At 60.1% G+C, this 115,343-nt stretch carries 92 protein-coding genes and 4 pseudogenes (2 of these 96 running past the window's edge); 35 read left to right on the top strand and 61 right to left on the bottom strand.

Annotated elements, in window-relative coordinates:
- The 7 genes from treY to OJ996_RS05205 all read right to left on the bottom strand — a co-directional run.
- Positions 1-2,229 carry the 5' portion of a malto-oligosyltrehalose synthase gene (gene treY / locus OJ996_RS05235; RefSeq protein ID WP_264511916.1) on the bottom strand. The gene continues 192 nt to the left of window position 1, outside the view, so the window shows 2,229 of its 2,421 coding nt (coding positions 1-2,229); its start codon is at positions 2,227-2,229; the stop codon falls past the left edge of the window.
- Positions 2,219-4,384, bottom strand: a complete 2,166-nt coding sequence (gene glgX / locus OJ996_RS05230; RefSeq protein ID WP_264511913.1) for a glycogen debranching protein GlgX — start codon at positions 4,382-4,384, stop codon at positions 2,219-2,221. Before glgX ends, treY begins: the two co-directional genes overlap by 11 nt.
- 207 nt (positions 4,385-4,591) lie before the next feature.
- Positions 4,592-5,095, bottom strand: a complete 504-nt coding sequence (locus OJ996_RS05225) for a hypothetical protein (RefSeq protein ID WP_264511911.1) — start codon at positions 5,093-5,095, stop codon at positions 4,592-4,594.
- Between the two features lie 5 nt (positions 5,096-5,100).
- The gene (locus OJ996_RS05220) at positions 5,101-6,036 is read right to left on the bottom strand and encodes an NAD(P)/FAD-dependent oxidoreductase (protein ID WP_264511909.1); all 936 of its coding nucleotides are present in this window, start codon (positions 6,034-6,036) and stop codon (positions 5,101-5,103) included.
- Entirely contained in the window at positions 6,033-6,653 is a 621-nt protein-coding gene (locus OJ996_RS05215) for a DUF6766 family protein (RefSeq protein WP_264511907.1), read from the bottom strand. Before OJ996_RS05215 ends, OJ996_RS05220 begins: the two co-directional genes overlap by 4 nt.
- Positions 6,650-7,147 carry a YciE/YciF ferroxidase family protein gene (locus OJ996_RS05210; protein ID WP_264511905.1) on the bottom strand — a complete coding sequence of 166 codons (498 nt, stop codon included), beginning with the start codon at positions 7,145-7,147 and terminating at the stop codon, positions 6,650-6,652. Before OJ996_RS05210 ends, OJ996_RS05215 begins: the two co-directional genes overlap by 4 nt.
- 69 nt (positions 7,148-7,216) lie before the next feature.
- On the bottom strand, positions 7,217-7,828 hold the full coding sequence (locus OJ996_RS05205; RefSeq protein WP_264511903.1) for a DUF4142 domain-containing protein: 612 nt from the start codon (positions 7,826-7,828) through the stop codon (positions 7,217-7,219).
- 218 nt (positions 7,829-8,046) lie between these two features.
- On the opposite strand from OJ996_RS05205, the pseudogene OJ996_RS05200 reads away from it, so the two are divergent.
- From OJ996_RS05200 to OJ996_RS05185, 4 genes and pseudogenes are all read left to right on the top strand, one after another.
- A pseudogene (locus OJ996_RS05200) lies at positions 8,047-8,579 on the top strand (ferritin-like domain-containing protein).
- Positions 8,580-8,910: 331 nt separating this feature from the next.
- Complete coding sequence (locus OJ996_RS05195; protein ID WP_264511901.1) at positions 8,911-10,047, top strand: NAD(P)/FAD-dependent oxidoreductase; 1,137 nt, start codon at positions 8,911-8,913, stop codon at positions 10,045-10,047.
- A gap of 237 nt (positions 10,048-10,284) precedes the next feature.
- Positions 10,285-10,686 carry a cytochrome C oxidase subunit IV family protein gene (locus OJ996_RS05190; RefSeq protein WP_264511899.1) on the top strand — a complete coding sequence of 134 codons (402 nt, stop codon included), beginning with the start codon at positions 10,285-10,287 and terminating at the stop codon, positions 10,684-10,686.
- A 204-nt stretch (positions 10,687-10,890) separates the two neighbouring features.
- The gene (locus OJ996_RS05185) at positions 10,891-11,220 is read left to right on the top strand and encodes a hypothetical protein (protein ID WP_264511897.1); all 330 of its coding nucleotides are present in this window, start codon (positions 10,891-10,893) and stop codon (positions 11,218-11,220) included.
- A 412-nt stretch (positions 11,221-11,632) separates the two neighbouring features.
- On the opposite strand, the gene OJ996_RS05180 is transcribed toward OJ996_RS05185, so the two are convergent.
- The 6 genes from OJ996_RS05180 to OJ996_RS05155 all read right to left on the bottom strand — a co-directional run bounded on the left by OJ996_RS05180 (position 11,633) and on the right by OJ996_RS05155 (position 20,993).
- Positions 11,633-13,588 (bottom strand): sugar nucleotide-binding protein, encoded by a 1,956-nt coding sequence (locus OJ996_RS05180; RefSeq protein ID WP_486624552.1) that lies wholly within the window; start codon positions 13,586-13,588, stop codon positions 11,633-11,635.
- A gap of 170 nt (positions 13,589-13,758) precedes the next feature.
- Positions 13,759-16,578, bottom strand: a complete 2,820-nt coding sequence (locus tag OJ996_RS05175; RefSeq protein WP_264511893.1) for a glycoside hydrolase family 2 protein — start codon at positions 16,576-16,578, stop codon at positions 13,759-13,761.
- Positions 16,579-16,582: 4 nt separating this feature from the next.
- Entirely contained in the window at positions 16,583-17,704 is a 1,122-nt protein-coding gene (gene glf, locus OJ996_RS05170) for a UDP-galactopyranose mutase (RefSeq protein ID WP_264511891.1), read from the bottom strand.
- On the bottom strand, positions 17,697-19,010 hold the full coding sequence (locus tag OJ996_RS05165) for a glycosyltransferase (protein ID WP_264511889.1): 1,314 nt from the start codon (positions 19,008-19,010) through the stop codon (positions 17,697-17,699). The genes glf and OJ996_RS05165 overlap by 8 nt, the downstream gene beginning before the upstream one ends.
- Before the next feature lie 478 nt (positions 19,011-19,488).
- Complete coding sequence (locus OJ996_RS05160) at positions 19,489-20,076, bottom strand: DUF892 family protein (protein WP_264511887.1); 588 nt, start codon at positions 20,074-20,076, stop codon at positions 19,489-19,491.
- 410 nt (positions 20,077-20,486) lie between these two features.
- The gene (locus OJ996_RS05155; protein ID WP_264511885.1) at positions 20,487-20,993 is read right to left on the bottom strand and encodes a YciE/YciF ferroxidase family protein; all 507 of its coding nucleotides are present in this window, start codon (positions 20,991-20,993) and stop codon (positions 20,487-20,489) included.
- Positions 20,994-21,239: 246 nt separating this feature from the next.
- Between OJ996_RS05155 and OJ996_RS05150 the strand changes: the two genes are divergently transcribed.
- From OJ996_RS05150 to OJ996_RS05130, 5 genes and pseudogenes are all read left to right on the top strand, one after another.
- The gene (locus tag OJ996_RS05150) at positions 21,240-21,851 is read left to right on the top strand and encodes a DUF4142 domain-containing protein (RefSeq protein ID WP_264511883.1); all 612 of its coding nucleotides are present in this window, start codon (positions 21,240-21,242) and stop codon (positions 21,849-21,851) included.
- Between the two features lie 2 nt (positions 21,852-21,853).
- A complete protein-coding gene (locus OJ996_RS05145) occupies positions 21,854-22,651 on the top strand; it encodes an SDR family oxidoreductase (RefSeq protein ID WP_345783762.1) in 798 nt (265 codons plus the stop codon).
- A gap of 8 nt (positions 22,652-22,659) precedes the next feature.
- Positions 22,660-23,067, top strand: coding sequence for a DUF892 family protein (locus tag OJ996_RS05140; protein ID WP_264511879.1), 408 nt, complete (start codon positions 22,660-22,662; stop codon positions 23,065-23,067).
- A 76-nt stretch (positions 23,068-23,143) separates the two neighbouring features.
- Positions 23,144-23,764 (top strand): annotated as a pseudogene (locus tag OJ996_RS26525) (DUF6766 family protein).
- Positions 23,765-23,957: 193 nt separating this feature from the next.
- Entirely contained in the window at positions 23,958-24,893 is a 936-nt protein-coding gene (locus tag OJ996_RS05130; RefSeq protein ID WP_264511875.1) for a DUF72 domain-containing protein, read from the top strand.
- Between the two features lie 16 nt (positions 24,894-24,909).
- Here OJ996_RS05130 and OJ996_RS05125 read toward each other — a convergent pair.
- The 3 genes and pseudogenes from OJ996_RS05125 to OJ996_RS05120 form a co-directional block, all read right to left on the bottom strand.
- A pseudogene (locus tag OJ996_RS05125) lies at positions 24,910-25,371 on the bottom strand (IS5 family transposase); the annotation flags it as partial.
- Between the two features lie 54 nt (positions 25,372-25,425).
- Complete coding sequence (locus OJ996_RS26520) at positions 25,426-25,614, bottom strand: transposase (protein ID WP_425605545.1); 189 nt, start codon at positions 25,612-25,614, stop codon at positions 25,426-25,428.
- A 126-nt stretch (positions 25,615-25,740) separates the two neighbouring features.
- Complete coding sequence (locus tag OJ996_RS05120) at positions 25,741-26,874, bottom strand: prenyltransferase (RefSeq protein WP_264511873.1); 1,134 nt, start codon at positions 26,872-26,874, stop codon at positions 25,741-25,743.
- An 83-nt stretch (positions 26,875-26,957) separates the two neighbouring features.
- Here OJ996_RS05120 and OJ996_RS05115 point away from each other — a divergent pair, with 83 nt between their 5' ends.
- The 3 genes and pseudogenes from OJ996_RS05115 to OJ996_RS05105 all read left to right on the top strand — a co-directional run bounded on the left by OJ996_RS05115 (position 26,958) and on the right by OJ996_RS05105 (position 30,928).
- On the top strand, positions 26,958-27,686 hold the full coding sequence (locus OJ996_RS05115) for a cysteine hydrolase family protein (RefSeq protein WP_264511871.1): 729 nt from the start codon (positions 26,958-26,960) through the stop codon (positions 27,684-27,686).
- A gap of 394 nt (positions 27,687-28,080) precedes the next feature.
- Complete coding sequence (locus OJ996_RS05110; RefSeq protein WP_264511869.1) at positions 28,081-28,983, top strand: DUF72 domain-containing protein; 903 nt, start codon at positions 28,081-28,083, stop codon at positions 28,981-28,983.
- Positions 28,984-29,147: 164 nt separating this feature from the next.
- Positions 29,148-30,928, top strand: a pseudogene (locus OJ996_RS05105) (SLC13 family permease).
- 58 nt (positions 30,929-30,986) lie between these two features.
- Here the strand turns inward: OJ996_RS05105 and OJ996_RS05100 are convergent.
- Together OJ996_RS05100 and OJ996_RS05095 are read right to left on the bottom strand one after the other, a co-directional pair.
- The gene (locus tag OJ996_RS05100; protein ID WP_264511865.1) at positions 30,987-31,388 is read right to left on the bottom strand and encodes an FAD-dependent oxidoreductase; all 402 of its coding nucleotides are present in this window, start codon (positions 31,386-31,388) and stop codon (positions 30,987-30,989) included.
- A 321-nt stretch (positions 31,389-31,709) separates the two neighbouring features.
- A complete protein-coding gene (locus OJ996_RS05095) occupies positions 31,710-32,585 on the bottom strand; it encodes an alpha/beta fold hydrolase (protein WP_264511863.1) in 876 nt (291 codons plus the stop codon).
- A gap of 798 nt (positions 32,586-33,383) precedes the next feature.
- Between OJ996_RS05095 and OJ996_RS05090 the strand changes: the two genes are divergently transcribed.
- Positions 33,384-33,926: a hypothetical protein gene (locus tag OJ996_RS05090; protein WP_264511861.1), complete on the top strand. Its 543-nt coding sequence runs from the start codon at positions 33,384-33,386 to the stop codon at positions 33,924-33,926.
- Between the two features lie 567 nt (positions 33,927-34,493).
- Here OJ996_RS05090 and OJ996_RS05085 read toward each other — a convergent pair.
- Entirely contained in the window at positions 34,494-34,676 is a 183-nt protein-coding gene (locus OJ996_RS05085) for a hypothetical protein (protein WP_264511859.1), read from the bottom strand.
- 228 nt (positions 34,677-34,904) lie between these two features.
- Between OJ996_RS05085 and OJ996_RS05080 the strand changes: the two genes are divergently transcribed.
- Positions 34,905-35,159 carry a hypothetical protein gene (locus OJ996_RS05080; RefSeq protein ID WP_264511857.1) on the top strand — a complete coding sequence of 85 codons (255 nt, stop codon included), beginning with the start codon at positions 34,905-34,907 and terminating at the stop codon, positions 35,157-35,159.
- 61 nt (positions 35,160-35,220) lie between these two features.
- Here OJ996_RS05080 and OJ996_RS05075 read toward each other — a convergent pair whose 3' ends face one another.
- Positions 35,221-35,580, bottom strand: coding sequence for a hypothetical protein (locus OJ996_RS05075; protein WP_264511855.1), 360 nt, complete (start codon positions 35,578-35,580; stop codon positions 35,221-35,223).
- Between the two features lie 382 nt (positions 35,581-35,962).
- Here OJ996_RS05075 and OJ996_RS05070 point away from each other — a divergent pair, with 382 nt between their 5' ends.
- Complete coding sequence (locus OJ996_RS05070) at positions 35,963-36,136, top strand: hypothetical protein (protein WP_264511853.1); 174 nt, start codon at positions 35,963-35,965, stop codon at positions 36,134-36,136.
- Between the two features lie 365 nt (positions 36,137-36,501).
- On the opposite strand, the gene OJ996_RS05065 is transcribed toward OJ996_RS05070, so the two are convergent.
- The gene (locus OJ996_RS05065; protein ID WP_264511851.1) at positions 36,502-36,636 is read right to left on the bottom strand and encodes a hypothetical protein; all 135 of its coding nucleotides are present in this window, start codon (positions 36,634-36,636) and stop codon (positions 36,502-36,504) included.
- Positions 36,637-36,744: 108 nt separating this feature from the next.
- Here OJ996_RS05065 and OJ996_RS05060 point away from each other — a divergent pair, with 108 nt between their 5' ends.
- The 3 genes from OJ996_RS05060 to OJ996_RS26515 all read left to right on the top strand — a co-directional run bounded on the left by OJ996_RS05060 (position 36,745) and on the right by OJ996_RS26515 (position 38,312).
- On the top strand, positions 36,745-36,933 hold the full coding sequence (locus OJ996_RS05060; RefSeq protein WP_264511849.1) for a hypothetical protein: 189 nt from the start codon (positions 36,745-36,747) through the stop codon (positions 36,931-36,933).
- Between the two features lie 927 nt (positions 36,934-37,860).
- Positions 37,861-38,022 carry a hypothetical protein gene (locus OJ996_RS05055; protein WP_264511847.1) on the top strand — a complete coding sequence of 54 codons (162 nt, stop codon included), beginning with the start codon at positions 37,861-37,863 and terminating at the stop codon, positions 38,020-38,022.
- Positions 38,010-38,312 (top strand): WYL domain-containing protein, encoded by a 303-nt coding sequence (locus tag OJ996_RS26515; protein WP_425605544.1) that lies wholly within the window; start codon positions 38,010-38,012, stop codon positions 38,310-38,312. Before OJ996_RS05055 ends, OJ996_RS26515 begins: the two co-directional genes overlap by 13 nt.
- A gap of 142 nt (positions 38,313-38,454) precedes the next feature.
- Here the strand turns inward: OJ996_RS26515 and OJ996_RS05050 are convergent, their stop codons facing one another.
- Complete coding sequence (locus OJ996_RS05050) at positions 38,455-38,658, bottom strand: KOW motif-containing protein (RefSeq protein WP_264511845.1); 204 nt, start codon at positions 38,656-38,658, stop codon at positions 38,455-38,457.
- A 273-nt stretch (positions 38,659-38,931) separates the two neighbouring features.
- A complete protein-coding gene (locus OJ996_RS05045) occupies positions 38,932-39,138 on the bottom strand; it encodes a hypothetical protein (protein WP_264511843.1) in 207 nt (68 codons plus the stop codon).
- Positions 39,139-39,279: 141 nt separating this feature from the next.
- On the opposite strand from OJ996_RS05045, the gene OJ996_RS05040 reads away from it, so the two are divergent.
- Positions 39,280-39,639, top strand: coding sequence for a tetratricopeptide repeat protein (locus tag OJ996_RS05040; RefSeq protein WP_264511841.1), 360 nt, complete (start codon positions 39,280-39,282; stop codon positions 39,637-39,639).
- A gap of 224 nt (positions 39,640-39,863) precedes the next feature.
- Here OJ996_RS05040 and OJ996_RS05035 read toward each other — a convergent pair whose 3' ends face one another.
- Both OJ996_RS05035 and OJ996_RS05030 read right to left on the bottom strand, forming a co-directional pair.
- Complete coding sequence (locus OJ996_RS05035) at positions 39,864-40,040, bottom strand: hypothetical protein (protein ID WP_264511839.1); 177 nt, start codon at positions 40,038-40,040, stop codon at positions 39,864-39,866.
- 129 nt (positions 40,041-40,169) lie between these two features.
- Positions 40,170-40,520: a hypothetical protein gene (locus OJ996_RS05030; protein WP_264511837.1), complete on the bottom strand. Its 351-nt coding sequence runs from the start codon at positions 40,518-40,520 to the stop codon at positions 40,170-40,172.
- A gap of 294 nt (positions 40,521-40,814) precedes the next feature.
- Here OJ996_RS05030 and OJ996_RS05025 point away from each other — a divergent pair, with 294 nt between their 5' ends.
- Complete coding sequence (locus tag OJ996_RS05025) at positions 40,815-41,174, top strand: hypothetical protein (RefSeq protein WP_264511835.1); 360 nt, start codon at positions 40,815-40,817, stop codon at positions 41,172-41,174.
- Between the two features lie 174 nt (positions 41,175-41,348).
- A complete protein-coding gene (locus tag OJ996_RS05020) occupies positions 41,349-42,257 on the top strand; it encodes a hypothetical protein (RefSeq protein ID WP_264511833.1) in 909 nt (302 codons plus the stop codon).
- A 59-nt stretch (positions 42,258-42,316) separates the two neighbouring features.
- On the opposite strand, the gene OJ996_RS05015 is transcribed toward OJ996_RS05020, so the two are convergent.
- Positions 42,317-42,589, bottom strand: a complete 273-nt coding sequence (locus OJ996_RS05015; RefSeq protein ID WP_264511831.1) for a hypothetical protein — start codon at positions 42,587-42,589, stop codon at positions 42,317-42,319.
- Positions 42,590-42,846: 257 nt separating this feature from the next.
- A complete protein-coding gene (locus tag OJ996_RS05010) occupies positions 42,847-43,242 on the bottom strand; it encodes a cytochrome C oxidase subunit IV family protein (protein ID WP_264511829.1) in 396 nt (131 codons plus the stop codon).
- Between the two features lie 47 nt (positions 43,243-43,289).
- On the opposite strand from OJ996_RS05010, the gene OJ996_RS05005 reads away from it, so the two are divergent.
- Together OJ996_RS05005 and OJ996_RS05000 are read left to right on the top strand one after the other, a co-directional pair.
- Entirely contained in the window at positions 43,290-43,559 is a 270-nt protein-coding gene (locus OJ996_RS05005) for a hypothetical protein (protein ID WP_264511827.1), read from the top strand.
- 658 nt (positions 43,560-44,217) lie between these two features.
- Positions 44,218-44,511 carry a hypothetical protein gene (locus tag OJ996_RS05000; RefSeq protein WP_264511824.1) on the top strand — a complete coding sequence of 98 codons (294 nt, stop codon included), beginning with the start codon at positions 44,218-44,220 and terminating at the stop codon, positions 44,509-44,511.
- Positions 44,512-44,783: 272 nt separating this feature from the next.
- On the opposite strand, the gene OJ996_RS26375 is transcribed toward OJ996_RS05000, so the two are convergent.
- On the bottom strand, positions 44,784-45,104 hold the full coding sequence (locus OJ996_RS26375; RefSeq protein ID WP_345783765.1) for an integrase core domain-containing protein: 321 nt from the start codon (positions 45,102-45,104) through the stop codon (positions 44,784-44,786).
- A gap of 497 nt (positions 45,105-45,601) precedes the next feature.
- Here OJ996_RS26375 and OJ996_RS04995 point away from each other — a divergent pair, with 497 nt between their 5' ends.
- Positions 45,602-46,453 (top strand): GDSL-type esterase/lipase family protein, encoded by an 852-nt coding sequence (locus OJ996_RS04995; RefSeq protein WP_264511822.1) that lies wholly within the window; start codon positions 45,602-45,604, stop codon positions 46,451-46,453.
- A gap of 32 nt (positions 46,454-46,485) precedes the next feature.
- Positions 46,486-48,351, top strand: coding sequence for a glycosyl hydrolase family 28-related protein (locus tag OJ996_RS04990; protein ID WP_264511820.1), 1,866 nt, complete (start codon positions 46,486-46,488; stop codon positions 48,349-48,351).
- A 397-nt stretch (positions 48,352-48,748) separates the two neighbouring features.
- Here the strand turns inward: OJ996_RS04990 and OJ996_RS04985 are convergent, their stop codons facing one another.
- From OJ996_RS04985 to OJ996_RS26510, 5 genes are all read right to left on the bottom strand, one after another.
- Positions 48,749-49,756, bottom strand: a complete 1,008-nt coding sequence (locus OJ996_RS04985; protein WP_264511818.1) for a right-handed parallel beta-helix repeat-containing protein — start codon at positions 49,754-49,756, stop codon at positions 48,749-48,751.
- A gap of 305 nt (positions 49,757-50,061) precedes the next feature.
- Positions 50,062-50,934 carry a plasmid partitioning protein RepB C-terminal domain-containing protein gene (locus OJ996_RS04980; RefSeq protein ID WP_264511816.1) on the bottom strand — a complete coding sequence of 291 codons (873 nt, stop codon included), beginning with the start codon at positions 50,932-50,934 and terminating at the stop codon, positions 50,062-50,064.
- A 12-nt stretch (positions 50,935-50,946) separates the two neighbouring features.
- On the bottom strand, positions 50,947-51,816 hold the full coding sequence (locus tag OJ996_RS04975) for a ParB/RepB/Spo0J family partition protein (RefSeq protein ID WP_264511814.1): 870 nt from the start codon (positions 51,814-51,816) through the stop codon (positions 50,947-50,949).
- The gene (locus tag OJ996_RS04970; protein ID WP_264511812.1) at positions 51,813-53,372 is read right to left on the bottom strand and encodes a recombinase family protein; all 1,560 of its coding nucleotides are present in this window, start codon (positions 53,370-53,372) and stop codon (positions 51,813-51,815) included. Before OJ996_RS04970 ends, OJ996_RS04975 begins: the two co-directional genes overlap by 4 nt.
- A gap of 9 nt (positions 53,373-53,381) precedes the next feature.
- Entirely contained in the window at positions 53,382-53,930 is a 549-nt protein-coding gene (locus OJ996_RS26510; RefSeq protein ID WP_425605550.1) for a DUF6431 domain-containing protein, read from the bottom strand.
- Between the two features lie 480 nt (positions 53,931-54,410).
- On the opposite strand from OJ996_RS26510, the gene OJ996_RS04965 reads away from it, so the two are divergent.
- Positions 54,411-54,824: a hypothetical protein gene (locus OJ996_RS04965; protein ID WP_264511810.1), complete on the top strand. Its 414-nt coding sequence runs from the start codon at positions 54,411-54,413 to the stop codon at positions 54,822-54,824.
- A 325-nt stretch (positions 54,825-55,149) separates the two neighbouring features.
- Here the strand turns inward: OJ996_RS04965 and OJ996_RS04960 are convergent, their stop codons facing one another.
- Both OJ996_RS04960 and OJ996_RS04955 read right to left on the bottom strand, forming a co-directional pair.
- Complete coding sequence (locus OJ996_RS04960) at positions 55,150-61,608, bottom strand: RHS repeat-associated core domain-containing protein (protein WP_264511809.1); 6,459 nt, start codon at positions 61,606-61,608, stop codon at positions 55,150-55,152.
- 125 nt (positions 61,609-61,733) lie between these two features.
- On the bottom strand, positions 61,734-62,795 hold the full coding sequence (locus OJ996_RS04955) for a glycosyltransferase family 25 protein (RefSeq protein WP_264511807.1): 1,062 nt from the start codon (positions 62,793-62,795) through the stop codon (positions 61,734-61,736).
- Between the two features lie 367 nt (positions 62,796-63,162).
- Between OJ996_RS04955 and OJ996_RS04950 the strand changes: the two genes are divergently transcribed.
- Together OJ996_RS04950 and OJ996_RS04945 are read left to right on the top strand one after the other, a co-directional pair.
- Positions 63,163-63,849, top strand: coding sequence for a hypothetical protein (locus OJ996_RS04950; RefSeq protein ID WP_264511805.1), 687 nt, complete (start codon positions 63,163-63,165; stop codon positions 63,847-63,849).
- Between the two features lie 64 nt (positions 63,850-63,913).
- Positions 63,914-66,652, top strand: coding sequence for a class I SAM-dependent methyltransferase (locus OJ996_RS04945; protein ID WP_264511803.1), 2,739 nt, complete (start codon positions 63,914-63,916; stop codon positions 66,650-66,652).
- 12 nt (positions 66,653-66,664) lie between these two features.
- On the opposite strand, the gene OJ996_RS04940 is transcribed toward OJ996_RS04945, so the two are convergent.
- Positions 66,665-67,213, bottom strand: coding sequence for a glycosyltransferase family protein (locus OJ996_RS04940; protein ID WP_264511801.1), 549 nt, complete (start codon positions 67,211-67,213; stop codon positions 66,665-66,667).
- A 352-nt stretch (positions 67,214-67,565) separates the two neighbouring features.
- On the opposite strand from OJ996_RS04940, the gene OJ996_RS04935 reads away from it, so the two are divergent.
- Positions 67,566-69,101, top strand: coding sequence for a glycosyltransferase (locus OJ996_RS04935; RefSeq protein WP_264511799.1), 1,536 nt, complete (start codon positions 67,566-67,568; stop codon positions 69,099-69,101).
- A gap of 97 nt (positions 69,102-69,198) precedes the next feature.
- On the opposite strand, the gene OJ996_RS04930 is transcribed toward OJ996_RS04935, so the two are convergent.
- Positions 69,199-70,290 (bottom strand): YifB family Mg chelatase-like AAA ATPase, encoded by a 1,092-nt coding sequence (locus OJ996_RS04930; protein WP_264511797.1) that lies wholly within the window; start codon positions 70,288-70,290, stop codon positions 69,199-69,201.
- A gap of 78 nt (positions 70,291-70,368) precedes the next feature.
- Positions 70,369-70,821: a hypothetical protein gene (locus OJ996_RS04925; protein ID WP_264511795.1), complete on the bottom strand. Its 453-nt coding sequence runs from the start codon at positions 70,819-70,821 to the stop codon at positions 70,369-70,371.
- Positions 70,822-70,941: 120 nt separating this feature from the next.
- On the opposite strand from OJ996_RS04925, the gene OJ996_RS04920 reads away from it, so the two are divergent.
- Complete coding sequence (locus OJ996_RS04920; RefSeq protein ID WP_264511793.1) at positions 70,942-73,413, top strand: M16 family metallopeptidase; 2,472 nt, start codon at positions 70,942-70,944, stop codon at positions 73,411-73,413.
- 61 nt (positions 73,414-73,474) lie between these two features.
- Here the strand turns inward: OJ996_RS04920 and OJ996_RS04915 are convergent, their stop codons facing one another.
- Positions 73,475-74,818, bottom strand: a complete 1,344-nt coding sequence (locus OJ996_RS04915; RefSeq protein WP_264511791.1) for a C39 family peptidase — start codon at positions 74,816-74,818, stop codon at positions 73,475-73,477.
- A gap of 182 nt (positions 74,819-75,000) precedes the next feature.
- Between OJ996_RS04915 and OJ996_RS04910 the strand changes: the two genes are divergently transcribed.
- A complete protein-coding gene (locus OJ996_RS04910) occupies positions 75,001-75,354 on the top strand; it encodes a hypothetical protein (protein ID WP_264511789.1) in 354 nt (117 codons plus the stop codon).
- Positions 75,355-75,367: 13 nt separating this feature from the next.
- Here OJ996_RS04910 and OJ996_RS04905 read toward each other — a convergent pair whose 3' ends face one another.
- The 14 genes from OJ996_RS04905 to OJ996_RS04840 all read right to left on the bottom strand — a co-directional run bounded on the left by OJ996_RS04905 (position 75,368) and on the right by OJ996_RS04840 (position 99,261).
- Positions 75,368-76,234, bottom strand: a complete 867-nt coding sequence (locus OJ996_RS04905) for a hypothetical protein (protein WP_264511787.1) — start codon at positions 76,232-76,234, stop codon at positions 75,368-75,370.
- A gap of 62 nt (positions 76,235-76,296) precedes the next feature.
- Positions 76,297-78,357, bottom strand: a complete 2,061-nt coding sequence (locus OJ996_RS04900; RefSeq protein WP_264511785.1) for a hypothetical protein — start codon at positions 78,355-78,357, stop codon at positions 76,297-76,299.
- A gap of 18 nt (positions 78,358-78,375) precedes the next feature.
- Entirely contained in the window at positions 78,376-80,658 is a 2,283-nt protein-coding gene (locus OJ996_RS04895) for a DUF6288 domain-containing protein (protein WP_264511783.1), read from the bottom strand.
- 59 nt (positions 80,659-80,717) lie between these two features.
- Positions 80,718-83,336 (bottom strand): DNA gyrase subunit A, encoded by a 2,619-nt coding sequence (gyrA, locus tag OJ996_RS04890; RefSeq protein WP_264511781.1) that lies wholly within the window; start codon positions 83,334-83,336, stop codon positions 80,718-80,720.
- 24 nt (positions 83,337-83,360) lie between these two features.
- A complete protein-coding gene (locus tag OJ996_RS04885) occupies positions 83,361-83,741 on the bottom strand; it encodes a four helix bundle protein (protein WP_264511779.1) in 381 nt (126 codons plus the stop codon).
- Between the two features lie 42 nt (positions 83,742-83,783).
- Entirely contained in the window at positions 83,784-86,327 is a 2,544-nt protein-coding gene (gyrB, locus tag OJ996_RS04880) for a DNA topoisomerase (ATP-hydrolyzing) subunit B (RefSeq protein WP_264511777.1), read from the bottom strand.
- Positions 86,328-86,461: 134 nt separating this feature from the next.
- Positions 86,462-87,526 (bottom strand): ribonuclease D, encoded by a 1,065-nt coding sequence (locus OJ996_RS04875; protein ID WP_264511775.1) that lies wholly within the window; start codon positions 87,524-87,526, stop codon positions 86,462-86,464.
- Between the two features lie 114 nt (positions 87,527-87,640).
- A complete protein-coding gene (locus OJ996_RS04870) occupies positions 87,641-89,701 on the bottom strand; it encodes a hypothetical protein (RefSeq protein ID WP_264511773.1) in 2,061 nt (686 codons plus the stop codon).
- 132 nt (positions 89,702-89,833) lie between these two features.
- Positions 89,834-91,759, bottom strand: a complete 1,926-nt coding sequence (gene rho / locus OJ996_RS04865; RefSeq protein ID WP_264511771.1) for a transcription termination factor Rho — start codon at positions 91,757-91,759, stop codon at positions 89,834-89,836.
- Positions 91,760-91,883: 124 nt separating this feature from the next.
- A complete protein-coding gene (locus OJ996_RS04860; protein WP_264511769.1) occupies positions 91,884-94,514 on the bottom strand; it encodes an Amuc_1098 family type IV pilus outer membrane protein in 2,631 nt (876 codons plus the stop codon).
- A 66-nt stretch (positions 94,515-94,580) separates the two neighbouring features.
- Complete coding sequence (locus tag OJ996_RS04855) at positions 94,581-95,645, bottom strand: Amuc_1099 family pilus-like system protein (RefSeq protein WP_264511767.1); 1,065 nt, start codon at positions 95,643-95,645, stop codon at positions 94,581-94,583.
- A gap of 13 nt (positions 95,646-95,658) precedes the next feature.
- Complete coding sequence (locus tag OJ996_RS04850) at positions 95,659-96,663, bottom strand: Amuc_1100 family pilus-like protein (protein ID WP_264511765.1); 1,005 nt, start codon at positions 96,661-96,663, stop codon at positions 95,659-95,661.
- Between the two features lie 30 nt (positions 96,664-96,693).
- Positions 96,694-98,568: an Amuc_1101 family PilM-like pilus complex protein gene (gene mul2B, locus OJ996_RS04845; protein WP_264511763.1), complete on the bottom strand. Its 1,875-nt coding sequence runs from the start codon at positions 98,566-98,568 to the stop codon at positions 96,694-96,696.
- Between the two features lie 60 nt (positions 98,569-98,628).
- Positions 98,629-99,261: an Amuc_1102 family pilus-like protein gene (locus OJ996_RS04840; protein WP_264511761.1), complete on the bottom strand. Its 633-nt coding sequence runs from the start codon at positions 99,259-99,261 to the stop codon at positions 98,629-98,631.
- A 161-nt stretch (positions 99,262-99,422) separates the two neighbouring features.
- Here OJ996_RS04840 and OJ996_RS04835 point away from each other — a divergent pair, with 161 nt between their 5' ends.
- The gene (locus OJ996_RS04835; RefSeq protein WP_264511759.1) at positions 99,423-100,136 is read left to right on the top strand and encodes a type I 3-dehydroquinate dehydratase; all 714 of its coding nucleotides are present in this window, start codon (positions 99,423-99,425) and stop codon (positions 100,134-100,136) included.
- Between the two features lie 341 nt (positions 100,137-100,477).
- Here the strand turns inward: OJ996_RS04835 and OJ996_RS04830 are convergent, their stop codons facing one another.
- Positions 100,478-102,475, bottom strand: a complete 1,998-nt coding sequence (locus OJ996_RS04830) for an ATP-dependent DNA helicase (RefSeq protein ID WP_264511757.1) — start codon at positions 102,473-102,475, stop codon at positions 100,478-100,480.
- A gap of 102 nt (positions 102,476-102,577) precedes the next feature.
- Between OJ996_RS04830 and OJ996_RS04825 the strand changes: the two genes are divergently transcribed.
- The 3 genes from OJ996_RS04825 (at position 102,578) to OJ996_RS04815 (ending at position 105,908) form a co-directional block, all read left to right on the top strand.
- Positions 102,578-103,924, top strand: coding sequence for an LptF/LptG family permease (locus tag OJ996_RS04825; RefSeq protein WP_264511754.1), 1,347 nt, complete (start codon positions 102,578-102,580; stop codon positions 103,922-103,924).
- A gap of 29 nt (positions 103,925-103,953) precedes the next feature.
- Positions 103,954-104,712, top strand: a complete 759-nt coding sequence (locus tag OJ996_RS04820; protein ID WP_264511752.1) for a hypothetical protein — start codon at positions 103,954-103,956, stop codon at positions 104,710-104,712.
- A 161-nt stretch (positions 104,713-104,873) separates the two neighbouring features.
- Positions 104,874-105,908 (top strand): BON domain-containing protein, encoded by a 1,035-nt coding sequence (locus tag OJ996_RS04815; protein WP_264511750.1) that lies wholly within the window; start codon positions 104,874-104,876, stop codon positions 105,906-105,908.
- 6 nt (positions 105,909-105,914) lie between these two features.
- Here OJ996_RS04815 and OJ996_RS04810 read toward each other — a convergent pair whose 3' ends face one another.
- The 7 genes from OJ996_RS04810 to OJ996_RS04780 form a co-directional block, all read right to left on the bottom strand.
- Complete coding sequence (locus tag OJ996_RS04810; RefSeq protein WP_264511748.1) at positions 105,915-107,324, bottom strand: hypothetical protein; 1,410 nt, start codon at positions 107,322-107,324, stop codon at positions 105,915-105,917.
- A gap of 3 nt (positions 107,325-107,327) precedes the next feature.
- Complete coding sequence (locus OJ996_RS04805; RefSeq protein ID WP_264511746.1) at positions 107,328-107,792, bottom strand: EVE domain-containing protein; 465 nt, start codon at positions 107,790-107,792, stop codon at positions 107,328-107,330.
- 49 nt (positions 107,793-107,841) lie between these two features.
- Positions 107,842-108,615 carry a hypothetical protein gene (locus OJ996_RS04800; RefSeq protein WP_264511744.1) on the bottom strand — a complete coding sequence of 258 codons (774 nt, stop codon included), beginning with the start codon at positions 108,613-108,615 and terminating at the stop codon, positions 107,842-107,844.
- A 55-nt stretch (positions 108,616-108,670) separates the two neighbouring features.
- Positions 108,671-110,329, bottom strand: a complete 1,659-nt coding sequence (locus OJ996_RS04795) for a GH39 family glycosyl hydrolase (protein WP_264511742.1) — start codon at positions 110,327-110,329, stop codon at positions 108,671-108,673.
- A 73-nt stretch (positions 110,330-110,402) separates the two neighbouring features.
- Positions 110,403-111,365 carry a hypothetical protein gene (locus tag OJ996_RS04790; RefSeq protein WP_264511740.1) on the bottom strand — a complete coding sequence of 321 codons (963 nt, stop codon included), beginning with the start codon at positions 111,363-111,365 and terminating at the stop codon, positions 110,403-110,405.
- Between the two features lie 77 nt (positions 111,366-111,442).
- A complete protein-coding gene (locus OJ996_RS04785; protein ID WP_264511738.1) occupies positions 111,443-112,903 on the bottom strand; it encodes a DUF1501 domain-containing protein in 1,461 nt (486 codons plus the stop codon).
- Positions 112,900-115,343: the 3' portion of a DUF1553 domain-containing protein gene (locus OJ996_RS04780; RefSeq protein WP_264511736.1), read on the bottom strand. It continues 598 nt past the right edge of the window; only the last 2,444 of its 3,042 coding nucleotides appear in the window; its start codon lies off the right edge, out of view; it ends in the stop codon at positions 112,900-112,902. Before OJ996_RS04780 ends, OJ996_RS04785 begins: the two co-directional genes overlap by 4 nt.

The following is a 115,343-nucleotide window of genomic DNA, read 5'->3' as shown; positions in this document are numbered from 1 at the left end:
CCGGTAACCGAGCGTGTGGCTCAGCTTTCGGCCGGTCACGTGAAGCGGCCGGTAGCTACCCGGCTCACACGCCCCGAAACACGCGGAATGTCGCTTCCGCAGCTGCAGGGTACGCTTGATCACGTACTGCTTCGCGAGGCCGTCGTCGTCGAGCGGCGGCGGCCCCTCCCCTTGCGCAAGGGTGCCGAGTAGCCCGGTGCGCTGCAGGAAATCGACCTCGCGGCGGTTGTCCGGATCGACCAGGTTGGAGTCCCAAATCTCGCACCCCTGATAGATGTCGGGAATCCCGGGTGCAGTCAGCTTGACGAGAAGTTGGGCCAGCGAGTTGATGCGCCCTGGCATCACCAGCGGCTGCACGAATTCCTCGAACATCCGCACGAACACGGGCTCGCCGAGAATATTCTGGATGAAGCCTTGAACTCCTTCCTCGTAGATCAGGTCGGGGAGGTCCCAGCTCGTGCGGGTCCTTGCCTCGCGGCAGGCCTTCTGCATGTAGCCGAGCAGTCGCTCCGTCGCCATCGGCCACGCACCGATGAGCGTTTGGTAAAGATGATACTCCGCACTGCGGTCCGGAGTGCGCCCACCCCATGCCTTTTCATTGTGGGCCGACCACTTGCGTACTTCGTCCGCCCACGCAACACCCGATTCCGAGAGCAGGGACAGGCGGGCGCGGACGTCCTCGCTGCGCTTAGTATCGTGCGTTGAGGTTGCCAGCATCGAACGCGGCCACCGGCGCTGGCTTTCGATGCAGGCTTGATGGAAGGCATCCGGACCTACCCCGAAGCGCACGGGATCGCAGCCCACCTCGTTCAGCGCCAGCAGGCGATCGAAGCAGTAGAAGGTGGTGTCTTCCACTCCCTTCGCCATTACCGGGCCGGTAAGTTGCTGGAAGCGGGCGACGAAGTCGCGGGCCGCGGGAAACTCGTCAACCCCGCCAGAAAGCACCCGCGAGATCAGGTTCCAAAGGCCGGGCTCGATGCCCGGAGCTCCGTGTTTCGCATCCGAAAACGCATGGGAAAGGGCCGCCTCGTCTTGCGGGGAGAATTCCCCGTCCTGCGGGCGGTAAGTGCGATAGACCGGAAAGGCGGCGATCAGTTCGGCAAGCGCCCGCCGCATCTCCCGGCGCGAGTAGGCCAGTCCGAGGTGCTCGGCCGCTTCCCGCAATCGTTCGACCAGCCTCCTCAGATCGGAATCGAATCCTTCGCCGATCACCTGCCGCTTTTTCTCCCTGACCAGCTCGCCATAGGGCGACCTGTGCCCGGTGAAGGTGGTGTAGAGATCGTCCAAGATCTTCTCGCCGCCTGGATCGATGAAGAGTCCTCCTGCCCGTTCGAGAAAATCGTAACCGGTCGTACCTTCAACCGGCCAATCCGCCGGCAGGCTCTCGCCCGGTTCGAGGATTTTTTCAACCACCAGCCACCTCGACCCGATCCGCGAGCGGAGCGTGCGCAGGTATCCCGCGGGATCGCGGAGACCATCCGGGTGGTCCACGCGAATCCCGTCGATCGGCCCTTGGTCAAGCAGTTCGAATAAGGTCGCGTGCGTTTTCTCGAAGACGGCGGGAACCTCGACCCGCGCGCCGACCAAGGTAGCCACCATGAAGAAGCGGCGATAATTGATCTCGTCCCCCGCGAGTTGCCAGCGGGTGAGCCGGTAATGCTGGGCATCGAGGATTTCCCGCACCCCGGAGCCCTTCGCGGCCATGTCCTTGCCCTCGGCGCTCAAGGGCAGCCGCTGAGTGTTATTATAAACGAGCTCGTCGTCCTCAACCTTGAGTTCACCGCGTTCGAGTACGGCTGACGGATGATCTTCCAATACGGGTAGCAGCACCTTGCCACTGCCGTCGGAGTCGGGCGGCCTCCATTCGATATCGAAAACCTCGGCATGCTCGCTGTCCCTGCCTTTGGCCAGCACGTCCCGCCACCACTGGTTCGAGATGACGGCAGCGAGGTGATTCGGCACGATGTCGAGGACAATCCCCATGCCGTGCTCTTTGACCCTGCGGAAGAGCCGGCCTAACGCGGCCTCGTCGCCGATCCGATCGTCGATGCGGGTGGGGTCGGCAACATCGTAGCCGTGCTCGCTCCCCTCCGCCGCCTTGAGGAGTGGCGATAGGTAAAGATGGCTGATCCCCAGGTCCGACAGGTAGGGGACAAGGTCTGCCGCCGCGTCGAAGGTGAGGTTCTTGCCGAGTTGAAGGCGGTAGGTGGCGACCAGTTCAGCGTGCATGGCGAAGCAGAACGAGAGAGTGGGCCGACATTTGCACGGGCAGTTCTGCCGGCGCTTCCGGGCGTCCGCTCCAGGTGTCGGGCGCGGCAGTGTCCAGCGCTACCGTCCAGCCGTCCGGCAGGTTGTCGGGCAAGGCGAAGGACAACGGCTCGTCGTGGGCGTTAAGGAGAAGAATGAAGTCGTCGTCCGGCACCCGGTTCCCGCGATCGTCGCGAATTTCCGGCGCGGTGCCAGCGAGGTAAACCCCTAGCGTGCGGATCCACGGCTCCTCCCAGTCATTGTCGCCCATCCACACACCGTCCGACCGTAGCCAGGCGAGGCTGTTCGCCCCGGGGGCAACGAGCGGGTCTTCCTCCCTGAAGCTATGGCGGCGCAAGTTCGGATGACCGCGGCGGATCGAGACGACGCGGCGGGTGAACTCCAACAGGTCCGCGCCGGCCTCGCCAGGCTGCCAATCGTACCAAGTGAGTTCGTTGCCCTGGCAGTAGCCGTTGTTGTTGCCGTGCTGCGTCCTGCCGATCTCGTCGCCGCCGGAGATCATCGGCACGCCCTGGGAAAAGATCAGGGTCGCCAGGAGATTCCGCTGCTGACGGGCCCGCAGTTGCAGGATGCCGGGGTCCCCGGTTTCTCCCTCCGCACCGCAATTCCACGAATCGTTCTGGTCGAGCCCGTCGGCGTTGCCCTCGCCGTTGGCTTCGTTGTGCTTGTTCTCGTAACTGACGAGGTCCCGCATCGTGAAGCCGTCATGGGCGGTAACGAAGTTGATGCTGGCGGAAGGCTTGCGGCCGGTGGTTTCGTACAGATCGGCGCTCCCGGAGAGCCGCGTGGCCAGGTCGGCGCCGGTGGCGTGCTCGCCTTTCCAGAACCTCCTGACGGTGTCGCGATACTTTCCGTTCCACTCGGTCCAGCCGGGCGGGAAGTTTCCGACCTGATAGCCACCTTCCCCGAGATCCCAGGGTTCCGCGATTAGCTTCACCAGGGCGAGCACGGGGTCCTGATAGATCGCGTCGAAGAAAGGGCCGAGTTGGTTCACTTCATGCAGTTCGCGCGCGAGGGCGGACGCCAGGTCGAATCGGAAGCCGTCGACGTGCATCTCCGTCACCCAGTAGCGCAGGCTGTCCATCAACAACCGCAAGGAATGCGGGTGAACCATGTTCAAGGTGTTCCCACAGCCGGTGTAATCCATGTAGTATCGGGGGGCATCCTTCGCCAGACGGTAGTAGGCATGGTTGTCGATTCCCCGGAACGAGAGTGTTGGTCCGAGCTCGCTTCCCTCGGCCGTATGATTGTAGACCACGTCAAGGATAACCTCCAGACCGGCGGCGTGGAGGGACTTCACCATCTGCTTGAATTCCCTTGCGATGGAGTGAGGACAGCCACCACCTCCATACGAAGGCTCGGGCGCAAAGTAACCGAGTGAATTGTATCCCCAGTAATTGGAAAGGCCGCGTTCAAGCAAATGGCGGTCCTGTATGAAGTGATGGATCGGCATTAGCTCAATGGCCGTCACCCCGAGCTTCTGGAAATGAGCGATGGCTTCGGGTGAGCCCAGCGCCGCATAGGTCCCGCGCATCTCCTCTAAAATCTGCGGATGCTTCATCGAGAAGCCTCTCACATGGGTTTCGTAGACGATTGTTTCGCACCAGGGCCGTTGGATCGCCTTGTCGTCCCCCCAGTCGAAGGACCCGTCGATCACGCATCCAAGGGGGGCGAAGGGCGCGCTGTCACGGGTGTCGAAGCTCAGATCCCCGTCTTCGTGCCCTACCGTGTAGCCGAACAGCGCGTCATCCCAGACCAGGGCGCGACCGATACCCTTGGCGTATGGATCGAGCAACAGCTTGTTCGGATTGTAGCGCAGGCCCGCCGTAGGGTCGTAAGGCCCGTGGACCCGATAGCCGTAAAGTTGGCCCGGTCCAAGATCGGGAAGGAAGCAATGCCATATGCCGTTGGTCTTTTGCGTCAGCCGGATGCGTCGGGATTCCTCAGTGTCGGATGGGTGGTTGAACAGGCAGAGTTCCACGATCTCCGCGCGTTCCGCAAACAGCGAAAAGTTTACTCCTTCGCCGGTCCAGGTTGCACCCTGCGGGAAGGGAGAGCCTGGATCGAGCACAGGTTCCTCGGGAACATCGCAGCTTGAACGGTTGGGTTGGTGCATGGGGTGGGTGCTCGAATAAAGAACTGGAGTGCTTCGGGCGTTAGGAATGGTTGAACGTGTTTAGGGGCAGATTGCAGAATGGGTGCCATCCGAAGAGCTGCGGGGATACTGCAAGTCAGGCACTCCAAGCGCCCGGCTTCCTAACAATCCTGCTCAAGATGCAATCTCTCCGACTAACAACGCAATGGCTGGATATTCTCTGTTAGGTCACCTGGGATGCTGATGCCGGTCCCGGTGCAGCAAGGCGTCACGCCCGGCGACAATCCGTAGTTCTTCCACCGAGTCCCTCTGATTGATGGCCTCCAGCTCAAGCTCCGTGAAGTTCTTACCTTCCCATTCGGGAACACAAGGTGCCAGCTCCGCAAGCATCAGCCAAAGCAGCCTTTTACCCTGAATACCCAGAGCCAGGAGTTCCATCGCCTCGAATCTCCCTAGCTGCCCGGGCTCCATCCCCTCCCAGCCGAGCTTGAGCCTGCTTGCCGCGCCGGTAATGCTGCCTGCGGTCTCGAGGACCGAGCTGCTGGACTGACCCAGAAGAGCGATAAGATCTTTCAGAAGCGCGCGGTCGGCTTCCACCTTCCGTTCAAGCGAGTGAAAGAAAGCCGCTTCGGCCGGATCCTCGGCGGTGGTGGCCAGCTTTTGAATAAGACCGATCGCTCCCGCGGAGCCGGCAAGATGGTCATTGAGGTATCGTTGGAGTTCTTGGTCCATGGGGCTTAATTGTCCAAATTATTAGAGCCTTGCTCCAGATCCTGTTGGAGCAGCCAGTCGTTGGCAGCGGCCGCGCACTTGGCTCCATCGGCTGCTGCAACGATCGCCAGTTGCAATCCCTGCTTGGCGTTGCCGGCCACGAATAGACCCGGCATGTTGGTCCTCCCTTGATCATCGCTCTCGACCTGACCGCACTCCGAAAGTCGACACCCCATCTTTTCCATGAAGTGGTGGTGTTGCACCTGGCAGGCGACCAGGAACAACGCTTCGCAGGGAACGGTAGTCCCATCGGCCAATTCCGCTATCGAGAGGGTGCCGTTCTGGTCAAGGAGGCGTACCGGATCGGCTCGGTATACGGCAATCCCTTCGTTGCAAAGTTGCTCAAGCAATTCGCGATCAGGAGGCGGATCTACCAGAAAAAGGGAGACGTGCTTGCTCCACAATTTAAGTTCCAGCGCCAGATCCGCCGCTTCCTTCCCGGAACCCAGTGCGGCGATTGGACGGTTTTGGTTCTCCCATCCATCGCAGTAAGGACAGGGGTATACTCCTTTGCCATAAAGCGGAGCGAGCCCCGGGATGTCGGGTAAGCGGTCCACAAGGCCAGTGGCGACGATCATAGACCGTGCCTGGAACTCGGAACGGTCTTCCAAGAAGGCGCGGAAAAGCCCACCCTGATGCGTGACCTCGACGACCCGCTGCCTGTAGAGAAGGACATCGGAGTATTCCGCAATTTGAGCCCGTCCGACAGCAAGCAGTTGGTGGGGTGACAAGTTCCGTGCACCCAGAAAGCCGTGCACCGTGGGCGACATCTCGTTGCGGGGCCGGCCCTCGTCGAAGAGCGCCACTTTGCGCCGGCATCGTCCAAGCAGCAACCCCGCGCTCAAACCAGCCGGCCCGCCGCCAATGACGATCGCGTCGAACGTGGGGCATGGTGGCATCATGAGCCGGTCTTGGAGTTTGGGTCCTCGACGTCCTTGCTTTCGGGTGAACCGTCCTGCCGCAGGAAAATGCTGAGCACCACGATCGAGAGCACGGCCAGGAACTCGCTTTGCCAGTTCTGGAAGGATTGGAACCAGAACTCGGATCCCGAGATGAACTCCGCCAATGATTCGGGAGGCTGTCCATGCTCCCCGCGTTCTTGGTTCTCCTCCTCAAGCCCTCCCAAGGCATGAATAAAGAATGCTCCGCCGAAAAGAGCCAGGAACGCGAGGGAGAGTGAGTTACGGTAAAGCCACGTACGACGCTTCCTCCTTCGCTGCCTCGCCAGTAAATCCGCTTCCTCGGGGTCGTTGGACTCCGCCGAGCCTCTTTGGAAGAGAAAGGTGGTGAGGATTACGTAGAAGCCCATCTGGAGGAACTCGCTTTCCCAGTTCTCGCCCGTCGCCTGCCAGAAATGACCGCTGGCGAGATAATCTCCATAAGCCACCGCTGGCTGCCCGTGCTGCAGCTGTTCGTCATTGTAGACATGATGACCGGCCACCGACTGCGCCGCCCAGAAAGCCAGGAACAAGAGCAGCAGGACCAGCGAAAGCCCGTTGTTCTTGAAGAAGCGCTTCAATTAGCACCTCCGATCTCCACGCCGAAGTCCTTCGAAGCGATGTGTTCAAGCCCGTCCATGAAATCTATCTGGGCGGTCGAATTCTCCGTGATCACGTCTGCCTCAACCACGAGGCCACAGGTCGTGGCAATTCCACCCGCGAAGCGCGAAGCGGCAAGCATGTAATGACCGATTCGGCTGCTGTGTGCAATCAGGAGGAGGTCGCGTATGACCGCTCCCTCAGCAATTTCCAGGTGCTGGTTTCCTCCCTCGATCAAGCCGGCGATTGCCTTGCACTTGTCATTGCCGGAATCCTCCCCGTGGGATTCAAAGATGGCCGACACTTCCTGGAGATAGGAAAGGATCAGTTCATGATATTTTTCAAGCCGCTTGCGGAGATCATTCGCCGTAGACCAGCCGATAAGGTCAGGCAGGGTTCCTGCGACCTGCTGAAGGGCGCTATTAAGGTCCCTCAGCTGATCAAAGAAAATGTCCGTGGGAGTTTCGATCTTCATGGGTTCAGCCGTGGAGAAGAGATTGCCTTCGATGTGGATTCCGGAGCCGGTATCTGCGCGGGTCTATGATCAGCCGAGCGCCAGAACTTCTTGCTTGGCCACCGCCAGATGGACTTCGATCAGCGGTAACGCGGTTTCGGCGAGCGCCTTGAGCGCATTGTCGACGGCAGACGCCTTGACCTTGCTCATGGTCTTCATGAGCTCCTGGTGCCCTTCAACCCCGCTCTTCTCGAGATAAACCCGGTCGAGCTCTTTGCCCGCCGCTTTCAAATCGGCCAGCAATTTGCGCCCCTTGTCGTTGAGTTGGGTAGGTAGTTTGGTCCCTTTTGCCGATGCAAACTCCTTTAGCTTCGCGGCCAATCCCGTTTGTTCCTCCACCTCTGCTCCGGCGATCAGCTTCACATCAGCCGATGTGGTCTTCTCCAATGCAATTTCGCTGACTTGAAGCTGCATCATCCCGCCGAGTGCGACTTCGTCCACGAGGGCTTTATCCGCTTCAGACAGGGCGGTGTCGTTCACTTTGAGAGCTTTGAGCTTCGACCCGGCCTCGCTATTGATCTTTTTGAACTCGGCAGCTCCGAGCTCTCCGGCCTTGCCGTCATCTTTCGCTTTGGCGGTAAGGGTAAGCGACAAGCCCATCGCGGTGAACCCCGCCGATCTTAAAAGGATTCGTCTGTTCATGCTGGGCGGCGCTATCGCACGCGAGATGCCAAAACCCCGTGCTTTCAAAATTGCGCACTGCTTCAGCCTTGGCAGCGCGGCTCGTCGTTCAAGACGTCCGACTGTCCTGTGGAGCCTATGCATGATGCACTTCCTCTTCGCATAACGCAGACGCTGAGCGCAACCCATAGGGCCACAGACGCGGACTGCGAGTCCTGAGCCCCGGCACACGGATTGCGATGGGTTGCCGCCAACCAAATACAATCATGCCGAAACTCGATACAGTCGAAGTACTGCTCGCCCAGGAAATCAAGGACCTATACAGCGCCGAAAACCAGTTGATCAAAGCGTTGCCCAAGATGGCCAAGGCAGCAACAAACCCCGAGCTCCAAGAGGCATTCAAAACCCATCTTGAGGAAACCAAGGTGCATGCCGAGCGGCTCGAAGAAGTAGCGAAGTTGCTGGAAATCACCCCGAAAGGCAAGGTCTGCAAGGCCATGAAGGGCCTCGTGGAGGAGGGATCTGAAATGATTGAAGAAACGGTGAAGGGACTATCAAGGACCTTGGCCTGATTGGAGCCGCCCAGAAGGTGGAGCACTACGAGATTGCGGGATATGGCACCGCCCGGGCGCTCGCCGAAGCATTGGGCCTCGCTGACGTTGTCGAGCTGCTTCAATCGACCCTTGATGAAGAAGGCAACACGGACAAGCTGCTGACCGGCATCGCGGAGCAACTGGTGCCGGCGGCCGTGGAAGGGGCGGCGTCCGAGTGATGTTCGCCAAAACCGGAAGGCCCCGCGGCATGCTGCGGGGCCTTCGTTCTGCCTGCACGCGGGAGTGGAAGCTAATCTGGCAGCGTTGCAGGACTAAAACTCGGGCGCAGGACCTCGTCTGCCGTGGACACATTAAAATCTTCCCAGGCGCTTTGGGCAACCGCAGGACCGTCGGTTTCAGCGGTGTCGCAGTCCCCGTGTGCGCGGTGGGTGTTTCCCGCGTTAACGACGGAAGTGCATCACGACGGGAGGAACGGTTGTAACAGCTCAGCCTGGCCTCCGGCGGGCGTTACAACCACGGGACGATCGCCGGAGAGAGAACTGAAAGATCATGAACACGCGACCCTGCTGGTTTGAGGATGACCACAACACCTCGTATCCCCGCCTCGATTCATCCATCGAAACCGACATACTGGTCGTCGGAGGAGGTGTCGCGGGAATAACCGCGGCTTACCTGCTGGCGAGGGAAGGTTTCTCTGTTGCGTTGGTGGAGCGTGACCGGCTTGGCGGCAGGGACACCGGTCACACCACCGCGCACCTGACCTATATGACCGACACCAGGCTTTCGGACCTCACGTCCACCTTCAGCCGCGATACCGCGAGACTTGCCTGGGAGGCTGGGCGCGAAGCGATGGAGTTCATTGCAGACACGGTCAGGGATGAGAGTATCCAGTGCGACCACGAAGTCGTCCCGGGGTACCTCGCGGCCGCCGAGGGGTGCAATCTCGAGGAGGAGGCGGCTCTACTCCGTCAAGAAGCGCTGGTAGGGCGCCAGCTCGGGTTTGACTCGCAGTTTCTCGACCGTGCCCCCGTCACCTCACGGCCCGGGATCCTCTTCGCGAAACAGGCGAAGTTTCATCCCCTCGGTTATTGCGACCACCTGGCCGCACTCGCGACCCGAACGGGCGCCGGGATCTTCGAGGAAACGGAGGTAACCGAATTCGGGATGGAGCCTGGAAGCGCCACCGCGGGTGGGCATCAAATCAGATTCAAACATGTCTTTGTCGCAACGCATGTCCCGCTTCAGGGGGACGCAAGCGCGGTCGGTGCCGCTTCCTTCCAAACCAAACTCGCCCTTTACTCGACCTACGCGATCGGCGCAGAGATTCCGAAGAATATCATCAAACCCATGATCTGGTCGGATACCGCCGATCCCTTCCTATACCTCCGGGTCGAAAGCGGCATAGAGGCCGATTACTGCATCCTTGGGGGCGAAGATCACCGCACCGGGCAGGACGTCGACACTGGCAGTCATTACCAGAAACTGGAAAGACGGCTCAAACGGTGGATACCAGAGGCAGTTGTCCGGCACCGGTGGTCGGGGCAGGTCGTGGAGACCATCGCCACGGTTGAATGTAGTTTAGGCCCAGCGATTGCCTTCAGCCTACAACAGGGGGCGGGATGCAAATGCTACCGTCGTAATGGCAATAGATTCCGGCAATCGAGCTCCGCTCACGCCGCGCGGTAGCTTGCAAAGGCGCTCTTCCGATCATCCGTCACGGGCTTTGTCATCCGGGCGCCCGCCACATGGACAGAAACATCTTTAGCGGTTCGCGCGCTACTCCTGCCTGTCGTGACCGCATGGAGGAAAATCGTCCCGTCGTTAACAGGTGCCCCTGATTGCTTCGGCTTTTGGTGAGGTCGGCACGTTGATTGCGGGGGGAAAGCCATGGATAGTTCTCCTCACTCAGCGATCCGCCGATCGATGCGCCTCTATGCGATGGTGGGCGTTGCGCTTTTCGGTGGCACTCTCGCCACGGTCGCGGTGGCCACCGTCCCAGCCTTCGATTTCGGCAAGCATGGCTTTGATGGTTGGGATATGGTGTTGGGATTGATGATCGCCACTTTGAAGGCCTCCTTGGTCGCTCTCGTATTCATGCATTTGAATCACGAGCGCAAGCTGATCTATTGGATGATGGGCTTAGCGGCTGTCCATTGTGTCGGCCTGATTGCCTTTACAGCTTTGGCCGAAGCGGACACGATCCGGGACCCGACGTATCACCACGGAGTGAGGGTAGAGGACCCGGGAGGGGTATCGGTGTCCCGCGGCCCCTTCCCTCAAACCGACAGTACCCCGAAACAGGCTCCGGGTAAGTTCGGGCCCTGAGGGCACCGAAGACAACGCTGCTCACTGGCGGGGAGCTTGGAGGAGATTGGCTACCCTATTCCATGACAACACTCAGGCCGCAGTCTCAAAAGCTGGCCTCTGGCGAGCGGGAGGAGGGAAGCCGGTGGGTATGACCGGAACTGGAAGACCCCTTCTCGAGAACCATTTGCCGCGCGGGTCAGTCCACCACCGAAGTCTATGACTATGAAATATTGGAAGCTCGATGGCAAGGAGGGTGGGCGGGAGGTGGATTTTTACCTCAGTACCTCCAAATGCATCGTGGCCGAGGACGAACAAGCCAAGGCGGGCTCTTTTGTCCGCTTGGGACGAATGCAGGCCCGGAACACTTCGCTGGCGGTAGAAACTGCCTTCGTAAGCGGAGTCTCAAACTTCCTGATTCTCAGCGGTAGGAACATTGCCATCACGGAGGTTCGTGAAGTCCACCAAATTCCGGACTGCCGGAAGTTGGACATCGTCCGAGGCCAGGTTCACGGAGAGGTGTATGCGGTCCAGCTTTGGACAGATGGATCCTGACGTCTAAGTCGCATTGAAAGCGGGAAACTCAAGGAGCAGGCGGATGGCTGCCATCCCCGCTGGTCACAGAATCCCAAGGCAGTGACAGGAGGAACTCCGCGTCGCCTGGGTCCCCCTCCGCGGTGCCGAGAACTTCGAGAGAACTCCAGGGAAGAAAGAATGCCCATTCCACGATCGGCCCTTCTAAGTTGACGACGGCGAAGCAAGTCCTGATCCAAGCGCGGCTCAGGCGATGGGAATAGAAAGTAAGGCGACCGATGCCACTTTCAACGACACGCTGGGAGTAGTCGGTGAAGCAATAGGTTACTTTCCGTCCTGCAAGCTGCTCACAGAGCAGGGTATGGCGGGCGTCACTAACGACGGACCAACACTGTTTCGGCACAAGATTGATATTGATCGGTTGCATCGACGCTTAGCCGGTCCGTTTGAGTGCTTGGGAGTAACGTAGAATCGCATCCTCGAATGAAGGTAAGATTTGTCCCTTCTCCGTCCCGAGGGCGGAGAAGCGGGCGGAGTAATCATCCAAGCCCTCCAAGGGCGGGGAGAAGCCACAGAGTTGCGCGACTTCACGGGTGGCTTGAAGCCATGTTCGTTGGCCGGAATTGGCCAAATGCCAGATACCCGCGGCACCGTCGATCAGGACGTCCAACGCAGCTTCGACAAGATCCGGCACGTAGGTCGGCGAAACAATATCGCCGGCGCGGCAGACGACCTTGCGTCCTACCCGGAGAGATCCCAAGGTCTTTGCCATAATGCTGCGGCTTTCACCCTCCCGGAAGCAGGGGCCGCTCCGGATTATCAACGCCTTCGGTATGATCTTCAGTACTCCGTCTTCCATAGCGGCCATGCTCCTTCCATAAGCGTTGTTGGGAATCGTGGGATCACTCTCCAGGTAGAGCTTCTTACCTTTTCCGTCGAAGACCTCCGCGGAGGAGAAACATAGAAATGTGGAACCGGCATCCCGGCAGGCCTCGGCGAGGCTGAGAGAGAAGAGCGGGTCACCCGCATCACCCGCGTTCACCACTGCCCAAGGCTTCCCATCGTGGATAAATTTGTGCAGGGCATGCGGGTTCATTTTTCCCGGCGCCTTGAAATCGAGCCCGCGGTTTTTGCACGCGAGGATAAAGCTGCTGCCGAGTGAACTGCTGCCGCCAATGATTAACAAAGGGGCCGCCCGCTCCTGGGGAATGCGCCGGTTAAGGCCGTGGATGTCTGTATCAGCCACGCCTTCCACGCGGAAGCGATCAGGACGGTGCCACCACCCCGGCTGCGCGAGCAGCGGGTGGGGAAGTTCCTGCGAACTCCCGAGACTCCGTAGCACGGCGGCAACCGCGGTGGGGCGGGGAACCGAACCACGGACATCAAAAGCACCGGGCTCGTAGTAGCCCGTGTCACGGGTCACCAGAGAGTTCCAGTTGTGAGACCCCAATAGCGCCCACGCGGTCACCGCGCCGATCTGGACGCTGTCCGCTCGTGCTCGCTCTGCTGCATCCCAGGATTCGGCAAACCACCGCACTTGCTCCTCCCGGGTACATCCAAGGTGGCATTCAGTAATAGCCAACGGGATTTTGTAACGTTCCCATGCCTCTGTCAGGCGGGCATAAAAGCCCCCTGGCGGTGAAGTCCGGACTCTCACCGCTTCCAAGTCTGCATGCAGCGTGGGAGTGTCCCGGGTCAATGTGAGACCAGGATAGTTTCCGACCTTGTGATCGAGGTAGCGGTCGCTTGTGGGATAATGGTTGATCCCGATCACATCGGGTGGGCAGCGGTTTGAGGAAAACCAATCCAGCTCCCGCTCCGTGGCACCGTTGGCGAGCAGGTAACGCCACAAGGGATGCCTCGCGTCCACCCTCCCGCACAAGAGATCCCACCCCAACCATCGCCGATGATTCTGGAACTCGATTTCTGCCGCCATTTCGGCGGTACCGAAAATCCGGCCCAGGTCGTCAGGTTGGATTAAAGTAGCACCCGGATTTATTGCCCGGATCGCGCGCATTGCCAAGATGGTGCCCTTGCATTCATGGAGCAGCACCCGTAGGAAGGTCCTCTGATCGCCCCCATGCGGGTGCCAAAGGCGATAGAGACCGCTGAAACGCGCCGTGGTGAGCGGCTCATTCACCGGTGTGTAGGCATCCACCCACGGGAATCTGCGGGCTACAGCTCCGGCATATTCGGCGAGACACGGCGCGAACAGGGGGGTCTCCACCGAAGCGTGGCGCGGGCCGGCGCCATGGTGGACGAGGCCAATGATCGGCCTGATCCCGAGTGCGCGCAGCCGGTCCAGGCGTTGATCCGCCCATTGCCAGTTGATGGTCCCTTTGGTAGGTGACAACATCTCCCACAAGACCGGATAGCGTATGGACGTCATCCGCAACTCAGCGAAAAGGTCTAGATCCCCGATGCGACGAAGGTGCCCGCTCCAAGCCAGCTGGCTATGATATTGATCGCCGACCCGGTTGAGCGTGCACTCCACACCCCCCCACAATTCAAGAGGCGCTTGGAGGGGCGGTGGCGAGACTGGCTTCATAAGCTATCGGATCAGGAATTCGGCCAGTGGATGATGAGGGTCGGGGCCACGGGAAAGCGGCCCGAATCGTAATCGTAAACCACGAGGCCACCTGTGGGAGAGTGGACTACCGCTGTCTCGATGGAGATCCGGCCCGTCGACTCAACGGTGGATGCGACTTCGTCCAGGAGATCATGCTCGAGCGTGACACGGTGCAGATACCCGTAGGCACCGTTGCCGCCCTTCAAAAAACTGAGGGCACCTCGGGTGTCGTGCGGATGGTCGGGCAGGAGGGCGCTGGAAAGTAATCGTCCGTTAATGCTAATGTCGAGACGGCTTGGATGTCGCAAGGTGGCCGTTTGACGTATGCCCTCGCGTGCGGAAGAAGCTTCAATGAGAAATGTAAGCCTCGCGGCTCTCCCGAGGGAACGAAAGGCTTCATCGTGGAATTCCCATTCGAATCTGCCCGCGCCCCCTCCGCAGCACTTCGAGTCCCGGTTTGCCTCCGCGCGGTCAGAGTGGCCGTTCGACCATAATGCGCTCTTCCAGTCGCTTACCTTTCGTCTAAGAATCAGCAGGTTCTTACGCTCCTCCCGTTCCCGCGGCGGCCCGTTGCTAACGAGATGCTGGATAAAGTTGGATGCGATCACCTCGCCGTCAGGAGTGACGGCGGAGACAGCAAGCGAGCAGAGCATCGGCTCTTGAGGCAAGTCTAGTTTCAGCAAGCGGGCCAAGCCTACATGATGGTGCCTGAACTCGATCTCCTCGCTGCCACGCGCCAGGTCGGGGTAGAATTTCGCCAAGGTGTCCATTCCGGAGTAGCGCCAGTGAAGGCTCACCTGGGGCCGGCGGCGGCGGGAGAAATGGGATGAAAGGACCTCCACCTCAATCGTGTCGCCCTCGCGTTGGAGGGAGATCGGAGCGCTGTCTATGGGCAGCACGTCACCACGGTTGATGAGGGAAGGATGATAACCAAAACTTTTCGGGGTCCGGTCGTAGTTCAGCATGCCGTTGTGTTCCCACTCGACGTCCATCAACTGAGTGAAGATGTAAGCGGAAATCTGGCCATGCCGGCGCAGTTCATTGGTGAGGAATTTGAAGGACCAACTGATATCCTGATCGGGATCCAGGGCACCGCATCCCCCGTATTCGCTGCTAATCAGAGGCACATTGCGCTGGGTGTAGCCCTCGATATAGTTGAACGGGGAACCATGGTAGGTGCTTCCGACCACCTTCGTGATGTGGTCGCGGGCCTTGGGGTAATCGTTGATGTAAAAGTGCCAAGAATTAATGTCCGTTTCCACATGGCCGTATGCGGGGAGATGCTCCCACATCACGACGCTCATGTCCTCGATCAAGCGGGTAGGGTCGAGTTCCTTAGCCAGCAACCACACTTCGTGAATCCAACGGAACGAGGGTGTGTGATCAATGGCCTCGGAACGACCGGGCGCGCCGGTTGCGGGTAGCCGGGGTGTGATCAGCTTCATCAATTCACTCTGGCCGCCAAAGCCCCAAGTTTCGTTGAAGATGCACCATGCGACGATCGAAGGGTGGTTGAAATCCCGTTTAATTCCTGCCTTGAGCATCGCTTCGAAGCGCCTCCTTCCGAGCGGGGTATCGCCGCCCTCGCCGAAGTTCGGAAAATCCTGCATCAACATGATGCCCAAGGTGTCGGCGTAATAGAGCAGCAGAGGGTCATCCAGCTTGATATGCACGCGCAGGAAATCAAACCCCGCCGCGAGGGCGTATTTGATGTCGTCGCGCAGGACTCCGGCTGATGGGGCAGTGTAGACACCCTCCGGGAAATACGACTGGTAGAGGGCTCCGCGGAGGTAGATCGGCTGGTTGTTCAAGCAAAGTATTGCAGGTGCATCTTCGGCTGGTGCCGTGCTAATCTTCCGCATTCCGAAGTAGCCCCTCACCTCGTCCAGAAGCTTTCCTGAGGGGTCGAAAAGCTGAAACTCGATCTGATAAAGCTGTGGGTCGCCCGGCTCCCAGAGGGCGACCGGGTTGATTCCGGCGATGATCGTGGCCTGGTCGGCTACCACGCTTGTTTCAAGCCGGAAAGCTGGTGCGGCAGGTGGAATGATCTGGACAGTGACCCTGCTTGCTTCCCCGGCATGCCGACATGCGATCTCAATCGCCGCGAGACGCTGGTCAATGTCAGGAACGATCCGAAAGGAGTCGATGTGGGTGATGGAGCGGGGCTCCACGAACACGGTCTGCCAGATGCCGCTGGTGGTCGTGTACCAGCCCCATTGTTTGCCCACCGGTTGGTCGGCATGGTCCATGGGATCTTCGATTCGTAGCACCAGCAAGCCGCGCCTCATGCCATCGGGGCCCGGGGCACCTAGCGCTTCGGTTAGATCGAACTCGAACGGATCATAGCCCCCATCATGTCGTCCCAAAGGCAGACCATTGCACCATCCATCCGTGAAGAAGTCCGCGGCTCCGATCGTGAGGATCACCTGCCGGTCCTTCCAGGGCCCGTCCGTGGGCACCGCTATCTCGCGGCGGTACCAGCCCACCTCATAGCGCTCGGCGGTCCTGTGATTCTCGTGGGTCACTTCATAAGCGTTCACGAAGCAACGCGTGGAATAGTAGTGGTCGTTGCCGGCCCCATCGCCGGCTCCCCAAGCGGCGAGAGATTCCCAGCAGAAGGGAACAATGATCTGGTCTTCCCAACTGTCCCGCCGCGGGACATACCATTCGCGCTCGATTCCGATCCGCTTGTAGTCAAAGCGGAACTCCCAAGGGCCATTCAGATTTAGCCAGTCGATCCCTTCAACGCGCCCCCGTTGACGCTCGGGGCGCGGGTATTCCGGACGCGGGATCTGAATGCTTTGGAACATTGGATCAGGATCGGAGGCTTGTTGCTTCCTGGCGTTTCAGTCCCGTCAAGCGGCCGAAAAGCTGGAGGGCCTGGGCCACCACCTGGTCCATGTTGTAGTACTTATAAGTCGCCAGTCTGCCAACAAAGTGCACCCCCTCGGTCGCTGCCGCCAATTCCTTGTAGCGCCTGTATAAATCCGCGTTCGCCGGACGCGGGATAGGGTAGTAGGGATCTCCCTCGGCTTTCGGGTACTCGTAAACCACGCTCGTCGACGGGTGGACCTGCCCGGTTAGATACTTGAACTCGGTGACCCGGGTGAAGGCGTAGTCGTTGGGATAATTGATCACGGCGTGACCCTGGAAGTCGGGGCGATGGTGGGTTTCATGACGGAACTCCAGAGAGCGGTAGGGAAGCTTTCCGAAGCGGTGGTCGAAATACTCGTCCACAGGACCGGTGAAGATGATTTCCTGGTATTTTACCTGCCCTCCGATCTCCCTGAAATCGACGTTGAGCATCAGCTTGATGTTAGGATGGTCCAGCATGTTCTCGAACATGCGCGTGTAGCCCGCAAATGGCATGGCTTGAAAAGAATCCGTGAAATAGCGGCAGTCGCGGTTGACCCGGAGCGGCACCCGGGCTGTTACCTGAGCGTCCAGTTCAGAGGGGTCCAAGCCCCACTGCTTACGGGTGTAGCCACGAAAAAATTTTTCGTATAACTCGCGCCCCATGCCGCTCACCACGACATCCTCCGAGGTGACCAACGGTGATACCGGCTCCGCCACTTGCGCCAAAAACTCCTTCATGCCGGCGGGATCCAGTTGCAGCCCGTATAGCTGGTTCACGGTATCCAGATTGATTGGGATCGGAACCAACATCCCATCGACGGAGGCCTTCACCCGGTGCTGATATTCCCGCCACGCTGTGAATCGGGAAAGGTAGTCGAATACTTCCGCCGAGTTAGTATGGAAGATGTGGGGACCGTAGCGATGGACCAGGATGCCATGCTCGTTATAGAAATCGTAGGCATTGCCTCCGATGTGCATCCGCTTGTCGACCAACAGCACACGCTTGCCTGCGCCCCGCGCAAGGCGCTCGGCCAAAACACTGCCCGCAAATCCAGCACCTACGATCAGATAGTCAAACATAGGAAGGAGCAATTCCCGTAGCCACGTTGGAAGAGGGCGCGCGGCGGCTTGCAATGCCCTGGGGCCCGCGGGAATCTACCACCTCTTGGATGTGGTTGTTCATGTTCTCCACGAGCCGCTCCCAAGTGTTGGCCTGTGCAAGCTGCAGGCCTTTTAGCACGCGGGCAGCAGACGGCCTTGTGATCTCCTCTTCGCAGAACCGGGCAAACTCCGCGGGACCCGAGGCAATTCTAGCGGCCACCGCGAAGTTCGATCTCACCTCATCCAGGGCTGTCGAGACGACTGGCCGGCCAGCGGCCATGTATTCCAAAGCCTTGGTCGGGTTGATGAACTCCGTTGCTTCATTGAGGGCAAATGGCATTAGGCACACGTCCATCTGTCGGCAAAGGGATGGCAGTTCTTGATAGGGCTTTGGCCCGAGCCAATGAAGATTGGGGCGGGAGGGGAGCGCCGCGACATCGACCTTGGCAAATGGACCGACCATGGCGATCTGCCAATGCGGATTATGGTCGGCGAGGAATGCCAGCAGCGGGTAATCGATGCGCTCGTCGACTACTCCGAAATAACCGAGGACAGGCCCTCCGAGCTGCTTGAGGTCGGGATGGGCCGGCGCTGGCTTCAAAGCGGCAGCAAAATGATCGCAATCGACACCTGTCCCGTAGAAGTGCGTGTTGCTGTTGCCCGGGAGTCGCTTGGTCCGCATTTTCTGGCCCCCGCAAAAAATCACATCCGCCTGTTGCACCAAGCGGGCTTCGCGCTCAGCCAAGCCTGCAGGTGCTCCGGCAAACTGGGTAAGCTCATCCATGCAATCGTAGACAACCATTGCTTCACCCAGGTTGCCCACATATGCCGGGGCAGCCATCGGATCGTTGATCCAAAGGATGGCGTCACTGAATTGCCCTGCGAGATCAATCCGCATGGCTTCCAAGAGAAGCCTCAGGCGCTCCCGGTCGATATACTCGCCATCGTGCCAGCGGTCTTGAGGAAGGTGGATCTGCAATATTCGGACGGCGTGGTTCTCTTCCCAAGTCCGCAAATGCGTGACGCCTTGGCTGACCGGGGAGCAATGGAGTTCGACGAATAGCACGGGATGGGTCTTCGCCATCCGCGAGAGGAACTGTTGCGGCCGCTGCCAAACCCAGTCCCAGCTCAAATGGCAGATCGCAATGATTGGAAGGCTTTCAACTTTATTACCTCCCGACTTTTCGTCGTCGTCGGGTGAACGCAAAATCGCGGACGCTTTCCGGTTGAGGCGAGGACTTATTAAAAGCCTAGTGTTTTGGACGGGTAGGTTGATTGGATTCATTGGGATCAGTACTAAGGATCGGGCAGCAAGCGAGATTTCGTTTTAGCAAAGGTCATACCGGCGCCGACCGGTGCCTGTGTCGGGCCTGGAATCGGTGTGCGAGAGCCGCAATCGGGCTCCGATGAAAAGGTTTTTGACACTGAAGACCCTCGTTTCAGTCTCTGGCCACCAATTCAGCCTATGCAATAAGCATCTCTTAGGTGCAAGCTGACCGAGCTGTTAGGCGTTATTGCTCACTAATAGCGGCATCCGGTCTGCTAAATGGTTAAAATGACTGCTCCTTTGAAAGCAACCGCATCCTGTCCCCAGAATACACCTGCCAAATTACCAAACGCCACGGAGGAAGCGCAGATAGCGAGAAGTGCGAAAGAAGCCTTCTTTATATTTGGAACCGACCCTACGGGCGATTTTGCCAACTCCCCGGAGGAGACTGAAATCAGGAATCAGACGAACGAGGACGAATGCGAGGTGCCTAGAATCAAAGAGTAAAATCGCCGGTGCCCGTCCACAAACATGAGTCGCCCACTTTCCCAAGACGGTCGAGGTAAGCGATTTTCTCATCCATTGCGGTGCGAATGAAATTCGCTTCTTCTGAGAACCCGAATCTGGACGCCAATTTTGCCGTGGTGCCGCACAGGGCAAGGGTATGCGACACGAGTCGCTCTCCAAAAGCTACCAGGCGGAAGTCCTTGATGTGCGAGCTCTCCGTGTAGATCAGGTCTGCCCTCCCACCCCGGAACAAGCCCTTTATCGCTTTGCAGTCGGCGAAACCGGTCTCGATGCGGTGCCGATCAAAGATAGCGTGGAACCGCGCATGGTGGCTGGCGGACAATTCACATATTTCATACCAGTGCTGGCGCACTTCCGCGGAAGCTGCCAGCGAAGCGCAGATGGATGCATTATCGCTGACGAAACGTTCCGTGAGAACCACATGAAGAAGGTCCTCGAAGAAAACATCTGAGTCTGAGGTCTCTCGCATCTCTTGATGGCTTTGCCAGCCGGAACGTGCCGCGATTTCTTGTCGTCCCGCGTGAACAGGCGCTTCTCGGACGGATTGTTCATCCAACGCGCGTTAATACCGCTTGAAGTCGCTCGTTCAATAACCGTGGATGGGAGCTCTTGGAACGGGATCATCAACGGTCATCGCCTCCGCCTGCTCAAAAAGCGGAGTGGCCCAGACTGCGGTGATGCCGGATGACCTCAAGTAACGAGGCGATCAACTACGCCCTGAAGATCGCCGCCCCAGTATTTGTGCCAGTCACGGTGATAGGGATCAAACATTGGAACGGTTCCCGCTCTTTGCCAGGACTGGCGATGGAAAATCGGTCGAGCACAAGGAAGTAAATCGTTTCCGATCTGGATTCAACGTTGACGCCTGAAAGCACTCCCAGATCAATGTCAGGTGGGACCATTCGACTTAAAAGAAGCGAGCCCCGCGACCGAAACCGCGGAGCGCTTAGCGGGAGGAAATAACTTTTACTCGGCGTCCGCCCCCTCCACTGCGGAAGAAATGAGTTGCTCGGCGATTCCGGTGAGCAGCTTGTCGGTGTTGCCTTCCTCATCGAGCGTCGTCTGCAGGATCTCCACCACATCGTCGAGACCCAAGGCTTCCGCAAGAGCTCTAGAAGTACCATAGGCGGAAATCTCATAATGCTCAACCCGCTGGGCGGCTCCGATTAGACCCAGGTCGATGATGGTTCCATCCCCATCCTCTTCGGTCGCCTCCACCCCTTCCTCCACCAAGCCTTTCATAGCTTTGCAAACCTTGCCCTTGGGCGTGATTTCAAGCAGCTTAGCAACTTCTTCGAGGCGCTCAACGTGGACCTTCGTTTCCTCCAGGTGCGTTTTGAACGCTTCCTGAAGTTCGGGGCTAGTGGCAGCCTTGGCCATTTTTGGGAGCGCCTTCAACAATTGGTTTTCGGCGCTGTAGAGGTCTTTGATCTCCTGCGCGAGGAGCACTTCAAGTGTATCGAGTTTAGGCATGACTGTTTATGGCGGTTTCAATGCGCCTCTTGCAGTTCCTGTGCCCGGTGCTAGTAGCCGACGATTGCTTGGAGAAAGCCAGGACATAAGGAACAGTGACTAACGAGCCATTGCAAACCCCACTCGCCGGTTGCACCGTGCAAAGGCTGGAAGGCATGGAGCGTGACGAACTCAGACTGCTTCTTATGTTAACGTGATACGCAAGAGCCAATTGTTGGCACCGAATTTGCGAAGTGCGCTTCCACCATGAACAGGCGCATTCTCCTAAAGTCCGCAGGGCTCACCGCAATGGGTCTTTCGCTTTCCCTCGCTGCTTCGGCGAAGGATGATTCAAAGCCGGGCAAGCTCGATGCCCCGGAGTTCAAGAAGATCAATTCTGAAGCGGGCCAGAAGGTAAAAGCCCTGCAACCGGACGACTCCAAGCTTTCAGATGCCGACAAGGCGCTCGCGGAAGAAATCGCAGCGGGTGGGTTGATCCAGCTCAGGACCAGCGAACTCGCGGTAAAATCCACCAGATCCCCGGATGTCAAACTGATCGCTGAAGGGGAAGTGGACGAGCAGAATGGGCTAGCCGAGAAACTCAAGGAGTTCGCCGCCAAGAAGGGTATCAAACTCTCCGGCGAGCTGAGCGATGACGGCAAAAAGGTCCTTACCGAGATCAAGGACTCTGGCGACAATTTCGACCGGGCCTATCTGGAAAAAATCGGAGTGGCGGGTCATGAGAAGATCAAAAAGACCATGACCAAAGTGAAGGAGCAGGCGGGAGATGCCCTCCTCAAGGCCTTGGCAGAGACCGCTCTCCCATTGATCGAGGTTCATCTCACCGTGTCGAAGGACGAAGTGGCGACTCTCCGCTGATTATGCAATTGGTGAAGTTTTCTCTGGACGATCGGGTGGCGCTTGTGACCGGCGGCGGCTCGGGTATTGGAAGGGCTGCCGCCGAGGCTTTGGCGGAGGCCGGCGCAAAAGTGGTGATCGTGGGGAGAACGCCTGAAGAATTGGACGAGACCTTGGCCGGGCTCGGCGGTGAAGAGCGCGGCCACATCTCGATTACGGCGGACGTTAGCAGTGAATTGGAGATGGGCAATGCCTTCGCGACCGTGGCCAACCGCTACGCGAGGCTCGACATTGTGGTGGCCAACGCGGGCATCAACGGTGTGTGGGCTCCGTTGGATCAACTTGGGGTTTCCGAATGGGACCAGACGCTGGCAGTGAACCTCCGGGGTACCTTCCTCACGCTGAAACTTGCGCTTCCGCTCCTCAGGAAGCGCGGCGGCTCGGTGGTGGTGGTGTCTTCGATCAACGGGACACGGGTCTTCAGCAATTCCGGAGCCACCGCTTATTCCTGCTCGAAGGCCGCCCAGGTGGCTTTCACGAAAATGACCGCCCTGGAACTCGCCAAGGACAAGATCCGCGTGAACGTCGTCTGCCCCGGTGCCATCGAAACCAACATCGATGATTCAACCGAGCGTCGCGCCCTCGAAGGGATTCATCTCCCTGTTGAGTTTCCTGAAGGCGATGTGCCTCTGACCGGTGGTCAGCCCGGCTCCGCGGACCAAGTGGCGCAACTGATCGGCTTCCTCGCATGCGACGCCTCGTCCCATATCACGGGGACCGAGATCTACATCGAGGGCGGCCAGTCGCTGTTGCAAGGTTGACCTACGCCATGTCGATCATTGATTCCATTGATGTTTTCTTCGACCGGTTGAAGGACATCCGGAGTGCCACGCAACTAATGGTTGGCACCTTGCCCGACCTCCAGCGGTGGACCACCGGGACGAGCCTTCGCGATCTTCTGACGACCTATCAGCACGCGAACGCCCGCCACCTCCCGGAGGTCCTCGCCATCTTTGACGAATATTCGAAGGAACCCGGGGAAGACGACTGCAAGGCAGGTTTGATCGAGGGTGGCAACGGCCACATTGAGATAGCGGGTTATTCTGTCCGGAATCTTCTCCTTGTCGCCCGCAGCCTGCGGATCGGCTATTATCTGGGTGCCGCCGTGGAAGTTGCACTCGGGGTGGCGACAAGGAGCGGGCTTGCGGTGGAGCGGACTCGCTGGACGCGATCCTAACCTCTCACCGCGAATCCACAGCCCAACTGAAGCAGGCGGGCTCAAGCACATTGGGCGCGGAAATTGGAAGCATGCCATGAAGCGATTTCTCAGGAACAACGGGCTTTCGCTGGTCCTGCTTCTCTTGTTCCTGGCTTTCTGGGCGGCGCAGTCGGTGGCCGGTCATCATGTCTACAATGACGAACAGCTGCAGCACGGGCAGCCAGCGGTGGCTTATGGAGATTATCTCGCCAGCGGTCATTTCTGGCAGGCGACGGGCGAGAACTGGGAAAGCGAATTCCTGCAGATGGGCTTCTACGTGATCCTCACCACATTCCTGTTCCAGAAGGGCTCGGCGGAGTCGAACGATCCTGAAGAGGCCGGGAAGCTTGCCAAGGTTGCGTCGAACAAAGCGAGGCAGTTGGCTTTACCGCAACTCCCTTTCACTGGCCTTCCAGGGCCTTTTCCTCGCTTCGTTCCTGATCCACGCGACCGGTGGTCTGAAGGAAGAGAATGGGAACGGGCCGAGCACGGCAAGGCGCCGCACTCTTTCGGGGAGTTCGTCTCAGGTTCCCAGTTCTGGTTCCAGTCATTCCAGAACTGGCAGAGTGAATTCCTCGCCGTGCTGTCGATCGTGGTCCTCAGCATTTTCCTGCGCCAGGACGGTTCACCGGAGAGCAAGGATGTGGAGGACCCCGACTCCAAAACTGGAACATAACGGGATAGCGCGACAGAATCCCGACCACATTACTCACTCCCATCATGGACGACGAACTCCTCCGATAACCTGGCACCATGATAATCGCCACCATTCATCCTTTCTCGCTGTTGCGCGTTCCGGAGTCGGACGCCCGCCCAGAAGCTTATCAGGCGGTCGTCGCGGATCTGGCCCCCGCCCTCTCGCACCGCTCATGAAAGCGAAACTCCGCAGCGGGATCTCCGGTTGGACCTACATCCCATGGCGAATGTCCTTTTACCCGGCCGGCCTGCCGCAGCGCCGCGAACTCGAATACGCTTCGCGAGCGGTAAGAACCATTGAGATCAATGGCACCTTCTATTCGCTGCAACGTGGCTCCAGCTTCCGCAAATGGCGTGATTCGGTCCCGGACGATTTCGTCTTCGCGGTAAAGGGAAGCCGCTTCATCACCCACATCCGGCGTCTCCGCGAGATTGACCAACCTCTGGCCAACTTCTTCGCCTCCGGGGTGCTGCATCTGGGCAGAAAGCAGGGTCCCTTCCTATGGCAATTCCCACCGAGCTTCCGCTACGATCCCGAATTGCTTGGAAGCTTCTTCAAGCTTCTCCCGAGGAGCACGAAAGAGGCTGCACGGCTCGCAAGAAAGCATGACGGACGTCTGCCGGAACGGGCGGTAATGAAGGCACCGGAAGACCTGCCGCTGCGCCACGCGATCGAGGTGCGCCACAGCTCGTTCGAGTCAGAGGAATTCATCGCCCTCCTTCGCAAGCATGACGTGGCGATGGTCGTGGCGGATGCTGCTGCCAAGTGGCCGCTGATCGAGGATGTGACCTCCGATTTTGTGTACGTCCGCCTGCATGGCCATGACAAGCTCTACAGCAGCGGTTACACAAGGCGGGCGCTTGATGCTTGGGAAAAGAAGGTCCGCTGCTGGCTGAAAGGTGGGACGCCACGCGAAGCCCGCTGCCTGGCGAAAGCTCTCTCACCCCGGAAATACGGACGGGATGTGTTCGTATACTTCGACAACGACGTGAAGGTGCACGCGCCGTTCAATGCAGCAGAGCTGGCCCGGCGCTTCGGGGACGAGCCGCGAGTGCTGGAGGGCTATCTGCCAATCGCTCCCGGACTGTCAGCATCAGCGGTTGCTTAGGGCGTGTTTGAAAACCTCATGAAGTTGCCAGCCAGTCCAAGCACGCAGCAAGCAGGATGAAGTTGAAGTAGGTGTCGGCCAGTTTGTCGTAGCGCGTGGCAATCCGCCGGTTCCGCTTGATGCGCTGGAAGAAATTCTCCACGTGGCGGCGGTGGCGGTAGTAGCCTTGGTGGAACGGTGCGGGGATCTTCCGCCTCGCCGTGCTGGGGATGCAATGCCGGCTGCGCGAACGGCGGATCGTGTCGCGAAGCGGTCCGCTGTCGTATGCCTTGTCGCCGACAATCCTCACGCCCCGCAGCCCCGCGAGGAGATCCGGTGCCGCCTTCGCATCGTGCACGCTGCCGGGAGACAGGGAGGCTCTGACCAAGCGGCCTTTGCCGTCCACCACCGCGTGCAACTTGCTGTTGAGGCCGCCCCGGCTTTTGCCGATGGCCTGCAATTCCTTGCCGCCGCACCCGCCATGGGCGTGCTGGTGGACCTTGAGGTGGGTCTAGTCGATGAATCGCAACGCGCCGGTCCTGCCACGGGCCAGTTATTTCAAGATCTTCTCCCAAACCCCTTTCGAGCACCATAGGCGCCAACGCGAATAAACCGTTTCCCACGGTCCGAAATCCGGCGGCACCGCCCTCCATGCACAACCGGTGCGCAAAACGTAGATCATGCCTGTCGTCAACATCCGGTGGCACGAGGGAGGCCTGCCACCAATTGTTGTACTGCTCACCCTCAGCGGGATTCTGGACTACGTTAATTTTTTTAGCGCCAGCCAGAGCGCGTCGGACAGATGGAAGTACGAGTTGGGCGGTTTCATCGGAAGATGAAATCAAAACGTACGAGCCGGGCAGTACTTTCATTCTTCCGTGGTTTTCAAACACGCCCTAGTCGCGCTCGAAGAACGCCGCCGCTGCGAGGTCATGTCCACCGGCTTTGGCAACCTGGAAACTTTCGCAAAAGGCCTTGCGTGATCGCGAAGGCCGGACAAGAACGAAGCGGAAATTGCTTGATGCGGGACGGACAGAAGCACCCCGCTATTCCAAGTTTTTGATGAGCGGCACGACCAAGAACCACAATAGAAAAAAGACAGGGTGATGACCATCACACCGTCGATCCGGCGGGTATGGGTCCCGGTCCATTGCCTAAGACAGGAAGCGATTACCGACGAAGCGTGCAGGGTGACCGCACCAAACGCCCATGAAGGCCATTTCCCGGACCCATGAAACAACAGGCTACATGCGACGAATGCCGATAGGCTGGCCAACGCCAATACTGGCCGAGGTCCCAGCTTTACCGCCAGGATCGCTTTTCCAGCAGCTCCGTCCGCCTCGCGGTCCGGAAGTCCCGACAGGGCGATGGAGGGGAAAACGGCAAAAAGCAACGGCAAGGCCACCTTCACCACCGGGGAACCACCGAACCGGCCTCCCAGCACGGCAGCGCCGCACTGGACGATCAGCAGGCTGTGAACGAAGGCGACCACGATTTCGCCCAAGCCGCGATGGCTGAACTTCAGGGGAGGCACCGTGTATTCCCCGCCCAGGATTACTGCCAAAGCCAGAAAAGCCACGTTCATTCCTGCCGGTGCCGGGGAGTAGTGGTGGACCATCAGGGAGGCGATCACTGCCGCCGCCGCCCCAAGCCTGTAGCCTCTCTTCAAGTCCGCCGGTGTCAGAAGCCCCTCGACCAACACCCTCGACCCGACGGTGAACCTCCCATGGTTGAGATTGCGGCGGGCGCTTTCGTAGTCGTGAATATCGTTCAAGAACACCGTGAGAGCTTCAATCAAGAACACGACCGCATATCCCCACCAGTAGGCAGGCAGCTTCCAGAGTTCCTGCAAGGGCACCGCGAGGGAGGCACCGAGCGTGTATCCCAACCACAACATCGGATAGAATGGCAGGCGCAGCGCGCGCACCCACACTGTCGCACGGGACGCGCTGATTCTGCGTTCTTGGACCGGAAGTTCTCCAGACATCGGATGGGGAAGCATCGTTGGGATGCTGGGTTGATTCAGCTTGCCCCAACGCTAAGCAGTCGAATGACCAAATTCCCGACTCAATGAAGCAAGCGCTATTGCTGCTCGATGTGATCAACGACATGAATTTCCCTGGTAGCGCCGATCTCCTCAAACGGGCCGTACCGGCCGCGAAGCAGATCGCCCATCTTGGGATGCGCGCGCATGCGGCCGGTATACCGGTAATCTACGTGAACGACAATTTCGGGCGCTGGCAGTCGGACTTCCAGTCCCAGATCCGTCGCTCCATCTCGCTGGAATCCCCGGGGCGAGACGTGGCTTTGTTGCTGATTCCGGAGAAGGACGACTACTTCGTCTTAAAACCGAAGCACTCGGGCTTTTACTCCACCTCTCTTGAAGTATTGCTTCGGTTCCTCGGTGCCGAAACCCTCATCCTCACTGGTTTTGCCGCGGATATCTGCGTGCTTTACACGGCGAATGATGCCTACATGCGCGACTACGCGATTATCGTGGCAAAGGATTGCGTGGCCTCTGAAACCGATGCGGGCACGCGTGGTGCACTGGGCAGAGCTAGGAACGTCCCGGTCGCATGCTCAGCCGAAGAGGCTTGCTTCCTGATCCGCCCTCGCATCTTTTCCCGGCGCCCGCGCCGTGCCATACCGCATCCCGCGAGAGACCGTCCGGGCTGGGGTGCCACTCCCTCCCGTCAACCTCAAGGGGGCCGCCGCGTGCAAATTCCGCGGCGTCCTCCGGCCGGGAATTGCGGATCCGGTCCGTCCCGTTTTGAATCCGCGCCGCATGACCTCATCGCCGCTTACACCGTTTGAGAAACGGGTGATCGCTGCACTTATCGCGATTGCCTTGGGATTCGGACTCCTCGCTGCTTGGCAGATCAGCAGGGCGGCCCCCTTGCCCCCTACGCTGCTGCCCAAGAGCGGCACATGAGCCAAAGCGGAGCCCGCAGCGTCAGCTGGAATCCCCTCGGATCAACCTGGGATTGCCCCTGCCCCGGGTCCATGTTCGCAGCAACCGGCAGGCTTCTGGGAGGGGCCCGCCGGGGAGATTTGCTGTTTCTTCGCCATTTCCATCGTTGCAGCACCGCCCTTGCCGGGAACATCGAATTTCTTGCCGTGGTATGTCTGCCGCTAGCGGCGATTCATCAGTGCGCACGGGTCCAGAATCATGAGTGGCAAAACATCTCCGGCGGGCCTATCAATCCTAATGGCGGAAAAGAAGGACCACGGCGGCCAGGAAAAGCAGAAGGCTAGCCCGGCAGAACGCCTCGCCCGAAAATTGAAGAAACGGGAAAAGCAACGTGCCGCCAACATTGTCAGGGCTTCGGAGATGCACGCCGAGCGAATTGCTTTCAAGACACCGGACGCGCAGTCGCACAACAAATTGGAGACCTTTAACATCGGTTGCTCAGGATGGTTCTACTGGCATTGGCGGGGTGGGTTCTACCCGGCGGAAATGCCAACGAAATCCTGGTTCTCCCATTACTCCGACAATTTCCCGACAGTGGAACTCAACGCCCCCTTTTATTCCTGGCCGACGGTCAAGACCGTGAAGGAATGGCTGCGGCAGATGGAGGGAAAGGACTTCGTTTATACGGTAAAAGTCTGCGAACTCATCACGCACGTCAAACGGATGAGCCGCACCCGGACGCTGGTAGAGGACTTTGGATTGATCGCAGATCTGCTGGGCGAGAAAATGGGCTGCTTCCTTTTTCAATTGCCTCCCAGTTACCATTATTCGGCAGCACGATTGAAAACCCTCTTGGGGCAGCTGGATCCATCGCGGCGCAACGTGGTTGAGTTCCGCCACAAGAGCTGGTGGAATGAGCGCGTGTACGCCGCTTTCCGGAAGACCGGCACCATCTTTTGCTCATGTAGCGGCCCGCGGTTGCCTGATGAATTGGTAAAGACCGCCGACGACGTTTACATCCGGTTTCATGGGCTGACCAAGTGGTATCGGCATGACTACACCGACGAGGAATTGCAATTGTGGGTTAGCCGGATAAGGGACTCGGGCTGCAAACGGGTCTGGGCTTACTTCAACAATGATCGCGATGGCCATGCCATCCGCAATGCAAAGGAATTCACGAGGCAACTGCGGGCACTCTAGCGGATCGGTCAATTTCGCTATCCATTTAGGTATCGGGTTTAAAAGCGCGCGGGAGCATGAAAGGATTGAACGGCTCGAAAGGGCTAGCAGGACCCCAAGGAAGGTGGACATTCGGGACCTCAACCCACTGCATCTTCGAAGGCCAAAGCCGAGCTCCCCCTTTTATGAACCAACTCCAGGCGTATTCGTTCGGCATTTTGGGACTGACGATGGGATTGTTTATGTGGGGGAGGCTCCGCTACGACCTGGTCGCGGTATGGGCCCTCCTCGCCTCGATTGCATGCGGTACCGTTCCGGCCCAAAAAGCTTTTTCGGGCTTCAGCGATGACATCGTCATCATCGTTGCAAGTGCGCTTGTGGTAAGTTCGGCAGTGGCGCGCAGCGGCATCGTCGAGAGCGGGCTCCGCTGGATCAGCGGGCACCTGGGGACACTCCAATGGCAACGCACGTTGCTGGTGGGTTCCGTGACGATCCTTTCAGCCATGGTGAAGAATATCGGTGCACTGGCCATGTTGATGCCAGCAGCACTTCGGGTGGCCAAGAAGTCCGGCCACTCCCCTTCCTTGCTTCTTATGCCGATGTCCTTCGGGTCTCTCCTGGGCGGACTGATCACCCTGATAGGCACTTCCCCCAACATTATCGTTTCAAGGGTGCGTGAGCAAATGACTGGCGAGGGTTTCAGAATGTTTGATTATGCTCCGGTTGGGTTGGGTCTGGCATTCGCAGGGTTGGTCTTCCTACACTTTGGATACCGGCTGATCCCTGCAGACCGGCGGCCCGCAGCGGTCATGGGAGAGGTCTTGGACATTGATGACTACACTACCGAGGCGGTGGTTGTGGAGGAGTCGAGCGTAATTGGCCAAAGTGCAGCCGAGTTTGTCCTTCAAAATGAGCGGGAGATCAAAGTAACCGCCGTTCTTCGCGGCGCCAGGCGCGCGCCGGTAGCCGGGGTCGCGACTGCCACGCTTGAAGTGGGTGACATTCTTCTTCTCAAGGGTGCACCAGAGGAACTGGAAAGGGCCATTGCCCGGGCGGGCCTTCTGCTGGAAGGGCAGCATCGCAGCGCGGTCACCGGGAACCCGGGCGATCACGTGGGTGTGGTGGAAGCCGTGATCACCTCCGACTCCCCTCTGGTGCGCCAAACGGCAGGGCGTCTGGTTCTCCACGAGCGCCACGGTGTAAACCTTCTGGCAATCTCCCGCTCGGGCAAGCGACTTACAAAAGTTCTGCGTGACACCCGCTTGCAGGCCGGGGATGTCATCGTGTTGCAAGGCCCGCTTGAAGTCCTGGCCGAACAGTTACGAGAGCTGGGATGCTTGCCGTTAGCCGAGCGTTCGATCCCGCTGGGAAGCGTGCGCAAGCGGCTCCTGCCTCTCATCGTGCTGGCCGTGGCTATGGCGCTCGCAGCCTTCGGCGTCGTCCCGCCCGCAGTCGCCTTCTTCGGGGCGGCAGTCCTGGTCGTCCTGCTTGGAGTGCTGCCGGTTCGGGCGGCTTATGAACACATCGAGTGGCCAATCATTGTAATGTTGGGAGCCCTGATTCCGGTGAGCGAGGCCCTGCAGACCAGCGGGGGCACCGAAACTGTCTCCAGTTGGCTTTCGAACATCGCAACCGGTCTACCGCCGTGGGCGGCCGTGGGCCTATTATGGTATCGGCAATGGCGGCAACTCCATTTCTCAACAATGCGGCAACGGTTCTGGTAATGGCGCCGATTGCCGCGACCTTTGCCAGGGATCTACAGATGCGGCCCGATGCATTTCTGATGGCCGTAGCGGTGGGAGCCGGCTGTGATTTCCTCACCCCTATAGGACATCAGTGCAATACCTTGGTGTTCGGACCGGGTGGATATCGGTTCGGTGATTACGCGCGCCTGGGGGCACCGCTCTCTATTATAGTCGTCCTAGTCGGAGTTCCTATTATCATGGCGACCTGGCCGGTCGCTTGAACACCGACGCGTCGGCCGCAATGAACCTCAAGCGATCTCAAATGTGGCACGCGGGAAACTATTCCGCGGTGTCTTGTTCTAACAGCCATTCATTGGCGGCAGCCGCGCTCTTAATCCCGTCGGCCGAGGCCACCATTTCCATTTGAAGCCGTTTCTTTGCGTTCCCAGCGACAAACAGGCCTGGAGTTTGCGTTCTTGCCGCATCGTCGCTTTCCACCTGTTCCCACTCGCTCAGGCGGCAGCCCATCCTTTCCAAAAAGCCGTGGTGTTGGACCTGTGTTGCCACGAGGAAGAGGGCATCGCATGGAATCGTGCTGCCGTCGATCAGGTGCACTCCTGTTAGGCAGCCTTCGTCGGTAATTAGCCCGGTTACAGCGGTCTCATAGACTTGAGCGCCGCGACGACCAAGGTCCCGGGCCAGTTTCTCATCGGCGAGGGGTTCTGTTAGGAAGGCCGACACGTCCCCACTCCAGAGTCCGAGTTTCAGCGCGAGGTTAGTGCCCTCCCTCCGGAACCGTATGCGCCGTAATCCCCCCTCTCACGGGGTGGGCAGCGCGTAACTCCTCGGCTTGTTGAAGTTAACGCCGCGGGAGAGCCACTCTTCAGAACCACCTCCCAGGTCCATGCGTTGGCACAACACTTTCTTGTTAGGGGGGGCATCCTACTGCTATGTACCCATCCAGGCCATGCCCACCCAGGAGTCATCTCCCCGTCTTTCTAGCTTCATCGCCCCTTCAAGAACGCCGTCCCGGTTGGGATCTTGGGATACGTTACAGCCTTGCTAACCTATCTCCATCCTTCGGTCCCTCCAGAATTCGCGCAGCAGCTGGTGGAAGGAAGCATGCCTTTCAATATAGCCGAGGTGCTTCGCGGGTGTGAGCGTGTGCAGCACTGCGCCCTCGATTGATCCGTAGATGAGACCACTTGCCTCCGGCAGCGTGGTGGAGTCGCGGTTTCCCGCGATCACGGCCACGGGCACCTTCACCGTCGGCAGCGCCGTTAGCGCGTCGTAGCGCATCATCTCGAGCATTCCGGCAGCCAATACCGCTGGCGAGGCGCGGGGCGTGAAGCGGGCGGCAAAGTCGACCTGCTGCCACGATTCGTGGCCGGCAAACGAACTGAATTTCGTGGTCAAGTGCGTCGAGCCGTTTGCGTAGGACAACCAGTTCAACACGCGAACCAAGGGGGACAGGGCAATCGTGATTCGCATCAGCGGGGCCAATAGCGGGCCCTCAAGCGGTAGCAGGTAGGAACTGCCCGAGGTGGTTTTGACCGGGTCGACCGGCGTGGTGTGCACCAGGATGGCTCCCCTCACCCGCACGCGCAGCTTCTCCGGAAAGGTCTGCATGTAGGTTTGGATGATCATTCCTCCGATGCTATGGCCCACGAGCGTGCAAGGCTTCCCCGCGAATGCCATTACGGCGTCCAAATCCATCGCCATCTTGGCCAAGCTGTAGTCGCCAGTCACCGGGCCCTTCGACTCGCCCAAGCCGGGCAGATCCCAAACGATCAAGCGACAGCCGTGAGGGATCTCGCGTTTCAGATAGTTCCACGCCTCTGAGCTCAGACCCCAGCCGTGCGTGGCCACCAGCGGCTCTCCGTCAGGATCCCCGTAACAGTAGATTCGCAACTGCGAACCGTCGGGACGTTCGACCATCTCGACCGATCGGGGCGAGGGGGGATGGCGCGGGTCGGGATTCGAATATCGATAGGGCCATTTCTGGATTCGCAGCCACCCGAGCACGAAGAACCGGCCGAGCAGGTTTATTAAGCCCAGCGCGAGTGCCCCGGCGAAAAGCCCGGTTGTGGGATCCCATCCGAAATCGGGTGAAAACACGGATACCCCAGCGAGGGGATCCCAGCCCCACGAACGCTGCATCCATTCATGCGACAACCAAACGAATGCGCCGATGCTGATCAGGGCGAGGAGCCCCGATGCCCAAAGCGCAAGGATAAAGGAGGGAATCATGGGGTTGAATGCAGGTTACCGATGGAGTGTGGGCGAATCAGCGCCGCGCAGTGAGGCCTGGATGAATCCCAGCCCGGCGACGACGAGCAGTGAAATCGCGGGGGCCAGTTCACCGCGTCGAATAACTTGCGCCCGCCCATGCGGCATGCCCCAGGCCAATTGCGATATGCCCGCGTGGGATGATTGCCCCGCACCCTTGGGCGAACCCTGCGTTCCGGTTGTGGATTCGCGGCTTCGTTGAAGGTGGGAGCCTGCAGGATCTCGGCAAGCAAGGGGGCGGGTATGTCCGACATGAGGTTTAGGGGTTGAACCACATCTTCCCGCAGTGTTCATGCCACCCCTCACCCCCCAAAAAATCCCCTCCCGCTCCATTCGTCATTCGAGAATTCGTCATTCGACATTTCCCCCCATGGGCGTCATCGGCGGCACGTACCAGGCATCGCATCCTTCCTCGGCGCGTCCGGAGCCGTCGCCTCCGCCATCGGCTTGGCGGTCAATCTCGGCATCGCCGCCATCTCGATCTCTTCCTCCCTCGGCGCCGCCCAGGAACAACGCCCGACCATCCTAACGCGGCAGTTTCGCGGCATCGCCGCCATCTATGCATCTGACGTGCCTAGTTCCAGCTCTTCGAAAGCGAGACCCGCGGGTCGCCGCGATCGTGATGGCCAACAACCAGATCGTTGCGCCGCGCGACGACCTCACTGCCACACCGCCACCCACGCCTTATGCACCGTCTGGTATCTCAGCGCGATCATGGGCTTCCCCTGGTCCACGATCAACAGCTATGCCCTGATCGCCGCGGCCGATCAGGGCGACGAGGAGGTCGAGCTCAAGGCCGGGCACCGAGAGCACTACGATGCCGATACGAAGTCATGGCAGGCCGGCCCTAGAGAATCCGCCTGGAATGACACAACGATCATATTGGACCGGCTCGCATGGGAGGGTCGATGTATGATCCGTCGAACAATCGGCCGCTGTGGCAATTCCATAATGATCAGTCTTGATCGGTCGCTCCTTCGTTGCGGGTAGCTGGGAGTATCTTCTCTTGGCGACCGTCGATCATCTGAGGTGGTGAAATCCCATCCCGAGTCTGGTGGCTTGGGTGGTCGTTGTCCCCAACTTCATCGCATGAAAAGAGCAGGCAAGCAAACAACGGGATTGCCAACAGCCGAAGAGGGATCGCTTTCATTGGTTCCCCTGTGCACACATGGAGCCAAACTTCACTCCAAGCATCAATTGATTCGCGGTCGATCAGTCGCTTGCGTCCCGCAAGGTGGGATTTAACGCTCTTCGCCTTCACCGCCTTGTTGAGCGTGCGGAGGACGCATAGGTCGCCTTTACTGCTGCGAGATTTTGAAATCAATCCCCTTCCCCCTCTCCCCGGTGGTGTAGCACGAGCCGCGGTTAGGTGATTTACCCGCTTCTAGCCGTGATCCGCTCCTGATAACTCCCCGATCACGCCCAGCCATAGCCAGTGAAGCCCCTTGACCGCAGTGCTAACTTTCCGCCGCGGGCCGGGGAAAAGTCTCGTGGGTGCTGGTTACCCCACGGGGTGAGCTTACCCGGTCCGCATCTACCCTCTCAGTTCCGCGGCGGTCACTGTGCCTGCGGCTCCTTGAACGCGGCCCAACCGCTCCACGATCCGAGGAGAAAGGCCGTCACGTAGGGGGCGGCTTCACTGGTCTGCGAGCCGTTGATCCACCACATGAACGCGAGGAACGTCCCGAGCCCCAGCACCAAGGCGACCGGCCCGCGGATCTGACGGAATAACGTTTTCATCGGGACACCCATAGTCCCTTCAGGAGGACACCTCAAGATTGCCTCGAGTTCCTTGACCGCAGTGCTAGTTTTACATCGCGGATCGGGGGGCCTTAGCCGAGTGGACTTTGCTAGGGGGTCATATCCCCCGGTCCGCAGCCATTTTCAAGCTGCTGGAATTCCCTGCAATTTGACAAACGCAATTGTGCGCTAAGGTGAGAGATGGGTGCTCCTCTCAAATATGCCGGAATGACCGACCTTAAATGGGCGCTGACCGGGCGGAAGCAGATCAGCTTCATCTGCGCCGGCATTCGTTACATCGCTGAGCCCCAGGGAATGTTCAACGATCCCCGCAGCCGTAGCTTTGTGGTGAGTTGCTACATCCTCGAAGGGCCCGGTGCTGGCGCATGGAGGGATTTCCGCTACGCTCACCTGCGTGAGATGAATGTGCTCCGAGAGAGTTTTGCGCCCCGACAGAGACATCTCTCGGTTGTGCCACTTTGATTTGCGGGCCGGAGGTGCCTTGAGCTTGGTTTCGATAGGATTGCCGCCTCCGGTCCGCTCTTCAAAGGAGAAGTTTGACGAGCGGATTGTTCATCAACTCCCTCGGGGCATCCGGGAGTGTGTCAACGAAATCCCGCACGGCCTCTTTCGCAGCGGCCAGCTCATCGTGTTCAACGCAAAACCGAGCTAGTTCCAGATAGAAGTTTGCTGCGGCCAACCGATTGAGGTCAGCTCCGTGACGAAGGAATTTCGCGATCTCCATGCAATCGCGCCAGGCATTAACATGGGAACGGCAGTCAATCCGGACTCTCAGGGCGGACGGCATCACGCGCTCCACCGCAGGGAGACTATCAAGGGTATCCCACGCCTCTGCGTGAAGACCCAGCTCCGCGAGTCCCTCTGCCTCCTTAAGGGTCGCCATGGAGGATGGTTGTTGCACTCACCTGCCTTGCAAGGCGCTCGGATTGAGTGATTTGCTTAGACTCGTTCAGGTGACGGGGACTAGTCTTATCAATTCGTGCTGCCGGCAATAGGAGCGAGCCGTAGGTGGTATGAGTGATACCCAAGGAAACACCTCCCAGATCGTAAGCGCGTCGCCCTCCAGCAGGATCACGAGCGCCGTTACTTGGTCGGCAAGTTCGTTGAAGATCACCCTGGCTTATTCCGCTCGGCCGTGGAGGACGCCCTCAATGAGGCTTACGAAAACCTGAAGACGAACGATCGTGAGAAGCTGACCGCCGAGATTTCCCGCATCATCGGAAACCAAATCCGCTAGGCAAACTGTGACACCTCCGAAATATCACATGGATGATCCCGTACCTATTACGTCCGGGGTCAATAAGGGGAAGACCGGCGTAGTACGCGACCGGGTGGTCAGTGCGGGCACGCTTCTCTATCTCGTGGAGCGGGAGAACGGATCCTCGTGGGTCGAGGAGAACCAAATGGAGGTGCCCGTCGGCCCTGACGAGTCCCCTTGAGGAATGCAAGGCCATTTGCCCACCGTGGGGCGTGCCTGCTTCTGCGAAGCTACGACTTTTCCCTGATGAATGTGCGATCAGCGACCTGATCCTTTGCGACTGCCTGCCAGCGTGGGATGAGAATGAGCGCTCCTCGTTACCCTACCAGCGTGAGCCCAATGCAGAGATTTGGACCTTCCAACGGCCGACGGTGAATTGTCAGGGCTTTGAGCGGCGGGCGTGGGTGAGGATCGAGTAACCCATGGCGGGCGAAGCGTTACGAGGAAGCTTGGGACGCAGTCGGTCACCTGCATCTTGACCTCCGCGTCCCCCCGGGCCCTTCAGGTGCGTCTGCGATGCGAAGACAACCGGTTGGCCGGGCTGTTTTAACCGGCGATCCACTGCCAAAGTCCGGCTCCCACCAAGAGTGCTGCTGCGACGATCCACGACCCTGCCACTAGCTTCAGCCCGAGATCAGCTCGTGGCTGCGCTTTATCGCTGGTGGGGGATGGCCCTTTCATGGTGCGACGGTAGTTCCGCCAAGTTCGGAAGTCGACGTAGAGGTTTACCCATTCGGCGATCTTGACCGAGCGCGCGAAGGACTCTGAATACGAGGTGACCCTTCACCTATGAACCACCCCTCCCTAGATTCCCTATTCGCTGCCGCCGAGGCCGCGCTCGATGCCGCCGACGAAGGCGACCTCGATGTCTTCGAGGACCGGGACGGTTATCGCCTGATCGTGTCGGTGGCCAGAGTGCAGCCGCCTTCAGATTACGAGCCATTGAAGGTCGTGCCCTTTCCTGTCGAAACGCACTGACCATGGAGATCCTGATCTTCTGCGAGCTGAGCACGAACGACGCGCGTGCAGTGGGAATCTTCGAGCGCGCCATGTACCTGCGCGGTTGGGAACGCGTCGAACACGAGCACTGCCGATGGCGGTGTTGCGACTGTTACCCATCCATTGAGGAGGCCCGGCAATCAGTCCGGTCAGCAGCTGTAGCTTCGGGCGTAGCTGTCGAGCGCCTCTTCTCCCTGAACGGAGACGACGAGTGCACCACGTAGGACGAGCAACAGTCTTGATCTTCTCCGCGGTTCCGTCGTATACGCGAGAACCATGGATTGCCCTCCTCCCTTGTCGGCGTTCGAAAAGTGCTTCATTACCACGGCCTTTATCACCGCCCTCACGGCCCTGACTGTGGCAGCTTCCCAACTATTGGGCCTCCTTGGTTGAGGTAACGCGGACCGGGGGCCCTCCCAGATCCCCAGCCGCGGCCATGCGTTGGCACAGCGACCCTTAGTTAAGCCGCGCTAAGGTTTTCCACAACCGGCAGATCCTCCGCAGTTATACGGGATGAGTGTTTCCCCGTTGACCGAGGCAGGGCGGCCCAATACGACACGCCCCGACCCGATCTCCCGACCCCGAAGGCCCGCCGTCCTCCCACGGCGGGTTTTTATTTGCGGGCCGGGTCCACCAAGAAAGCGACCCGCTGCCTTGCTTTGATATAACTCGAATCAGTTAGAAGGTGGTTGGTCGAATAATATTGCTCTGATGGTTTTGGAAGAGCACGGTGCGAGTCTAGCTCCTTGCACGTCCTGCTCCTCTTCCCCTGAGCCCCTCCTCTCCGGCGCTCTCTCTGGCGGTGGTCCACCTCTTGCCCTCGCCGGTATGGAAAAAACTTACACGGGCGTACTACGTACGTCTTCCGAGGCTTGTTTGCCCGGTGATTGGATCCTCCCGGATTCCGTGCCCGACTGGCAATGGTGCCTGAGGCCCCGCGTCTTCAAGTGCCCCGGACTCGGCGAGCAGGAGATCGTTTTCCGCCTGGTGGGCTGCATTGGCGGCCACCACTTCACCGCGTGGCAGCGGATCGATACTTCAGACAATGAGAACACATGGAAAAGTTAAAGCACCGCCCCACCCTGCAGCTCCTTCGATCCGCGGTTGCGGCCGGCAGGGACCTCACAATCAGCTACCACGGTGAAGTCGTCACCGTGGAGCCTCACGCGCTTCTTCAAGCGAATCGGTCGTCCGCCTTTGTCCTCGCTGCATGGGTGACGAAAAGCAAGGAGTGGGGCTTCTTTCGCTTCGCGGAGATCCGCGGAGTGAAGTTCGAAAAGCGGGCGTTCGTCCCACGCCCTGACGTTCCTAAAAAGGTTCCCTTCCGATCGACTATTTCTAAACAGAAGCAGGATTAGCGGGCCGGCCACCCTCCCAGGGGCCGACCCGCATTCCAGCGGGTGCCGGAAAAGGGTAGGCCGGGCCCGCACCCGCGGACCCGGCGATGGAATATCAACTGCCCTCTGCGTCCAGCATGCGGTACCACGCACGTCGATCGAGTCAAGACAGCGGTGGGACGTCGCCTCCGAATTCCTCGGTCAAAGCAATCTCGCTGCGCTCCGCCCAAACCGAAACATCGTCTTTTGCAACCAGATAACGGGAATGGCCGGGGGTACGAACAACCGTAACGATGACTCCTTGAAAGCCCTCGCTGTCTCCAGAGATCACCCGGACTCGATCGCCGGTGTGGAGATCCTTCTGCATTGCCAACTTAACTGCACGAATTTGCAGTCGGCAATACCCTCGGACCGTGTCATGAGAAGATTTACGGGCCGAGCCCCTGCACGAGGCCCGGCCCGTCCGGAGCGACTGGTGCACTGCACTGCCATCCCTTCAGGTAGAAGGTTTGGGCAACATCGCACTGCATGGTCGCCCCTCAATTTAAGCGAGATGCTTAGCCCGTCACGGTTGCACGGAATTGCGGTGCTGAGTATGCGAGCATCGTCACGAGCGACTAAGGGCTGGGCGGAGTCGAAGCTATGAAGGTGGAAGTGCTCCGTCCGGTCCTACCGTCGGAGCCTCTCGCCGACGCAGTGAGATATCCACGATCACGTTGCCGAAACCCTCTTCATTAAGATGGGCCTCCGGGTATCCGGTGGCGAGGAGGTAGTCGCGGGCGGCGTGCAGCAACCTTCCCCGGCAATGGTTCTCGTGGTCTAGTTCGATCGAAGTGCGTGTTCTCATGTGAGTGGGACGCCACCCTCGAAATTTCATTCGATTGTAACGAGCCGCCGCCCGCGTAGATGAACCTAAGCGAAACCACCTAGCGCGTGGTCTAGTGACGCCGGACTTTGACCGCCCGGAGCTCTGCTCTACCTTTACCTCATGGGATCATTAAGGGAAGCGGAAGGGCTCGCGTCCCTTGGTCTCTGGGAGGAGGCCTGGCAGACGCTAGACGAGCTTTCTACCGTGGACCGCATCATGCCGCCAGCACTGAGGATCCGCCTCGATTGCTGCCCTCATGTGAACGCATGGCTCGAAGGTATGGAGATCGCAAAGCTTCTCCGGGACGGAACGCCCGAGAACCGTCTGGCGGCAGCCCACTTCTACCTAGAGCTCGCGAGGCTGTATATCGAGCACGACGAGCTAGCCGGTGCGAAGAAAGCTGTCCGGGATTGTGTGGCAGCACTTCCGGATGGGCACCTCGAGCTTCTCAAAGATCCTGTTATTGCCGGGCTGCTATAAGGCGCGGACCGGAGGCGGCAATCCCTTTGGGTCAACCTCCACCCTAGAGCACCTCCGGCCCGCAAAAGGTCCTAGTGGATTTCGTTTCCGATGATGCGGGAGATCTCCGCGTGTCACTCATATCCCTTAGGCTGGCCTCGCTCCGGGAGATTGCGAGGGCCTGCGGGTACGTCACGTACCTTTCGCGTGACTAAGCGGTTGACTTAAACCTCAAACGACCGTCATCACCAAGGGCTGGTAGCGTTTTCGGATTTAGGGACCTCTTCCGTCTCCACCTTGAAGGTGATTTTGAGACCAATCGGATGATCGGAATAATCAACGTCTTCGTGGTGGTTCAGGTGATGAATATCGCGAGCCAACTGGCGGATATCCTCGCGTAGATTATCAGGTATTTCTTCCATAGCGGCCCCTCTTGCAACCCAAGGGCCGAACGCAGATACGAGATCTGATCGCCCTCTGAAGTCTTTAGGCTGTGCAGACTGCGCGGAGCGAGTGCATATGCCGACGGCTGGGCAAACTATGAGATCACCTCAACGTGACGATGAAGGGAGGCATGAGTTCGGGATGTCTGGGTCGTCCTGCATTCGTTCCAGTTGTTGTGGATCGGCCTCGACGGCCGCACGTGCCAAGAAGCTGCAGCTTCGGTGATCGCCGAGCTTGGCTTTGATTCCTGCCAGACGATGAAGCACGACGGCCGCCGAAGCTTTCTCTTCCGATCCGCTCTTCGTGAGGTAGAGGGCGACCTTCTCGGCTGAACGGAAGGAGCCTTGGGCGAGGGCGCAAAACATTAGAATTCTCAGCCCGCGGGGGTGCTTCTGAATTTCCAGGTCCATTTCATCGAGAAGCGCCAGCGCATCTTCGAAAAGACCGATCTCGATCAAGCCTTCGGCTTCGTCGAAGGTTGAGCTATCCATGGCAGCGAAGAGAGAGCATGGGACCCTTTGAGTGAACCGCTCGTAACGGCAGGCACTCGCACAAAGTGTTCCACCTGATCTCAAGAAAGAGAGCGAACCGGGGGATATGACCCCTAGAATGAAACCACTCGCCCTAAGGCCCCCGGTCCGCGCAGTTAACATGGACCTCGCCGTCTCAGAAGCAACGCCGGGCGTCTAAGCGCCCCGCCTAGGTGATTCCCGTTGCGATCGCCGGAACTCCCGCGTTGGTGCCCGTCTCCCATGACGACTATCACCGAGGCTGAAGGATTTGTGGATCTATCGATGTGGGAGGATGCTTGGGACATCCTCGAATCCCTTCCTCATGCTCGAGGCAACGGGTTCAAAGCGCTTCGCCTCCGTATGAATTGCTGCGAGCACCTACACCAGTGGTCCATGGGCTTCCACATCGCCGTAATGCTGGGGGAAGGGTCGGCACGGGACCGCCACGACGCTGCACGGTTTCTGCATCTTCTGGCAACGCGGAGGGCTGCGGACGACGATCTAGATGGTGCGGTGCTCGCCTTGGTGACCGCGGCTTCCATGTGCCCCGCCTACCGCCGGAGTCTGTTGGAGGACTCTGATCTATCCGAGTTCATTTGAAGAGTGCGGACCGGGGGAGCTCACCTCGAGACGTACCACACACTGCGAGGTTTACCCCGGCCCGCGGCTGCAGGGTAGGAGAGGGGTCAAGGAGGCGCTGCGGCGGGAGGAAAAGGGACGGGTTAGGACGGGTTCGCCGTGGAGGGATGGTAATCGGCATACTTGACCACATCAATGCATCCTGATTTGATGATGCAAGAATTACTCAAGCCCCGCCATGACATCTCCCTCCCATCATGTGATACGCGCGACTACAGCAACGAGCGCATGGGGATTAATTTCACCACAGACCAGCCGATCTCTGCCGACGAACTAGCAGATGCTTTCAAAGGTGTCTCGGCGCTCTACCGCAGAGAAGTGGAGAAAATCACCAACGCGAAGGATCTTCAAGAAGCTGAATTTCGCCTCTACATAACCAGGATCGAAACGAAATGCATCGATGCTGAGATGGCGGCCTATGCCGGCAATGCTCTCCAGCTAATCCAGATGATGGATTACACGCTGATCATCGATGGATTTCAGCGTCGCTTCAAAGAATTGGTTCGAGCCTTTGCTGCGAGAGGTGGGTCGGGAACGCCGCCAGTGGAGCATGCATCTCCACCGTCTCTGATGGAGGCCAAGGACATGGTTAAAGTGATTAAAGCTGCCGGTAACGGTTCGATCGCCATTGATCGCAGGCTAGTGGAGGATGGGCACACACGCACAATCGAAGAGAGAATCGAGTTCAGCCCTGAAGCCCTTCAAGACGCCTATGATGGGGCGTCTGCCTTCATTGCTGAGCATGACGAAAGGGCGGCAGCGCATCACCATAAAGTTTTACTTTATCTCCCTCAGCTGAATTTTGACAAGCACCAGCAGGCGGGGAAAAATAGCCCGGATCGAGGTGTGATCGAATCGATTTGGAAGCGGGATCTTCCAATTTTCTGGATGTCTGAAATGGACAGCCGGATGGTTAAGGGACAGGAGGGCAACCCCAGCAAAGTGAGCTACATCGTCGATGTGAACGTAGAGACAAAACAGGGAGTCCCCAAGATCTACCGTGTGATGAAAATCCACGGAATCGTTGAGGACTCTGACGAGTAAATTTTACCCTCACGCCTCCTCCAGCCACTCCTCCGGCACCCAGTAGCTTACCTCTAAAGCTAGAAGCGAGAACACCACAGCGCCCCGTGGGCCATGTGGTAGGCGTTGAGCGGCTTGGGCACCTCGATGGGGACCTCGACCGGCCTGACCTCCTTGTCCTCCCCGTTCCAGTCCCACTCGTCGCGCATGAAGTTCACCAGCATATCGCGGGCGATCCGTTCGGACTCATTTGGCGGGGCCTGGCCGTTGTACGCTGAAGGGCGAAGCTCGACTACCATATCGAGCGCGAAATCATCGCGGATGCCGACCTTGAAGTAGTGCCTTGGGTTCATGGGAGTGAACGCCCGGATTGCTACGTTGAAACAACGCGGCGTCAAGTTGGGGTAGCGCCGGGGTATGCGGTGGACAACCCGCGGCTCTAGGCCACTATCACGGCGTTCGCTCTGGGGAGAGTTGAACCAACCGAAGGGCGGCCGTCGTGAGAAAACGGTCGCCCTTCACCCTCCGGGCTTAGGGCTTTTCGAGCTCCCCCGCCACCCCTTCGAGGCTCCGGCCCTTGATCCTCCATCGCCTCGGTCTGCATCGCTACTCAGGGTCCGAACGTCCCGGGCCCCTTGGTCGTATTTGTCTGCGGAAACGGGCCTCGAGAGATCGAGATCCCTCCGGGATCGTTGCCGCGAGTGCCGTGGAAGAAGTTCGGATCCCGAATGGTGTCGGCCTCGGCGAGCAGAGTGAACGCCACCAATCCGACGCAATGGACCGAGGCGAGGACTGCGAAAAAATAGATCAACTTCCGCTCATGGTTCAGGTGCATGAACACCAACGCCACGAGTGACGCTTTGAAGGTGGCGATCAGCAGCCCAAGCACCAAGTCCGCGGTGTCGAATCCGTGGCGGCCGAAATCCAGCGCAGGAATGGTGGCAACAGCGACCGTGGCCAGCGTCCCACAGAAAAGAACAAGGCCGACGAGTAGATACAGTCGCATCGATCGGCGGATAGCGGAAGGGTCGAAGGAAGTTTCGGATTCCATAGATGAGGCATATCGCTGCGCAGTTCCCGTTCCCGGCTCTGGCGAGCCTCCCTGCGTTCTCCAGCGATGCCAGCGATTGCATCAACGCAAACAAGGATGCAGAGGGCACTGGCTATCCGAAGCTGTTACATTCCATGAAGCCGCAGAAGACCGCCGCGGAATTCGACACGCGACGGCCTTCCGAGATGTGGGAGGGGCACCTCGTCATTTCAGCCTCCTCGCTAGACGGTGAGCTGAGGGCGGTGGTTGACGTAGCGGTTGTAGTTAGCTGAGCAAGCCGATTGAGTTAGGCAAATCGCGTATTCGAGAAGGCTCCCTACTTTGGATCTGTATGTGGCCCGGTCCCTCCTGCCGATGGTGCATCATGCGGATTGCCGCCGGCATTGTCTCCAGCCCCGAGATGGTCGCCCGAGGTTGACCGCTGCCCGCCCACGATACCGTCACCGCTCCTGGTCTTGATATCCCCTGTTGCCTGCGCGCCTTGGGGGATGGGCTGATCGAGCGGGGGCTGCTTGCCGTTTGCCGACGGCTGACGGTAGGGGCTATCAGCGCGAAGCGGGGGCGGGTCATCACAGCCCGCGAGCGAAAGGAGGAACAGAAAGGCGAGTGCTGCTTGCATAAGAAGTCGATTGCTTGGACGGAGAGGAAGAGAGCACTCGCAGGCAGCATGCCATTTGATCTATTGCATGGACGCGGACCACAGGCGGTCGCTTTCCGATTACTATCGCTGAGTCCGCTCACTGCCCTTGATCACTCGCCTGCGATTGTTGAATCCGTGGTCGGACCCAGGGGCGCGCACAGTAATTACCCCGTGTGAAATGCGTCGGCGGACCAAAGGTTGACGGCGGCCAAACGCAAGGACTATCTTAAAGGATGCCTGATCCTCTCGCTTTTCTTTGTGACCTTCCTCGCTATGACGAGCTTCGGGACATGTTCGATGGGAAATCCATCGAGTATGCGATCGAGGCCTCGAGCGGTGCCGCCAGCGTGGCAGGTAGAGGCCGATTGATGGTAATCGGGGAAGCGGAGGGCGACCAACCGCGGAAAATCTGGGTGACAATCGAAATCAGACAAGAGAACGGCACACGTTCCATCGATTCACCGCAACGAATCATCGCTCTGCCTGAGGACGCCCTGCTGCTGATGCAGAGAGCCCCTGAACGCTCCGACGTGGAGTGGATCATCGACAGAGCGCCCGGCGGCGTCGCAGAAGCGGACGTCTAGAATCTGATAGATCTTTTTACACATCGTAGAGCCTGACCTTTTTAAAGAAAATGGCGGGTTCGAATGGCAAAATTACGGATCATCATGTGCAAAAGGAGCGCGCATAACTTAGCATCCCTAAAATAAGCCCCGCTTACTCGTTCAAAGTGCGATCACCCTGCAGTCGGCATAGTTCGAGCACCTGGGGACGGAGCACAATCAATCTGGAAAGGGGCAATCGCTTTCGGCCGAGTAAATATCCCCGTAGTGTCCAGAAACTCGATCTCCGCTCTTCATGCGGCCTCCCTGTGGTAATACCGGAGCAATCCTCCCAAGCGTTTTCGACACTTCAATTCTCCCCACTTCACTGACGGAGAAATCCGCCTCGATTCCAGCCCTTGGTGATTCCGATCTTCATGGTAATGGGCGCAGAACTCGTCAACCGCCCGCCGGAGCGACCGTTCTCCCACGAGAATCAGATGGTCGAGGTACTCGGCTCTGATCGACCGGACGAACCTTTCAGCAAATGCATTCAGATTTGGAGACCGCGCGGGAAGGCGGATAGACTCGACACCTGCGCCTTTCAGGATTGATGCGAACTCCTTGGTGAACACGGTCGCCCGGTCATGAATGAGGAACCTGCATTCCCGCAAGAACCCCTCGTGGAAATCTGTTAGATTCCCGCTGATCTGCCTAATCCACCTTCCATTGGGCTCCGGAATGATCCCAAAGATTTGGACCCGCCGGGTTGCCAGACGAATCACGAAGAATACATGGTAGCGGGTAAGACGTCCCCAGGCCTAAAGCTCCACGGTGAAGAAGTCAGCCGCACCCAGCACCTCCCAATGGGCGCGAAGGAATTCTGCCCAGGTCGTCCCCTTTCCTCGTTCCGGTGCTGGCTCAATCCCTGCTCTCTTCAGAATGCCCGCAACGGTTCCGCGGGCGATGTCGTGACCGAGGTTGGCCAGAGCCCCTTGGATCCGGCTATAGTTCAGCCCCGATTTTCTTCCGCCATCCTCAGGACCAAGGCTTGTAAATCCTCAGCCGTCGGAGGACGGCCTACACGCCGAGGAGAAGCGCTAGAGTCATACTTCCTCGCAATCAGCTTCCGATGCCAAGCCAGCAGGGTCTCGGGAGAAACGATTGCGGCAATCTCCTTGAGCCGGCTCAACCCAAGGCGCTTCGCCTTCAGGGCCAACCGCCTCCTTTGATCGTCGCTGAACCGCAGGCGCTTCTTGCACCGCAACTCCCTGAGAACTCGGACCTCCTCCTGAAGATAATTGATGACGTCCTGCTGGTGCCGGTTGATCCAGCCTGCAAGCGAAACCAGCATGAGAGTTCCGATTCCCATCACGGAAGCCTCGCAGAAAACCTCCCCTTGCACAGCCTGAAACAGGGAAACCAGCGCTTCGAATTTAGCCTGATCATTAGACGCTTACGCCGCAATCGAATTTCTGGACACTACGCGCCGCGGAATGCTGCCAACTTCGGCGTTGGTGGCGACGGCACGCCACAACTGCTGTGGCGTCTGGCGAATGGAGGCTTCGACGGTCTCCAGCCCAAAGTTGTGGTGCTGATGATAGGAATCAACAACGTATGGCCGGGCTATTCCGCTGATGACACGTCAAGGGGCATCCGCACCTTTGTCGCCCGCCTGCGCGAAAAGATGCCATCTGCGAAGATCTTGCTCTGCGGGCTCCTCCCCATTTTTGACGAGTCGGATTCCATCCGGTATTACATCAGGACCGTAAACGCCGGTATTGCGGGCCTAGATGATGGCAAGACCGTGCGATTCCTCGACTTCAGCAAGGATTTGCTTCAGCCCGACGGAAAACGTCGCGAAGGCTTCTACGATAGTGACCGCCTTCACCTGAAAAAGCCGGCTTACGAAGCGTGGGCCGCGGCGATGGAGCCCATGTTGGGAGACTGGCTTGCCCCCGAGCCCGAAACGGATAAGAAATGAGTCAGAACCGTCCAGCCTCGCCCCCTTGGCCCATGAAACATTTCACCTGCATTATCAAGCTGGCATACTTCATCGCGGCCTCCGCGGCCGCCGCGGATGGCATGCGTTTTCCGGATGACCCTGCGGTGATTGATGCAAAGCGGCATTTCGGCGCGAAGGGTGACGGGAAGACGGACGACACCGACGCGCTGCAGCGGGCGATTGATGCGAGTTGCGGCATGGACCCCGCCCACCGCGGAAAAAGCAACGCGCTGTTTGTGCCCGATGGAACCTACCGGCTCACCCGCTCGCTGGTGGTCAAGAGCCCGCTAGGGCCGTGGCTGTACGGCGAGTCCCGTGACGGTGTGGTTCTTAAGCTGGATGGCGGCGTGAAGGGCGTGACGTCCGTCCTGCGCACCCATCCGAATGAGAAAGGTCCGACCTCCGCTGACTGGTTCATGCGCAACCTGCGCCATTTCACCATCGACGTGGGGAACAATCCTACAGTGGATGGGATTCGTTACTACGCGACCAACAGTGGGTGCCTCAAGGACGTGAGGCTGAGGGGACGGGGCAAGATTGGCGTGAACGCTGGCTTCCTCGATCAAAGCGGCCCAAATCTCGTGCAGGACGTGGAGATCGATGGGTTCGAGACCGGCGTGCTGAGCCAGTGGATCTGGGGCCAAACTTTGTCGCGGGTCACCATCCGCAATGCGCGTAAGGTCGGGGTAGTCGTGTCCGCGAACGTAGTCGCAATCGAGGACCTCAAGGTGGATAACACGCCGCTGGCCATCGACATCCAGATGCCAAATGACTGGGCGCATTGGTGCGGGGTTGTCGCCTTGCAAGGGGGCACCTTTCGCGCAACAGGTAGCGCGGGTCCCGCGATCGCCAACCGAGGAGTTCTTTACGCGCGGGACATTACGAGCGACGGCTATCGCCAGTTGCTGGCCGGCGACTCTCCTGCCGGGACCATCGAGGGCAAAGAGATCGACGAGTTTGTTTCAGCTCCGGGTCGCAAGTTGTTTGATGCGACGCCGCTCCGCTCACTCGGACTTCCCGTGAAACGCGAGCCGGTGGTGCCTTGGGAACACGATCCTGGAAAGTGGCTGTGTGCTGATGATTGCGGCGCGGTCGCCGGTGACGGGATCGACGACAGCGACGCGATCCAGAAGGCAATGGATCGCGCTGCGGCGGAAGGAAAGACGGTGATTTATTTCCGCGGCTGCGGCGGCGGGGACCCGAACTGGTTTACCCTGTCCAAGCCGGTCCGGGTGCCCAAGCCGGTCCGTCTGGTCACCGGTCTCGGGTGGGCTCGCATCCTGGGGGATAAAGACGGAGCCTTCTTCGTGGATGATGACTCGGTCCCGAGGGTGAAGTTCCAGAACCTTGATTCCTTTGGTGGCCCGCCGGTCACGATCATGAATGCATCGGCTTCCAACACTCTCCTGGTGGAAAGCTGCGGTGTGACCATCGTCGGCGACGGCGGCGGCGACATTTTCACCACAGACTGCCCTGCCCATCTGCATCTCAAAAAGGCGGGGCAGAAGTGCTGGGCACGCCAGCTTAATCCCGAAGGTGCCAGTGATACAGGGCTCGTTCGCAACGACGGCGCTGACCTCTGGTGCCTGGGCATCAAGCACGAGGGCCGCGGTGTCCGCTTCGCCACCACCCAAGGCGGACGCACCGAGATCCTGGGATTGTTCAACTACGGCGGCACCACCGACGAAATGGATCCGCGCCCTAGCTTCGTGGTCGAAGACGCCTCGTTTAGCGTAGCAGGAATGCGCGAGATTGCGTTCGACCAGCACACCGCGCTTAACAAGGTGCGGGAGCGAAGAGGAAATGAAACTCGCCTACTCGACAAGCACGCTGAAGGAGGCTGGATCGCATGGCCACTCTTCAGCGGATTCAAGTAATGAGGTTCCGCTGGATGGGATCAGCCGGCGTTATCCGAACGCCTTCACGGAGTTGGCCGCTGCTTTCTCCATGAGCCCGGCCAATCCTTCGCCTTAGTGATGGATGGCTTGGCTGGCTTCGACTTCCACCACCTCTGCACCGATGCGTTTGGCCTTCTTGTGCAGCAGCTTGGGAGCAATGATGTTACACCGGGTCGCGACGATGAACCAACTCGGCTTGGTCCTCCATGCGCCTTTGTGAATTTCGCGCTGAAATCAACTTTGATGGGTGCCTCCGAATCCAGCAAGAAGGCGTGATTTGGCTAGGGGGAATGCTTTCAGGTTTGCCTCGCCTCCAAGACGTAGGCCAGCCCATTTGGATTAGCCGCTCCGCTTTTAATCCGTTGGATGTGATTCATCACTTCTCCGGGACGTCTTTAAATACGCTTGCTCCGTCTCGCAGGCGGACCAGGGGCTCTTCCGAATTGTCGGTAGCATTTCCTTCTTTGATGTAGGCCTTTGTCTCGGGATACCGCAATTGAATGTTCATGGCGCAAGCCACCATCTTGTTTCCTGCGATGGTGCCGCCATTGGCTTTATTAAGATAAATCGCTGCATCGCTGGTGCTCTGGAAGATATTGTTCCGAATGGAACCGCCGCGGTGCTCTAGCGTCTGGTCGCCATCCCTGAAGTAGGCGGCTCCCGTTCCTCCGCCCCCGAAGGATGCTCCGATGAAGCAGTTCTCGAATCGATTGTTCTCGATTACCGTGTCGATCGAATTTCCCTTAGTGAAGACTCCGTAGGCCGCCCCGCCCGACTTTTGCACGTTTAGAAAGCGGCTTCCGCGAACCGTCCAACCTGCAACGGCCACCCCGTCAATTCCCTCCACGACACTGCGAGTCCCGCCACTAGGACGTGTGAAGCCGATATCGCAGCCTTCTACAAGGAGGCGGTCAGGGTAAGTTTTCGCTGATGGATCGCTGGTTCCCTTCACTCCTGATTCGCCATGATCCCGCATGACAACATTCCTAAGAATGCAATCTGTCGATGAGCCGTTCAATTTGAAACCATGATAGAAGGAGTTTCGCGTTGTAAGATCACGGAAAGTCCATTTCGGCGAATCGGTCAGCTCAAATACCACTTGAACCGCCTCATTGTCCTGCCCCAGGCCCTCGACCACAACGTCTCCGGACTTGGCGGAAGCACCCCGGACGGTAACGGGGCCGGGACGACCTGCGATGAGGATTCTCGACTTTTCGGAAATCGTGTAAACCCCTTTTGCCAGGATGATCTCATCACCAGGCGCGGCGTTCTGGCATGCTTCCTCCAAGCCTTTTACTCCCGTCACCCTTCGTTCTGCTCCAGAGAGTGAGCCGAGTGAGATGACGACAATCGAGCAGGCTATCGTGAAATTCGCGAGCTTCATTACTGCTCCTAAGCTCATCGAACGGGTGCAGAGCTGTCCATCTCCATCTTCTCAGTAAGACACCAATGTGCGACCTCCCCCAGGTAGCACCCACAAAAACTGTTGTGGGCCTTGCAAGGCAAGCACATGGTGCTTCACACCACGCTTACTCGAAACTGCACATCCTTCGTCCCCTCCAAAGAGCCTGGCTGGCGGCATCGCAGTCGCCGTTAGAATATGGGAACAAAGAAGGCTAGGGTAAGCCTCTGCTCCCTGCCTCCGCGCAAGGGAACCTTTAACGCCGAGCGCGGCGTAACGACCGTCAATCAGCACACCGTTTCGCTCGCGACGATCGCCTCAAGTTCGGCGTGAATCCCAGAGTGGCGGGATTTGATGAAGCGGTTGATCTTCTCGTTCTCCATCAATCTCACGACGTAACGACGAAAGACAGTAAGCAGCAGCATCTTTTTCGCGAATACATCCTCGCATGCCTTGTACTCCTTGCCGAGGGACTCCATCTCCATTTCCATTTTCGCCATGTCCTCCGGCTTGATTTTCCGTCCCGCCTTCGGACGGGGTGACGCAAGCTTGCTTTTGGGAGTTCCGATTAGAAGCGCCTCGACGTAGATCTTCGTGTAGTTGTTGGCCGCGACCATCAGCTCCACCATTTCGATCTGCCGCGATGGAACCGCCTGACGAAGCAATTTCAACGCATGAGGGCTCATCTGCTTGTCCTTCAACATTTCGACCACCTCGGAGCAGAGTCCCTTCGTCACGTTGATCCGGGCTCTCATCTGCCTCACGTCCTCGTTGAATGCCTCCGCGATGCGTTCGATCGAAACGCCGCTTTCCAGCACCTTGAGGATCATCCGTCGTTCTTGGATTGGGGCCAAACGGTTGACCTTGGCGTTGTAAATGTAGCTTTCATCGTCCAGTGCCACGATACAATCAACCTCCTTCATCCCCAGTTCCTTGCAGGCCAGCAACCGGAGATGGCCGTCCGTCAGCACGTAATTCCCGGATCCGCCCTTCTCGGGATACACCATGAGCGGCTCAATGAGACCGGCGACCCGGATCGTGGACACGATTTCCTTGTAGCGCCTGATCTTCTTCTGGGGATCAGTGATCACCCGAATTGGCAGAATCCGGTCCAGAGGCACCTTAATCCTGGACAGCTCGAACGAAATCAGTGGTTTCATGGCATGACTTCTTCAGGTTTCGCCCATCATTTCGGAAAGCTCCTGCGGCACGGTCTCGACCTTCTCGGCGCGGAGTAGCGTCACGAAATCCTCGTCGGCAAACAGCCTCCGCATCGCTTCGACCGTGAAAACCATCCGTGATTCGCAAACCTTGGTTTTCTTGATCAGGAGCTTCTGTCGCTGGCCCTCCTTCTTGAGAGTGTTTACGAGTCCTTCCGCGCTGGTGCACCGCGGCCCTTTGACCGTAGTCCCGAGTTCCCTGCCAAATACGTCCCTCTGAAGGACCACCCGGCGAATGGTTCGTATAGCGGCTTGGTTGAGGTTCTCCTTTTGATAGGCCTCAAGGAACTCGCGTTGTTGGTCCGGGTTTTCGACTCTCGCGATCTCAATCGCCACCGACAACGGGACATTGCCCTTCATCACTTCGTAGATGAGACGGCCCTCTCCGGCCTTTCCTAGCTTTAGCAACTGCCCTACCGCAGTGTCGGAGATATCGAGCTTCTTTCCGATCGCGACGTTGGAGTAACCGAGTTTTTTGAGCCTGCTGATCTCGTCGGCAAGTTCCACGGGAGACGCATTCCGACGTGCCATGTTCTCGATCAGACTCATTAGCATTCCCTCTTCCCGGGAGACTTCCACGACGATCGCGGGAATCTCGGTAAATCCGAGGGCCTGGAAAGCTTCCATCCGTCCCTGTCCGCATACGAGATCGAAACCCGAGGGCTCCCCTGGGGCAACCACGCGAGGGGAGACTTGTATCGGCTTCTTCAGACCGACGTTTCGAATGCTCTCCACCACCTTGGCGAATTTTCGCTTGTCGCGTACACGCGGGTTGGCGACGCGGATCTCCGCTATCTCCACGAGTTCGATTTTCTGGCTCATTGCAGGTCTTGGATTCGGGTTCTTCGGGCCATCCGGAAAAAGAAGCCGAGATCGTCGAACTGGTAACCGTCCAGTTCCACTCCGTTGGCTTCGGCCATCCGCAAACGATCCCAGGTCATGTCCAGCGACGGCAGGAGATAGTAATCGCGGATCTCCCGATTCCCCGGTTGCAGGCGGACCGCAATCGTCAGATCCGGGCGCAATCCCGTGTCAAAGCGGATCGCCCAACGGGAAGATCCACGCTGGGTAGTCGTGTGCCGGCAGATGACGACGGAGACCAGGAACTCGCCGTTGACCAGCATCAGCTCGGTCTGGGGCTCAGTCTCGACCCAAGATCCGATCTCGCGCAGCTGCTTCTCGACGGACGCGACAATCTCCGGGTGCATCCGCCGGATCATCCGATTCTCCTCGATGAAGCTGTAGTCGGTAGCCGGGGTGTAACCGATCAGCGAATAGGCGCTCACCAGACTCCCGAAGCGATGACGGAAAGCGGCGCTTGAGGGTAGATCGTCACGTTCATCAATGAGGATTCCAGACAGTCGGCCGTGGAGTTCCAGAAGCTCCTTGAGCTTGGCCAGCATCTCGTCATTGGAGAATCTCTTGCTCCGTTCTAACACGATTCCTTGCGCCTTCTGAAACAGCTCGGGAAACACAATCGGCGGCCAGGCACCTTCCGCCCGGATCCAATCCGCCTTCTCGTTCTTCACATGCTTCCGCTTCAGCTTGAAAGAAGTCCGGTGGTAAACGTTGTTACCGATGTATTTCTCGTTGGTCAGGACCTGGTGGACGGTACCGAGCGTCCACGCGCGCCCGAAGTCGGTCTTTACACCGCGGGCGTTGAGAATAGCGGCGATCTCGGCTTCCGTCCGACCCTCCTCCACGAACGCCATGAACATCCACCGGACATCGGCTACTTCGTGATCGGGACCCGGCACCAAGATGACCCTGTCAGTCTGGATTGACTTGTGCTCTCCAAGCGCCAGCTCGCCCTTCTGGTTTCCTGATTGGTCGACGAGCATGCGCCTCAGCCCATAGCCCGCCGTTCCGCCCTGCTTGTAGCCAAGCCGGATCAACCGGCACGCTCCCTGGAAAACTTTAGCCGATAGCTCGCGGCTGTATTCCCCAGCCATGGCCCGCTTCACGCCCTTTACGATCGTCGAAATGGGACTGCCATCGTTCTCGAACTGCTCGGCGCAATAGTGGACTTCGATCCCTGCCTGGCGACAAATGAACTCGTAGTAGGCGCTTTCGTCGGCGTCCTGGAATCTACCCCAGCGGCTCACGTCGTAGACGAGGATACAATCAAACCTGGCTGCTCCTGACCGGACGTCATCGATCATTCGCGCCAAGGCGTCACGTCCCGCGATGTTGAGACCGCTTTTCCCCTCGTCGGAGTATTCCTCCACAATCTCCATGCTGCGCAGACACGCAAACTCCCGAATCACGTCCATCTGGTTACTCGTGGAGTACTGCTGATGTTCAGTGGACATGCGGACATAAACGGCAGCTCGCCGGTTCCGGGTGCCGGTCGTTGAGGGGTCTGCCGCCCTATTCATGGCTTCATATCAAGTAGGTGGATCAGTTCCTGAAGAAAATAGAAGATTTGTGTGGTCATGCCCGGGACGGCTCGACGGAAGTCCGCATTGATGGCAGCGGTAGCGGCCCAAAAGCGTAATTCCGCAGGATCCTAGAATCCTGCCGGTCGCGTGTTCGATGGGACCGAACCTGTCCTCAATCACATGCCAGCCAGCCTTCGCAGATAGACCTCCAAGTTGGAGCCCAAAGGTTTTGCCGACCGGGGCGGCAAGCTGCGGAAACCACCATTCGTATTTCTTCCGGCAGCTCGACAAGAGCGGCTGCCATCGGAGGTCGCACGCGTCTATGCCCTCCCCGCGAAGAAACCTCGCAACCGACTCACCGCGCACAAACCGGTAGGTGAGGCAGAAACCGGGGAGCAGGCTGGTGGTCAGCAAGCAGTCTCGGCACCGGAGACGACGGATGAGCAATAGCAACGGTGCTCCGTCCGACTTCCCGGACACATATCGTGCGTAGTATCCGTGGAACCTCAGGCGGCGACTGCTTCCGCAGTTGGGGCAAACGGGAGGAGAAGCCATCCGCCGTTCCGCTGAGGAGGAGTGGTATTCTTCCGGATCTCCGCTGAACGGCACCAGAACCTGCATGAACCCGAGTGATTTCGAATCAAGGTATTGCAGTTCCTATCCCCCAAGTCGAGTTACCAGAGAAGGAAGCACGTCCTCCGTTTAGTAGGGCCCTCCTTCTTCCCTCGCCGGGCCGGACGATTATCGGAGGGCCTAGCGGGCGGGAGACGCCGGGAGATGGGCTTCGGCTGTCGTAGCACGTGCACCCCGCTACGATCGCTCAGGCCGCAAAGTACGATGTCAGTTCGGCCATCCTGCGAAAATCACACGATGTCAATTCGGCAAACCGAGTCGATGTCAGTGCGGCCCGTAACACCTTGACCTACTGCCCACCGACCGTCTACTCTCTTCCATAAGTTTTATTCACCCTGCATTCGACTGAAGTCAGACATCAACACTATCATCCCCTATTTACCGCATTCCACCACCAAGATCATGTTTAGCACCATTCTTCCAACCATTGTCATGCTAGCGGCCGGACTTATCGCTCTTATTGCGCCCTCAATTAGCTGCGTTCCACTTCGCCGAACTGTTCACCTCCTTGTTATCATCGCGCTATTGGGCTCTACCATCATGTCCTACTATAAAGTAAAATCTCGCGTCCTATTTTTCCAAAACCTAGAAAAAAGACTCGCAGCAGCTGAAACATCGGCTCAAATAAGAGAGAAATCAATTAAAAAGGAAGCCCTCAAAGGTTTCCTTCAAGGCGCGTCAAAGCTGGAGATTAATGACGGCGACATCCTTGGAGAGGACGATTACTCCCTAAAAATAGGGCCTAACCGCGCGCTTAACATCAAGAAAATAATCGAAGACTACAAAACGCTCGATTCGACAACACAAGACTATTGAATGGAGGCGCAACTACCAATAGGAAGTCGTGATCCTGCCGTTTGTGTGGCATGAAATTTCTTAATTATAATAGCACCAATCACAATTCCCCCAATGGCGGCGATGGCCATCGCTAAGAATTTAACTATAGATGGCACTGAGTCAGTCCGAAAGCAAGGACCAACGAAAACGGTCACAATAAGAATCAGAAGCAGAGGCGAAACCGTCTCAAAGCCAGGTGTAAACACAACCATCACTTCCCAAGAAGCTAAGGCAAGACCAAAGAAGATCGCGGATCTGAACAAACTTGCAAACGAATGATGTCCGGATAACATAACAGAGCGCCTCATTCGATAATTTCGTACTCTACCGGAATAGAAGGGGGCGGAGAATACTGAGGTCCGTTAAGAGGACCGTTGCGCTGGGCATTTATAAATCCTTCCTTAATCTCCTCCGCTTGCTTCATAAGTTCGTCCATCGCTTGCTTGAGCGCTTGCTCCAGTGCCTTTTTGTCTTCCGAAAGCCCTAGGTCTCCCGAAAAAAAGCAACTCGCAGAATAGCAGGATTTCCCGGCAAAAACTTTATCCAGCCCAATAAACGCTGCCTCCCCTATTCCGCCTTTGGCGTGATTAAAATAAAAATTGGGATTCGCATCATCGATCGATCCGCCCACGCTTCCAGAAACAGGAATAACGCCCGGACTCACAGTCGCCAGCGCCCCTGTCGCTGTTGATGGGCCTTCCAGCGTATCGTTCATCGATACACCGCCCATAATCCCCCCTGCTGCGCCTGCCCCCCCTCCCAGTCCTGCAGCAACAGCCAAAGTAACGGAAATACATATTCTAAGCGTCGCAGGGAATTGGCAAACTATAGATTTTGAAATAGAGACATCGACTCCTATTCCAAGGGCCACGATCGGAATAAAAAGCTGAGCTCCGAGCGTAGCCCCCCCCTCAACTTGAAGAAGGCCCAAATATTCTCCTTGGTTTACCGCATTATTCCCCACAAACGCGTAAAGATTTAAACCCCCTCTATTTCCGAGAGGATCTCTATTTATCCACCTCCCAAGAAGCGGCACGAAATAGCGGTAGCCGTAGTTGTAGTAGCCAGTCTCGGCATCGCGGAATTGGGCCTTGAAAAGCAGATCCCAAGAATGGGCGCTCTCGGCCCGATCCACGAAGCTCCAAGTCATGAAGCGCACGTCGCCGAAACCGCTGTAGCCGTACCGTTCCACCACCGCGCCACCCGCGTCAGTGATCGCCGTAACGTTGTAGTAGTCGTGGAGCGCATAATTCACTTCCGGACCGCTCGTGGAGGACGACGAGTCGGCGGAAGACGAACTGTCGCTCCCGCTCGATGACGAGGCCGATGCATCGGAGCCCGACGATTTAGATCCACCCGACGATTCCGATGAAGATCCGCTGCTCCCGCTACCCGGCGTGGGAGCAGCCTTGTTCCGCCTCACCAGGTCATCCCTATAGCGGATTCCCCAGTCGTAGAGGCAGGAGGGCATGATCGAGCCTCCCTCCCGTTCCTCCACCGGTCGCCACTGACGGTTGTAGTAGTAGTGAGTCACCTTCCCGGCCACCGTTTTGGTCGTCCGGCGAGCGAGGCCGTCATAGGCGTATTGCGCGATCACCGCGCCGCCGGTCGTACTCACGCGCACCAAGCGGTTCCACGCGTCCCAGCGCAGCACGTTGGCCTGGGACCACGACCCGTCCTCGGGCGGCGGACATTTCGTCATGTTGCCCGCGGCATCGTGCGCCAGCAACGTGTTCGAGCCGTTGATCTGGGTCAGGATGTTCGAGGTATTATGGGTCCGCGTTTGGTCGAGTTTCTGGATCCCGTCCTGCCAGACATCATACCCCTCCCAGTTTCCGATCGGGTCGTAGTCGAAAGCTTCCTGGCGCTTCGGCGTCCCGCCGATCGCGGTGAGGTTGATGTTGAGATCGCCCCGTTCCCTCCTGGTAAGCTGGTAGAGGCCGTCGTAGTGGTAGAACTCGTCTTCTCCCGAAGACGCCACCGGGTTCTCGCGCCAGGTCCGGTTACTGCCCCGATTGTAGCCGTAGAGCACCTGTTCCAAGGTCGTCGATCCCTTGAGCCAACGCATGTTCTGAGTGCGCCCGAAGCGGTCCCAGCCGCCGTAGGGGTCTCCCGCGTCACCGCCGTTGCCGCCGCCGGCGTTGATGTAGGTGAGTTCCACTCCGGGTTGCACATAGCGCGTCCGCACGAAGCGGTCCAGCCCGCAGTAATCGTAGACCGCCAGATCGGCGCTTTCGCCTTCGATTCGGAGGGCTTCGATCCTTCCGAGCAAGTGGTTGTCGCTGAGGATGGCTCCGTATTTGAATTCAAGCTTGGTGCCTCCCGGATACCTCACCCAACGGGGGCTGATGTCGTTCCCCAAGGGAGCTTCGTTGACATTGTATCCATACTCCACCTTGGGACTGGCGGAATTCGCCGACCCGGAATGCGATTGCCGGTCCTCCGTCACTTGTCCGAAGGGATTGTATTTGAACTCGACCTGATTCGATACGGTGGGGGAAGTTCCCACGTAGCTCGTCGCCTTGCGAAGAAACCCCTTCGCCGTGTAGCTCTGTCCGATCCGGCGGATGGCGGTGTCGATGCCACTGCCGGTTGCCGTCACCCTGTCGTCGGTCAGCCGCCCGAACTTGTCATAGGTATACTCGTGGACAGTCTCGTTCGGGTCCTGATAGCGGATGGCCTGACCTAGCCGGTTGTAGCGGTAGGCATAGACACCGGAATCCGGCATCACCTTCTCGCGCAGCAGCCTGTTGCTGGCAACGCCGGAGCCGCCCGGGACCGTCACGCCGTAATTCCACTCGGTTACCTGGTCGCTCGCCCCGTTGACGATGGTAAGGCGCTTGAGCGCGGAACTCGAATGATAGGCAAAAAGCGTGGTCCGGTTGAGGTCATCACCGCTGCCCGTGGCGGCATAGTTCTCGATCAGTTCGATGCGCCGCCCCATCGCGTCGGATTTCCAACGGGTTTCAATTCCCATCGGATCCACCGAGCCGTTGGCATCCCCATCATCCCCGAACTTGCTGAAAGAGACCAACACCGTGTCGGACGGGGTCGGAGCAATCTCGTCCGTAACACGTACCAGATCGGCTCCCCCGTAGGTCCCATAGTCCGCCGTCACACGGTTCCGCCCGATCGCATCGGGCCAGTAGGCGATGTAGGCACGACGTCCCTTCGGCTTGCCGACGGGAGCATTCGGGCCGTAAAGCGCCCCCTCCCCCGAGGTATCGTGGAAGCGCTCGTTGCGGGTGGTGAGGATAAGGTTGCTAGCCTGGTCATACTGCCAAGTCTCCTGCAGGAACACCTTGTCCTTGCTGATGTCATTGGCGGCGGGAGCCCACCCGCCGGAAGGCGGCGTCGGTCCTACCGTCCCCCCTTCGTAGAACCCGTAGCTGTTGCTTGTCACCGACTCCCCGCCGTTTCCGGTGTGCCAGTTGGTTGAAACCAAGGGGAAAACTCCGGGCGCACCAGCCCCTCCCCCGCCGCGATGCTCGCCGTAAGCGTACGATACCTGGGTAACCGACCGTGTATCGTCCGCGCCCGGTTGGGCGGCCTTGTTCTTGATGTAGCCCGGGGCCACCGGCTCGGTCTCCGCCACATACTCGAAGGTCTCGACCAAGCCCTCGCCATCCTTGAGTTCCACGGTCAGGGTGCCGTTGGCATCGGCCGGTTCGCTCACCGATTCCACCGCGGCCGAGGTGGCGATCCGGGTTGTCCGGTAACTGGTGTCGTACTCCCGGTAGCTATACCAGTTGTCACCGGTCGCCACTCCGCCCACGATCTTCTTGAGGATCGTGAGGATCGCCTTGCCGCCCGAATTGCTGTAGACCACGTACTTGTTCCCGTCGGGGCGGGTTTCCGTCGTGCGCGTGGCCCAGATATTGATCTCGTGAAGCCCGGGTTTCACGGCCGAGGAAAGGTATTCGTAGGCGATCGTCTTGCTTCCGCCCCGCACTTTCTCCAGCACGACCCGTCTGTCGCTGTCGTATTCGTAATAGAAGTCGCTATAGGGCAACAACTCCTCGTCGCTGGCCGAGAAGCTCACCCCGGCAGCCTGCATCCTCCGGCAGCCATCCGGACCTACCACCAGCTTGAGACCGTGGGCAAAGCCTTCCGCTTCCGCTCCGGTCCAATAACGGTAAAGCGTCCTGCGGATTTCCACCCATGCACCGCCGATCCGGTCTTCGATTACCGCGTCCTTCAAGTCCCCGGTCGGATGATAGTCGTAGACCACCTGGCGCAGGCTGAGCGAATCGATCATCTGCTCGATCTTCCAGAGCCGCCCGGTCTTCCCCGCACCCGAGGTGTAATAGTCGTAGTTGAAGCTACCGCTTCGCCCCTCTACTGCCCATACCGCCTGCCCGAGCCGCCCGTCGGGATGATAGCCGAGTTCCATGACGTTCCCATAGCGGTTCACCACCGCTTTGAGCTTACCGCGCAGATTCGCATTCTCGGCGTCATAATCGTGATAGAGTTTCTGGCTGCCGTCGGGCTCGAAGACTTGATATTGGTTTTCGGCCGGTTTGGGAATGAACAGCTGCTGGCTGCCGAACATGCTCCTATGCGATGCGGTTGCGGGATTGACCCAAAGCGTCGAGTTCGCGCCTCCCACCACTGCCACCAGATTGTTCGACGGACCTTGCCCGGTGGTCACATAGGACATCTGGCGCGACAGCCAGCGGTAGCCGTTCAGGCCGCTGCCGTCACCGGAGAGCCGGTTCGAGTAGCTGCGGGTTTGCCCCCAGCGGAAGCCGAAGCCTTTCCAATCGAGATCCGCCACCGAATAGAGGAGCTCCCCCGTGGCATAGCGCACGGGATTTGAGGAAACTTCGCTGGAAGATGCCGAATCTGGGCAGGTTTGCTGACCGGTACCCGCGTCATTCTCGGTAAAAGATCCACCCGAATTCTGGTTGCAACAGCAAAGCGAAGCAACCGGATCGGTTCCCGACGAATTGCCGGAACCGCTACTCCAGTTCGAGCCGGAAGACCCTCCCGATCCATCGGAACCGCCGGAGCCATCTGATCCGCCCGAGGAACCCGAGCCGCTCGACCCTTCGGAGCCTCCCGATCCTCCGGACCCACCTGAGCCGCCTGAACCGTCGGAGCCCCCTGAACCTCCGGAGCCACCCGAGCTTCCCGAACCATCGGAACCGCTGGAACCACCTGAACTGCCGGAGCCTCCCGAACCGTCCGATCCTCCGGACCCGTCTGAGTTATTAGATCCCGAACTCGAGCCTTTCGAGCCCGAGGAACCGGAGGACTCGCTGTCTTCGGAGTCGGAAGAAAAGCCGAAGTCCCCGGAGTCGCCTCCCGAGGAGCTGTCATCTCCGCCGCCACCGCCGCTGCCCCCGCTTCCGCCGCTCCCGCTTCCCGAATGTTCGCCTTCGAGGACAACGTATCGGGCGCGGTTCCTTTCGATGCCGTCATAGACATACTTCACCGCCGCGCGGGTGTTGGGTCCCTTCTCCTTGATCACGTTTCCGGAGGCATCGTACCAGGTGTTGCTGATGAGGGGATGTTCCGTGAGATCCCCGGTATCGTCATCCGCCCCATACGTTTCGCGGCGGAAGACCCGGCCTTCTTCGTCGTAGCGGGTCAGCGACCGCCCCAGATAATGTTCGTCTTCAACCGGCCCTTTGTAGCGCAGGACCTCAACCACGCGTCCCAGATTGTCGTAGCCGTAGACGGTGGAAATGTCCTGCGTCCCGTCGTTGGAGCTAACCTCCTTGAGCCTGCCACGATAGTCGTAGCTGCGGTCTTCGATGCGGTCCTGAGCCACGTCATCGTTCACCTTGCGCACGATCTTCGTCAAATACCCGTTCCCTCCGGATTCGCCCCCGTCGTAAATATTCTCGGTGACCAGCACCATGTTGTTGGACGTCGGCGGATCCACCGCCGGATGCGGATCGGTGGCGGTAGCACCCGTGTCGTCGGTGCCGACCCAGGTCGAAACAACCAGACCCCTGGTATCATACACCGTGCGGGTGATCGTGCAGGTCTCGTCCTTCAGACGGACCAACCGGTCCATCTCGTCGTAGCCATACTCGACCAACTCGAAATCCGCGCCCCGTTCCCCCGTCCCCGTCGGCGGTATGTGGTGATAGACACGTCCCTGAATCACTTTTCCCCATTGATCGCTTGTGGTAAACGACCACTTTTTCCATCTCGTCCTCACGGTGAAATCCTCTGTCCCCGACAAGGGACCGTTGTTATCGGCCCGCACCGCCTCCAAGGTCTCGCGCACCACACCGGCCGCTCCGATCACCGTTCGCGTGATGGTTGCGGCACCCACGGTCTTGTAGACGTAGCTTCCTTCGGAACCCGTCGCATAGCCTTTTGCCCGCCGGACCTCGCGGATCTGATCCAAATACACGGTGAACTCCACCTGACGTATTGTCTTCGTCTCATCGTCGCCATTGAGCTGCACCTGATGCTCCGGACCAAACTCCTTCAAAACCCTTCCGAACCGGTCGTTGTGATAATCGGTTATCAGATTGAGCCCTCCATTATCAGGCGTCGTCCAACCGTCGGGCAAGCCGGGAGGAAGATCCAGCGAGGCCGTGTTGACGTCCTCGATCTTCTGAATCAAGGCACCGGTCGCCATGTCGTAGGCGTAATAGGTGATGAAACCCCTGGGCGACTTCACCCAGTTGAGCCTGCCGTAGGGATCATACCTTTCCGACACTTGGTAAGCCTGCCCGGTTCCGTTGTGACCCTGACCCACGATGGGTAAGGTGCGATCCGCCGAGAGAATCTGGTAACTCATGAAAAAGGAAGGGAATCCCTACCAGCCGAACAACTCATCTCCACCGCATCAAGAAGATTCGTTGATCAAATCACGAAAGTTATGCCATTAAGAAAAATCCCAACCCGGATTGGGTGATCCGGAACTCATGCCGCCGACGTACTCCTGACGAGATTCCCGAAGCACTCGACCTTGGAATTCAGCGGATGGGCGAACAAACCGTTTGCAGGATAAGCGCACAGGGCGCCTAGATCGGCTTCCCCGAGTGTCATCACCCTCGTCCCCCAGTTGCCCGCCACCTCCGAAATCGGGATCGCCGGATGGCTGATGGCGGGAAGCTTCCAATAACCGATCGCCTCCTTCGCAATCATCTTCAGCCATGTTTGAAGACTGCCCGGAGAGCCGACGCAGGCATCCAGGCCGACATCCTCCAGCGTGTTGTCCTTCAGATGATTGCCGAAGTGGAGGTAGCGCCGGAGTTCCCCGGTCCCAACCACCTCCAGTTCCGCCGGCTCGACGAACACGAAGGGCAGCCCCATGCCGTAGCCACCGAAATTCCACCAATAGCGGGGGTTGTTCTTGCCCGAGATATTGCTCGTCCCTTCCTCCTGCCCCGCTATCCACCATGCAGGGGCATAGACGTTCCAATCCCCGCGCTCGTGCGCGATCCCCAACTGATGATCGATATGCCAGGGGGCCCGCGCCATGTAGTCGGGCGCGTGCATGACATGCTGTTGGAAAAGCCGGAACGCTTTGTTGCTCAGTGCAAATGCGTGGGTCCGGTTCACATTTATGCCCCTGAACACGAAGGGCGAACCTTCCACCGGTTCGGGATCACGGAGATGTTGCCCGCCCAAGTAAATCTGATCCCAGTCAGCAGGCACTTCGCTCATGAAGCGTTGCAGATGCTCCCCCGATTGGTCGTGGAAGATCACGTCGTCCTCCAACACGAGGTAGTTCCCGAGACCATCCATCGTCGCATCCTGGACGATGCGGAGGTGGGATTGGAGACATCCCCATGCGCCTCCCCCTGCTTTGAAATAGTCGGGCGGCGGGCACATGTCGCCCGAAATGGCCCTTACCCAAGTGATGTCTTCCGGGCTCGCCAGACCAGCGACGGCCAAATGCTTTGTGAGACGGTCTCTCCTCTCCGCCTTATACGGGAGATTGATGACGAAAATCTTCTCGAAGAAATCTGTGAGCTTCATCGGGTGCCGGATGATCACTTGAGCGATAGAGCGACGTTGATGATTTGTCGATGATCCGTTGCGCCTCCGATCTGTTTCATCCCGTTGGAATTGGGACCAACATCAGAACCCTAACTATCACATCATTCGGTTCACGCCATCGCTCGCCGCTTGCCATGACTCTTCGATCTTGATCAGGCATCTTGGTTCTGCCAGTTACTTGAAAATGGAGTCGGTGCCATCATTCGCGGAAGCGCGGCCAAGCTCGTTGCCGCGGCCTTCCACGATGGATCCTGCAGGGAGATCCGGAGCCAGTATCTCATCCGGGGCTGCTTTTACCCACCGGTTTCTGGTCCTCTGCCGGGCCCCGAGCCCTTCCACTTGTTCTTTGAGCGGGATTCTGGCCGGTATAGGCGCGGTCGAGACCATCAGCGACAGCCCTGCCGGATCCGAGGCGGTGTGGATTCCGGATACGGAAATGGACGGCTTCGGAGGGCTAGCCAAATGGGCTCACGACGGACCCGAGATCACGGCTTGGGACCGGGCTTTCAGACACCTGTCCCGGGAGCAGGACTTTTCCTCGGGCGTTTGGTTCATCGAGGATGATGTCGCCGGGCCGCCGGATCATCTGAGTAGGCTTGCAGCCCGGGTGGCGCTGGCGGCCCCGGATCTCGCTGCCACCGATGTTAGGCACCATGACGAAGATCCGGGATGGCCTCACTGGCACGGACGGGCCGGGTGCTTCGCCCGACCCGTGAGGTCGTTCAATCCTTTGTGCTACCTCTCCCCCTGGCTCTTGGAACGGGTTCTACTCTACCGGGAGATTCATCACCGCTTCATGTTCCTCGAAGTGCTCTTCGCGTCGCTCGCCTACCGGGGGCAAGGCGGGATCATGGACCTCGCCACCGACCGCTCGACCTCGGGACTCTTCGGGGACTTTCGGTTCCGGCCGCCCGTCGAGGCGGAGCATCGCCACGGGATCTGCCATCCGGTCAAGGATTGCGACCTTCATGCCGCCATCTGTTCCCCGGCGGAGACAAGCCCGCCCAAACGCTTTTGCCAGAGCCCCGCTTGAACTCCCGGCACCCGCAGCCGCCCCCGGATCAATCCAGCAGGTAGAACCATCCCCTTTAACCGTCATGGATATCGAGAAACTCAATCAGCAACTGAGGGCGACATGCGCGCCCTACCGGATCCTGAGCGCCGACTGCAAGATCGGCGGGATCGGGCTCGGCGGAGTTCTGGGACACGAGGAGATCACCGTGACCAACTCCCGTTCCTTCAGCTGGACCTTGGGAGCCCACGCTCCGTCCCGGGTCGAAATCAGATGCTCGGAAGCCTTGGATCTCCAGGGATTTCTCAACGGCTCGTCGAGGTTCTGCGCCGGCGTCTGCATGAAAATCGACGGAACTCCCCTGGACAGGGTTTTCGGAGCTTACGATGTGACGAATGCGGTCACCCTGTCTCCAGGCCGCCACGTTCTGGAGGCGGCACCTATCGACGGAGAACGCGACTGCCACACGGTGTGGGGTCTAACATTGGCTTCGGAAGCTTCCTCTGCCGGCCCGACCTACGGAGTTGCGATCAGCGCACGACTGGACGGGGCGGTCCCCCCCGACCTGCTGGACGCCTGGTTGGATCATCATCGCGGTTTGGGGGTCGATCACGTCTTTCTAGCGACGGAAGCCGATCCCATTGGCGAAGGGCATACAGTCAACCCCGATCCCGGTTTCGTGACGATGGTGTTTTGCCACCCTCAAGAGGCCGGCTGTTTCCATGAACTGGTTCTTCGCAAACACGGCCATGAAGCCGCGTGGGTGGCCCTGCTCGAAACCCGGGATTATCTCAATCCCCTAGGGTCGCAATCTCTTCCGGATTTCCTCCTTCCTTATCAGGAATTCGGCGGCATCAAGATCGAGACGGAAAGCGCCCCGGACACAGGGAGAGGCATCCGGCAGATCGTCCAGCCACCCTTCGTCGTCGAAATCCAATCGTCAGGCGAGGTGATCACGATGGAGGGACGGCCCATGGTCGGCGAGGACTACAGCAACGAGATCTCCTCGCTGCATCTTCACGTTTCAACGTTTGCCGATGAAGGGGTGGTTTCATCGGGCAGTGAAGGCGGACAGAAGGGCGGGGCCGGCGCTTGGAGGACGGACGCTCCCGGAATGCGCCGCCCCCTTCCAGCGCACCGCATCCCCGCTACTGGAAGGAGGGTCGCGGGTTTCATTCACGTCGCCGCCGTCAATCATTGGAGAGAAATTCTAACATCCCAACTCCGCAAGCTCCGGCAATCAGGGCTCTTGGATGAAACGACGAAGATCCATGTCGGCCTCGTGGGTGCCGGGCGTACGACAGCGGCCGAGGTCGAGTCTTTTTCGGACAAGATCGAGATCCTCTACGACGACAAGGATCTTGGAGCCTTCGAGTTCCCGACCCTGATCGCCCTTCAAAACTTTTGCGACGGGTTCGAGGGCGACGTGTGGTATCTCCACACCAAAGGATCGGTAAACCTCCGGGACAACCAGCATTCGTGGCGGTCGCGAATGGAGGACTTCGTCATCTTCAAGCACCGGCTCGCCCGCGCGAAGCTGGAACAAGGTTATGTCGCGGCCGGGGGGTTCGCCAATCCGGACCCCCGCTGGCACGTCCCGGGAAATTTCTGGTGGGCCCGCTCCGATTACGTCCGGGGTCTCCCCAGATTGGCCGATTTCGATCTTCAGAACCGCTACGAGGCCGAGCGCTGGATCGCCTGCACCGGTCCGGAGGACATCTACTTCCACGATTCCGGAGACAGTAACTTCCGGGAATTCCGGATCATCTCTTCGAAAGTCGCCGCGGGATTCATCACCACGAACGGATTCCACGGATGGATGAGAAGCCGGGTTACGGTCGATCCCGCCTGGAGTTACGATGTGCTTCTCTCCGCCCATGCTCCCTGCGAGATCATCCTTGAGGTGCGGCACCCCGTCTCGATCTTCGGGTTCATGGCCGGAACCTCGGAACGGGGCTCCTGGACCGTTCAGTTCGAGAAAAATGGAGAAGACGTCGGAGCACTCCGCTCTCCCTGCTCGCGAACGCAGGAATTCAACCTCGCGCCGGGTACCCATCGTCTGAGGTGCCATGTCACGGAAGGCGCACATTGGGGAGCCCATTCCTGCTGGGCCATCGCTACGACTCGCAAAGAACTTGATGATCCCGTGGCGGCATCGCCGATTGCCGAGGAGTCCGTAGGATCTTCCGGCAAGCGCTACTGGGATCATCGGACCACGATTCTCAACGACCTCATTGAAACTGCCGGTTATGCCAGCTACCTTGAGATCGGTCTCGGCGACGGCTTGAATTTCGCCCGCATCAAATGCGGCAGCAAATGCAGCGTGGACCCCGTCACAGGCCGCTATCCGATCGCGACCCCCTCGGTGAGTTCGAGTTCCGACGAGTTTTTCAGAACCAATCGGTCCACCTACGATCTCATCTTCATCGACGGGCTCCACGAAGCCGAACAGGTGGAAAAGGACATCAACAACTCCCTTCGATGCCTGAACAAGGGAGGGATGATCGTGTGCCACGACATGAATCCGCAAAGCGAGGCGATGCAGAGGGTTCCCAGAAGCCAAACCGAGTGGACGGGAGATTGTTGGAAAGCTTGGGTTAGAATACGCGCCCGGTTCCCCGACGTTTCGGCTATCGTGGTGGACGCCGACTACGGGGTCGGGATCCTGATTCCGGACGGGCCACGCACGCCGACACTCGCTCATCCTTCAGATTCCGCCCTCGAATGGCCTTACTTCCAGGAAAACCGCGAGAAACTTCTCAATCTGATGAGTCCCGGAAAGGCGCGCGACTTCGTCCGGCAGGCCATGCCCCTCATGGCATGACACCCGGAGACTTCAGCCGGTCGCCGGGATGGAGGTGCAGGTGGTGTGAATGGGCAGACAGTCCCGGTAGTTCGAAGCGATATATTCCCGGGCCGGCCAGAAATCCGCAGGCAGGATGTTCTCCAGGTTGAGGCCGGAGTTGTGGTGGCAATAGGCCTCCACCACATACGATCTCCTGCCCGCCAGCATTCCCTGCATGCAGATGTCACACCCATAAAAGTGATTGCCGGGGATGGACTCGTCGAAAACAGCCGGCCCGTTGACCACCAGAATGAGTTCATCCAAAGTCTGAACTTCATGCGGCGAGCTGATGGGAGATCCCAAGTCCCGGCCCCGGTCCCGCACATGGGCAACAAACGTGGGCCTGCCGCCATTGACTTGCATCCCCGCGACCCCGGCTACCGCCCAGTCCGGATCGATCCGCCCGAGCGATTCCAACGAGTTCAGCAGCCCGGCTTCGAAGGACTCCGGCAGGAAGACGTCGTGGTGGACATACACGGTGATGCCGGGGGCAGTCCCCGCCTCGTTGTAGGCGCGCATCACGTTGTCATAGTCCCTCATGACCTTCAGCGGATACTTTTGCAAAACGGCTGACCGGAGCAGGTTTTCCTCCAGCACCTCGGATCTGTGGCTAGCGGTTACAAAGGAAAGATCGCGGTGCATTTCCTGAAACCTTCACGGTTTCACGGCCATGACAAGTCCAGGCCTCCTTGTCTCCGTCGACTTATCTCTCCCCCCTCGGAATAAGGTCGCCATCCTTTCAGCCCGGAGCAATTCTTGTTTCATCTTCACCATCGGCGGCAGGTAGGCATCCCATTCCGTCTAGTTCTCGCCGGATGGTTCCTCAAACCCGAAAGCACGGATGGAGATCGAGCATTTTCCCAAGCCTCCACAAGAGGGCTCTTTCCGGACCATGGTCCGGATCATTCATCAGACGTGGACGTCCGCTTCTCCGCCGGACCCGCCGTTCCGGACTGACTGGATCGAATCGTGGAAGCGGCTCAATCCTTCATGGCGCTATGAATACTGGACCGACGAGAGAATGGCCGCGTTCGTGGCGCGGGAATTCCCCGCATTCTTTCCGGTCTGGTGCTCCTACCCCAAGGCCATCATGCGGGTTGATGCGTGGCGCTATCTCGTGCTCAAAAGGGTCGGAGGACTTTACGCGGACCTGGACTTCGCATGCCTGATGGCTCTTGATTGCTGGTTGCCTTCTAGCGGGTTGTTCCATTGTGCCGATCAGGGAGACGGTTTCTGGGGCAACGCTTTCATGTGGGCACCATCACCCGGACTGAAGTTCTTCGATGGAATCGAGGCCGCCCTGATGAAGCGCGCGGAAGAGGGTGATGTCCTGAAGGCGACGGGCCCGGAGTTCCTGACCGACTATGGCTACGAGAACGACCGGCATGCGGCCTTGCTCCCCTCACCGCGGGTTTACCCCTTGGCGCATTGGGATCATGATCGGAAACGCCAGCTCGCGCGGATGCCTCCGGAAGCCATCCTCGAGCTTTTCCCGCGGGCCGGTGCCATCACCTTCTGGTGCAACTCGTGGAGCGTCCAGCGTAACTCCGTGCCTCCGCAACCTTCCCCTTCAGCCAAGCCGGAGAAGCACAACCCGGCAAAGATCCATGTGGCGGTCTTGGGCACGCCCGGGAGCCGGCTCCTCCGCGCCGTTGCACGTGAGACTTGGACCTTGGAGCTTCCCCCGGAGATTACCTACACTTTCTGCGCCGAGGCGGGCGAAGGAGCGGATGATGAGTCCGGGAATCCGGACGACAAGTCCGTGGCCGGCCTCTTGCCGACATCTGTCCTCGAGCTGCGGCACCGTCATCCCGAAGCGGGATGGATTTTTATCTGTAGCGAGGAAACTTATCTCGTTCCCGAACGACTTGAGGAGCTTGCGGATCCGGACTTCGGCCTGGTGGGAAGTCCCTCCCTGCTTACCAAGGGCAGGCCTTGCCTGCGGGCCGGGTTCCTATTGTCACGCCGTGCTGCCGTCATACTCGCCCAACGGGGTTTCAGCGGTCCCCTATCCGATATCTTGCCGTTATTCAAAGAGGCGGGCATCCGCTGGAAAGCCACCCATCGCCTCAGACCTGACGCGCAGTTGATCCCGGATCAAAACAACGACCTGGCATCGGCGTGTTTCAGCGAAACCCAACGGTTAAAAGCGATCCATACATTCCTTTACGATGACCCGCTGTGGACGGCACGCGCAGCCCATCACGACTGGCGGGACGATCTGGAATTCTACGAAGGCGGGTATTTCCGTAAGAAGAATCATGGCTCATTCGGCGAGTGGCGGGACGAAGGCCATGGCGCAATCTATCTTGACTGGTTCGACTGGGCACCTGAGGCCTTCATTGCAGTGAGCCAGAGTCCCACCGGATTTCCTGACGCGGGTTTGGTAGTCCATGAACTTGCCGCCGGGGAGGTTCTCCGACGCTGAAATCACGTCACAACCGAGCCGGAGCCACTCAAATGCCATCGTCACGTCCCGTCAGGCAGTAACCCTTATTGGGGCCTTCCGGAACGCCCCGCTTTCTTCATTCTGCCTGTCCCCCCAAAGGAAATCCCTGCGGACAGGGGTTCAGCGCACAAACCAAAAGGAAACGCGCCGGAAAGGTCAGCGAGCCCGCAGCGCGGGAGATCGTCACGTTGCCATCCTCCAAAGGCTGGCGCATCACCTCCAAGGTACTGCGGCGGAACTCCGGAAGCTCATCGAGAAACAAGACGCCATGGTGGGCGAGCGAGACTTCTCCCGGCCCGGGATTCGAGCCGCCGCCTAACAGACCGGCGTCCGAGATGGTATGGTGTGGCGAACGGAAAGGCCGGGTGGTGAGGAAAGCGCGCTTCGCATCGAGCATCCCGGTCACCGAGTGGATCTTCGTCGTCTCGATCGCCTCGTCCTCGGTCATGTCGGGCATGATCGTGGCCATCCGCTTCGCCAGCATGGATTTGCCGGTGCCAGGCGGCCCGACCATGAGCATGTTGTGATTGCCCGCCGCCGCGATCTCCAAGGCGCGCTTCACGTGGTGTTGGCCCTTCACCTCGTCGAAGTCCACCTCGTAGCTGCGATGAGAATCAAAGAAAGCGCGGCGATCCATCTGGAAGGGCTGGATCTCTTCCTCCGCACGAAGGAAGCGCCACGCTTGGTGCAAGTTGCGGATACCGAAAACCTGGACCCCTTCCACGATCGCCGCCTCCGCGGCATTGGCCTCCGGAACCAGCACGCGCGTGCGGCCGCGAGCCTTCGCTTCCAAAGCGATGGCAAGGGCTCCCTTCACCGGTCTCACGGCACCATCCAAAGCTAGCTCACCGACGATGCAGCAGTCATCCGCCGCCAAGGGCACGTTCTCGCTGGCCGAGGCCATGGCCAGCGCGATCGGCAGATCGAAAGAAGGCCCCTCCTTCTTCAGATCGGCCGGCGCCAGATTCACCGTCTTCGTGCCATCGGCAAGATAGAGAGCCGAGGCGCTGATCGCGGAGATTACCCGTTGCGAGGACTCGCGCACGGCGGCGTCGGGGAGGCCGACCACGATCACTAGAGGCTTCTCCGAGCCACGGACGCTGACCTCCACCTCGACCTCGAGGGCATCAACTCCCCGCAGGGCGGCGGAATAGAGACGGGTAATCATGTGAACAGCTCCAAGCTGCACGAACGCTTACCCCCCTGACAAGACGGAAACTCCGCCGAAGAACTCCAGTCTCCTCGCCTAGAAGCTGTTGGCTGGGGCCGGGGTCGTCGTTTTCTCCTGCGTTTCGGTCGGCTTGATCAAGCGGATCACGTCATCCATCAAGCGCTTCGCCAAGGCTTCGAGATCTTGGTGTTCCGCGACGACACCTTTGAACCCAATCTGCAGGGTATCGGTGTAGACGCCGTTGATCTGGTCGGTGCCGGAGCGAAGAATCACCCGCTTGCGCAACTCGGCCACGGCCGCGGATTCCGAAGGAAGTCCCCATTTGGAGACGATTCCGCAGTCGCGGACCACACTGGTGAGGACGGTGTCGGTGAGCAGACGCTCCTGCATCTCCTTCACGCTGGCCTCGCGCTGCTCCTCCGTGGAGTTCTCGCTGAATCCGAGCGGAATGTAGCTGAAATCGGGGTGCTGCTGCTTGATCTTCCAGATGCCGAAGATCCCCAATCCCCCCAAAAGGACAAGAACCACAGCCGCTAGGACGATCCACCGTTGCATGTCCCCGGTGTATCCTCCATTTCTGTCGCTCCAAGCCGGAAATTCATGGATTACCCCGCTACTGCCGCCACACTGGAAAATTTACCCAACGGATTGACGCTCATTCTGGATCCGGATCCGGCGGTGCCGGTGGTGAGCGCCCAGCTGTGGGTGGAGACCGGGAGCCTGCACGAGGGTGCGATCCTTGGCTCCGGGGTTTCCCACTTCCTGGAGCACATGGTTTTCAAGGGCGGTGGCGAGTTCGGCGCGGACGAGCTGGCCACCGTGGTGCAGGCCGCGGGGGGGCACTGGAATGCCTACACCACCTTCGATCGCACGGTTTACTACATCGATGGTCCGGCCAGCGGCTTGGAAACCTTCCTGAAGGTGCTGGCCGCGATGGTTTTCGCACCGGCGATCCCGGAAGAGGAGTTCGAGAAGGAGAAGGATGTGATCCGCCGCGAGATCGACATGGGCTTGGATGACCCGGACGACGTGGCCAGCCGCCTGATGTTCTCCACCGCCTTCGCGGCAGACCCGCGGCGTCACCCGGTGATCGGGCACCGCGCGCTCTTCGATGCGATCCGTTACGAGGATCTGACCGGCTATCACCGCAGCCGCTACACCCCCGACCGTTGCTGCCTGTGCATAGCCGGCGACTTTGACGCCGAGGTGATGCGGGAGTCCATCCAAGCGCTCTTCGGCAAGTTCGCGCGTGGCACAGGCGCGGAGCCGGTGGTACCGCAGGACGGGGTCCAGCTCGGACCGCGCCGCGGGCGGGCAAGCTTCGCCGTGCCCGCCAGCCGGATCAGCCTCGCGTGGAAAATCCCACCGCTGGGCCATCCCGATGTGCCGGCCTACGACCTAGCAGCCGCAGTGCTAGGCCGCGGCCGCTCGGCACGGCTCTACCGCCGCCTTCGCGAAGAGCGCGAACTGGCACTCGAGATCTCGGCCTGGTCATGGAGCCAGGCGGGCCGCGACGGACTCTTCGCCGTTTCTGCCGAGGTCGAGCCGGAGAAGCGCGACGAACTGGTCGGCGCCATCCTGCGGGAGCTGGCCGACTTTCCTTCGAGCGTGCTGGATGACGAACTGGCCAAGGCGCGACGCCAGATCGCCGCGAGCCAGTTCAAAACCCTGACCAGCGTGTCCGGCCGGGCAACCGACCTGGCCTCGAACTGGCACGAGGCGCGAGATCTCGACTTTACCCGTCGCTATCTGGCAGCGCTGAACGCCACCACTGCGGCCGATGTGCGCCGGGCGATGGCAAGACTGACCGAAGATCAGCTCACGCTCACGACCCTCGATCCCGAGGATGCTCCCCCTTCGGCCTCGCTGCGTCCGAATGTCCGCCAGCGCCCCGAACCCGAGTGCGTCACGCTCCCGAACGGAGCCGTCATCGCACTGCTGCCGGACCACCGTGTGCCGGTCTTCGCCGCGCAGGTGGCCGTGAGAGCTGGCTTGGTTTCAGAGATCCCTGAGAACGCCGGGCTGAACACCCTACTGGCATCGACCCTGCCTCAGGGTACCATCCGCCGTAGCGCGGCGGAGCTGGCGGGACTGCTCGAATCTCACGGAGCAACGCTCGGTGCGGCCTCCGGCAACAATGCCTTGCTGGCCCAGTTGTCCGGCCTCTCGCCGGACCTCTCCACCCTGCTGCCGCTCTTCTCGGAAGTGCTAGCCGAGCCCGCCTTCCATGGCGATTCGATCCAGCGCGAAAAAGCCAGCCAGATGGCATCGCTCCGCGAGTCCTTGGAAGATCCGCTTTCCACCGCGTTCCGCCTCGCTCGTCATCATCTCTTCGATGGCAGCGGTTATGGACTGCCCAGCTTGGGCAGCGAGGAATCCCTCACGAAGCTCGATCGCTTTGCGCTCTCCGCCCATCACTCCCGTCACTTCCAAGGCAGCAATCTCGTGCTCGCCTTGGCTGGAGACTTCGATCCCGGTCACGCCCGCGAGGTTTTGGCCGAAGGGATCGGACGGCTTCCGGAAGGCACGCCATGGATCCCACCGGCCGTCGCGACGACCGGAGATTTCGAAATCGAAGCCTTCCTGCCGAAGAAGCAGGCGGTCCTGACCCTCGCCTATCCTGGCTGCTCGGCGCTGGCACCGGAGCGCTTCGCGCTACGGATGATCCAGGAGTGGTGCTCCGACATGGCCGGCCCGCTCTTCACCCGGATCCGCGAGGATCTCGGCTTGGCCTACCAAGTCGGCGCGACCCAGTTCCATGGCCACGATACCGGCTTCTTCGGCTTCTACATGGCGACCGATCCTTCGCAGGTGGATCTGGCCCAGCGGGAGCTTTCTTCGGAGATCGCCAAGATCGCCGAGCAGGGCATTCCGGAGGAAGCCTTCGAGCGCGTGCGTGCGACGGTGCTCTCCAGCCTGGCCATCGGGATGCAGTCGCCCGCATCCATCGCCCGACTCTCCGCCATCGACGTTCTCTTCGGACTCGGAGTGACGCATCACCGCGAACTCGCCGGGATCTTCCAAGCGCTCACACCCGGTGAAGTGAAAGCAGCGGCGGGCTCGCTGCTGGGCAGCACTCCTGTCGTGGTGCGCGTCCTGCCACGGGAAGCGACACATTGAACGCAAAACGCCGCCCCCGATGGTCGGAGGCGGCGCATAGCGAAAGATCGGGATTGGACAATTACTTGTTCGGCACCATCGAGTAGAGCGCCATGGTCATGCAGTAGGCCTCGTCCATGCGCATCTTCTTCTTCTCGTGGCCTTCGCCCCACGAGTCGGTGTAGTAGAGCTCCTCGGTGGCGGGATTGTAGCCGAAGATGAGGCGCATGTGACCGCCATAGGTCTGCGGAAGGCCTTCCTCCTTGAACATGCCGAGATAGAGGGTCCAGCAAAGCGGGATGCCTTGGTCGACGTATTCCTTGATCTTGCGGCTGAAGAGCGCGTAGCCGGGCTGCGTGCGCTTCATGTCGCGGAAGGTCTCCTTGTGCGCGTTGAACCAGAACTGGCGTGGATCGACGTAGTAATAGTCCGTATCGATATCGAAGGTTTTCACACCGGCCTTCTTCGCCGCGCTGTTGTAGCTGCGGAGATCGCGCTCAATCTTGCGGTTGTCGTATTCGACCAGCGGGAGAGTGCGGAGGTGAATCTTGCCGGTGACGCGCTTGAAAGCCTTCTCCATGTCGTCACCGCTGGTGCCGTGATCGCCGGTATTCGCGAGCTGGGCCATTTCGTGCTGGTCCATTTCAGCACCGAAGTAGCGTGCCACGCGCTCGATCGAGGCCACCACGCAGTAGCCCTTCTCACCCTGATCCACCATCGGGATGCCTTCCACGTAGGTGAAGCCCTTGTCGTCTTTTTTCACGTTATCCGCGAAGGTTCCGCGGCGGGCCATCTTGGTAGGCGCATTCTTGGCTGCGGCGACGGATGCGAAGCGCAAACGGATGAATTCGGCGCGCTTCTCGGAGCGGTTCACGCTGCCTTCCAGCAGGAAGGCGGTATCGCCCTTCTTCCACATCCAGCCTTGCAGTGCCACGGCACCCTTGCCGGTGCGTTCTTCGGAGCGGGCACCCGTTTTCTCATCCAGCAGGGCCTTCCACTCCTTCATCCGCGTGTCGAAAGCGGAGAACGGAATCTCACCGTCGTCGCCACGATTGAAGACCGAAACCGTTGCTTCGATCGGCTTGCCTTCACGGGCGCGGATCACGACCTCGCCCACATCTTTGCCAAGCAGCTTGAATTGTTTCGGGCTGGCGCGCAGGCCATCCTTTGCTCCGGAAAGCCATGCAAAACCTTCCACCCGGCCCTTGCCCATCTCGATGCCCTTCTTCTTGAGTTCCTCGCGGAGCTTCTCCTTATCGGCATCCTTCTCAGGCTCGGGACCTTTGATATCTTCCAGGGACTTGCCCCAGAAGGATTCGTCGAAAAGCATTTCATCGAGGGAAACCTTTTCCTTCTTCTCATCCTCCTCGGCCGCGAGGCTCGGGATAACGAGAAGAGCAGCGGTAAGGGCTACTAGGGCTTTCATCAGGTGTGTTATTAAAAAAACGGAGTCGATATGTCCAATCGAACTTATCGGAAGTTTATTTGAAGTGATTAAGAAATTCCGCAGAATCCACGGATGCAAAACGCCCGCTACGCTGCGGACTGAATCGGATTGTCATTTCCGGACGGACTGTTAGTGCCCTGCTTCAAAAAAGAGGCTTACCCATGACGCAAAATTCCCGGCAATCGCTGATCGAGCTCCTGTTCCTGTCCCTCTATCTCGACAATCACCTGTCGCTGGCCGAGGACGAAGTGTTGACCAACGCGCTCGACGCCTTGGGCTGGGAGGCGGATCTCCCGCGCGAAATCTTCATTTTCCAAGCCTTTGCCAAAGCGCGCGAGGCTGCGGGGGACGAGCTTAAGATCGATGCCTTCGTCCGCAGCCACGCGGATCTGATTGTGAGCGACGGCACTGCCGCCCCGGCGCTCACCTGGCTGTACAAGATCCTTGGCTCCGATGGGATCTCGATGGCGGAGGAGCGCTTCCTGAAGAAGTTGGAGAAGCGCCTTTACCCATGAATGGCAGCCCGCCTCACTTCTCTTTCGAGAGGAGGGGCAGGTAGGAATCCGCCGCCACGCCCAAGTCCGACTTCGGATCGAGGCGGCTGATCTCCTTCAAAAGGGCAGGCAGGTCCGATTTCTTCTCCGGCCAGCGTTGATACAGGGCGAAGCGGGCTGCAAGGGCCTCCTGCTGCTGGGCCTTGGTCAGGCGGGGCTTCTTCAGCCATCCTCCGATTTCCTCGTCCGCTTCGGCAAACTTGCCGTCCTTCCCCTTCGAGACGGCCATATCAAGAAGTTTGCGTCCGGGAAAGGTGTAGCGGGCCACGACGCCCGAGCGATCTTCCGGGTCGGCCTTCCGCATCTCTTCGACCACCGGCTTGTAGGCTTCCTTCGGGCCGGTCCCCAAGCCGAGCAGATCCAATCCGCCTGCCAGCATGCCGGCCTTCTGAGGGCCACGCTGGCCCTCGGCCCGCTTCCAGAGCTCGTCGCGCTTCTTCCGGACTTCCACGGCGCGTTGGATTGCTTGCTCGGGTTTGCCCAAGGGATCGAGTTCGGGAGCACCTTCACGCAAGGCGACCAAGCGCCCCTCACGGTCGAAGAGAGCAATGGCAGGCAGGCTCCGCGGTGTCACGGGACAGGCCTCGTTGATCTTGGCCAAGGCCTCGTCCGCCGCGCCCGGGTCCTCCTTACGGTCGATATCCATCACCAGCAGGTCATCACCCGCCGCCTTCGGGAAGGCATCGGCGAGCCAATGGTCCGCATACTTCTTCCCCGCAAGGCACCAATCGGAACCATGAAACAGGACGGCGATATCCTGACCGCCGGTCTTCGCCCTCTCCAGTGCGGCCTTGAAATCGCCCACGCGCTCGGCGGCAACCGCCGACGAGAACGAAGCCAAGAGGATAGCCGCAAAGTACGATGCGCCTAGTGGTAAACGCGACACCAAAGTTTGAGTTCTCATCACTGCAGTCTCCTTCCGTAGACGTGAATCGCGGAGAGGTGGAAGACCTCCTTGCGTTCGTCATCACGCTCGACCTTCACCCAGCCGACGCGTGCGGCCTTACCATCGAGTGGCACTCTCCATGGCCCGCCGGGTTTCTCGCTGCGGAAGACTTCCTGCCAGCTCTGTCCATCTTCCGAGACCGAGATCTTCACCGGCACGATACGGCTGGCATTGTAGCCGGTGGAGGCATCGGCCACCACGATGCCCGAAAGCTCGCCGAGCTTCGCCAAGCGGACTAGGACGTGCGGATGAAGCTCCGAATCCGTGTGGAGGCGACCGCCCTTTTCCTCAAGCACTGCGGCGTGGCTCTCCGGGGCGTCCCACCCGGAGGTGGTGGAAAGCTGGAGCAAACCGCCTGACGACAGCAACTCGCCCGCGAAGGGCTCCATGGGCGGCAGCTTCGGAAACTCCGTCGGGGTGACGACCTTAGCGAGTGCTTGGAACGCTTCGACATTGCCGGTGGCGGCGGCGGCCAGGATGGCGGGGCGGAGTGCCTTGCGGGTGGATTCACCGGCGGCACCGCCGGAGCCGGTGGCGAGGCCGCGTCCAAGCGCCTCGAACCAAGTGGTATTGCCGCCCTTGCCAAAGCGTTCACTCCCCCATGCCACCACGGGGGCGAGCCAGCTTTCGGACTTCGCTTCAAGGGTGACCACCTGCTCGAAGAACTCGAGCTCGAGCGCCGGATTGCCCAAGAGCTTGACCTGTTCGTCGAGGGCCTTCGGTAGATCCCACATGACCGGCCCCTTCTGGCTGGCGATCACATTGTGGAAAGCCAGCAGGAAGGGCATTCGCTCGTCAGGAGGCACGTCCTTCATCATCGTGGACTGCACCGCGAGGATCACTTCCCAAGCGGCTTCCGGGTAGGCGGCGAGCGCAGCCAACGCCTCGTCGTGAACCTTCTTCCAGTGCAGTGCGTCCAGCTTGCGGGAATCACGGAGCCAAGTGACGTACTCGATCCAAGCCGGCTGACCCAGCGGCTGTGCGGCAAGGGCCTGCTTGTAGGCCTTTTCCGCCAGCTCCGGATTCTTCGACTTCAAGGCGCGGGCTTGCCAGAGGTGGATCGAACTACGATCCGTGGCGTACTTCTCGCCCAGCACCTTTTCCTGCAGGACGAGCTGGGTCCATGTGCGTCCCCACAGCGAGGTATGAAGGCCGCGCTCCCAAGACAGGGAATAGGCAGGCGTCCATTCCCCGCGTGCTGTGCGCACGGCATAGGCACAATGGCCGGGCTCGCCCATGGTGATCGCCGGGATGCCGTTCGAACGCGCGGCGGTGGCACCGTAGTGAGACAAGGATCCGCAGACGCCGCCAACTTCCCGCACCCGCTCCGCATGGATCATGTGATTGAAGGGAGCATAATACTTGGGCCCGTGGATCGAATCCCCGAAGACATTCTCCAAGCGATAAGGCGCCTGCCAACAAGCGCCGGTGTAGTCCTTCACCGGCAGCTTCACGTTGTCGCGCAGCCAAGTCATCGATTGCTCTCCCCAGCCTTCATCGCCAGCCCAGCCGCCATTGCCGCCGGCGGAAACGACGAAGCGCTTTTCCCATGTCTCCAGCGTATCGAAAACCGGATGCAGCTTCCCGGCCTTCCGCGAGTCGCGGAAATAGCGGTAGCGGGATGAGGCTTGATCCTCCGGCCATTTCTCCCGCGCATACATCAGCGCGACAGCCGCAGCCGTGGTGAGCTCCCGCCGGTCCGAGAAGTCGCCGCGGAACTCTTTCCACAGCGCTTCGGCGATCCGCATCATCTTGGCGGGCTCATCCGGCAAGGGGCCGGAGAACATCAACTCATCCAAGAGCTTGCCCTGCATCTCCCGGAAGAAGGTCGAGCGGGGGCCGTTGGTCAGGTTCTTCCACTCGCGTTCACCCAAGACCCGCTCGAGCTCGGCAAGGGCCCATTGGCGGCGGGTGGCGACATCTTCGGCAGTGACCTCGAGCGCGGCTTCATTCTCCGGCAGGGAGATGGCCGCAAGGGGCTGGACGAACAGGAGAAGCGGGGCGATGCGATGAATCATCACGAGGAGGGTTCGGGTTCAGCGGCCGCTGAAGTGCGCGCCGGTCAGATGCAGGTTTCGCTTCGGCGCCTGAAGGACCAGAGCATAGGTGGCATTGATCAGGTCTTCCTCACCCATATAGGGAGCGCCCATGTGGGGCTGGGTGAAGTGCAGGCCGTAGCCCGGCTCCCATGCCAAGGAGAACCACCATGCGTAGTCCTTCATCACGCTGGCATAGGCCTCGGGCTTCAGGAGATTCAGGCCGAGGAGGCCCCATGAGCCGCCGGGCTCGCCATAGGCATGGCTATTGCGGATCCACGGATGATTCTTCTCCATGAAGCCGATCATCGCGCTGCTCATGTCCGGCCGCTCACCGCGGAGATGCGCCGCCATGGCGAACATGCCGCTGCGTGACCAGAACTCTTCCTTGTCCTTGTAGGAGCGATTGTAGCCGAGCGAGCCATGGCCGCCTTCTTTCGGATCCGACCAAGCCATCTCCATGTAGGGCATGATCATCTCCCAGATGCCCGACTTCATCCCGCAGCGCTTGGCGAGCGATTCATAAACCAGCAGATGCACCGCAGGTGCAACCAGAGCCTTGTTCTCGTAAGGCAGGCCGCTCGGACCATGACCGAGCGCCGGAACATTCCACACCGAGTTATGCTTCCCCTTCACCGCCCAATCACGCAGGGCCTCGAGGTGTGGCAGCACCTGCTTGTCGCCGGTAAGCAGATGCCACTCGCTGTAAAGAATCCCGGCATAGGCGCCGGCCCAGAAGCCGAGGTTTCCATAGGCATCGGGTTTCGGATACTTCTCGAGCGACCATTCCACCGCCTTCTTCACGCGGCTGCGATACTTCTTCTCACCTGTCGCCAGCAGAGCGAGTGAGGAGAAGGTTGTGCGGATGATATCTCCCGACCACGAACCATCCTCCTTCTGCGATTCCTCAAGGAAGCCGATCATGTCCTTCAGCATCGCCGCCGCCTCCGGATCGTTCGCGGGATTCATGGTGGTGAAGGAGCGGCTGCGAGGCAGCTCCACATTCACCGTCACCGGCAGGCCCTCGCGGAGCACCGTGAGCGGGAGCACCCTCAAGCCAGCCTTCAGGGCCGCCTCCGATCTGCGACCCAAGGTGGCCTCATGACTACGCTGGAACCACTCCCAGCCGGGATTGAGATCATTGACAGGCAGAGGCATCTCCCCTGCGGAGAGGATCACATCACCCTCCTTAAGCTTGGCTTTCGAGGCCGGGCTGCCGCCGCGCACCGACATGATGGTGAGCACGGATTGCTGGTGCTCGGTGAGCGCATCGAAGCCGAGCAAGCCGGCCCCTAACAGATCCGGACCGCTGCCTCCGTTCGAGCGACCGAAGAGCTTGTCACCGGGCTTCTCGTGCACGCGGCTGAAGCGGGGGCTACCGATGACCACGGCCCTACCCTCCCCTGCCCGCACGCGCAGACCGAAGGTCTTGCCGGGCAGCAGCCCCATCAACTGGTCCGGAATCTCCAACCATGCACGGGATGATGCCGCCACCGGCAGCGACTTCTTTTCCAGGCTGATGCCCAGCGGAACCAGCTCTCCGGCAGTGCCGAAGCCGCCGCCGCTCCAATCGCTCTCGATCACGAAGCGGAAGGCGCTCACCTCTTGGGGAGCAGGGAGATTGATCAGGAGCGGGAGCCGGGAATCCGACACATCCTTGCCGGTCACGCCCTTCGCTACCGTTTCCCATTCCGAGCCGTCCTTGCGGATCTCGAGGCGGTAGTTCTTGGCGACACCATTGGCGTAGCCGCCGAGACGAGGAATGTAGCGGAGGCCTTCCAGCCGCTGCGGGCTGGCAAACTCGAGCCCGATCCAGTGAGGCGGCGCAGGCTGTTCCTTGCCGTGGCGGGTGTGCCAATCGGTATTCGGATCGCCATCGAAGGCACGCTCCGCCTCCGCTCCCTGCTGCTCCGAGGAGGATATCACCCCCCACGCAGCCCGAGGCGCCGGGCCATTCGCGGTCGCGCTGACCTTCGCGAAAACCTCGCCACTCGGCGGATCCAGAGCTTCCAGTTCGATGCTCCCCTTCCCTCCATCCAAGGTCCCGTACACATCCACCGAAAGGACGCCATGCCATTTGCCACCGACTTCCTTCTCCTTGTCGGTGAGCTGCGGGACCCTCACGGAAACCGCCGTGCTCTTGTCCTTTTCCAGTAGCACGCCCTTCTCCCCTCCGGGGAGAGCCCAAGAAGAAGAGGACTCGAAAGGAGCCGTTTCAACCGGCGCGCCGGGTAGCGGGGCCGTCAAAAGCGGCAGGAAAAGGAGACAACGGGGCGAGCGCATGATGCAGAAACGCATCAAGGCTCGCTTTTGTTTCTATTTCCAGTCTTAAAAAGACGGAATCACTCGTCTGAGGTTGGAGAATCCGTCTCTTCCAGAGTGGCATCTTCAGTCCCTTCCGATCCCTCGCCCGGGGCATCTTCGCCATCGGGGATCACCAACGCAATGTCCTGAAGGGCCTCTCCCTCCTTCAAGGTGAGCAACTTAACCCCTTGAGCATTGCGGCCGGTTTCGCGGATCTCGTTGACCCGGATGCGGATGCTCTGACCCGTGGAGGTCATGAGCATCAATTCATCCGCGTCGGTGACCGTGACAGCGCCCACCACGGGGCCGGTCTTGTCAGTCACCTTCATGGTGATGATGCCCTTACCACCGCGGGTCTGCTTGCGGTACTCTTCGAATGAGGTGCGCTTGCCGAGACCGTTCTCGGAAGCCACCAGCAGCGTGGAGCCTTGGGTCACGAGGGCGAGGCCGACCACGAAGTCACCCTCGACCGGGCGGATGCCCATCACGCCGGCCGAGGCCCGGCCCATCGAGCGGGTATCGTCCTCGTGGAAACGCAGGCTCAAGCCTTCGTGGGTGACGAGGACGATCTCATCCGATCCCGAGGTAAGGCGGACACCAATGAGCTCGTTGTTCTCCTCCAGGATGATGGCGGTAAGGCCTGCCTTGCGGTAGTTGCGGAAGTCGTTGAGAGCGGTCTTCTTCACCTTCCCGCTACGGGTCGCAAAGAAGACAAAGCCGGCATCCTCGCGGAAAGTGACGTCGTTGCCATTCTCATCCGTGGCGCGCTCCAGACGGAGCAGGGCCGCGATCTTCTCTTCCGGCTTGAGGTCGAGCACGTTTTTGATGCTGCGGCCCATCGCGGTGCGGGAGCCTTCCGGAAGATCATAGACCCGCTCGACATACACGCGCCCGGTATTCGTGAAGAACAGCAGGTAGTCGTGCGCCTGAACGCTAAAGAGATGCTCGATGAAGTCGTCGGGCTCGTCCTTTCCGGTGGCACGGGTCTCCATGCCCTTCAGGCCCTTGCCGCCGCGTCCCTGCAGGCGGTACTCGGAAGCGGCGGTGCGCTTGATGTAGCCGCGATGCGAGAGGGTAACGATCATGGCATCGTTCGCGATGAGCTCTTCCATCGCGATCTCACCGGCTTCCGCCAAGATCGGGCATCTACGAGGAGTGGCGTACTTCTCACCGATCGCACGGAGCTCGTCCTTGATGATGGTGAGCACGCGCTCCTCGCGGGCGAGGATATCGAGCAAGTCCTTGATGGTCGCGAGCACCTCGTCGTACTCACCCTTGACCTTGTCGCGCTCCAAGCCGGTGAGCTGATAGAGGCGGAGTTCCAAGATGGCATTCACCTGGCGCTCGCTGAAGACGTAGCGATCCCCCTGAACCGCGGGCTGCGAGCGGATCAGGATTCCTAGCCCCTCGGCCGTGGCCGTGCTGAACTGATAGGCCGCGAGTCGTTCGCGGGCTTCATCGCGATTCTTCGAATCGCGGATGATCTTGATGAAGTCATCGAGGTGACCCAAGGCGAGCAGGAATGCCTCGAGCAGCTCGGCCCGCTCCTCCGCCTTGCCGAGCAGATATCGCGTGCGGCGGATGACGACTTCCCGGCGGTGCTCGATGTAGGCATCGATCGCTTCCTTCAGCGAAAGCTGCTTCGGGCGGTTCTTGTGAATCGCCAGCATGTTCACGCTGAAGGAGGTCTCCAGCGCGGTGAGCTTGAAGAGTTGGGCGATCACCACCTGAGGGCGGGCATCGCGCTTCAGCTCGATCTCGATGCGGGTCTCCTCGTCGGAGAGGTCGCGCATGCCGGAGATGCCGGTGAGCGTCTTCTCGTTCACCAGCTCCGCGATGCGCTCCTGCAGCACCGCGCGGTTCACGCCGTAAGGCACTTCACGAATGACGATCAGAGACTTGCCACCTTCGTTCTCCTCGATCTCGACCTTGCCGCGAAGACGCATCGAGCCGCGACCGGTGCGGAAATATTCTTCGATACCACGAATACCGCGGATCTCGCAGGAAACGGGAAAGTCCGGCCCTTTGATATAGCCCATCAGCTCCGGCAGGGTGATGTCCGGATTATCGATCTGGGCGCAGATGCCCTCGATCACCTCGCCCAGGTTGTGCGGGGCAAGGTTCGTGGCCATACCGACCGCAATGCCGGTGCCGCCGTTGACCAGGAAGTTCGGAAAAGCGGAAGGCAGCACGGAGGGCTCCTCCTGCGAGCCATCGTAGTTCGGCTGGAAGTCGACGGTGTCCTTGTCGAGGTCCTCCATCATCGCCATCCCGAGGGGATGAAGACGGGCCTCGGTGTATCGCATGGATGCGGCGGCATCGCCTTCCACCGAGCCGAAGTTACCCTGGCCATCCACGAGCATCTCGCGCATCGACCAAGGCTGGCCCATGTTCACCAGCGTGGAGTAGATCGATTGGTCGCCGTGCGGGTGATAGTTACCCATCGTCTCGCCGACGATCTTGGCGCACTTCACGTGGGCCTTGCCCGGCGTCACGCCGAGCTGGCGCATGGCGTAAAGGACGCGGCGCTGGGATGGCTTGAGGCCGTCGCGGACATCGGGAAGGGCCCGCGAGATAATCACGGACATCGAGTACTCCAGGAAGGAGTTCGAGAGTTCCTCGGCGACGTTGATGGGCTTGATGGAATCCTGAGACATGCGGAAAAAGTCAGTGGTCAATGGTCAGCGGTCACTCGTGTCAGACTCGACCGGGCCAATTGAGCGGATGTAGGCGTTGAGTCGCTTCTTCAGTAAATCGAACTCTCGATAGAGGGCACGACCCGCTTCATCGGGAATGAGATTGCGTCTAACGGCCTTCTCGATCCATGTTTGGGTTTCTTGCAAAGAACCGCGGGAATAATAGCAGAACTTCTGGTTCTCTTTGAAATGATAGCGGCCATAACCTTCGGCAAGATTTGCGGCGATCGAGTCTGCAGATCTCACAATCTGCTTACCGAGGGTATCCTTCGCGAACAGAGGCCAGGATCCAACTGAATCCCAAATCACCTCCGCGAGACTCATTGACTCGCGGTAGATTTCGAGATCGTTGATCGAAGCATTCATATTCTCCACCGATGACAATTGACCACTGACCAATGGCAAATTTCAGACGTCGAGGTTACGGACATTCAGTGCGTTGTCCTCGATGAACCGCTTGCGCGGCTCGACAATGTCGCCCATCAGGACGTCGAACATCTTGTCTGCTTGCACCGCGTTGTCCTCGTCGAGACGGACGCGGAGGAACTGGCGTTTCTCGGGGTCCATGGTGGTCTCGAAGAGCTGCTTGGCGTTCATTTCACCAAGACCCTTGAATCGCTTGATCTGGACACCGCGGCTGGCGATTTCCAAGACGCGTACCAGTACTTCCGGGATGGAGAAGACCGGATGTGATTTCTGCTTTTCGCCGTCGCCTTCGAGCAGCTCGAACAGCGGTTTGTCCTCGTCGAAGAAGTGGTTGGTATCGATACCGCTTTCGTTCAAGCGCGAGAAGATCTTCGCGATGGCGTGGGACTCGTGCAGCTCGTGGAGATTCGCCCGGCGCGATGGGCCGGCATGGCTGGCAAGTTCCTCGCTGCTCAGCTGCTCGTCGAAGAGGCGCAGGTCGCGGTTCTCCGAAGAATAGGCGCGAAGCGACTCCTCATCGGCGAAGTAGAGCACGTTCTCATCGTTGCCGATGCGGACGCGTACCATGTATTCCGGGAGATGTCCGTCACGGCGGGCCGCGAGGTAGTTCTTGAAGTTGCCGCCGTTCCCTTCGATCGAGTTCGAGTAGCGGGAGAGCGAGGAGAGATTTTCCAGGATCACCTTCAACTCATCCGCCGTGAAGCTGCGGGATTGATCGTGCGTGCGGAGTTCCACCTCGCTGGCCCCGAGATCGATGAGGATCCTGTTGAGCTGGTCGTTATCCTGCACGTACTCGGACCGCTTCTTGCGGGTGACGAGGTAGAGCGGCGGCTGGGCGATGTAGAGGAAGCCGCGCTTCACCAGTTCGGGCATGTGGCGGCAGAAGAAAGTCAACAGGAGGGTGCGGATGTGAGAGCCGTCGACGTCGGCATCGGTCATGATCACCACCTTGTGATAGCGGACCTTCTCGATCGCGAAGGAGCCTTCCTGCTCGCCATCGCCGATACCGGCACCGATGGCGGTGATCAGGTTCTGGATTTCCTTGTTCTGCAGGGCGCGATGAAGGCGGGCCTTCTCGACATTGATCAGCTTGCCGCGCAGCGGGAGGATCGCCTGGGTGCGCCGATCGCGCCCCTGCTTGGCGGAGCCGCCTGCGGAGTCACCCTCGACAATGTAGAGTTCGGACTTCGCCGGATCGCGTTCGGAGCAGTCTGCCAGCTTGCCGGGCAGACCGCCGCCAGAGAGGGCCGACTTGCGGACGGTTTCGCGGGCCTTGCGTGCGGCTTCGCGGGCACGGGCGGCGTTCAGCGACTTCTCGATGATGCGCTTGGCGATCGCAGGGTTCTCCTCGAAGTATTGAACGAGGCCCTCGTAAACGATGGAGGAAACCACGCCTTCGATCTCCGAGTTCACCAGCTTGCCCTTCGTCTGCGAGGAGAAGCGGGGGCTGGGCATCTTCACCGAAATCACGCAGACGAGACCTTCCCGGACATCGTCGCCTGTCAGGGCGTTGTCCTTCTCCTTCAGGATCTTGTTCGCCTTGGCATACTGATTGATGCCGCGGGTGAGCGCGGTGCGGAAACCGGTCAGGTGAGTTCCTCCGTCGGCATTCGGGATCGAGTTCGCGAAGCAGAGGATCTGGTCGTTGTAGGAGTCGTTGTACTGGAAAACCACGTCCGCGAAGACGTCTTCCTGCGACTGCTTGCCATCGTAATCGATTTCGATCTGACGTTTGCCGCCGAGAACCACGGGGTCGTCATGGACGAGGGTCTTCGTGCTCCCGAGTTCCGTGACGAACTCCACGATCCCCTTCGCATAGAAGAAGCTCGTCTTACGGGCGGACTCGGGCCGCTCGTCTTCGAGATCAATCGTCAGACCCGGATTGAGGAAGGCCAATTCCTTCAGACGAGTCGAGAGGCGGTCGAACTTGAATTCGATCGTGTCGACGAAAATGGTCGCATCCGGGAAGAAGGTGATGGTCGTACCGGTGCGCTTCGCGTCGACTTCCCCGACCACATGCAAGGGCTGGGTAGTACGGCCGCGCTCGAAGGCGATCGCATACAAGTTTCCGTTCCGGTAAACCTCGGCCTTGAACCAATCCGAAAGGGCATTGACGCACTTCGCGCCGACCCCGTGCAAACCGCCGGAATACTTGTAGGCACCCTGTCCGAACTTGCCGCCGGCATGGAGATTGGTGAGCACCAGTTCGACTGCGGGGATCCCGAACTTGGGGTGAATATCCACCGGGATGCCGCGTCCGTTGTCCGACACCGAGATGGATCCGTCCACGTGGATGGACACCTTGATCCGGTCGCAGTAGCCGGCCAGATGCTCGTCGATCGAGTTATCCAGAACCTCGAAAACGCAGTGGTGCAGGCCGCGTTCGTCCGGATCCCCGATATACATCCCGGGCCGCTTGCGGACAGCCTCCAAGCCTTCGAGTTTGTCGATCTGGGCGGCATCGTATGCCTGCTCGCCACTGACGTTGGTATCGGCCTTTTCAGGCTCTTGATGCTCTTCGGACATGGACCCGCGAAGGGTCTGAAATACATCCGTTTTAGACAAGGCCGATTGTGGAAAAAGCGGCATATTCGCCGTCTTCCACCCTCTCTTGCAATTCACTCACAATCAAACGATTGCAATTAACCGAATCGCATATCTCAGAGCCCGAGGCAAGCAAGCTGCCACTTGAGCAAAACATCGGGAGGTTGAACCTCACCGTCGGCGATAGATTCGATGATCGAACGCGGCACGATCAAGGAGGAATCAATGTCCAATTCCGCGGCCTTGGAGTCGCGCAGGGAGATCAAGCGCGCCACCTTGGCATCGAAGTCGGAGTCCCGGCGGCGGCGCAAGCCACGCGGCTTCTCGGGCCATTCTTCCGGCTTCCCGGCCCGGGCTGCGTCCAGCACGTCCGTGAGGCGCTTGCGCCGGTCGGGGCGATAGTGGGGAGGGATCTCGATCCGCTTCCCTGCCGCCAGTGCCAAGCTCCAATCGATCAACTGGCGATTGGTGATCACCATGAAGGAGGGGCGATCCCACGCGGAAGCCTCCGCATCCCGCCACTCCCACAGCGCCTTCAGGAAATTCAGGCCACAGCGATCAAGCCGTCCGGAACCTTGGATCCGCCACGGCTCCCCACGGGATTCGTCACGCTCCAATACCTTCAGGCGGGCAGCCTCACAGCTTTCGACAAACCAGTCGAAACGCCCCTTCGACTTCAGCTCTTCGCTAATCTTCTCTCCCATCGGAAGCAGATAGCGAACGTCGTTAAGCGCATACTCCATCATCTTGGCGGACAGCGGGCGCTTGCCCCAATCCGCTTTCTGAGACGATTTCGACAGCACCACTCCAAAATACAGCTCGACCAGGTCCGCCAAACCGAAACGGCGCACGCCCAACAGGCGGGCACCGATCTGCGTATCGTAAACCACCGGTGGGAGGCTCGCGAAGCTCCGCCGCAGCATGGTCATGTCGTAATCCGCCCCATGCATCCACACGGTGCGGGCTCCTAGGAAGTCGCCAAGCGGCGAGAGATCGTCGATGGAAAGCGGGTCGATCAGCGCGTCATCGCCCGCACAAGAATACTGAACGAGGCAGAGAGATTCCCGATAGCGGTGCAAGCTATCCGCCTCCGTGTCGATGGCACAAACAGCACCGGCGGGAGGCCGGGAAAGCAGAGAAACGAGTTCTTGGGAATCGCTGACCAATGATTGGGATGACATGACCCGGGGGAAGCCTTCAGGCGAAAGGGAAAGCTCCGGAGCCCTGATCGCGGACTCCGGAGCCATTGTCGAATTCAAAATCCCGGATCATTCGGAACGGGACGAAGGCAATCCTTACTTCACCGTAACGGCATCGAGGATCACTTGGATGTCAGGAACAGTTGCTTCCTCGCCGACAAGCGGATTGTTGGCCTTCAGGACCAAGAACTCCTGTGTCAAATTCACGGTGGTTTCGCCCGCACGAGTCCGGAATCCGACGGTCTGTCCACCGGCAGCTACCAGTTCGACCTCGAGGATCACCTGCATGGAAGATTCCACAAAACGGCTGGAGACAGTGTAGTCCTGAGGGATCCTGATCTTCTTACCCTTCTTCTTCCCTTCGATCCTCTCCACAAAGCTGTAGCGCAGGGTATTGCCCGTGCGCGGACGGACCGGCACTTCCAAGGTTACCTTGTCTTCCTCATCAAGGAAGGGAGCAGCAGGACCGGTCGGCTGATCGGCCGAGTCGATGATCGGCGTCGGGACTTTCGTGATTACGCGAGAGAACCGCTCCGTTACAGGGATGCCATTGAAGAGGCTAGGCGGGCCAGGAACAAATTGCTCGCGAGCACGTGCCGAAATATCCTCGTTGGTGGGGAACTGGTAGGCGAACTCTTCGACATTCGTCATCCCGTCCCTGTCGATATCACCCTTCGGGGTCAGGTCGCGCTTCATCGTCCCAAGCGGGAAGGTGGTTTGGACGAAGCCGTTGAAGCTATCCACGAAGGCCACCTTGGCGCGGAAATTACGCTCGGAGAAGTCACCCGATACGCCATTGGTCAACAAATTCCGCTGATACCGCAGGTCCATCACGCCGGTTTGACCGACGTCGAAGAAGAACGGAGGCAGATTGTATTGCTGGACCGTCGGAATCGGCAGCAGCACCGGGTTCTGTGGGATGGTCGGGGGGAACTGCAGGAAATCCTCGGCATCGTTCAAGATCGAGAAATAGAACTGGTCTCCCGGACGGATTACTGAGCGGTCATTACCCGTCCATGTGATCCTGCTGATCAAACGGGGATCCATCTGGTAGATATCGCCATTCCATGTGCCGGAGGTGAAGCGGAAGCCGGCGCGCGTGCGGGAGGCGGGATTCACGGCCTCCAAGTTCGGCACGATGGTCACCGGAATCGCAACCGGATTGAGATCCGGACTACCGAGGCGTGGGAAGGTGAAGATGTATTGGCCCGGAACGATCTCCTCGTTCATCTGCTTCAGAGCGGCCACGGGCGCATTGAAAGCTCCCACCGTGGTATTGAGGCTTACCGTGGAAGGCAGACCAACCACTACCGCCGTGCCAGGCTGGAGATTGATGTTAAGGGTCGGATCATTGCCGTTCGGAACAATTTCGCTCAGCGTGACCAAGTTACCTTGTCCGCCCACGCTGTAAAAGTCGGTGATGGCGTCCACGTCGTTCAGCGCTTCCCGAATGGCTGCAGCCCATTGCGGACCGGTCATCCCGGGGACAAGCTCGTCATCTTCGTTGATGAAAGGACCCGTCACCGCGACGGGGACGGAAAGCGGCGAGCCCGCAATATCGGCACCAGTGACGATTACCTCGATGTTACCGTCGGCCAGCACGTTGCCCAAAGCCTGTGCCGTTTCCACCTGGCGGACCGAGCCGTAGGGACGAATGAGTTCGTAGCGGGACTGATCATACTGGCGCACCACCGCCGTGCTGATGTCGTAGAAAGTAACCACCGCGTCGTCGCGGAAGTTCTGGAGCGGGCGCGGCAGCTTTGAAGGCGGGCCGGAATAAAGCTGGGGAATCTCCGGGCGGGACGGCTCGATCACGAACGCGGGAATCACGCTCGCCACCGACCAGTATTGATTGTCATCGCGCACGCCGTCGCGATCCACATCACCTGTCGCGATGAAGCCGGTGGCACCAAGCGGACACGGCGGGATATTGCTGGGCGGGAAGAAGAAAAGCTGCGGGTCGATGACGCAGGCACCGTCAAGAATGACCAAGCCGTCGCGAAGGAAAAGGTTCAATTCGCCACCTTCGAAACGGAGGGTTTGGCCGCTAATCTGATAGTGGGTTTTGTTTGCACCCAATGCCATGACCAAGTCCGCTTTCGCGGCCTGAACGGTCATAAGGGCTGCAAGGGTGAGCAAGGTCCGGCGGGTTTTCATGTGGGAAAACCTTCAGCCCCTCCCCTGCTTTGACAAGCAGATTCTTGGCGCAAACGCGCTCTTCACGGCGTCTTCACATTGATCCGCAAAAGCCACTGAATGCAATGTCAATGCCATGCCACACAACACGCATTAGCGCAAGCCCCGAAGGAGCAATTCCGCATTGGTTTTCGTAGCGCGGAGGTTCTTGAGAAGGGTCTCGATGGCATCCCCCACCGGCAACTGGGCCAGTTGTCTACGAATATCCAAAACCTTCACGAATTCTTCAGGATGGTAGAGGCGGTCGTCGTTGCGGGTGCCGCTCTGCGGGATGTGGATCGCCGGGTAAACGCGGCGTTCCGCAAGCTCCCGGTCCAAGCGCACCTCCATGTTACCGGTCCCCTTGAACTCCTCGAAAATCACGTCATCCATCCGGCTCTCGGTTTCGATGAGAGCGGTTGCGAGAACGGTCAAACTACCGCCCTCCTCGACATTCCGCGCATTCCCGAAGAACTTCCGCGATTTTTGGAGCGCTGCCGGACTTACCCCGCCGCTGCCAATCGGCCCGCCTTGATTCGCGGCGTTATGGCCCCGGGCGAGACGGGTCAAGCTATCCAGCAAAAGCACGACATCCTTCCCTTGCTCCACCAAGCGGCGCGCCCGTTCGATCACAAGGTCCGCCACTTGGGCGTGCCGGCGCGGTGCCTCATCGAAGGTTGAAGCATAGACCGTGGTCCCCACCGTTTCTTCGAAGTCGGTAACTTCCTCCGGGCGCTCATCCAGCAGCACCACGATCAATTCGACCTCGGGATGATTGCGCCGGATCGACTTGGCGATCTGCTTGAGCAAGATCGTCTTGCCTCCACGCGGCGGAGCCACGATCAGGCCGCGCTGGCCCTTGCCAAGCGGGGCGACGAGATCGAGGACGCGCACGCCGATGGCCTCCGGTCCCTCACCCTCCAGCACGATGCGGCGGTCCGGGAAAAGCGGGGTGAGCTTGTCGAACTCCTTCGGAGTCTTGTACTCGGCGAGGGGGATGCCCTCGATCTCCAAGATCTCGGTGGCGGAAAGATACTTGTCACGGTCCCGCGGCGCACGAATCCGGACTTTCACGCGATTGCCCGCACGCAGGTTGTGATCGCGGAGCAGGTGCCCGTTCACGTAAAGGTCATCCGGACAAGTGCGGAAGCTGCGGGCGGGGTCGCGCAGCATGGCGTAGTTCTCCTTCGCTTGTTCGACGATTCCCTCGCCGATCAAGGTGGCGCCCTCGTTCGCGTAAAAGCTAAGGAGCTCGAAAATCAACTGGGTCTTCGGTGCCCCGGGAGTGATCCGCGCCGGCACCGCTTCCGCCATCGCGAGCAACTCTCCCAAAGGCTTGAGGCGGAAGGAATTGATATCGATCACCTGCGGGGCAGGCGCGGTTTCTTGGACGGCGGCAGAGGTTCCTGCGGGAAGCTCGGGGAGCTCGGTGTCTTCGCTCATGATAGCGTGGGATTGGAGGAAGCGCCTGAGTTGCGCTTCAAGGACGGTGGCCGGGCCTTCATTCCAGAACACATGATCCGCACGGCGGAGCTTTTCATCCTGGGGCATCTGGGCCGCGAAAACGGCATCGATTTTAGCATCGTCGAATCCGTTGCGCTCCCGCAATCGTCTGCGCCGGGTTTCGTTTCCGGCGGCAACGAGGAGATTCGCCTGTTGGCCGAGGTCGAATCCGTTCTCGAAGAGCAGCGGAATGTCCGCAACGAAGAGGGCCGCGCCCATTCTGCGGGCGGATGCCGAAGATTCAAGACATTCCTCGCGGACCCGGGGGTGGACGATGCCTTCCAGATCCTTACGTGCATGCGGGTCCTGAAACACGATCTCCCGCAGCACCGCCCGGCTGACCGATCCATCCGCGGCGATCACTCCGGAGCCGAAACGAGCTGCAATCGCATAAGCGACCGGTCCCGGCTTGGCCAAGAGCGCGTGTACACAAGCGTCGGCATCAAAAAGCACCGTGCCCGGGAAGATCTCCGCGAGAAGACGACAGGCCGTGGATTTCCCGCTCGCGATCCCACCGCTCAGGCCGAAGACGTGCATGGGCCGAGATAGGAGCGGGAGACCGATCCGTGCAACTGGCAAATCCAACCGACTCCCGACGGAAAGAAAACGGGCGGAAGGTTTCCCTTCCGCCCGCGTGATTGATCCTTTGATCGTTCTAAGCTTACTCGGCCGGAGGCGGCGGAAGCAGATCGGCACCGCCGGTGGCGGTCGGGAGAGCATCGCTCACCGGCGCATTGCCAGCGGTTGCAGCGCTCTCGCGGATCGGCTTGCCGGTCGCGTCGATGATCTGTGCGGTAACAAAGATGATCAGGTTGCTCTTGATCCGGTTCTCAGCCTTGGACTGGAACAGGCGGCCGACGACCGGGAGGTCACCAAGCACAGGCACCTTATCTTCAACGGTTTGCACGTCCTCGCGCATCAGGCCACCGACTGCGACGGTGTAACCGTCGAAGATGGTGAGGGCCGTGGTCACGCGGCGGCTCGAGAACACCGGCATCTCGATCCGGTTTTCCGTGATGGTCACGGTCGTCGGGTTGCCGAGGAAGTCGGTGGCAGGCGATTGGATCGGGCTGCCGTAGTTCACAAAGCCTTCGAACTCGACGATGTCCGGAGCGAAGCGGAGGTCGATCACGAAGTCGTTACCACCGATGGTGGGCTCGATTTCGAGGGTAACACCCGTGTTGCGGGTTTCGAAGGAGGTCGGGGTAGCAGGGGTCACCGGGAAGATACCGGAGTTACCACCGCCGATGCCGATACCACCACCACCGGTCGCACCGATCGAGTTCGGAAGTTCCGGGGGCTCGTATTCGGTCGGGTAGATGAATTCGCGGATGATCTCGATCAGCGCCTTCTCACCCGAGCGGGCGGTCACGCTGGGAGCGGTCATCAGGTCGGTGCCCTTCTTCTGGGCGAGACCGCGCATGATGAGCTGCACCTGGCCATCCGAGAACAGACCGGTGAGAGCAGCGATACCCGGTGCCGGGCTGGCGCTCTGTGCGGTGCGGTTCGGATTGTTCAGGACGGCATCGATGTTGTTGCGGTTGATCGCGCCGTCACCGGAACGAAGACCGGCGGTCACGATGTCGCTCACATTGGTGCCGGTCGCAGCCGGGACGCCCGGGATGTTCACGCCGGAAACGGTGCCGATGAAGTCAGCATTCGTGCGGGTCTGGCCGGCGCTCACCGTGCCACCGCCGAGGAAGACGGAGTTCGCGGAGAGACCGAAGGGCGAGACGATCCAATCGAAGCCGAGCTCGTCGGTGTTCTCCTGGGAGATTTCCACGAACTTGGTGGAGATCTTCACCTGCTTCGGCGTGTCCTTGCCCATGTTGTCCACGATGCCCTCGATCAGGTCGAGGTTGGTCGGGGTGTTACGGACGAGGAGCGTCGAGTTGCCCGGGAAGAACTTGGCCGAGGCGCCTTCCGGGAACTTCACGCCGTTCTGCTTGAGCAGATCGGTTTCGTTCGCGCGGGGCTGGATACGCGCACCGGTGCCGCCACCGGCATCCGAAGCGAAGGGATCGGCATCGCCACCACCCGCGTCGGCTGCGCCGCCACCGCCAAGCTTGGCGAGGAAATCCGGCGGAACGCGGAAGGTGCGGTTGAATAGATCTTCATCCGTTTCCGTGGCCGGCACGAGGGTCACGGCGTATTCGTCGACCTTGTAGCGCAGCTTGGTCTGTTCGCAGATGTACTTCAGGGCTTCAGCAAGCGGAACGTTGCGAAGGCGCAGTTCGCGGATGCGGAGGGAGCCCGGGTCCGCGGTGGCACCGAGACCGCCAGCGGCGTCGGCATCCAGAGCGGCATCACCGCTGCCGCCGGAGCGGGGCTTGCGAATCACGAAGTTGATGCCCTTGCGGGTCGGATCGGCTTCCTTGGTGTCCAGCTCGCGGGAGCGCAGGCGGAGGAAGTCGATGGCCTCTTCCACGGAGGTGTCTTCGAAGTCGATCACCGGGATGGTGATGTCGCGAAGCTTTTCGAGGATGTAGGTGGTGCCGCCGGAAACGACATTGCTATCGGTGCCGGAAGCCGGGATGTCCGAAATGATCGGCGGAACGGAAAGCTCCCATGCCGCGTCCACCTGCGAGAGAAGCTCGGCGCGGGTGTGGTCGTAAGCGGCGCGATAGTAATCGGTCTTGGCCTGGGCAAGGCGCTCCATACCACGACGGGCGGCCTTGTTGAAGGGGTCCACGCGGATGACGTCCTCGTAGTGACGGAAAGCGTCGTCATACTTGCCGAGGTTGTAGGCACCTTCGGCGAGGTAGAGGCTGCGGCGGACCTTGTCGACGTTCTCGGTGTGCTCGTAGGTGAGCGCCGGGTTCGTGCGGATCGGATCGTCAAGCCACTCGTTGATGCGCTTGGCATCCACGTTGTGCGGATCTTCTTCGAGCACCGCAGCAGTGAGGGAGCGGGCTTCTTCATACTTGCCAACCCGGCGGTAGGCATCACCCAGAGCGGTGGAAGCGTCGCCAAGGTGGGCGACGAGGACGGCGCGGCGATCGGCAACCATCGGCGCATCCGGGAGGACGGCGAGGGCTTCACGATACTTGTCCACGGCTTCCTTGTACTTCTCCTTCGCGTAGGCCTCGCGGCCTTCGACGAGCAGACGGTCCGCGTCTGCAACCGCGTTTTGGCGGCGGATCATTTCCTTTTGGGCGAGACCGCTATAGCCGCCGCCGCCGGAGTATCCTTCGCCGGCGTTGGCAACCGTAAGGGTGACCGGCATGACAGCTGCCAAAGCCATCAGCGTGGCGGCAGTCTTGCAGGTGCGATTGGTTGGCGTTTTTTGCATGGTTGGGGCTGTGTTCTGCCGGTCAGACCGGCGATTGGGAAGCGATTTTTTCAAAAACGAATTGATTTACTTTGTAGCTGTGCCGCCCTTTGGAATTGAAACGGTTTTCGTCTCAGTTCCCTCGGTGTACTCAACCTCGATGCCTTCCGGCGTCACTGTTTTGAGGAGGTACTTCTTCTCTGTCGCGCTCGGCGGCAGGGCAAAGGTAGTGCCTTCCTCGACCTTGAATTCCTTACCCGATTCACCGATGGCCTGGAGATCCAGCACCGCGGTGCGATCATAGTAGGCATTGGCATCGATCTCCGCGTCCGGGAGACCATACTGGGATTGGTACTTCGTGCCCTTCTTGTTGGGCTTGAGGTCTTCAAACTCGGCCACGTTGACGTTCTGCGTCAGGCCGGTGCGCTTGCTAGTAACTTCCTTCTGGACGATACCAATGAACTTGAAACGGTTCTGGAAGGGCTGCTTGCCGATGAAGAAGGTGTCCCCCGGAGCGAGCATCTCAGCGGCACCTACACGGTTGTTGAATGCCTTCTTGTCCGGCATCTGGCCGAGGAGCTTCGGACCCCACTTGCCTTCCGACTCGAAGCCGAACTCGACATACCACTTGATCGACTCGTCCTTAAGGTAGGCGAGCTTGTAGATGAGCGGCGGGATGCTCTTGCCATCGACCGGATCGGTCTTCGCCTCGTATTCGTCGAGGTTGGAGAAGCCGTCGCTGTCGTCGTCGCGCTGCGGCGAGTCGGCGAAGGTCATGTTGGCACCGGTCTTGATCCACCAATCGTTCGGGATCGGCGGATGAACGACGCGACCACCCGTGGCGAGCGGATCGACGGGATCGGTAAGGTTGTTCTTATCGACGAAAAGCGGCACGCCGATGAAGAGATCCACCGGGCGATCCCCGGCTTGGCCCACTTCGATGGTGCGGTTCGAGGTCAGCGAGTTCACCGCCTTGGCGGTGGCCGGGGCTTCCGGGATCGCGATCTCGTCTTTACCCGACTTGGGCACCGTGGCGGAGAAGTCGTTTTCGACTGCGCCGAGTTTCATGAATCCCATGGCGGCGAAGCCGATGGCACACACGCCACCAACGCCGAGCAGGATCTTTTCAAAGTTTTTCGGTAGCTTGGACATGGACGTGGGTTTGTTAAGCCTTCGCGTCGAGGAATTGGATGATGTCGATGCGGAGGAAGACATTGATCTTCTCTGCACCGAGGACTTCTTGAAGGATCACACCGCTGCCACCGGCAGCAGGCGCGGCGGCCTCGGGAGCGGGGGCAGGAGCAGCAGCGTCAGGAGCAGCGGGGGCGGCGGCATCGCCTTCTCCCGGCAGCACGAAGCCACCGGCAGCGGCACCACCGAAGGGATCGGCGGCAGGCGCGGCAGCCGCGCCTTCGGCACCGGCTTCCTCCGTCTTGAACTGACCATCGGCAGCGGTCGGAGCCTTCAGCTTCTCGTTCACCACGCGAACCGAGCGGATCACATAGTAGAACTTCCCGGAGTCATCCAAGGACGAGAGGAACTTGCGCAGGACATCTTCCTTGCCGTTGAAGGAGATTTCGATCGGCAGGGCGCGGTAGCTCTTGCCCTTGCCGTCGAAGACCTTGCCTTCTTCTTCTTCAAGCAGCGGGCGGGTCACGTTAAGCACCTTGGCCGGGCCGGAAGCGGCGAGGCTGGCGAAGAGGTTGCTGATGGCTTCCAGCTCGTAGCTCAGGATGCCGGTGGCTTCCTTGCGGGCCGGGGCGTCCTTGTAGGCTTCGAAGCCGATGAAGAAGTCGGCGGGCACTTCACCCTTGGCATCGGTGATCGCCTTGGTGGCGGCTTCGAGCGCCTTCTTCACGGCGTCGTTGAAGTCACCGGGCTCGATGTTGGCCGGGGTCGGCGCGCGGAACTTGTCGAAGGCCTGCTCCAGCTTGGAGACGGACTCCTTGTAATCCTTCACGGCCTTCTCCTTCTCGGAGAGGTTTTCGTCGTTCGGGAAGACAGGGCCTTTCACCATCTTATCCACTTCTTGAGCGGTGGTGTCGAACTCCTCCTTGGCCTTGGTGTAGCCATTGCCCGCGCTGACCGCCCAAGCGATCAGGCCGGCAGCGGCGACGGCGGTGATACCGCCGAGTCCGGCGGCGAAACGGTTTTCCTGGATCCAGCTCATGGTCGAGGGCGTGTTAAATTGGGGTGACGATCAGCGGACGGGAACTTCGCGGGAAAGCGGGATGACGACGACAAAAGGAGCAGCGAATTCCTCGGCGGCCGGGGCGCTTTCCAATTGCTTGACGATGTTCTGATCCGGCACTTCGACCGGCTCGGTGCCGAACTTGGCCGGGGTCTTGCCGGAAGCGGCGGTCCACGGCAGCGCCTCGAACTTGAGGTGCTGCGGATTCGCGCGGAGCTTCTTCAGGATGTCGTAGATGACATTGCTGCCGCGTGGATTGCTGCGCCAGAAACCGGTGATGCGGATGGCATTCGCGGTCGGCGTGATTTCCGGAGCGGGCGGAGCACCCTTCGCCGGCTTCTTGCCAGCATTCGGGCCTTCCACCTTGATGCTCTCAAGGGCGGTCTGGCCGTAGTTGATGCTGTAGAACTCGCCCTTCACGGTCGAGCGCGGCTTGTTGTCCTTCTCGAAGGGCTGATAGCCGAAGACCGGCTCGAAGTCGGTGATCCAGACCGCCTCGCTGGCGAATGCCGCTTGGACCTCCTGGATGGTTTCGAGCCAGAAGCTGCGCTCCTCTTCGGTCTTGGTGTATTGAGAGGCGCGTTCCACGAGCGCGGCCTGCTGCTTGGTCTGGGCCTGCAGCGGCGTGTTGTATTGCTCGAGGGCTTCCTTCTGCTCGGTGAGGCTCTTGAGTTCACCTTCGGCCTTGGCCTTGGCGAGAGTGTTGAAGAGCCCCCATGCGGCAAGACCGCCGAGGAAGAGAGCCGCCGCTCCGATAAAGAAGGGCTTCTGCTTGTCCGCGGTACGGGCGGCCTGAACCTTGGTCGGAACGAGGTCGATGTTGATCGCGGACTTGCCGATGCTGCGCAGGCCGAGGCCCACCAGCTCGCCCATCAGGTGAGCCTCGCGGCCCAGCTTCTCGGTATCGACGTTCTTGCCGACGGAGATGGCGCTGACGGGATTGAAGAACTCCACCGGCAGGTGCAGCTTTTCTTCGAAGAACTCCTTGGTGTAAGGGAGGTTCGCGCCACCACCGGCGAGCACCACCATCTTCGGCGCATTGCCGCCGTGCTGGCTGCGGTAGTAGTTCGTGGTGCGGGCGATTTCCGCCGGCAGCTGGCCGAGGGCATTGCGGATGGTCGAGGCGAGGGCCGCCGTCGTCTCATCGAGCTGCTCGGTGTGACCGCCGCCGAGGGCCACCAGACCGCTCTGGGTCTTGTGGGCTTCCGCCTCGCCGAAGGGCACGCCGTACTCCTTCGAGATCGCCGAGGTGATCGAGACGCCGCCGCGGTTCACGCTGCGGGTGAAGAAGCGCTTGCCTTCGATGTAAAGCAGGTCGGTCGCCTTCGCGCCGATGTCGATCAGGAGGACCGGCTCGGTGACATTCGGATAGGCGGCGCGGAAGGCATTGTAGAGCGCCATCGGGGCGACATCCACTTCGGCGGTGCTCATGCCGGTGGAGGTCACCGACTCGTTGAGTTCGTCGAGGGATTCAGCCTTGATCGCAACGATCACGACTTCCTTCTCACCGGAGCTTTCGAGGATCTCGTAGTCCCATGCGACCTCTTCCAGCGGGAAGGGGACGTGCTGCTGGGCTTCGAAGGTCACCAGCTGCTCGATGTCATCGTCGCCCAAGGGCGGAAGCTTGACGAAGCGGGTGAAGACGGACTGGCCGGAGACAGCGTAGCGGACCTTGCCCTTGGCCTTCAGCCGCTGGCTGAGCTGGCCGATGGCGTAGGCGATCTGGGCCGGACGGGAAGCCTCGGTGGCCGGATCGGCCAGCACGGTTTCACTGTCGTAGGCCTTCAGGACGAGGCTGCTGCCGGACTTCGATGGCTCGAAGACGGCCATGCTGACCCGCTGGGAGCCGATGTTTAATGCGATTGAGGACTGGTTGTCAGCCATGACGGGCTTTGGGAAAAAGACGGGAATTCGAGAGCGGACGCCGGGGAGGGAAAGCCGCGATCAGCGCTCCTTCTGGATCTCCGCGTAGCGGTCGTACCAGAACATTTGGAACGGAGTCTCGTTCTTGTTGAGAAGGGGGAACTTGTCGCTCTGGTCGGAGAGGCTGCCGGACGACCACCAGCCTTCCTTCTGCTTCACGGAGGCTTGGCCGACCTTCTCGCCATCGACGAGAACTTCGAGGCCGACGGCTTCTACGGCACCCTTGCCAGCCTTGTCCTTACCGGTCAGGCGCTTCAGGGCGCTGGGCGACATGTAGACGGAAGTGAAGACTTCTTCATCCACCGGCACGTTGATGTGCTCGATCGTCTTGGAGAGCTTGATGAAGCCCTTGCCATCCGGGTTCTTCATCGCCACGTACCACTTCACGGTGACAGAGTTGATGAAGCCGATCTTCTTCTGCTCCGGCGTGCCCGGGAGCTTGAAGCCGGCTTCGACCTCGAGCCAATCCTTCGGTTTGAAGGCCTTGTCCTTGCCGGCCTTGATGTCCGGGGACGGGAGGTCATCGAAGGTGAGGTTTCCCACCTCGCCCTTTGCCTGGGCGGAAACGGATGCCGGAAGCAGTGCAAAAGCAGCTGCGGTGGCGGCGACGGCGGCGAGTGCCGACCTACGGACGGTAGCAAAGCGATGTTTCATGGTGGGCTTTAGGTTTTTGGAGAACTAGGGAAAGCCTCCGGGTATTGACCAGAGAAATCCTCGTAATTCAGGAGAAAAATCCGTCAGGTATATACATCGAAACTGCCGTGCATCGACGGCCACGGTTGACAGGCGGAGGGCCCGGCGTTTCTGCTCCTGCGGTGAGTTCCCAACGCCCCGTGCTCAAGCCCTACCAACCCTTGGTGGTTGGAAGCTTCGGAAATGCGGAAAGCCTTGCAGCCGCAAGCATTGCCGAGGCGAGGGTGGCCTGCGACCTGATCGAGATCCGGCTCGATCTGTTGGACGTGGAAGACATCCTAACAGGATCAAGGCCTTGGGTACATCTGGAGGGTCTCCCGCTGCTCTTCACCGCCCGCCGCGGAGATGAGGGAGGAGCCGGAGATCTGGATGCCGGGAAGCGCCTCGAACTGCTCCGGGCGAGTCTTCCCGACGCGGCGATCATCGACATCGAATTGGCTTCCGTGGATGTGAGCGGAAGCTTGAAGGAGGAACTGCGTGAGCAGGGGCTGTCCTGGGTGGCGTCCTGGCACGATTTCGAGGGCCGGGACGATAGCTTCGGCAGGATTCCGGAACTGGCGGCGGAGGCGGCCAAGGCCGGTGCCTCATGTTTCAAGGCGGCGGTTCGACTGCATGATCTGGAGGGACTTAAGAAACTTGTAGCGCTACAGAAGGCGGGAGCTGAGATCCCGCTGGCGCTGATGGGGATGGGGCCGCTGGCACCGGCTTCCCGGGTGCTGTGCGCGCAGCACGGAGGGGTGCTAAACTACGGCTACATCGGGAATGCGCCGACGGCACCGGGGCAGTGGAGCGCCCGGCTGCTGAAGGAGGCGATCGCGGACTCGGTGGGGATTTGAGGCGCGGGGTGGAGGGCGTTCGGTGGATCCGGGCGGTTCTTTCAGTTGCGAGCTCCTCGCCCCCCTTCAGGGGGCCAATTTTTTTGACGCGTAGACCCAGGGTTGCGTCGCGTTGCTCCTTACCCTGGGCTTTCTCCTTGTCGCCCCGTTGGGGCTTTTGAGATGGGCTGCGTCGCCTCGCTCCTTACCTTAGGCTTTCTTCTTTTCGCCCTTTGGGGCTTTGGAGGCGCGAGTTCGAGTGGGGTAACTTTAGGTCCAAGGTTCCGACCGCCCCCCGCCTGACCTTTCGGAGAAAGGTCCCTGCCTCTCAAATCCTCAGGGTTGCGTGCGTTACTCCCGGGTCACCCGACAACTTCGACGGGGGCCTGCGGGAGGGCGTCGAGGAAGAGGCGGCCGTAGCGTTTGGTCAGGATCCGGTTGTCGAGGATCGAGACGAGACCTTGGTCCTTTGCGGTGCGAATGAGGCGGCCGACGCCTTGGCGGAGCTTCAGGATAGCCTCCGGGACGGAGTATTCCATGAAGGGGTTCGCCCCTTCCGCTTCGAGTGCTTCCAAGCGAGACTGGGTGAGCGGATGGTCCGGCACGGCGAAGGGCAAGCGGGTGACGACCACGTTCGAGAGCGTTTCCCCGGGCACATCCACGCCGGTCCAGAAGCTGTCGGTGCCGAAGAGGATGCTGTGGATATCCTTCCGGAATTCCTCGACCATGCGGTGACGCGGCATGCCATCGCCCTGAACCAGCAGGCGCCAGCCGCGATCCTCGAAGTGGCGGCGGAGCGCGTCCGCGGCGTTTTTCATGGTGCGATAGCTCGTGAAGAGCACGAAGGCCTTGCCCTCGCTGGCTTCGACGGCGGCGCGGATCGCTTCCACAAGCGCCTTGCCATAGGCGGGAGCGGTGGGCTCCGGCATGGTTTTCCAGATGCGGATCTTCATCTGGCGCTGGAAATCGAAGGGACTGCCGATGCAGAGGGCGGGCACATCCTCCGCGCCGACCCGGCCGCGGAACCAGCCGAGCAAGGGATCCCCCACCCCGAGCGTGGCGCTGGTCATCACGCAGGTTTTCCCCGGCGCGAAGAGCAGGGTGCGGAGCTTGTCCGCCACGCGGATCGGCGCGGCATGCAGGGAGAAAAGGCTCTCATCGCGACCCGAGCGCTCGATCCAGTGGACATTGTCCTCCCCGCTCTGATCGAGAAAGCAGCCGATGGCGCCATGGGCCTCGCGAAGCTTGCGGGAGGCATCCTGCAGCTCGGCGCGGGTCGTCTCGCTTTCCACATCCGCGGCGAGGGCATCGATCTCCGTCCAGAGGCGACGCAGGGGCTCGGCGGCGCTATTCGGCACCAGCTCCGGTTGGCGGACGCGCCATTCCTTCGAGTACTCGCCGAAGTGCGCGGCGTGGCCCAGATCGCCGAAGAATTCGTCGGCCGCCTTGATCGCGTCTTCCACCGCGAGCAGCGCGGACGACTTGCGGAAGGAGCGTAACAAGCCCTTGCGGGTGCGTGGATTGTAGAGCCGCTGGAGATCGAAGCGCATGCCCGCCTGACTGACACGGAGGCCTAGCTGGACGGCGGCGACTTGCTCCAGCGTGTGCGCCTCATCGAGGATCACGAAGTCATTCGGAAACAGGAAACCGGAGGGCTTCTCGTTTTCCAAGGAATCCCCGGTCTCCAGCAGGGCGAAGAAGAGCGTGTGGTTGACCACCACCAGCTTGGCCTCGGCCGCGGCCTTGCGGGCTTCCTGGAAGAAGCAATTCCCGCGCGGGCCGCAGTGGCGGGCGGTGCAGAGGTGCGCCTCCGAGCAGACCTGCAGCCAGACCTTCATGGAGGGCTGGAAGTCGAGATCGCTCAGGGTACCATCCTTGGTGCCCTCCGCCCACTCGCGGATGCGGTTCAACTCCTCGTTTTCCGTGGAGGTGAAGAGGTCGCCGGATTGCTCGAAGGCGCGGCGCAGGCGGAGCGGGCAGAGGTAGTTTCCCCGACCCTTCAAGAGCACGGCGGGAAGTTCCTCACCCAAGATCTTCCGAACAATTGGTATATCTTTACGGATCAACTGCTCCTGCAAGTTGATCGTGTGGGTGGAGATGATCGCCTTGCGCCCGCTCTGAAGGGCGAAGCGGGCGGCGGGGACGAGGTAGGCGAGCGACTTGCCCACGCCGGTGCCGGCTTCCGCCACGAGGCAGCGTTTCCCGACCAAGGCTTCGGCCACGGCCACGGCGAGTTGCTGCTGCTCGGCCCGGAATTCGAAGTCCTTTGACCGGGCGAGGGCGCCGCCGTGGGAGAATGCCAAGGCGATCTCCTCGACGAAGGCATCGGGCAGGGGCTGGCCCTCGAGGGAGGCGATCATGCGGCCCGCATTTGCACTGTGGAGCGAGCCCGCTGCCAAGCACCAAACCGGCGATCTTTACAAACCGCCAAGTCGCCGCATGCTCCGGGCGGATTCCCCGCCATGCCGCGCATCCTCGTTCCGCTCATCCTCGCCATCGCCGGCGCTCTTCTCGCCTTCAAGGTGGGCCCTCTCGAACGGGAGGCGGTAGCCGAGCAAATGGAGAATTTCCCCGGCGTGCAGGAGCAGGCGCACGCACTGCGCCCGATGATCGCCATGGCGCTGTGCATGCTGCCGGCGATCGGCGGCTTCTTCTACATCATGAGCGGCACGCTGGCCCGCTACGTGACGCGGCAGTTCCTGGTAATCTTCCTGATCTGTCTCGGCGGCCTCTTCGTGGTCTGGCTGGTCGCGGATCTGGGCGATAATCTGGACGACCTGAAGCTGGCTCCGGAGCCGGTGAAACTGGCGCTGAAGCTCTACACGGTGCGGCTGCCGGAGATCATCGTGATGCTGCTGCCCTATTCGCTGCTGCTCTCGATCCTCTACTGCCTGGGCCGCCTCTCCCGCTCGCGGGAGATCGTGGCGATGATCCAGACCGGCCGCGGGCTGGCCCAGCTGACGATGCCGTTCCTGGTTGCTGGCACGCTGGCCGCGGTGCTGTGCGCGGGGCTAAACTACCAGTGGGCCCCGGCCGCGATCGGCGCGGAGAACTCGATCCTGCGCGAAGCCAAGGGCATCGGCGGTGTGGCCGAGCCGAACATCCGCTACCGGAACTTCCAAGCGCGGCGGCTTTGGATGGTGGGCTCCTTCCCGCGCGATTACCAAAAGGGCGTGCCGCTGCAGGATGTGACGGTGATCCAAGAGCACCCGGACGGTCGTCTGAACACAATCATTTCAGGCAAAACGGCGGCATGGTCGCCGACGACGGGCGTGTGGACCCTGACCGAGCCGCGGCAACGGGTCTTCGGCGAGAACCGCTACCCGGACTTCGTGAAGAACCTGCCGGATCCGATGCGGATCGAGGGCTGGGAGGAAGTGCCGACGCAGATCATCCGGCCCGGCCTGCCTGCCGAACAACTCGGCATCCCCGATCTGAACGACTGGCTGGAGGCGAATCCCGACAATAGCTGGGCGAGCCGCGGCGGTCACCTGACGCAGTGGCACTACCGCTGGGCGCAGCCGGTGAATTGCCTCATCGTGGTGCTGCTGGCGACGCCGCTGGGAGTGGTATTTTCGCGGCGCGGGGCGAGCGGTGGCGTGGCGATGGCGGTCTTCCTGTGCGCGGGGATGCTCTTCGTCTCCAACGTGTGCCTGAACCTGGGCGCCTCCGGCCACGTAAAGGCGGTGTGGGCGGCATGGCTGCCGAGCATCATTTTCGGCACGATCGCGGTTTACCTCTTCCAGCGCCGCTTGGCGGGCCGCCCGATTTACCAGACGCTGATGAAGTTCCTGCCGTCCGGGGCCTGAGGGCTTGCGGCGACCGATTTCCGTTTTCCATGGCACTCAACGAATCCTGGCACATCCGTTCGCGCGCACGCGCTTGCTCCGCCACCGAGCGTCCCTTCGACGACGGCGAGAAGATCATGACCGCGCTGTTTCCGGATCCGGAGTCTTCCGGCTACGTGCGGAAGGACTTCAGCATGGACGCGTGGAAGGCGCGGACCGCGGAGGACGAGAAGGCCTTTTGCTTTTGGAAGACCGTTTATCACGCGCCGGTGGCCGGTGCGGAGAAGCAGGACGCCTTCAAGCGGGAGAGCCCGGAAGAACTGCTCCGCCGTCTGGTGGAGGAGGGGGAAGAGCACACGGAGAACGCCCGCTACATCCTGGCGGTGATGCTGGAGCGCCAAAAGGTGCTGCGCGAGACGGACACGCAGCGCACCCCGAGCGGGATCCTGCGCGTCTACGAGCACCGCAAGCTGGGTGATGTTTTCATAGTCCGCGATCCGGACATTCCGCTGGCCGAGGTGGAGAAGGTGCAGGAGGAGGTGATCCTGCTGCTGGAGCCGGGGCGGAATGTGGAAGAGGAAGCTCCTGTTGAAGAGGCGGTGCCGGTTTCGACGGAGGAGCCCGTGGAGGTAGATGATCCTGCGGCAGGAGAGGCCGAGGAGAGCGCGGCGATTTCCGAGGATGAGGCGGCTGAGAGCGGCTTGTCCGCGGAGGAAGCGATGCTTTCCGAAGAGAGTGAGGAGGATGCGGTTTCCGAGAATGATTTCGTCGCGGAAGAAGGCGACGTGGAAGCCGGGGAGAAGGCTTGAGGGAGGGTGCAATACGCATCCCAGAGGGTGCAGTGGAGCGACCTTCAAACGCCCGCAGGAGGGTGATATATGCGGCGGAATCGTCGCAAGCGATTCAGCGCTAACAGGCGTAGCGTGCGTGGCACGGCCCTTGCGAGACAGGAATGCTGAAACGCTTCGCCATGAATACATCAAATCTCTTCCGATCCCTCCGGTGGATGATGCTGGCCGCAGCTATCAATACTGCTACAGCAACACCGGAGATGGGCCCTGAAGGCGGCCCGGACACCGCCGACTTCATCGCCATGGACATCAAGGCCGACCGACAGCTGGTGGGCTGCAAACTGGATGTCTCGGTCGATAATAGCATCGCAACCGTCAGCGGTACCGCTTTGTCCCTACAACAAGCCGAGCGAGCTGTCGCCCGAGCCAAGTCCATGGAGGGCGTGCGCGCTGTCGTGAACCGGGTACGAATCATCAATCCGGTGGCAAAGGATGCCGTCCTAGCCGAGCGGGTGGAGAAGCGCTTGGTGGCTCATGGAGCGATCGATGCGACCCGGGTGAAGGTGAGCGTGGATCACCGTCTCGCGACTCTGAGTGGCGAGATCGGTTCTTGGGACGAGCAGGAGCTTGCCCGCGAAATCGCGACCGAAATCCCGGGAATTTCAGAGGTGGACAACCGCCTCGAAGTGACCTTTGACACGGTGCGGACGGATGATGCGATCCGCGAGCAGATCCGCTATATGGTGGCGGACAACCCGCTCTTCACCGGCGTGCACGTGGATGTGATGGTGAAGGAGGGCGTGGTCAGCTTGGGTGGCGAAGTCGGCAGCCCGGGTGAAAAGGATCAACTGGTGCATCTCTCGCACGTGACCGGCGTCACTGAAGTGTGGGCGGACGACATCATGATCAACAGCGATCTGGCGATGGAAGGCATGGGCGGGAAGGTGCCCAGCGAGCACGATACGCTGAAGGCCTTCAACGCGGCGATTGCTGCCGATGAGCGCTTGGTGAATGCGGACATCCGCGGCGAGTTGACCGAGCGGGTGCTGAAGATCACCGGCACGGCTCCCAGCCGCGAGGCCCGTAGTGCGGCTGAGTCCACCGCGCGCGGTCTTCCGGGCATTTCAATCGTATCGAACGAGATTCGCGTGACTGGCGAAAGCAGCACGGCTCAGAACGTGAAGGATCCCCGCGTGGCGGCCGTCACTCCGTGACACCGCTTATACAGGCAAGTCCCGCAGTTCCATCTCTTCGGAGGGAGACTGTAGGCCGCGGCTCTCATAGAGGGCCGCGATGTCTTTGGCTTGGGCCTCATAGAGGTCGGTAAGGTATTCTTCCCCGGAAATGGGAATCAGCGATTGCCCCTCGGTGCGGACGAGATGGGCTTGATAGATGGTCTCAAGCGTTCCCTTTACTTCCAGTGAATCGAAGTAGTCGGGAAGCAAGAAGGCCATTGGGGGATTGGAGGTGAAGTGATAGCGGCCATCCGTATTCCATGATTGGAGGATGCCCTGATAGATCTCCGTGTAGATGTGGCCTGCGGAAATGCGCGTGGCTACGAGGCTGACGAATTGGGTCCAATCGGGAGAAGCGTAGGTCACGAACTCCATGCGGAGATCGTTCGTGGGGGAGTCCCGGCGTTCGGCCATGACGAGCTGCCAATTCTCCATCGGGGTGTTGGCGGACTCTTTCTTCCAGCGCTCTGTCAAATCGCGGTCGGCCTCTGCGAGCGGTAGCGGAATCCGCTCGCTCCAATCGAACTGCAGCCGGACCAAGCGGGGGGATGAAGTGAGCTTGAAGATCGTGAGCCACAGCGCGAGCCACGGGTGGGTGGCCTGTCCCCTTAACAGGATGGAGAGCGGCAGGCGGTGCTGATAGAATTTCGAGACCTTCCGCATGCGGAGCGGGGGCAGCGGCTCGATCGACTTGGCCGAGAGCTTGTGAAGCGCATGGGGCGGGACACCGGTTAGATAGAGCCAGCCATCCCGGAACGCTTGTGAGCGCAGGCCCTGCAGCGATTGGCTCCAACGGGCGGCACCAACCACCAAGCCGAGGCCTATCAACACGAAGAGGAGAAAGCCTGAGAAAACACGGTCTCTCCCGCCTATTTTCCCAAGCGCCGGGACTTCGATTTCGGCACCCGAGATCAGCAGCCCGACCGCGGCGAACAAAAAGGCAAGGCCGGCGAGCATCATCGGCCCGGTCCAGCGACCTTTGCGCTTCGTGCGCCGGAGTTCTTCCACCGAGAAGAAGCCGGAGATGGTCACGCTGGTCGCGCCCCCTGCCCTTCCGGCGCTGAGACGGGCGATGAGGATGATGGCCAGCAACCCGATCCACGCATAGTGATCGAAGCCGTTCAGCTTGCAGAAAACGAACCAGGCCATCCCGAGGATCGAGGGCAGGCACGCAACCAGCAGGCCCTTGCCTCCGCCTTTGATGACTTGGAAGCGGCGCAAGCCGGGTGTGAGATGCTCGTCCCGGCCATCGCCATTGAGCGCGATGGGGGGCAAGGCAGTGCCGGGCCTCACCAAGAGGTAGCCGCCCTGCACCATCCAGCCCTCGGCAGGCGGATCGGCAGCCACCTCGCTTTCAAGCGGCGGGGCATAGGGGTTCAACGCGTCGTCCGGCATGGCTCAAGGCTTCCAGCCGACGAGCTTGCAGACGCGCTTGAAGTGGGCGGCTTCGACCGGAGTGATCGAGAGGCGGGTGCCCTTCTGCAGCACTACCATGCCTTCGAGCGAAGGGTCTTCCTTGAGCGTTTGGAGCGGTATCTCGGCCTCGAATTTCGCGACGAAGTCGAAATCGACGAGCATCCAGCGCGGGTTCTCCTTGGTCGATTTCGGATCGTGGTACTCGGACTTCGGATCGAACTGGGTCGGGTCCGGATAGGGCTCACCGGCCACCTTCGCGATACCGGCCACGCCGGGCGGATTCGTGCTCGAATGATAGAAGAGCGCGAGATCGCCGGGCTTCATGTCATCCCGCATGTAGTTGCGCGCCTGGTAATTCCGCACGCCGCTCCATGGCTCGCGCTTGGCCTTCTTCAGGTGATCGATGGAGAAGACGTCGGGCTCGGATTTGATCAGCCAGTAGCGCATGGGCCGCAGACTAGCGGATGGGCGCTGGCTGGCAAGGCGCGCCCGCGGCTCAAAGCGCGTTCACCGGTTCGCGCATCACGTTCGCCTTCAGATCGTTTCTCGGGTCCACGCCATCGGCGCGATAGACCACCACCAGCGTGCGTTCGCCGGGATTTTGCAGCGCGCTACCCGAGTAGAAGCGGCGGAACTCGCCTTTCGCATCCACGGCTCCGAGCTGGAAGGGAACATCCTTACCCTGCGCGATGGCGCGGTCCAAAGGCTTGCCCGGCAGCAGCACGAGCTTCTCCGCACCCATGACCAAGCCCACCGTGACCGGTGCGATATTCAGGATCCGGATGCGCCCCGCGGGGGCTTTCTCCGCGCCGTCGGGAAGAACCAGCGCCGTCGGCTTGGCCCAAGTTCCCTTGTTGCCGTCCGCACGCCAGAGGATCACCAGCATGTCGCCATCCGGCGGACGTTGGACCTGGAGCCAAGGCTCGGCCTGCCCGTTGTCGCCCTTGTAGCGAAGGACGAGCGGACCGGCTCCCGCGGGGATCTTGAAGCCCTCCGTCACCTGGTTCAGCAGCATCCGCGCCTCGGCACCGCCGGGCTGGCCGGAGCCCACGATCAGCTCGCGCGGCGGGATGCTCCCTGCGGGCGGCTCAAGCTCATAGGCCACCCCGTCCCGGATCTCTTGGCGGAACGGCGGCAGATCACCCACCGCGAGAAAACGTACCTGCCGCCCGGCTTTCTTCTCGTCCTTCGGCGGCTCTCCATCGTCCTGGGCACAGAGCACTCCAGCCGTGAGAAGCCAGACAAACGCGAGAAGGCGGCCGAGGGTCATCGCGGCCACCGTGACATAACACGCCGTGGAGACAAGCGGGCAGTGCTCCGCAAGATCACTCCCACTCCAGTTCCAGCAGCGTCACCCCTTGCCGTGGCAGGGTAAGCAACACGGCAGAGAGCTTCTCCTCCTCGATGAAGCGCGGCTCTTCCTTCAGCTCCACCAGCTTGCATGCTTCTTCCAAGTCGGCGATCTGCTGGGCCGTCGGGGTCTGAGGAGATCCCATCGCCTGCCATGCGGTGAAGGAGTTCGAGTGGGTTTCATCCACCAGATAGCGCTTCACCTTCGGCACCCCCTTCGGCGCGCCTAACAGATCGATCCGCAGCTCGGCATCCGGACCGCGCAGATCGTCGTCGTGATAGTGCCAGGCGAGCACCGTGATCTTCTTGCCATCCGCCGCGGCGAGTGCCGACACATCGGGCTTCCCCCGCACGCCGGAACGGAGCATGTCCGGCAGGGATACCGCCGAGTCGCTGGATACCGGCAGGCGCGAGCCGCTCATCTTCGAGAACATGCGGAAGACATTCAGCACCGGCTTGTCGATCCCGTTGGTCGCAAGCGAGCGGAAGCCGGCGAAGTAGGGTTGATCCTCGAACTCGAAAGCCCAGGTAAGCGCGCCTTCCAGATTCACTCCGTGCTTGTCCGCAAGATCGAGCTTCCGCGGGAAGCTGGCCGCGGTGTAGCTGGAATACATGGTGCCATTGCGGTAGGCGAGGTTCGGTCCCTGACAGGCCGCGCAGCCTTCCGGGTCGGACTCGCCGATGACGATCGGCGTGTCCCTCAACTCCGGATAACGCGCGATCACCGCGAAGGCGCCGTCAATATCGCGCAGCTGGCTTGAGATGCCCATCTGCACCCGACCGTTGATATCCTTCGGCTGGCCCTTCGCGTGGAAGGAGATGAAGTCGATCGGCGTACCGGTCTCGCTGGTCGCCTTGTTTTTGCCCTTGATGCAGTGATCGAGGAAGGCCCGCAGGAAATCCCCGCCGGCACCTCCCGCAAGATCCGGGCCACCCACCTTTGCATCCGGGATGGCACGGCGAACGGCACGGATCGCGTGATCATGCAGCTTGAAGAACTCGTCGCGAGTGCCGCGCCAGTAGCCGATGTTCGGCTCGTTCCAGGTCTGCCAGTACCACTTCAGCACCTCCTCCTTGCCATACTTCTCCGCGGAGTGCTTCGCCCACTGATAGACGAGATCTTCCCACTTCGCCCAATCCTTCGGCGGGTAGGTCCAACCGGTGTAGATGTCGTCATACTTCGCGAGCGGGGTCCAGTGATGACGGTAGGGCTCGGGCTTGGCAGAAAGCGCCTGCGGCATGAAGCCGATCTGCACGTAGGGACGCACGCCGTTCTTCAGGTAGGTATCGAAGATGCGGTCAACGATGGTCCAGTCATACACCGGGTTTCCCTGCGCATCCTCGGTGTAGGCATTGGTCGAGCCCCACTTCAATGCCGGAGTACCATCGCCGGTGACCAACAGGCTGTGGGCACGGAAGAAGACCTCCTTCGGTTTCATCGAACCGAGATGCCCCAACAACTCGTCGCCATGCTTCATGTAGGCGTAGTTCGGCTCATCCGCGCCGAAGAAACGCCAGATCGGTTTGAGCTCCGCACCGGGCCGCTCCACGTCCACGCGGATGGTGACGGGAAAGGATTCCGCCATGGCGGACCCGGACAGGAGGAGCAGCGCGAGGGTTTTGATGGAGGTCATTCGCCCCACATTGAAGCAGTAGACCCCATCCGCGCTTGTAGGGAATCACGTCGCAAACGTCCTAATCCGGACCTCAGGCCGAGGCCTCCTGCATCGGCGGCGGCACATTCGGGGACGGTGGCTTCACCCAGGCCGGAGCCTTCGGTGTGGCATCGGCATAGATCGCCACCAAGGTCATCCCGATCAGACCGACGAAACCCGCGTGACCCACGGTCATGGCCGTGGCCATGCCGACGACGAAGGGCGTGAAGATGAGCAGGCCCACGACCATGAAGCTGGGCTTCACCTCATAAGCATGGATCACCAGACGCAGGCGGGAGCGGGCCAGCGACAAGCCCATCACCGTGTAGCAGATCGTCGCGGCCACGGCATTGAGGTGGTAGAAGAGTCCGGCCTCCTTCGTGACCACGCCTGCGAAGCCGATGGGAATTCCGCAGCCGACCGCCGCGGAGCCGATGAAAAGCGCGATCACCGCGATGCGCGCGAGCAAGCCCTTGAACGACGAAGCCCCGATGGCGCCCGCACACATCATGGCCGAGAGGGCGACCACGCTCAGCGAGCAGGCCAGCTCGCGCAGCACTTCGATGGCACCCACATTGTAGCGCACGATTACATAGGGCAGCAGCGAGATGAAGGTGAGCACGGAAAGCCCCCAAAGCGTGATGAACTTCCCCCTCACCACCTTCCAGCGGTTGAGCTTGGTGAGCAGCAGGAGCTCGTGGTTGCCCTCATCCAGCTCCTGCCCCATCAGCACCAGTCCGCCGAGCGGCATGATGATGGCGCAGATGATCGTCACCACGATCCAGAAAGGACCCGAATCCCACAGCAGCTCGACATTGAGCATGCCGGCATACTTCTCGAAGGAGTAACCGCTCTGGTCCTGGAACTCCACCAGCAGGGCGATGATGGCGAAGATGTGGATCCCCAAGAAGGGATAGACGAAACTTCCCCGCCGCATGTTCTGGCGGAGTTCCTTCACCAGCATCGCACCGAAGCGGTCCGGAAGGTCGTTCTTGTCGTTAGCCACGGCTGCCATCATTGCGGAGGAACAATTTCCGGCAAGTCAGAAGCAAGCGAGAAGAGGTGGTGAATTTCCTGCGAAAGCGGTGGCACCTAGGCCAGCAACTCCTTCACCACGTGCCCGTGCACGTCGGTCAGGCGAAAGCGCCGCCCCTGATGGAGATAGGTCAGCGCGGTATGATCCACCCCCATGAGGTGCAAGATGGTGGCCTGCAGGTCATGCACGTGCACCGCCCCCGGGGTGTAGACGTGTTTATCCGCGTGCAGCGGATTCCCGTCCGCATCCGCGATGTTGTAGCCATAGGCATCGGTGTGGCCATGTGAGATGCCCGGCTTGATCCCACCGCCCGCCATCCAGATCGTAAAGCAGCGCGGGTGGTGGTCTCGGCCGTAGTTATCCTTGGTCAGCTTCCCCTGCGAGTAGGAGGTGCGACCGAACTCTCCGCCCCATATCACCAGCGTGTCCTCAAGGAGACCTCTCTGTTCCAGGTCCCGCACCAACGCGGCGGAGGCCTGATCTGTTTCCATGCATTGGCCCCGGATCGCACCGGGCAGATTGTCATGCTGGTCCCAGCCCTGATGATAGAGCTGGATGAAGCGGACCCCGCGCTCCGCAAGACGCCGGGCCAGCAGGCAGTTCGCGGCGAAGGTGCCGGGCTTCCGGCTATCCTCGCCATAGAGCTGATAGACCGACTCCGGCTCGCCGGAAAGATCGGTGATCTCCGGCACACTGGCCTGCATGCGATAGGCCATCTCGTACTGGGCGATGCGTGACTCGATCTCCGGATCGAGCTCGCTCTCGAATTGCAGACGGTTGAGATCGGAAAGCTTGTCGAGCATCGCCCGACGGCCGGAGCGGCAGATGCCATCGGGATTCGAGAGATAGAGCACGGGATCCTTCCCCGAGCGGAATTGGACGCCCTGATACTTCGAATCGAGGAAGCCATTTCCCCACAAGCGGGCATAGAGCGGCTGATCCCCCTGCCCTGCCGAGACCAGCACGATGAAGGCTGGCAGGTTCGCGTTGTCCGAGCCGAGGCCGTAGGACAGCCAGGACCCGATCGAGGGCCGCCCCGCGATCTGCGAACCCGTCTGGAAAAAGGTGATCGCCGGGTCATGGTTGATCGCGTCCGTGAACATCGACTTCACGAAGCAGAGCTTGTCCGCGATCGCGGCGGTGTGCGGCAGCAGCTCCGACACCCATGCGCCCGACTGCCCGTGCTGTGCGAACTTGAAGTGGCTGCCCGCCAGCGGGATCGAGGCCTGCTGCGCGGACATGCCGGTGAGGCGCTGGCCGCCGCGGACGTGATCGGGCAGCGGCTCGCCGTTCTTCTCGATCAGGAGCGGCTTGTGATCGAAGAGGTCCTGTTGAGCCGGACCACCCGACTGAAACAGGTAGATGATGCGCTTCGCCTTCGGAGCGAAGGACGGGGCCGCCGCAGAGAGACTCTCTCCGAACATCGAAGCGAGTGCAGCGCCACCGATTCCCGAGGCCCCGGCCTTGAAGAAGTGGCGACGCGTCAGACCGGCGAAGGAATCAAGGGTCGTGTTCATCGGCTCCAAACGGATGCATCGAGGTTGAGAATGGCTTGGCAGACGACGGTGAGAGCCGCGGCTTCGACGGGATCGAGATCGGGTGGCGCGGGGCCTTCGCCGATGGCGAGGATCTTCTTCGCCTCCTCAGGTGTGGCCTTGAAGAGCTCGAGTTGTTCGCGGTGAAGCGCATCTAGGAGCGCGGCTTCCTTATCCGTGGGAGGACGGGATGTTGCGGCGATGAAGGCCTCGGCAAACCTGCGTTCTGGAGGGAGCGAGGAGACCTTCATTGCCAAAGCGCGCGCCGCTTCGACAAACTGCTCGTCGTTCAAAAGCACCAAGGCCTGCAAGGGCGTGTTTGTCTGTGGCCTGCGGATGGTGCAGACCTCGCGCGTGGGACTATCGAAGGCGAGCATGTTCGGCAGCGGCGCGGTGCGCTTCCATACCGAGTAAAGCGAGCGGCGGTAGAGGTCCGCCCCCTTCGATTGATGATAGGCGGGCGACATCGAGTTCGACTCCCGCCACAAATCGCCACCGGGCTGATAAGGTGAAACCGGCGGTCCGCCATCCTGCTGCTGGAGCAAGTCCGAGGACGCCAGCGCAAGGTCGCGGATCTGCTCGGAAGACAATCGCCGCGAAGTCGCGCGCGCCAACAGGCGGTTTGCAGGATCACGCCGGGCGAGATCCGAGCGCATTCTACTATCCTGACCGTAGGTCGAGCTCAGCACGATGCTGCGGCACAGCTTCTTGAGATCCCAGCCTCCGGAAATGAAGTCCCGGGCCAACCAGTCGAGCAGCTCCGGATGACTCGGCAGCGAGCCCTGAAGCCCGAAGTTGTCCGTGGTCTCCACGATCCCGCTGCCGAAGAAATTCGCCCACACCCGGTTCACGAAGACCCGCGATGTCAGCGGATGCCGCGGATCGACCAGCCACTTGGCCAAACCAAGACGGTCTCGCGGCGCATCCTCCGGAAAGGGAATCAGGATCTGAGAGAAGACATCTCGCCCGATTTCGTTCTCTTTGCTACGAGGTGCATCGTAGGCACCTCGTGCCAGGACATGCGCCGGAACAGGATGCGGTGTTTCCTTCATCACGGGTATCTCGAAGACTTTCTCCTCCGCCGCAATCAGGGCCGAACGCTCAAGCCGAAGCTTCTCCAATGCCTCGCGGAATGCCGTATCCGACGACCTTAGCCACGCCTCCCGCAACTCCGCACGATGAGCCACGGGATCGGCCAAGGCTGCCTGCCAAGCTGCCGGATCTTGCAAAGCCGCCACTTCCAAGGATCCGAGCTCACGCTTGAAGACCCGGATCTCATCCACCTCACCACCGGCGAAGCCACGATCCCGGAAGCGCTGACCGATGGTCGCCGTGCCATCACCATGACTCGGCGTAGCGATTGACTTGTAGATCTCATCCGCCGTGATCTCGACCGGCACAGGCTTGCCATCGACATACAGCTTTATCCCGTTCGTATTACTAGACCCATCGTAGGTCCATGTGATCCGCACCCATTGATCTTTCGTAACCACCGGTTCGCTCCTCACTCCCAAAGCATTTCCCGGCCAATCCCGCACCACACGAGCTTCCAAGCGCCCGCCGGCGAGGAACAACTCCAGGCCATTGTAACCCACATCCGTGCCAAAGCTGCGATGAAGCAGGATCACCGGCTCGGGATTCGCCACCGTATCGCGGATTACCAGATCCACACTGAAAGGGTCGCAGCGATCATGGGCTAGCACTCCGGGCAAGGGCACGCCGCTGTCCCCATCCAGCTTTACTACTCCGTCATCGAAGGTCTGATGCGATACCAGATCCACTCCCAGCGGCGCAACAGGTGCGCCCGCCAGCCAAGCGTCTAGTTCCGGATCCGAAGCCGCACGGCGAGCCTCCACCGCCGCGGAGGCAGCCGATATCCTCTCCTTCGCCGCCGCCATCGCCGACTCTTGCTCCGCATTCGGCAGCAGGAGTCCGGGCGAGGGCTGGATGCCCTGCGAGGTGTAGAAGCCGCGCTCCGGGATCGAATTGAAGAAAGCTCCCAGCGAGTAGTAGTCCCGCATGCCGATCGGGTCGTACTTGTGATCATGGCAGCGGGTACACTCCATGGTCAGCGCGAGGAAGACCGAGCCGAAGGTGTGGACGCGGTCCGCCATGTTCTCGACGAGGAACTCCTGCGCCACCGAGCCGCCTTCATTCGTCAGACGGTGCAGGCGATTGAAGGTCGTAGCCAGCTTCTGCTCGCGCGTGGCATCCGGCAGGAGATCACCGGCGACCTGCCAGGAGATGAAGCGGTCGATCGGCAGATTCTCATTCAAGGATCGAAGCACCCAATCCCGCCACGGCCAGAAGGCGGTGAGCTGATCCGACTGGTAGCCGTAGGAGTCGGCATAACGTGCTGCATCCAGCCACGGCACCGCGAAGTGTTCGCCGAAGCGCGGGCTGGCGAGCAGGCGCTCCACCG

The organism is Luteolibacter rhizosphaerae (assembly GCF_025950095.1).
GTDB classification, from domain to species: domain Bacteria; phylum Verrucomicrobiota; class Verrucomicrobiia; order Verrucomicrobiales; family Akkermansiaceae; genus Haloferula; species Haloferula rhizosphaerae.
The sequence above is the reverse complement of the archived record's forward strand: the minus strand, read 5'-3'. Positions and strand labels throughout refer to the sequence as shown.

What these genes read in the sequence shown, in the direction of transcription:
- glgX (WP_264511913.1), bottom strand. Translation starts at nt 4,384, where the DNA reads ATGCACCAACCCAACCGTTCAAGCTGCGATGTTCCCGAGGAACCTGTG.
- OJ996_RS05225 (WP_264511911.1), bottom strand. Translation starts at nt 5,095, where the DNA reads ATGGACCAAGAACTCCAACGATACCTCAATGACCATCTTGCCGGCTCC.
- OJ996_RS05220 (WP_264511909.1), bottom strand. Translation starts at nt 6,036, where the DNA reads ATGATGCCACCATGCCCCACGTTCGACGCGATCGTCATTGGCGGCGGG.
- OJ996_RS05210 (WP_264511905.1), bottom strand. Translation starts at nt 7,147, where the DNA reads ATGAAGATCGAAACTCCCACGGACATTTTCTTTGATCAGCTGAGGGAC.
- OJ996_RS05205 (WP_264511903.1), bottom strand. Translation starts at nt 7,828, where the DNA reads ATGAACAGACGAATCCTTTTAAGATCGGCGGGGTTCACCGCGATGGGC.
- OJ996_RS05195 (WP_264511901.1), top strand. Translation starts at nt 8,911, where the DNA reads ATGAACACGCGACCCTGCTGGTTTGAGGATGACCACAACACCTCGTAT.
- OJ996_RS05190 (WP_264511899.1), top strand. Translation starts at nt 10,285, where the DNA reads ATGCGCCTCTATGCGATGGTGGGCGTTGCGCTTTTCGGTGGCACTCTC.
- OJ996_RS05185 (WP_264511897.1), top strand. Translation starts at nt 10,891, where the DNA reads ATGAAATATTGGAAGCTCGATGGCAAGGAGGGTGGGCGGGAGGTGGAT.
- OJ996_RS05180 (WP_486624552.1), bottom strand. Translation starts at nt 13,588, where the DNA reads ATGACGTCCATACGCTATCCGGTCTTGTGGGAGATGTTGTCACCTACC.
- OJ996_RS05175 (WP_264511893.1), bottom strand. Translation starts at nt 16,578, where the DNA reads ATGTTCCAAAGCATTCAGATCCCGCGTCCGGAATACCCGCGCCCCGAG.
- glf (WP_264511891.1), bottom strand. Translation starts at nt 17,704, where the DNA reads ATGTTTGACTATCTGATCGTAGGTGCTGGATTTGCGGGCAGTGTTTTG.
- OJ996_RS05165 (WP_264511889.1), bottom strand. Translation starts at nt 19,010, where the DNA reads ATGAATCCAATCAACCTACCCGTCCAAAACACTAGGCTTTTAATAAGT.
- OJ996_RS05155 (WP_264511885.1), bottom strand. Translation starts at nt 20,993, where the DNA reads ATGCCTAAACTCGATACACTTGAAGTGCTCCTCGCGCAGGAGATCAAA.
- OJ996_RS05150 (WP_264511883.1), top strand. Translation starts at nt 21,240, where the DNA reads ATGAACAGGCGCATTCTCCTAAAGTCCGCAGGGCTCACCGCAATGGGT.
- OJ996_RS05145 (WP_345783762.1), top strand. Translation starts at nt 21,854, where the DNA reads ATGCAATTGGTGAAGTTTTCTCTGGACGATCGGGTGGCGCTTGTGACC.
- OJ996_RS05140 (WP_264511879.1), top strand. Translation starts at nt 22,660, where the DNA reads ATGTCGATCATTGATTCCATTGATGTTTTCTTCGACCGGTTGAAGGAC.
- OJ996_RS05130 (WP_264511875.1), top strand. Translation starts at nt 23,958, where the DNA reads ATGAAAGCGAAACTCCGCAGCGGGATCTCCGGTTGGACCTACATCCCA.
- OJ996_RS05120 (WP_264511873.1), bottom strand. Translation starts at nt 26,874, where the DNA reads ATGCTTCCCCATCCGATGTCTGGAGAACTTCCGGTCCAAGAACGCAGA.
- OJ996_RS05110 (WP_264511869.1), top strand. Translation starts at nt 28,081, where the DNA reads ATGGCGGAAAAGAAGGACCACGGCGGCCAGGAAAAGCAGAAGGCTAGC.
- OJ996_RS05095 (WP_264511863.1), bottom strand. Translation starts at nt 32,585, where the DNA reads ATGGTCGAACGTCCCGACGGTTCGCAGTTGCGAATCTACTGTTACGGG.
- OJ996_RS05085 (WP_264511859.1), bottom strand. Translation starts at nt 34,676, where the DNA reads ATGAAAACGTTATTCCGTCAGATCCGCGGGCCGGTCGCCTTGGTGCTG.
- OJ996_RS05080 (WP_264511857.1), top strand. Translation starts at nt 34,905, where the DNA reads ATGACCGACCTTAAATGGGCGCTGACCGGGCGGAAGCAGATCAGCTTC.
- OJ996_RS05075 (WP_264511855.1), bottom strand. Translation starts at nt 35,580, where the DNA reads ATGGCGACCCTTAAGGAGGCAGAGGGACTCGCGGAGCTGGGTCTTCAC.
- OJ996_RS05070 (WP_264511853.1), top strand. Translation starts at nt 35,963, where the DNA reads ATGGATGATCCCGTACCTATTACGTCCGGGGTCAATAAGGGGAAGACC.
- OJ996_RS05065 (WP_264511851.1), bottom strand. Translation starts at nt 36,636, where the DNA reads ATGAAAGGGCCATCCCCCACCAGCGATAAAGCGCAGCCACGAGCTGAT.
- OJ996_RS05060 (WP_264511849.1), top strand. Translation starts at nt 36,745, where the DNA reads ATGAACCACCCCTCCCTAGATTCCCTATTCGCTGCCGCCGAGGCCGCG.
- OJ996_RS26515 (WP_425605544.1), top strand. Translation starts at nt 38,010, where the DNA reads ATGGAAAAGTTAAAGCACCGCCCCACCCTGCAGCTCCTTCGATCCGCG.
- OJ996_RS05050 (WP_264511845.1), bottom strand. Translation starts at nt 38,658, where the DNA reads ATGCAGAAGGATCTCCACACCGGCGATCGAGTCCGGGTGATCTCTGGA.
- OJ996_RS05045 (WP_264511843.1), bottom strand. Translation starts at nt 39,138, where the DNA reads ATGAGAACACGCACTTCGATCGAACTAGACCACGAGAACCATTGCCGG.
- OJ996_RS05040 (WP_264511841.1), top strand. Translation starts at nt 39,280, where the DNA reads ATGGGATCATTAAGGGAAGCGGAAGGGCTCGCGTCCCTTGGTCTCTGG.
- OJ996_RS05035 (WP_264511839.1), bottom strand. Translation starts at nt 40,040, where the DNA reads ATGGAAGAAATACCTGATAATCTACGCGAGGATATCCGCCAGTTGGCT.
- OJ996_RS05025 (WP_264511835.1), top strand. Translation starts at nt 40,815, where the DNA reads ATGACGACTATCACCGAGGCTGAAGGATTTGTGGATCTATCGATGTGG.
- OJ996_RS05020 (WP_264511833.1), top strand. Translation starts at nt 41,349, where the DNA reads ATGCATCCTGATTTGATGATGCAAGAATTACTCAAGCCCCGCCATGAC.
- OJ996_RS05015 (WP_264511831.1), bottom strand. Translation starts at nt 42,589, where the DNA reads ATGAACCCAAGGCACTACTTCAAGGTCGGCATCCGCGATGATTTCGCG.
- OJ996_RS05010 (WP_264511829.1), bottom strand. Translation starts at nt 43,242, where the DNA reads ATGCGACTGTATCTACTCGTCGGCCTTGTTCTTTTCTGTGGGACGCTG.
- OJ996_RS05005 (WP_264511827.1), top strand. Translation starts at nt 43,290, where the DNA reads ATGAGGCATATCGCTGCGCAGTTCCCGTTCCCGGCTCTGGCGAGCCTC.
- OJ996_RS05000 (WP_264511824.1), top strand. Translation starts at nt 44,218, where the DNA reads ATGTTCGATGGGAAATCCATCGAGTATGCGATCGAGGCCTCGAGCGGT.
- OJ996_RS04995 (WP_264511822.1), top strand. Translation starts at nt 45,602, where the DNA reads ATGCCAAGCCAGCAGGGTCTCGGGAGAAACGATTGCGGCAATCTCCTT.
- OJ996_RS04990 (WP_264511820.1), top strand. Translation starts at nt 46,486, where the DNA reads ATGAAACATTTCACCTGCATTATCAAGCTGGCATACTTCATCGCGGCC.
- OJ996_RS04985 (WP_264511818.1), bottom strand. Translation starts at nt 49,756, where the DNA reads ATGAAGCTCGCGAATTTCACGATAGCCTGCTCGATTGTCGTCATCTCA.
- OJ996_RS04980 (WP_264511816.1), bottom strand. Translation starts at nt 50,934, where the DNA reads ATGAAACCACTGATTTCGTTCGAGCTGTCCAGGATTAAGGTGCCTCTG.
- OJ996_RS04975 (WP_264511814.1), bottom strand. Translation starts at nt 51,816, where the DNA reads ATGAGCCAGAAAATCGAACTCGTGGAGATAGCGGAGATCCGCGTCGCC.
- OJ996_RS04970 (WP_264511812.1), bottom strand. Translation starts at nt 53,372, where the DNA reads ATGAATAGGGCGGCAGACCCCTCAACGACCGGCACCCGGAACCGGCGA.
- OJ996_RS26510 (WP_425605550.1), bottom strand. Translation starts at nt 53,930, where the DNA reads ATGGCTTCTCCTCCCGTTTGCCCCAACTGCGGAAGCAGTCGCCGCCTG.
- OJ996_RS04965 (WP_264511810.1), top strand. Translation starts at nt 54,411, where the DNA reads ATGTTTAGCACCATTCTTCCAACCATTGTCATGCTAGCGGCCGGACTT.
- OJ996_RS04960 (WP_264511809.1), bottom strand. Translation starts at nt 61,608, where the DNA reads ATGAGTTACCAGATTCTCTCGGCGGATCGCACCTTACCCATCGTGGGT.
- OJ996_RS04955 (WP_264511807.1), bottom strand. Translation starts at nt 62,795, where the DNA reads ATGAAGCTCACAGATTTCTTCGAGAAGATTTTCGTCATCAATCTCCCG.
- OJ996_RS04945 (WP_264511803.1), top strand. Translation starts at nt 63,914, where the DNA reads ATGGATATCGAGAAACTCAATCAGCAACTGAGGGCGACATGCGCGCCC.
- OJ996_RS04940 (WP_264511801.1), bottom strand. Translation starts at nt 67,213, where the DNA reads ATGAGGGACTATGACAACGTGATGCGCGCCTACAACGAGGCGGGGACT.
- OJ996_RS04935 (WP_264511799.1), top strand. Translation starts at nt 67,566, where the DNA reads ATGGTCCGGATCATTCATCAGACGTGGACGTCCGCTTCTCCGCCGGAC.
- OJ996_RS04930 (WP_264511797.1), bottom strand. Translation starts at nt 70,290, where the DNA reads ATGATTACCCGTCTCTATTCCGCCGCCCTGCGGGGAGTTGATGCCCTC.
- OJ996_RS04915 (WP_264511791.1), bottom strand. Translation starts at nt 74,818, where the DNA reads ATGAAAGCCCTAGTAGCCCTTACCGCTGCTCTTCTCGTTATCCCGAGC.
- OJ996_RS04910 (WP_264511789.1), top strand. Translation starts at nt 75,001, where the DNA reads ATGACGCAAAATTCCCGGCAATCGCTGATCGAGCTCCTGTTCCTGTCC.
- OJ996_RS04900 (WP_264511785.1), bottom strand. Translation starts at nt 78,357, where the DNA reads ATGATTCATCGCATCGCCCCGCTTCTCCTGTTCGTCCAGCCCCTTGCG.
- OJ996_RS04895 (WP_264511783.1), bottom strand. Translation starts at nt 80,658, where the DNA reads ATGCGCTCGCCCCGTTGTCTCCTTTTCCTGCCGCTTTTGACGGCCCCG.
- gyrA (WP_264511781.1), bottom strand. Translation starts at nt 83,336, where the DNA reads ATGTCTCAGGATTCCATCAAGCCCATCAACGTCGCCGAGGAACTCTCG.
- OJ996_RS04885 (WP_264511779.1), bottom strand. Translation starts at nt 83,741, where the DNA reads ATGAATGCTTCGATCAACGATCTCGAAATCTACCGCGAGTCAATGAGT.
- gyrB (WP_264511777.1), bottom strand. Translation starts at nt 86,327, where the DNA reads ATGTCCGAAGAGCATCAAGAGCCTGAAAAGGCCGATACCAACGTCAGT.
- OJ996_RS04875 (WP_264511775.1), bottom strand. Translation starts at nt 87,526, where the DNA reads ATGTCATCCCAATCATTGGTCAGCGATTCCCAAGAACTCGTTTCTCTG.
- OJ996_RS04870 (WP_264511773.1), bottom strand. Translation starts at nt 89,701, where the DNA reads ATGAAAACCCGCCGGACCTTGCTCACCCTTGCAGCCCTTATGACCGTT.
- rho (WP_264511771.1), bottom strand. Translation starts at nt 91,759, where the DNA reads ATGCACGTCTTCGGCCTGAGCGGTGGGATCGCGAGCGGGAAATCCACG.
- OJ996_RS04860 (WP_264511769.1), bottom strand. Translation starts at nt 94,514, where the DNA reads ATGCAAAAAACGCCAACCAATCGCACCTGCAAGACTGCCGCCACGCTG.
- OJ996_RS04855 (WP_264511767.1), bottom strand. Translation starts at nt 95,645, where the DNA reads ATGTCCAAGCTACCGAAAAACTTTGAAAAGATCCTGCTCGGCGTTGGT.
- OJ996_RS04850 (WP_264511765.1), bottom strand. Translation starts at nt 96,663, where the DNA reads ATGAGCTGGATCCAGGAAAACCGTTTCGCCGCCGGACTCGGCGGTATC.
- mul2B (WP_264511763.1), bottom strand. Translation starts at nt 98,568, where the DNA reads ATGGCTGACAACCAGTCCTCAATCGCATTAAACATCGGCTCCCAGCGG.
- OJ996_RS04840 (WP_264511761.1), bottom strand. Translation starts at nt 99,261, where the DNA reads ATGAAACATCGCTTTGCTACCGTCCGTAGGTCGGCACTCGCCGCCGTC.
- OJ996_RS04830 (WP_264511757.1), bottom strand. Translation starts at nt 102,475, where the DNA reads ATGATCGCCTCCCTCGAGGGCCAGCCCCTGCCCGATGCCTTCGTCGAG.
- OJ996_RS04825 (WP_264511754.1), top strand. Translation starts at nt 102,578, where the DNA reads ATGCCGCGCATCCTCGTTCCGCTCATCCTCGCCATCGCCGGCGCTCTT.
- OJ996_RS04820 (WP_264511752.1), top strand. Translation starts at nt 103,954, where the DNA reads ATGGCACTCAACGAATCCTGGCACATCCGTTCGCGCGCACGCGCTTGC.
- OJ996_RS04815 (WP_264511750.1), top strand. Translation starts at nt 104,874, where the DNA reads ATGAATACATCAAATCTCTTCCGATCCCTCCGGTGGATGATGCTGGCC.
- OJ996_RS04810 (WP_264511748.1), bottom strand. Translation starts at nt 107,324, where the DNA reads ATGCCGGACGACGCGTTGAACCCCTATGCCCCGCCGCTTGAAAGCGAG.
- OJ996_RS04805 (WP_264511746.1), bottom strand. Translation starts at nt 107,792, where the DNA reads ATGCGCTACTGGCTGATCAAATCCGAGCCCGACGTCTTCTCCATCGAT.
- OJ996_RS04800 (WP_264511744.1), bottom strand. Translation starts at nt 108,615, where the DNA reads ATGACCCTCGGCCGCCTTCTCGCGTTTGTCTGGCTTCTCACGGCTGGA.
- OJ996_RS04795 (WP_264511742.1), bottom strand. Translation starts at nt 110,329, where the DNA reads ATGACCTCCATCAAAACCCTCGCGCTGCTCCTCCTGTCCGGGTCCGCC.
- OJ996_RS04790 (WP_264511740.1), bottom strand. Translation starts at nt 111,365, where the DNA reads ATGGCAGCCGTGGCTAACGACAAGAACGACCTTCCGGACCGCTTCGGT.
- OJ996_RS04785 (WP_264511738.1), bottom strand. Translation starts at nt 112,903, where the DNA reads ATGAACACGACCCTTGATTCCTTCGCCGGTCTGACGCGTCGCCACTTC.